The organism is Spirosoma sp. 209, from assembly GCF_002006735.1.
GTDB classification, from domain to species: Bacteria; Bacteroidota; Bacteroidia; order Cytophagales; family Spirosomataceae; genus Spirosoma; species Spirosoma sordidisoli.
Window position 1 is genome coordinate 57,672 of the sequence record NZ_MVEC01000003.1, and the last position, 115,343, is coordinate 173,014.

At 54.3% G+C, this 115,343-nt stretch carries 97 protein-coding genes, 1 tRNA gene and 1 pseudogene (2 of these 99 cut by a window edge); 44 read left to right on the forward strand and 55 right to left on the reverse strand.

Annotated elements, in window-relative coordinates; all coding sequences use genetic code 11:
- From B1C80_RS05945 to B1C80_RS05955, 3 genes are all read left to right on the forward strand, one after another.
- Positions 1 to 95, forward strand: partial view of a PadR family transcriptional regulator gene (locus B1C80_RS05945; RefSeq protein ID WP_077920159.1) — the end only. It extends 241 nt beyond the left edge of the window; 95 of the gene's 336 nt are visible here — the last part of the coding sequence; its start codon lies beyond the left edge, outside the window; its stop codon occupies positions 93 to 95.
- A gap of 12 nt (positions 96 to 107) precedes the next feature.
- Positions 108 to 2,735: an ABC transporter permease gene (locus B1C80_RS05950; RefSeq protein WP_077920160.1), complete on the forward strand. Its 2,628-nt coding sequence runs from the start codon at positions 108 to 110 to the stop codon at positions 2,733 to 2,735.
- Positions 2,736 to 2,845: 110 nt separating this feature from the next.
- Positions 2,846 to 4,972, forward strand: a complete 2,127-nt coding sequence (locus B1C80_RS05955; RefSeq protein WP_077920161.1) for a M3 family metallopeptidase — start codon at positions 2,846 to 2,848, stop codon at positions 4,970 to 4,972.
- A 52-nt stretch (positions 4,973 to 5,024) separates the two neighbouring features.
- Here the strand turns inward: B1C80_RS05955 and B1C80_RS05960 are convergent, their stop codons facing one another.
- Complete coding sequence (locus tag B1C80_RS05960; protein WP_077920162.1) at positions 5,025 to 5,210, reverse strand: hypothetical protein; 186 nt, start codon at positions 5,208 to 5,210, stop codon at positions 5,025 to 5,027.
- A 205-nt stretch (positions 5,211 to 5,415) separates the two neighbouring features.
- Here B1C80_RS05960 and B1C80_RS05965 point away from each other — a divergent pair, with 205 nt between their 5' ends.
- The 4 genes and pseudogenes from B1C80_RS05965 (at position 5,416) to mnmA (ending at position 9,203) form a co-directional block, all read left to right on the forward strand.
- The gene (locus tag B1C80_RS05965) at positions 5,416 to 6,657 is read left to right on the forward strand and encodes an exo-beta-N-acetylmuramidase NamZ domain-containing protein (RefSeq protein WP_077920163.1); all 1,242 of its coding nucleotides are present in this window, start codon (positions 5,416 to 5,418) and stop codon (positions 6,655 to 6,657) included.
- A 117-nt stretch (positions 6,658 to 6,774) separates the two neighbouring features.
- Positions 6,775 to 7,730, forward strand: a pseudogene (locus B1C80_RS05970) (ATP-binding protein); the annotation flags it as partial.
- A 45-nt stretch (positions 7,731 to 7,775) separates the two neighbouring features.
- Positions 7,776 to 7,955, forward strand: coding sequence for a hypothetical protein (locus B1C80_RS28675; RefSeq protein WP_236648646.1), 180 nt, complete (start codon positions 7,776 to 7,778; stop codon positions 7,953 to 7,955).
- A 99-nt stretch (positions 7,956 to 8,054) separates the two neighbouring features.
- The gene (gene mnmA / locus B1C80_RS05975; protein ID WP_077920164.1) at positions 8,055 to 9,203 is read left to right on the forward strand and encodes a tRNA 2-thiouridine(34) synthase MnmA; all 1,149 of its coding nucleotides are present in this window, start codon (positions 8,055 to 8,057) and stop codon (positions 9,201 to 9,203) included.
- A gap of 21 nt (positions 9,204 to 9,224) precedes the next feature.
- Here the strand turns inward: mnmA and B1C80_RS28360 are convergent, their stop codons facing one another.
- Positions 9,225 to 9,368, reverse strand: a complete 144-nt coding sequence (locus tag B1C80_RS28360) for a hypothetical protein (RefSeq protein WP_161492719.1) — start codon at positions 9,366 to 9,368, stop codon at positions 9,225 to 9,227.
- 7 nt (positions 9,369 to 9,375) lie between these two features.
- On the opposite strand from B1C80_RS28360, the gene B1C80_RS05980 reads away from it, so the two are divergent.
- Complete coding sequence (locus B1C80_RS05980; RefSeq protein ID WP_077920165.1) at positions 9,376 to 10,062, forward strand: DUF1080 domain-containing protein; 687 nt, start codon at positions 9,376 to 9,378, stop codon at positions 10,060 to 10,062.
- 102 nt (positions 10,063 to 10,164) lie between these two features.
- A complete protein-coding gene (locus B1C80_RS05985) occupies positions 10,165 to 10,407 on the forward strand; it encodes a hypothetical protein (RefSeq protein WP_077920166.1) in 243 nt (80 codons plus the stop codon).
- Here the strand turns inward: B1C80_RS05985 and B1C80_RS05990 are convergent.
- The gene (locus B1C80_RS05990; RefSeq protein WP_077920167.1) at positions 10,382 to 10,909 is read right to left on the reverse strand and encodes a GAF domain-containing protein; all 528 of its coding nucleotides are present in this window, start codon (positions 10,907 to 10,909) and stop codon (positions 10,382 to 10,384) included. The genes B1C80_RS05985 and B1C80_RS05990 overlap by 26 nt on opposite strands.
- 98 nt (positions 10,910 to 11,007) lie before the next feature.
- On the opposite strand from B1C80_RS05990, the gene B1C80_RS05995 reads away from it, so the two are divergent.
- From B1C80_RS05995 to B1C80_RS06020, 6 genes are all read left to right on the forward strand, one after another.
- Entirely contained in the window at positions 11,008 to 11,697 is a 690-nt protein-coding gene (locus B1C80_RS05995) for an HAD family phosphatase (RefSeq protein WP_077920168.1), read from the forward strand.
- Positions 11,698 to 11,871: 174 nt separating this feature from the next.
- Positions 11,872 to 12,930 (forward strand): agmatine/peptidylarginine deiminase, encoded by a 1,059-nt coding sequence (locus B1C80_RS06000; protein ID WP_077920500.1) that lies wholly within the window; start codon positions 11,872 to 11,874, stop codon positions 12,928 to 12,930.
- A 29-nt stretch (positions 12,931 to 12,959) separates the two neighbouring features.
- Positions 12,960 to 13,694, forward strand: coding sequence for a hypothetical protein (locus B1C80_RS06005; protein WP_139361594.1), 735 nt, complete (start codon positions 12,960 to 12,962; stop codon positions 13,692 to 13,694).
- 87 nt (positions 13,695 to 13,781) lie between these two features.
- On the forward strand, positions 13,782 to 16,121 hold the full coding sequence (locus B1C80_RS06010) for a peptidylprolyl isomerase (protein WP_077920169.1): 2,340 nt from the start codon (positions 13,782 to 13,784) through the stop codon (positions 16,119 to 16,121).
- A 119-nt stretch (positions 16,122 to 16,240) separates the two neighbouring features.
- Complete coding sequence (locus B1C80_RS06015; protein WP_077920170.1) at positions 16,241 to 17,620, forward strand: peptidylprolyl isomerase; 1,380 nt, start codon at positions 16,241 to 16,243, stop codon at positions 17,618 to 17,620.
- A gap of 82 nt (positions 17,621 to 17,702) precedes the next feature.
- Positions 17,703 to 18,659: a MoxR family ATPase gene (locus B1C80_RS06020; protein ID WP_077920171.1), complete on the forward strand. Its 957-nt coding sequence runs from the start codon at positions 17,703 to 17,705 to the stop codon at positions 18,657 to 18,659.
- Between the two features lie 80 nt (positions 18,660 to 18,739).
- Here B1C80_RS06020 and B1C80_RS28510 read toward each other — a convergent pair whose 3' ends face one another.
- From B1C80_RS28510 to B1C80_RS06040, 5 genes are all read right to left on the reverse strand, one after another.
- Positions 18,740 to 18,907, reverse strand: a complete 168-nt coding sequence (locus B1C80_RS28510; RefSeq protein ID WP_201723556.1) for a hypothetical protein — start codon at positions 18,905 to 18,907, stop codon at positions 18,740 to 18,742.
- A 66-nt stretch (positions 18,908 to 18,973) separates the two neighbouring features.
- Positions 18,974 to 19,984, reverse strand: a complete 1,011-nt coding sequence (locus B1C80_RS06025) for an ABC transporter ATP-binding protein (protein WP_077920172.1) — start codon at positions 19,982 to 19,984, stop codon at positions 18,974 to 18,976.
- 62 nt (positions 19,985 to 20,046) lie between these two features.
- Complete coding sequence (locus B1C80_RS06030; protein ID WP_077920173.1) at positions 20,047 to 21,672, reverse strand: NADP-dependent glyceraldehyde-3-phosphate dehydrogenase; 1,626 nt, start codon at positions 21,670 to 21,672, stop codon at positions 20,047 to 20,049.
- 262 nt (positions 21,673 to 21,934) lie between these two features.
- Entirely contained in the window at positions 21,935 to 22,333 is a 399-nt protein-coding gene (locus B1C80_RS06035; protein WP_077920174.1) for a hypothetical protein, read from the reverse strand.
- 310 nt (positions 22,334 to 22,643) lie between these two features.
- Positions 22,644 to 23,213 carry a Crp/Fnr family transcriptional regulator gene (locus B1C80_RS06040; RefSeq protein WP_077920175.1) on the reverse strand — a complete coding sequence of 190 codons (570 nt, stop codon included), beginning with the start codon at positions 23,211 to 23,213 and terminating at the stop codon, positions 22,644 to 22,646.
- A 151-nt stretch (positions 23,214 to 23,364) separates the two neighbouring features.
- On the opposite strand from B1C80_RS06040, the gene B1C80_RS06045 reads away from it, so the two are divergent.
- Positions 23,365 to 23,655, forward strand: coding sequence for a Crp/Fnr family transcriptional regulator (locus B1C80_RS06045; RefSeq protein WP_236648647.1), 291 nt, complete (start codon positions 23,365 to 23,367; stop codon positions 23,653 to 23,655).
- A gap of 200 nt (positions 23,656 to 23,855) precedes the next feature.
- On the opposite strand, the gene B1C80_RS06050 is transcribed toward B1C80_RS06045, so the two are convergent.
- Positions 23,856 to 23,939: transfer RNA gene (locus B1C80_RS06050), tRNA-Leu, on the reverse strand.
- Positions 23,940 to 24,123: 184 nt separating this feature from the next.
- Here B1C80_RS06050 and B1C80_RS06055 point away from each other — a divergent pair.
- Entirely contained in the window at positions 24,124 to 26,859 is a 2,736-nt protein-coding gene (locus tag B1C80_RS06055) for a PAS domain-containing protein (protein WP_077920176.1), read from the forward strand.
- Between the two features lie 27 nt (positions 26,860 to 26,886).
- Here B1C80_RS06055 and B1C80_RS06060 read toward each other — a convergent pair whose 3' ends face one another.
- Positions 26,887 to 28,134, reverse strand: a complete 1,248-nt coding sequence (locus B1C80_RS06060) for an ABC transporter permease (RefSeq protein WP_077920502.1) — start codon at positions 28,132 to 28,134, stop codon at positions 26,887 to 26,889.
- Positions 28,135 to 28,277: 143 nt separating this feature from the next.
- Between B1C80_RS06060 and B1C80_RS06065 the strand changes: the two genes are divergently transcribed.
- Positions 28,278 to 29,540: an asparagine synthetase B gene (locus tag B1C80_RS06065; protein ID WP_077920177.1), complete on the forward strand. Its 1,263-nt coding sequence runs from the start codon at positions 28,278 to 28,280 to the stop codon at positions 29,538 to 29,540.
- A gap of 5 nt (positions 29,541 to 29,545) precedes the next feature.
- Here B1C80_RS06065 and B1C80_RS06070 read toward each other — a convergent pair whose 3' ends face one another.
- A complete protein-coding gene (locus B1C80_RS06070; protein ID WP_077920178.1) occupies positions 29,546 to 30,580 on the reverse strand; it encodes a DNA/RNA non-specific endonuclease in 1,035 nt (344 codons plus the stop codon).
- A gap of 105 nt (positions 30,581 to 30,685) precedes the next feature.
- Between B1C80_RS06070 and B1C80_RS06075 the strand changes: the two genes are divergently transcribed.
- Together B1C80_RS06075 and B1C80_RS06080 are read left to right on the forward strand one after the other, a co-directional pair.
- The gene (locus B1C80_RS06075) at positions 30,686 to 31,909 is read left to right on the forward strand and encodes an NAD(P)/FAD-dependent oxidoreductase (protein ID WP_077920179.1); all 1,224 of its coding nucleotides are present in this window, start codon (positions 30,686 to 30,688) and stop codon (positions 31,907 to 31,909) included.
- A gap of 147 nt (positions 31,910 to 32,056) precedes the next feature.
- Positions 32,057 to 32,719, forward strand: a complete 663-nt coding sequence (locus tag B1C80_RS06080) for a hypothetical protein (protein WP_236648649.1) — start codon at positions 32,057 to 32,059, stop codon at positions 32,717 to 32,719.
- Positions 32,720 to 32,782: 63 nt separating this feature from the next.
- Here B1C80_RS06080 and B1C80_RS06085 read toward each other — a convergent pair whose 3' ends face one another.
- The 6 genes from B1C80_RS06085 to B1C80_RS06110 all read right to left on the reverse strand — a co-directional run bounded on the left by B1C80_RS06085 (position 32,783) and on the right by B1C80_RS06110 (position 38,527).
- A complete protein-coding gene (locus B1C80_RS06085; protein ID WP_077920181.1) occupies positions 32,783 to 33,730 on the reverse strand; it encodes a bifunctional riboflavin kinase/FAD synthetase in 948 nt (315 codons plus the stop codon).
- 81 nt (positions 33,731 to 33,811) lie between these two features.
- Positions 33,812 to 34,546, reverse strand: a complete 735-nt coding sequence (truB, locus tag B1C80_RS06090) for a tRNA pseudouridine(55) synthase TruB (protein ID WP_139361595.1) — start codon at positions 34,544 to 34,546, stop codon at positions 33,812 to 33,814.
- Between the two features lie 62 nt (positions 34,547 to 34,608).
- Entirely contained in the window at positions 34,609 to 35,454 is an 846-nt protein-coding gene (locus B1C80_RS06095; RefSeq protein ID WP_077920183.1) for an undecaprenyl-diphosphate phosphatase, read from the reverse strand.
- Between the two features lie 137 nt (positions 35,455 to 35,591).
- A complete protein-coding gene (locus B1C80_RS06100) occupies positions 35,592 to 35,921 on the reverse strand; it encodes a DUF3098 domain-containing protein (protein ID WP_077920184.1) in 330 nt (109 codons plus the stop codon).
- Between the two features lie 15 nt (positions 35,922 to 35,936).
- Positions 35,937 to 36,818 (reverse strand): ABC transporter permease, encoded by an 882-nt coding sequence (locus tag B1C80_RS06105; protein WP_077920185.1) that lies wholly within the window; start codon positions 36,816 to 36,818, stop codon positions 35,937 to 35,939.
- 152 nt (positions 36,819 to 36,970) lie between these two features.
- Entirely contained in the window at positions 36,971 to 38,527 is a 1,557-nt protein-coding gene (locus tag B1C80_RS06110; RefSeq protein WP_077920186.1) for a glycoside hydrolase family 32 protein, read from the reverse strand.
- A gap of 123 nt (positions 38,528 to 38,650) precedes the next feature.
- On the opposite strand from B1C80_RS06110, the gene B1C80_RS06115 reads away from it, so the two are divergent.
- Positions 38,651 to 39,277, forward strand: coding sequence for a methyltransferase domain-containing protein (locus B1C80_RS06115; protein WP_077920187.1), 627 nt, complete (start codon positions 38,651 to 38,653; stop codon positions 39,275 to 39,277).
- A 17-nt stretch (positions 39,278 to 39,294) separates the two neighbouring features.
- Here the strand turns inward: B1C80_RS06115 and B1C80_RS06120 are convergent, their stop codons facing one another.
- The 3 genes from B1C80_RS06120 to corA form a co-directional block, all read right to left on the reverse strand.
- Positions 39,295 to 39,750, reverse strand: coding sequence for a hypothetical protein (locus B1C80_RS06120; RefSeq protein ID WP_077920188.1), 456 nt, complete (start codon positions 39,748 to 39,750; stop codon positions 39,295 to 39,297).
- Positions 39,751 to 39,854: 104 nt separating this feature from the next.
- Entirely contained in the window at positions 39,855 to 40,676 is an 822-nt protein-coding gene (locus B1C80_RS06125) for a mechanosensitive ion channel family protein (protein WP_077920189.1), read from the reverse strand.
- A 115-nt stretch (positions 40,677 to 40,791) separates the two neighbouring features.
- Positions 40,792 to 41,742 (reverse strand): magnesium/cobalt transporter CorA, encoded by a 951-nt coding sequence (gene corA / locus B1C80_RS06130; RefSeq protein WP_077920190.1) that lies wholly within the window; start codon positions 41,740 to 41,742, stop codon positions 40,792 to 40,794.
- Positions 41,743 to 41,882: 140 nt separating this feature from the next.
- Between corA and B1C80_RS06135 the strand changes: the two genes are divergently transcribed.
- From B1C80_RS06135 to B1C80_RS06155, 5 genes are all read left to right on the forward strand, one after another.
- The gene (locus tag B1C80_RS06135; RefSeq protein WP_077920191.1) at positions 41,883 to 44,153 is read left to right on the forward strand and encodes an NADP-dependent malic enzyme; all 2,271 of its coding nucleotides are present in this window, start codon (positions 41,883 to 41,885) and stop codon (positions 44,151 to 44,153) included.
- A gap of 2 nt (positions 44,154 to 44,155) precedes the next feature.
- Positions 44,156 to 45,157 (forward strand): tryptophan--tRNA ligase, encoded by a 1,002-nt coding sequence (trpS, locus tag B1C80_RS06140; RefSeq protein WP_077920192.1) that lies wholly within the window; start codon positions 44,156 to 44,158, stop codon positions 45,155 to 45,157.
- Between the two features lie 122 nt (positions 45,158 to 45,279).
- Positions 45,280 to 46,194 (forward strand): sugar phosphate isomerase/epimerase, encoded by a 915-nt coding sequence (locus B1C80_RS06145; RefSeq protein WP_077920193.1) that lies wholly within the window; start codon positions 45,280 to 45,282, stop codon positions 46,192 to 46,194.
- 46 nt (positions 46,195 to 46,240) lie between these two features.
- Positions 46,241 to 46,816 carry a phosphatase PAP2 family protein gene (locus B1C80_RS06150; protein ID WP_077920194.1) on the forward strand — a complete coding sequence of 192 codons (576 nt, stop codon included), beginning with the start codon at positions 46,241 to 46,243 and terminating at the stop codon, positions 46,814 to 46,816.
- 117 nt (positions 46,817 to 46,933) lie between these two features.
- Positions 46,934 to 48,091: a glycosyltransferase family 2 protein gene (locus tag B1C80_RS06155; RefSeq protein ID WP_236648651.1), complete on the forward strand. Its 1,158-nt coding sequence runs from the start codon at positions 46,934 to 46,936 to the stop codon at positions 48,089 to 48,091.
- Positions 48,092 to 48,101: 10 nt separating this feature from the next.
- Here the strand turns inward: B1C80_RS06155 and rlmB are convergent, their stop codons facing one another.
- Together rlmB and B1C80_RS06165 are read right to left on the reverse strand one after the other, a co-directional pair.
- Positions 48,102 to 48,899 (reverse strand): 23S rRNA (guanosine(2251)-2'-O)-methyltransferase RlmB, encoded by a 798-nt coding sequence (gene rlmB / locus B1C80_RS06160; protein WP_077920195.1) that lies wholly within the window; start codon positions 48,897 to 48,899, stop codon positions 48,102 to 48,104.
- A gap of 30 nt (positions 48,900 to 48,929) precedes the next feature.
- Positions 48,930 to 50,369 (reverse strand): GWxTD domain-containing protein, encoded by a 1,440-nt coding sequence (locus B1C80_RS06165; RefSeq protein ID WP_077920196.1) that lies wholly within the window; start codon positions 50,367 to 50,369, stop codon positions 48,930 to 48,932.
- A 142-nt stretch (positions 50,370 to 50,511) separates the two neighbouring features.
- On the opposite strand from B1C80_RS06165, the gene B1C80_RS06170 reads away from it, so the two are divergent.
- Both B1C80_RS06170 and B1C80_RS06175 read left to right on the forward strand, forming a co-directional pair.
- Positions 50,512 to 51,294: a bifunctional 2-polyprenyl-6-hydroxyphenol methylase/3-demethylubiquinol 3-O-methyltransferase UbiG gene (locus B1C80_RS06170; protein WP_077920197.1), complete on the forward strand. Its 783-nt coding sequence runs from the start codon at positions 50,512 to 50,514 to the stop codon at positions 51,292 to 51,294.
- A gap of 518 nt (positions 51,295 to 51,812) precedes the next feature.
- Positions 51,813 to 53,081 (forward strand): hypothetical protein, encoded by a 1,269-nt coding sequence (locus B1C80_RS06175; protein ID WP_077920198.1) that lies wholly within the window; start codon positions 51,813 to 51,815, stop codon positions 53,079 to 53,081.
- Between the two features lie 29 nt (positions 53,082 to 53,110).
- On the opposite strand, the gene B1C80_RS06180 is transcribed toward B1C80_RS06175, so the two are convergent.
- Positions 53,111 to 55,402 carry an FdhF/YdeP family oxidoreductase gene (locus B1C80_RS06180; RefSeq protein ID WP_077920199.1) on the reverse strand — a complete coding sequence of 764 codons (2,292 nt, stop codon included), beginning with the start codon at positions 55,400 to 55,402 and terminating at the stop codon, positions 53,111 to 53,113.
- A gap of 12 nt (positions 55,403 to 55,414) precedes the next feature.
- Positions 55,415 to 56,488 carry an App1 family protein gene (locus B1C80_RS06185; RefSeq protein ID WP_077920200.1) on the reverse strand — a complete coding sequence of 358 codons (1,074 nt, stop codon included), beginning with the start codon at positions 56,486 to 56,488 and terminating at the stop codon, positions 55,415 to 55,417.
- Between the two features lie 48 nt (positions 56,489 to 56,536).
- On the opposite strand from B1C80_RS06185, the gene B1C80_RS06190 reads away from it, so the two are divergent.
- On the forward strand, positions 56,537 to 57,415 hold the full coding sequence (locus B1C80_RS06190; protein WP_077920201.1) for a diacylglycerol kinase family protein: 879 nt from the start codon (positions 56,537 to 56,539) through the stop codon (positions 57,413 to 57,415).
- Here B1C80_RS06190 and fdhD read toward each other — a convergent pair.
- From fdhD to pyrR, 3 genes are all read right to left on the reverse strand, one after another.
- Complete coding sequence (gene fdhD / locus B1C80_RS06195) at positions 57,412 to 58,263, reverse strand: formate dehydrogenase accessory sulfurtransferase FdhD (RefSeq protein ID WP_077920202.1); 852 nt, start codon at positions 58,261 to 58,263, stop codon at positions 57,412 to 57,414. The genes B1C80_RS06190 and fdhD overlap by 4 nt on opposite strands.
- Positions 58,264 to 58,341: 78 nt before the next feature.
- A complete protein-coding gene (locus B1C80_RS06200) occupies positions 58,342 to 60,897 on the reverse strand; it encodes a DUF5686 and carboxypeptidase-like regulatory domain-containing protein (protein ID WP_236648653.1) in 2,556 nt (851 codons plus the stop codon).
- 139 nt (positions 60,898 to 61,036) lie between these two features.
- Positions 61,037 to 61,576, reverse strand: a complete 540-nt coding sequence (pyrR, locus tag B1C80_RS06205; protein WP_077920504.1) for a bifunctional pyr operon transcriptional regulator/uracil phosphoribosyltransferase PyrR — start codon at positions 61,574 to 61,576, stop codon at positions 61,037 to 61,039.
- Between the two features lie 86 nt (positions 61,577 to 61,662).
- Between pyrR and pth the strand changes: the two genes are divergently transcribed.
- Positions 61,663 to 62,226, forward strand: coding sequence for an aminoacyl-tRNA hydrolase (gene pth, locus B1C80_RS06210; RefSeq protein ID WP_077920204.1), 564 nt, complete (start codon positions 61,663 to 61,665; stop codon positions 62,224 to 62,226).
- 240 nt (positions 62,227 to 62,466) lie between these two features.
- On the forward strand, positions 62,467 to 62,907 hold the full coding sequence (locus tag B1C80_RS06215; protein WP_077920205.1) for a hypothetical protein: 441 nt from the start codon (positions 62,467 to 62,469) through the stop codon (positions 62,905 to 62,907).
- A gap of 306 nt (positions 62,908 to 63,213) precedes the next feature.
- Here B1C80_RS06215 and B1C80_RS06220 read toward each other — a convergent pair whose 3' ends face one another.
- The 6 genes from B1C80_RS06220 to B1C80_RS06245 form a co-directional block, all read right to left on the reverse strand.
- Entirely contained in the window at positions 63,214 to 65,700 is a 2,487-nt protein-coding gene (locus B1C80_RS06220) for an outer membrane beta-barrel protein (protein WP_077920206.1), read from the reverse strand.
- 256 nt (positions 65,701 to 65,956) lie between these two features.
- Entirely contained in the window at positions 65,957 to 66,670 is a 714-nt protein-coding gene (locus B1C80_RS06225) for an outer membrane beta-barrel protein (protein ID WP_077920505.1), read from the reverse strand.
- A 287-nt stretch (positions 66,671 to 66,957) separates the two neighbouring features.
- The gene (rodA, locus tag B1C80_RS06230) at positions 66,958 to 68,238 is read right to left on the reverse strand and encodes a rod shape-determining protein RodA (protein WP_077920207.1); all 1,281 of its coding nucleotides are present in this window, start codon (positions 68,236 to 68,238) and stop codon (positions 66,958 to 66,960) included.
- Between the two features lie 27 nt (positions 68,239 to 68,265).
- Complete coding sequence (locus tag B1C80_RS06235; protein WP_077920208.1) at positions 68,266 to 70,218, reverse strand: penicillin-binding protein 2; 1,953 nt, start codon at positions 70,216 to 70,218, stop codon at positions 68,266 to 68,268.
- Between the two features lie 143 nt (positions 70,219 to 70,361).
- Positions 70,362 to 71,384, reverse strand: coding sequence for an SMP-30/gluconolactonase/LRE family protein (locus B1C80_RS06240; protein WP_077920209.1), 1,023 nt, complete (start codon positions 71,382 to 71,384; stop codon positions 70,362 to 70,364).
- Between the two features lie 23 nt (positions 71,385 to 71,407).
- Positions 71,408 to 73,882, reverse strand: coding sequence for a TonB-dependent receptor plug domain-containing protein (locus B1C80_RS06245; RefSeq protein WP_077920210.1), 2,475 nt, complete (start codon positions 73,880 to 73,882; stop codon positions 71,408 to 71,410).
- Between the two features lie 73 nt (positions 73,883 to 73,955).
- Here B1C80_RS06245 and B1C80_RS06250 point away from each other — a divergent pair, with 73 nt between their 5' ends.
- Positions 73,956 to 74,606: an oxidoreductase gene (locus B1C80_RS06250; RefSeq protein ID WP_077920211.1), complete on the forward strand. Its 651-nt coding sequence runs from the start codon at positions 73,956 to 73,958 to the stop codon at positions 74,604 to 74,606.
- Between the two features lie 19 nt (positions 74,607 to 74,625).
- On the opposite strand, the gene B1C80_RS06255 is transcribed toward B1C80_RS06250, so the two are convergent.
- Positions 74,626 to 76,938, reverse strand: a complete 2,313-nt coding sequence (locus B1C80_RS06255; protein WP_077920212.1) for an ATP-binding protein — start codon at positions 76,936 to 76,938, stop codon at positions 74,626 to 74,628.
- Positions 76,939 to 77,102: 164 nt separating this feature from the next.
- On the reverse strand, positions 77,103 to 79,586 hold the full coding sequence (locus tag B1C80_RS06260; RefSeq protein WP_139361597.1) for a glutaminase family protein: 2,484 nt from the start codon (positions 79,584 to 79,586) through the stop codon (positions 77,103 to 77,105).
- A 206-nt stretch (positions 79,587 to 79,792) separates the two neighbouring features.
- On the opposite strand from B1C80_RS06260, the gene B1C80_RS06265 reads away from it, so the two are divergent.
- Together B1C80_RS06265 and B1C80_RS06270 are read left to right on the forward strand one after the other, a co-directional pair.
- Entirely contained in the window at positions 79,793 to 80,266 is a 474-nt protein-coding gene (locus tag B1C80_RS06265; protein WP_077920214.1) for a GNAT family N-acetyltransferase, read from the forward strand.
- Positions 80,266 to 81,174: a serine hydrolase gene (locus B1C80_RS06270; protein WP_077920215.1), complete on the forward strand. Its 909-nt coding sequence runs from the start codon at positions 80,266 to 80,268 to the stop codon at positions 81,172 to 81,174. The genes B1C80_RS06265 and B1C80_RS06270 overlap by 1 nt, the downstream gene beginning before the upstream one ends.
- Positions 81,175 to 81,238: 64 nt before the next feature.
- On the opposite strand, the gene atpH is transcribed toward B1C80_RS06270, so the two are convergent.
- The 5 genes from atpH to B1C80_RS06300 all read right to left on the reverse strand — a co-directional run bounded on the left by atpH (position 81,239) and on the right by B1C80_RS06300 (position 84,659).
- Positions 81,239 to 81,778 (reverse strand): ATP synthase F1 subunit delta, encoded by a 540-nt coding sequence (gene atpH, locus B1C80_RS06275; RefSeq protein ID WP_077920216.1) that lies wholly within the window; start codon positions 81,776 to 81,778, stop codon positions 81,239 to 81,241.
- 6 nt (positions 81,779 to 81,784) lie between these two features.
- Complete coding sequence (locus B1C80_RS06280; protein ID WP_077920217.1) at positions 81,785 to 82,279, reverse strand: F0F1 ATP synthase subunit B; 495 nt, start codon at positions 82,277 to 82,279, stop codon at positions 81,785 to 81,787.
- A gap of 219 nt (positions 82,280 to 82,498) precedes the next feature.
- Positions 82,499 to 82,747, reverse strand: coding sequence for an ATP synthase F0 subunit C (gene atpE / locus B1C80_RS06285; protein WP_077920218.1), 249 nt, complete (start codon positions 82,745 to 82,747; stop codon positions 82,499 to 82,501).
- Positions 82,748 to 82,799: 52 nt separating this feature from the next.
- Complete coding sequence (gene atpB / locus B1C80_RS06290; RefSeq protein WP_077920219.1) at positions 82,800 to 83,903, reverse strand: F0F1 ATP synthase subunit A; 1,104 nt, start codon at positions 83,901 to 83,903, stop codon at positions 82,800 to 82,802.
- A 486-nt stretch (positions 83,904 to 84,389) separates the two neighbouring features.
- The gene (locus B1C80_RS06300; RefSeq protein ID WP_077920221.1) at positions 84,390 to 84,659 is read right to left on the reverse strand and encodes an AtpZ/AtpI family protein; all 270 of its coding nucleotides are present in this window, start codon (positions 84,657 to 84,659) and stop codon (positions 84,390 to 84,392) included.
- A gap of 118 nt (positions 84,660 to 84,777) precedes the next feature.
- Between B1C80_RS06300 and B1C80_RS06305 the strand changes: the two genes are divergently transcribed.
- From B1C80_RS06305 to uvrC, 3 genes are all read left to right on the forward strand, one after another.
- Positions 84,778 to 87,027: a tetratricopeptide repeat protein gene (locus B1C80_RS06305; RefSeq protein WP_077920222.1), complete on the forward strand. Its 2,250-nt coding sequence runs from the start codon at positions 84,778 to 84,780 to the stop codon at positions 87,025 to 87,027.
- Positions 87,028 to 87,114: 87 nt separating this feature from the next.
- Positions 87,115 to 89,472, forward strand: a complete 2,358-nt coding sequence (locus B1C80_RS06310; RefSeq protein ID WP_077920223.1) for a penicillin-binding protein 1A — start codon at positions 87,115 to 87,117, stop codon at positions 89,470 to 89,472.
- A gap of 136 nt (positions 89,473 to 89,608) precedes the next feature.
- Entirely contained in the window at positions 89,609 to 91,417 is a 1,809-nt protein-coding gene (uvrC, locus tag B1C80_RS06315) for an excinuclease ABC subunit UvrC (RefSeq protein WP_077920224.1), read from the forward strand.
- Positions 91,418 to 91,492: 75 nt separating this feature from the next.
- Here the strand turns inward: uvrC and gldN are convergent, their stop codons facing one another.
- From gldN to sucD, 8 genes are all read right to left on the reverse strand, one after another.
- On the reverse strand, positions 91,493 to 92,554 hold the full coding sequence (gldN, locus tag B1C80_RS06320) for a gliding motility protein GldN (RefSeq protein WP_077920225.1): 1,062 nt from the start codon (positions 92,552 to 92,554) through the stop codon (positions 91,493 to 91,495).
- 56 nt (positions 92,555 to 92,610) lie between these two features.
- Positions 92,611 to 94,200 (reverse strand): gliding motility protein GldM, encoded by a 1,590-nt coding sequence (gldM, locus tag B1C80_RS06325; protein WP_077920226.1) that lies wholly within the window; start codon positions 94,198 to 94,200, stop codon positions 92,611 to 92,613.
- Between the two features lie 122 nt (positions 94,201 to 94,322).
- Positions 94,323 to 95,135, reverse strand: a complete 813-nt coding sequence (gene gldL / locus B1C80_RS06330) for a gliding motility protein GldL (protein WP_077920227.1) — start codon at positions 95,133 to 95,135, stop codon at positions 94,323 to 94,325.
- Positions 95,136 to 95,246: 111 nt separating this feature from the next.
- Complete coding sequence (locus tag B1C80_RS06335; protein ID WP_236648655.1) at positions 95,247 to 96,344, reverse strand: SUMF1/EgtB/PvdO family nonheme iron enzyme; 1,098 nt, start codon at positions 96,342 to 96,344, stop codon at positions 95,247 to 95,249.
- A gap of 311 nt (positions 96,345 to 96,655) precedes the next feature.
- Positions 96,656 to 97,627, reverse strand: a complete 972-nt coding sequence (locus B1C80_RS06340; RefSeq protein WP_077920228.1) for a type IX secretion system membrane protein PorP/SprF — start codon at positions 97,625 to 97,627, stop codon at positions 96,656 to 96,658.
- Positions 97,628 to 97,807: 180 nt separating this feature from the next.
- Positions 97,808 to 98,623 (reverse strand): uroporphyrinogen-III synthase, encoded by an 816-nt coding sequence (locus tag B1C80_RS06345; RefSeq protein WP_077920229.1) that lies wholly within the window; start codon positions 98,621 to 98,623, stop codon positions 97,808 to 97,810.
- A gap of 28 nt (positions 98,624 to 98,651) precedes the next feature.
- Complete coding sequence (locus B1C80_RS06350) at positions 98,652 to 99,905, reverse strand: DUF4271 domain-containing protein (protein ID WP_317126231.1); 1,254 nt, start codon at positions 99,903 to 99,905, stop codon at positions 98,652 to 98,654.
- Between the two features lie 11 nt (positions 99,906 to 99,916).
- Positions 99,917 to 100,792: a succinate--CoA ligase subunit alpha gene (gene sucD, locus B1C80_RS06355; protein WP_077920231.1), complete on the reverse strand. Its 876-nt coding sequence runs from the start codon at positions 100,790 to 100,792 to the stop codon at positions 99,917 to 99,919.
- A gap of 156 nt (positions 100,793 to 100,948) precedes the next feature.
- Here sucD and B1C80_RS06360 point away from each other — a divergent pair, with 156 nt between their 5' ends.
- Together B1C80_RS06360 and B1C80_RS06365 are read left to right on the forward strand one after the other, a co-directional pair.
- Positions 100,949 to 101,533: a hypothetical protein gene (locus B1C80_RS06360; RefSeq protein ID WP_077920507.1), complete on the forward strand. Its 585-nt coding sequence runs from the start codon at positions 100,949 to 100,951 to the stop codon at positions 101,531 to 101,533.
- A 46-nt stretch (positions 101,534 to 101,579) separates the two neighbouring features.
- A complete protein-coding gene (locus tag B1C80_RS06365) occupies positions 101,580 to 102,677 on the forward strand; it encodes a DNA topoisomerase IB (protein WP_077920232.1) in 1,098 nt (365 codons plus the stop codon).
- A 42-nt stretch (positions 102,678 to 102,719) separates the two neighbouring features.
- On the opposite strand, the gene B1C80_RS06370 is transcribed toward B1C80_RS06365, so the two are convergent.
- The 3 genes from B1C80_RS06370 to B1C80_RS06380 form a co-directional block, all read right to left on the reverse strand.
- Positions 102,720 to 103,412, reverse strand: a complete 693-nt coding sequence (locus B1C80_RS06370; RefSeq protein WP_077920233.1) for a YetF domain-containing protein — start codon at positions 103,410 to 103,412, stop codon at positions 102,720 to 102,722.
- A gap of 72 nt (positions 103,413 to 103,484) precedes the next feature.
- Complete coding sequence (locus tag B1C80_RS06375) at positions 103,485 to 103,694, reverse strand: hypothetical protein (RefSeq protein WP_077920234.1); 210 nt, start codon at positions 103,692 to 103,694, stop codon at positions 103,485 to 103,487.
- Between the two features lie 66 nt (positions 103,695 to 103,760).
- Positions 103,761 to 105,149: a TolC family protein gene (locus B1C80_RS06380; protein WP_077920235.1), complete on the reverse strand. Its 1,389-nt coding sequence runs from the start codon at positions 105,147 to 105,149 to the stop codon at positions 103,761 to 103,763.
- A gap of 108 nt (positions 105,150 to 105,257) precedes the next feature.
- Between B1C80_RS06380 and B1C80_RS06385 the strand changes: the two genes are divergently transcribed.
- Positions 105,258 to 106,889 carry an amidohydrolase gene (locus B1C80_RS06385; RefSeq protein ID WP_077920236.1) on the forward strand — a complete coding sequence of 544 codons (1,632 nt, stop codon included), beginning with the start codon at positions 105,258 to 105,260 and terminating at the stop codon, positions 106,887 to 106,889.
- A 1-nt stretch (position 106,890) separates the two neighbouring features.
- On the opposite strand, the gene B1C80_RS06390 is transcribed toward B1C80_RS06385, so the two are convergent.
- Positions 106,891 to 107,352: a 3-oxoacyl-ACP synthase gene (locus B1C80_RS06390; protein ID WP_077920237.1), complete on the reverse strand. Its 462-nt coding sequence runs from the start codon at positions 107,350 to 107,352 to the stop codon at positions 106,891 to 106,893.
- Positions 107,353 to 107,382: 30 nt separating this feature from the next.
- Positions 107,383 to 109,089: a GMC oxidoreductase gene (locus B1C80_RS06395; RefSeq protein ID WP_077920238.1), complete on the reverse strand. Its 1,707-nt coding sequence runs from the start codon at positions 109,087 to 109,089 to the stop codon at positions 107,383 to 107,385.
- A 135-nt stretch (positions 109,090 to 109,224) separates the two neighbouring features.
- Here B1C80_RS06395 and B1C80_RS06400 point away from each other — a divergent pair, with 135 nt between their 5' ends.
- From B1C80_RS06400 to B1C80_RS06415, 4 genes are all read left to right on the forward strand, one after another.
- Positions 109,225 to 110,079, forward strand: a complete 855-nt coding sequence (locus tag B1C80_RS06400) for an SDR family oxidoreductase (protein ID WP_077920239.1) — start codon at positions 109,225 to 109,227, stop codon at positions 110,077 to 110,079.
- Between the two features lie 67 nt (positions 110,080 to 110,146).
- A complete protein-coding gene (locus B1C80_RS06405) occupies positions 110,147 to 111,010 on the forward strand; it encodes an SDR family oxidoreductase (protein ID WP_077920240.1) in 864 nt (287 codons plus the stop codon).
- Between the two features lie 90 nt (positions 111,011 to 111,100).
- Positions 111,101 to 112,459: a cytochrome P450 gene (locus B1C80_RS06410; protein WP_077920241.1), complete on the forward strand. Its 1,359-nt coding sequence runs from the start codon at positions 111,101 to 111,103 to the stop codon at positions 112,457 to 112,459.
- 211 nt (positions 112,460 to 112,670) lie between these two features.
- Positions 112,671 to 113,045 carry an HPF/RaiA family ribosome-associated protein gene (locus tag B1C80_RS06415; RefSeq protein WP_077920242.1) on the forward strand — a complete coding sequence of 125 codons (375 nt, stop codon included), beginning with the start codon at positions 112,671 to 112,673 and terminating at the stop codon, positions 113,043 to 113,045.
- Positions 113,046 to 113,117: 72 nt separating this feature from the next.
- Here B1C80_RS06415 and metK read toward each other — a convergent pair whose 3' ends face one another.
- Together metK and B1C80_RS06425 are read right to left on the reverse strand one after the other, a co-directional pair.
- The gene (metK, locus tag B1C80_RS06420; RefSeq protein WP_077920243.1) at positions 113,118 to 114,395 is read right to left on the reverse strand and encodes a methionine adenosyltransferase; all 1,278 of its coding nucleotides are present in this window, start codon (positions 114,393 to 114,395) and stop codon (positions 113,118 to 113,120) included.
- Between the two features lie 261 nt (positions 114,396 to 114,656).
- Positions 114,657 to 115,343, reverse strand: partial view of a lycopene cyclase family protein gene (locus B1C80_RS06425; RefSeq protein WP_077920244.1) — the 3' portion only. 465 nt of this gene lie beyond the right edge of the window; the window shows 687 of its 1,152 coding nt (coding positions 466-1,152); its start codon lies off the right edge, out of view; its stop codon occupies positions 114,657 to 114,659.

The following is a 115,343-nucleotide window of genomic DNA, read 5'->3' on the forward strand; positions in this document are numbered from 1 at the left end:
CTCCCCTGGGCGGACGCATCCTGAGTGAGGTACAGTCGGTCCGCAGCCGGCTCTGGGAACGAATCGTACCTCAAACGATCCTGACATGGAGTTAATCCCAGAGCCGTATGGAACCTAACCCAGGCAAAACCCCGCCCCGCTGGCCCGACAAACTGCTGATCTGGCTGGTAGCACCGCACCTGCGCGAAGAAGTGCTGGGCGACCTCCATGAGCGGTACCACCGGCGTTTGCTGCGGCAGGGTGAAGCCAGGGCCCGCCAAACGTACTGGCGGGAGGTGCTGGCCTATGTGCGCCCCTCCTTTATTCGACGTCAAACAACTGGCCAACAGGCCGGGCTCTTTTCATCACCTCATTTACTCAATCCTGATATGTTACGCAACTATTTCAAAACCGCCTGGCGCAGTCTGCTCAACAACAAATTCTATTCCCTGATCAATATAACGGGACTGACCGTCGGGCTGGCGGTGGGTATCTTGATTCTGCTGTGGGTTCAGGACGAATTAAGTTTTGACCGCTTCCATCGGCAGGCCACGTCAATTTACCGGCTCGAGAATCAGGTCGGTACCGGCACCAGCCAGCAAATCTGGACAACGACTGTAGCCCCCATAGCCAGCTTTGCCAAACGCGAGGTTCCCGACGTAAAAGAGGCTGTTCGACTGGTCTATAACAACAGCTATACGCTGTTCACCTACCGGAACAAGAGCATTCAGGAGCAGCGGTCGCACTTTACGGACCCGGCTTTTTTCTCAGTATTCGACTTTCCGCTCGTTCAGGGCGATCCGGCTAACCCATTTCCCGACGACCAGTCTGTCGTGCTGACCCAGACTACGGCTAAACGCTATTTTGGCGCCGAAAACCCCATTGGTAAAGTACTGAGGTCGACCAACAAAACGTATTTTACCGTTACGGGGGTTATTCGTGATCTGCCCAAAAACTCATCCATAACCGGGGATCTGTTCCTGCCCGTTTCCCGCTTGTTCAACGACATGTATACCACCCGTAAAGATGGTAAAACCAAGGACAATGATTTCTCACAGTTCATGTATGACACCTATCTGTTGCTACAACCCGGCGCTGCGGTGGCGGGCCTGACCGATAAACTGCGTACCATCCACCTCCGCAACAAACCCGATGATACGGACCTCACCTATCTGCTGCTGCCCCTTCCCGACATGCACCTGTACAGAGCCGACGGCGGTAGCGGCAGTATAGAAACGGTTCGGATGTTCGGGATCGTAGCCCTGCTGATTCTGGTCATTGCCTGCATCAACTATGTGAACCTCTCCACGGCTCGCTCCATGCTTCGATCGAAGGAGGTGAGCATGCGGAAAATCGTTGGCGCGGCCCGAACCCAACTCTTCCTTCAGTTCCTGATTGAAACGGCGTTGCTGTTCGTGATTGCCGCCGGACTGGCCGTTGGGCTGGTGCTGGCTCTGACTCCCGCCTACAACCAGCTTTCGGGCAAAGACCTGAGATTGAGCCTTGACAACGTCTCAATCTGGCTGGTCATTGGGCTTACTATTGCGGGTACGCTGGCTCTCTCGAGCCTTTACCCCGCTATATTGCTGTCCTCGTTTGAGCCGCTAAAAGCCCTGAAAGGAAAGGTATCGTCCCGACTCAGCGAAGCCTCGTTCCGCAAAGTGCTGGTCGTGGTGCAGTTCGCGGTTTCCGTCATGCTGATTGCCGGTACGTTTATTATCGGCCATCAGTTGAAGTACATCCGCTCCAAAGAACTGGGCTACGATAAATCGCATGTTTTTGGCTTTTTCATGCGCGATATGCGGACTCATTACGAGGCTGTAAAGGCTGAACTGCTAGGGCAGCCCGGCGTTTCGGGCGTTACCAGAGCCAGCGACAATATCGTTCAGATAAACTATCAGACCGGCGACAATGCCTGGGATGGGAAACAGACCGGCGAAACCATGATGATGCGGCCGGTAGCCATTGATAAAGACTTTATTCCTTTTTTTAACATGAAGTTGCAGGCAGGGTCAAACTTCACGGGGGCCGTTGCCGATTCGTTGCATTTTATCCTGAACGAAACCGCAGTCAAAGCCGCCCGGCTCCAGAATCCGATCGGCAAACGGTTCCGGCTCTGGACGCATACCGGTACCATTATTGGCGTTGTCAAAGACTTCCACTTTGCATCGATGAAGCAGAAGATCGAGCCCGCCGTATTTTATTATGCGCCCGACCAGATGGGTACGATTTACGTCAAAACAACTGGCAAAAACGCCGATCAGGTCATTGCTTCAGCCCAGCGTTCCTGGAAACAATATAATTCCGGGTACCCGTTCGAATTTTCGTTTCTGGACGACGTGTTCGACAATCTCTACAAGTCTGAGCAGCAAACCGGCCTCCTGTTTACGCTTTTCTCATCCATCGCCATTCTAATCAGTTGCCTGGGCCTGTTTGGGCTGGCCGCCTACACAGCCCAGGTACGCACCCGCGAAATTGGGGTTCGGAAGGTGTTGGGAGCTAGTGTAAGCAGCGTTATTCAACTGCTGGCCAAAGACTTTATCAAGCTGGTCCTTATTGCCATAGTCATCGCTATCCCTGTAGCCTGGTGGACCATGAATCAGTGGTTGCAGGCCTTTGCGTACCGGATTGACCTGGCCTGGTGGATGTTCGGGCTGGCCGGTCTACTGGCTCTGGGCGTTGCCTTGCTGACGGTCAGTTTCCAAAGTATCAAGGCAGCCCTGATGGACCCGGTAAAGAGTTTACGGAGCGAATGAATGGAGAGTGACGCCCGGCCGGTTTTTCTCAGCACTGCGTTACGACGTCATTAATTGCCTATTTTTAACGGTTCATTAACAAACCCGTGTACCCCTCTCCACTCAGTCTGATGAAATTTGGATTAACACTTTTAGCCCTGACGACCCTTATGACCGCCTTCACGTCTGGCGTCGTAGTCGATCCGCCGACGTCGAACCCGTTTTTCAGCACGTACAATACACCCTTTGGTGTGCCACCCTTTGACCAGATCAAGCCCGAGCACTTTGAGCCGGCGATCGAAGAAGGCATCCGGCAACAAACGACCGAGATCACGGCCATTACGCAACAGACCGTAGCGCCCACCTTTGCCAACACCATTGAGGCTGTCGAAACCAGTGGCGACCTGCTGCGCCGGGTCAATACGGTACTGGGAAACCTGAACGGGGCCAACACTAACGATCAGCTGCAGAAAATTGCCCAGACGGTGGCCCCGAAACTGGCTAAGCACAGCGACGACATCATGCTCAACCCGGTATTGTTCAGCCGGGTGAAGGCTGTTTACGAAAGCCGTACCAAACTTAAACTGTCGGGCGATCAGCAGCGGCTGTTCGAGAAGATGTATAAAAATTTCGTGCGCAACGGGGCGGCCCTGACTACCGACAAGCAGGACCGGCTGCGGCAGATCAACGGCGAGCTATCGGTGCTGACGCTGAAGTTCGGCCAGAACCTGCTCGCCGAAAACAACGCCTACGCGCTGGTCATCGACAAAACCGACGACCTCAGCGGGTTACCGGCCTCGGTTGTAGCCGGTGCGGCCGACGAAGCGAAGAAGCGAAAACTGGGCGATGGCAAATGGGTCTTCACGCTGCAGAATCCGAGTATCATGCCGTTTCTGCAATACGCCGACAACCGGGCTCTCCGCGAAAAACTGTTCCGGGCCTACCTGGAACGGGGTAATCACAACGACGAACACGATAACAAGGCCATCATGGCAAAGATGGTAGCGCTCCGGGCCGAAAAAGCACAGTTGCTGGGCTACGACAGCCACGCAGCCTACGGACTCGAAGAAAGCATGGCCCAGACGCCCGAGAAAGTAGCTCAGTTGCTGAACCAGCTCTGGTCGGCCACGGTGCCCGTTGCGAAACAGGAGGCCGCCGATCTGCAGGCCATGATGGACCGAACGGGTAAAGGCGAGAAACTGGCCAGTTGGGACTGGCGCTACTACGCCGAGAAACTGCGCAAGGAAAAATACGCGCTCGATGAACAGGAGCTACGGCCTTACTTCTCGCTGGAGAATGTGCGCGAGGGAATTTTCACCCTGACCAACCGGCTCTACGGCCTTCGGTTCGAGCGCCGTACCGATGTGCCGACCTATCACAAAGAAGCAGTTGCCTACGAAGTAAAAGAAGCCGACGGGCGGCACCTCGGGTTGATGTATATGGATTTTCACCCACGGGCCAGCAAACGCGGTGGCGCCTGGATGACCAGCTACCGGCGGCAGGAAGTGGAAAACGGCAGGAAAATTACGCCGGTCGTTTCCATCGTCTGTAACTTCTCCAAACCCACCGGCAACGCACCGGCCCTGCTGACGCTGGACGAGACCACCACGTTTTTCCATGAGTTCGGTCATGCCCTGCACGGACTGTTATCCAACGTTCATTACGGGAGTCAGTCCGGTACGTCGGTACCCCGCGATTTTGTGGAGCTGCCGTCGCAGATTATGGAGAATTGGGCCGTTGAACCCGATATGCTCAGGTTGTTTGCCAAACATTACCAGACCGGCGCGGTAATTCCCGATGCGCTGATCGACAAGATCAAAAAGAGCAGTCTGTTCAACCAGGGGTTCGAAACTAGTGAATACCTGGCCGCGTCGCTGCTCGACATGGCTTACCATACCCTGAAGCCGGGCCAGACGCCTACCGATGTGCTCGCCTTCGAGAAACAGGCCATGGACAAAATCGGGCTGATCGATCAGATTCCCCCGCGTTACCGGAGTACCTACTTCCAGCACATCTTCGCCGGTGGCTACTCGGCCGGGTATTACAGCTATATCTGGTCGGCGGTACTCGATGCCGATGCCTTTGAGGTATTTAAGCAAAAAGGGCTGTTCGACCCCAAGTCGGCGCAGTCGTTCCGTAAAAACGTTCTCGAGAAAGGCGGCACCGAAGATCCGATGACGCTGTACCGCAACTTCCGGGGAGCCGAACCCGACATCAAACCCCTGCTTCGCCGGCGCGGGTTGATGAAAGATGTATAGCCATCTGACTGGCGAACATCCAGGAAAAGGAGATCCGGGCGGGTCTCCTTTTTTATTGTTTACGGGCCAGCTCGTTGATCGAACCGGCGCTGTGGAGGCCGGCAAACAGGGCCTCTCCAAACGGTATCGCCACCGCAACGATCACCGCCAGTACCCATCCCGCCGAAAGCAAAAGTGGATGTACCGGCCTTTCAGACACAGGAATATTTTCCTGAAAATCAGCTTTATCGGCTCGCATATTTCGGTTCAGTTAAGGCATATCAGATCAGCATACACGTGGTAATATAGGATAATCCGCAGCTTTCTGCCTGACGTTCACCCGATTCCTGGCGAAAAGTTACTAACGAACAGATTGACGGCTCATGTGGCCGTTCAGCGGGTCCGTTTTGGATGAAACTCCGTTTATGAACAACTTGCGGCCTTACTTCCTACGCTGACTCAGTATGAAACTTGGTTTCTTTGCCCTCCTGCCCCTGGTGCTCGGTAGTTTACCCGCCCTACATCCGGCGGCTGTTCTCCCACCGGTAACGTCTACAACGAACACAGCAAGAGCCCGTCAGCCCCTGATGACCGGGGCCGATCAGGTGTCGGCCTACCTGCCGTACCTGAAAGGAAAACGGATTGGAATGGTCGTGAACCAAACCTCGATTATCGGCCGCAAACCCAGCGTCGATAGCCTGGTGAGCCTTGGCGTGAACATAGTAAGCATATTCGGTCCCGAACACGGCTTTCGGGGCAATGCCAGCAACGGGGCTAAGGTCGACGACAGTGTCGATCCCAAAACCGGCATCCCCATTATTTCGCTGTACGGCAAGAACAAGAAACCCTCGAAAGAACAGCTGGCCAATATCGACCTGCTGATCTACGACATTCAGGACGTTGGGTGCCGGTTTTACACCTACATCAATACGCTTGACCACGTGATGGAGGCCTGCGCCGAGCATAACAAAGAGCTGCTGATCCTGGACCGTCCCAACCCGAACGGCTTTATTGTCGATGGCCCGATTCTGGAAGACCACCTGCACTCGGGGATCGGCATGCACCGCATTCCGATTACGCACGGCATGACCATGGGCGAGTTTGCCCAGCTGATCAACGGCGAAGGCTGGCTCCCGAACAGGCAGCGCTGCCCGCTGCGTATCATCAAGGTAGCCAACTATACCCACGACACGCCCTACGTACTGCCGGTAGCCCCGTCGCCTAACCTCAACACCCCGCAATCCATCCTGCTCTATCCGAGTATCTGTCTGTTCGAAGGAACGATCATCAGCCAGGGCCGGGGCACCTATATTCCGTTTACCGTGCTGGGCGCACCGGCGCTGAAAGGAACCTACGACTTCTCGTTCCGGCCCATCAGCATCAAAGGCATGAAAGAAGCTCCGCTGCATCAGGACACCGACTGCTACGGCATCGATCTGCGCACCTACGATACGAACCTGCTCCGAAAAACCAGGCAGCTGAACCTGCAGTGGTTAATGGAACTCTACAAGGCCTATCCAGATAAGGCCCGCTTCTTCGACATGAGCCAGAGCAAAGAGATCGGCAACTTCGACAAACTGGCCGGCACCGAGAAGCTGAAGCAGCAAATCATTGCCGGCAAGAGCGAGAAAGAGATTCGCCAGAGCTGGGAACCCGGCCTGTCGGCTTACAAGCAAACGCGGAAGAAATATCTGATTTATCCGTAAGTAATGCCGACCGAAAGATCGGTGACACAGACAAATTAATAAATCGTAAACCATCACTAGTATACTAGGAAGGGTATCATCCTTGCAAATCGAACACGTCGTGTTAGATTTGCAAGGATGATACCTAGAATAGCCCAAACGGAACTAGCGCAGCTTCTGGACGAATTTCCGGCAGTAGGTGTATTAGGTCCCCGGCAGGTTGGCAAAACAACACTGGCTGAAGCCATTGCAGCCACCTTCGATCCGGAACCTGTTTATCTGGATTTAGAAAGTTCAGCCGATCTGTCTAAACTGAGGGAAGCGGAGAGCTATTTTGACCTTAATAAAGGTCGATTGATCATCCTGGATGAAATACAGCGCGTTCCTGAACTGTTTCCAATCCTGAGAGGAGTAATCGATCGCCGGCGCCGACAGGGCTTACGAACAGGTCAGTTTCTGATCTTGGGGTCTGCTTCGCTCGATTTATTAAAGCAGTCTTCCGAAACGCTGGCTGGCCGTATTGCTTATAAAGAGTTACCAGGCCTCACCGTTCCGGAGTTGCCAATCCCTACGCCAGCAGAACAAGACAAGCTCTGGCTCAGAGGTGGATTTCCGGATAGTTTTCTGGCTCAGCAGGATGCTTCCAGCCTTCGTTGGCGATTAAATTTCATCAGTACCTATCTGGAGCGGGATATTCCGCAACTGGGTCCTCGTATACCCGCCGTAACCCTGCGCCGACTCTGGACAATGCTGGCCCACAGCCAGGGCGGACAACTGAACAGCACTCAGCTAGGTGCCAACCTTGACATAAGCGGACCAACCGCGAAGCGGTATATTGAGTTACTGGAAGATCTATTGCTTATCCGTACCCTGCGACCATGGTCGGGCAATGTGGGTAAACGACTGGTTAAATCGCCCAAAGTGTACATTCGGGACAGCGGCCTCACCCACGCCTTACAGAACCTAACTTCGCTGGATGATTTGTTGGGACATCCGGTTGTTGGAGCCAGTTGGGAAGGTTCGTCATCGAAAATCTATTATCCTGCCTGCCCATCGGTACAACACCCTGGTTTTATCGCACCTCGGCCGGAGCCGAGATTGATTTAGTACTGGAACAAGGCCCGGCGCAACGATACGCTGTGGAGATCAAACGTTCGTTAGCTCCGTCACTGTCAAAGGGGTTTTACCTGGGTTGCGAAGACATCGGTGCTACCAAACGCTTTCTTGTCTACCCCGGTAGCGAGCGTTATCCCATCGCCAACGATGTGACGGTCATTCCGCTGGTCGACATGATGAAAGAAGTGGCAAGCCGAAACTAAGACCCCTTCTGTTTGCGTTCGTACCTTTGTGTGCTGTTCCCAAACCGGGACGGCCTATTCAGAAACACAATAATCGCGGGGCTTTGAACCCCGGCAGATATGAGCAAACACGGACGAATTCTGGTCGCCATGAGTGGCGGCATCGATTCTTCGCTGGCAGCCGTCATGCTGCACGAACAAGGGTACGAGGTCATCGGTATGACCATGAAAACCTGGGATTATGCCTCATCAGGAGGCACCAAAAAAGAAACGGGCTGCTGCAGCCTGGACAGCATCAACGACGCCCGCAACATTGCGGTCAACCTGGGCTTTCCGCACTACATCCTCGACATCCGCGAAGAATTCGGCGATGCGGTCATCAATCACTTCACGGGCGAATACCTGGAAGGGCGCACCCCCAACCCCTGCGTCATGTGCAACACCCACATCAAATGGGATGCGCTGCTCCGCCGGGCCGACCGGCTCGACTGCGAGTCGATCGCTACGGGTCACTATGCCCACATACGCACCGAAAACGGGCGGCACATCATCTCGAAAGGGGTCGATACGCTGAAAGACCAGTCGTATGTGCTTTGGGGCGTGTCGCAGGAAAGCCTGAGCCGGACAAAATTACCCCTGGGCCACCTGCGCAAGTCGGAGATCCGCGACATGGCTACCGACCGCGGCTTTATGGAACTCGTCACCAAGTCAGAATCGTACGAAATCTGCTTCGTGCCCGACAACGACTACCGCGGATTCCTGAAACGGCGGGTTCCGGGGCTGGAAACCGAAGTAGCTGGTGGTAATTTTATTCAGGAAGGAACCGGCAAGGTTCTTGGCAAACACGACGGGTACCCGTTCTACACCATTGGCCAGCGCAAAGGGCTGGGTATGGCGTTTGGCCAACCCATGTTCGTAACCGAAATCCGTAAGGACACCAACGAGGTCGTTCTCGGCGTCGATACCGACCTGTACCGCGACGGCATGATCGTGAGCAAACTGAATCTGCAAAAATACGATCGCATCAACGGCCCTCTCGAAACGGTTACCAAAGTGCGCTACAAACACGACGGTACTCCCGCCACCATCAGCCAGACCGCCGACGACCGCATCGAGGTTCGGTTCCACGAAGGTGTATCGGCCATTGCGCCGGGGCAGGCGGCTGTTTTCTACGAGGGTAACGACGTCATTGGCGGGGGCTGGATCATGAAGAGCTTTCGGCAGGAGGCTGATGCCACTCCCTCAGAAATAGCCTCCGCTTTCGCCTGACAGTCCTGCTGCCAGGTATCATCAAACGCCCCCGCCCGGCTCCTGGCGGGGGCGTTTGTGTTTGCCAGGGACCAGCCTGAAGCCGGGCGGGCTGGCGGCTGGCTTCAGGCTGGTCTTGCGAATGAGGAAATACCCTGCTTTCTTTACTTTCTTTTGTAAATCCATCTGTTGAATGAAAAAACTGCTTGTTCTAACGGTCATCCTACTCGGTGTTGCTACCCGGCTTATGGCCCAAACGCCCCCCAAAGGCCATCCAAACCCAAGCGGAGCTGGCTGGAAACCCCTCTTTGCCACCGACCTTTCTGATGCCAGCTACCCAAAGGGAATATGGACCTACGAAGAGGGTGTTTTGACCGCCAGCGCCGACAAAGCCATCTGGACGGCCCAGCCCTACGGCGACTTTGTCCTCGACCTGTTCTTCAAAACAGCCGATGGCACCAACAGCGGGGTTGTTGTTCATTGTAGCGATACGACCAACTGGATTCCGAATTCGGTTGAGATTCAGATTGCCGACGACTACGCCAAGCAGTGGTCTGAAGCCCCCAAAAACTGGCAGTGTGGCGCTTTTTTTGGCCATCAGGCGCCCACCAAAAGCAACGTAAAACGTCCCGGCGAATGGAACCGGTATACCGTTACCTGCCAGGGCAAAATGATTTATATCGTGCTGAACAACGAGTTGGTCAATACCATCGATCTTACCAAGTTCACCTCCGCCAAGACCAACCCCGACGGCTCTGAAGTACCGGCCTGGCTCAACAAACCGGCCGCCGACCTGCCGCTGAGGGGCTACATTGGGTTGCAGGGCAAACATGCCGGGGCGCCCATCTACTTTCGAAATATGAAGATCAAAGAGCTGTAGGACATCCCCCTTTATACGGAAGCCCGGCCTGGGAGAGACAGTATATTGTTTCTCCCAGGCCGGGCTTCGGCACTACATAGGCCCACGCGGTGTTATACGCATATGCAGACCGAACCGCACACCCGCCACAGCCACTCGTTACCCGAACTCCGCTTCTCGCTCAACCTGTTGTACATAGGCCGGTTTCTGCTGGGTATGCAATCGGCTGGTGCATCGGACCGGCTCGATGAGTTCGACGAAAAAATTGAAGATGTCACGGATGAGCTGGTCGCCACTGAATTACTTCACGAAGCAGCCGTACTGGCAGGCGACGTCTTGCTTACTGACCCACAAACGCCCGTATGACGGGGTAGATACGCGGCAGTACAGCTTCGATCTCCGTTTTTTCGGTTTCGGTCCAGTGCCGGGGCTGGCCAAACTGACAGGGCTGCAGAATACCCCACAACTCGCCATCCTGCTGAATATGAGCATGCACCAGCGCCCGGTGACCAAACGTTTCGTGCTCGAACGAGCGGTTCAGTATCTCAGGCCCTGCCGTTTCTACATCGTCTACGTATACCGACGGCTGCAGGCTGAGAGCCGCCCGAAACAGTGGATCTTCGTCGGGTAAGTCGGTCGTGTCGGGTTGCCAGTCGGGCTGGATTACATCCGGGATGCCAGCCTCCTTCCGCCAGCAGAACGCAATCCGCCCCCGCTGCTGATCGGGTTGACGAACGTACAGAAAACAGCGGTCGGCCTCCAGGGCCAGCCCAACCGTTTCAACAACCCGGTTCAGGGTTTCCTCGGGCGAATGTCCTTTCGACAGCAGCGCATCAATGGCTGCGGGCAGTGTACTTATTGTTTGCATAGCCACTAAACCCGCCAGATCAGGCATGGTTTATTTAGGCAGCTGGCTGCTTACCGAACAAACTCGTTTCTTTGCCCTAGAATACAACCAACCCGCGTATGACCCACGCTTCTGACGCTACCCATTCCTGGGCAGCCCTCTTCGACATGGACGGCGTCCTGATCGACAACACCGACTTTCATATCAATGCGTGGCTGCACTTTTCGCAGCAACACCATCGCCCGATTACCAGAGACCAGTACCTGGAACACATCAACGGTCGGGTTTCGGCCGATGCCATGGCCTACGTGTTTCAACGACCCGTATCGCCGGGCGAGCTGATTGTGCTGACCGAAGAAAAGGAGGCCATCTACCGGAATCTGTACCGGCCGCACCTGCAACCGGCGGCCGGCCTGCTGTCGTTTCTGAACGCCCTGAAGGCGGCTCATGTCGGGCTGGCCGTGGGCACTTCGGCGCCAATGAGTAACGTTACATTTACCCTCGATGGGTTGCCACTCCGACCCTATTTTAACGCGGTGGTCGATGCCAGTATGGTTCAGCGCGGCAAGCCCGATCCGGAAATTTATCTCAAAGCCGCCGAACGGGTGGGTGTTCCGCCCGCCCGGTGCGTGGTGTTCGAGGATGCCTTTGCCGGCATCGAGGCTGGCCTGCGGGCAGGCATGGCGGTCGTTGCCGTTGCCACCACCCACACCCGGGCCGAGCTGGAAACAACGGGCGCTTCGCTCATTATCCCGGACTTCACCGACCTCTCCGTCGAGACCGTCCGCACGCTGGTTCTGCCAGCCTGAGTCGGTTACCGAACCCTTCCGGTCGACCCTATGCCCGGCTTTCCAAACCGGGGCCGGGCTGGTCATGGCCGGGCCGAATGGCAGAAAGTAACGACAGACCTGTATCAATTTCGTAAATTTGTGGGCGTTTATCGAACCCGCACAACGTTCCTGTCTGTGAACACTACATCCGACATGACCAGTACACCCGCCCGCGAGGGCTTTTTCTTTCCGGCCGAATGGCATCCGCACGTGGCTACCTGGCTCAGCTGGCCTCATACCGAAGCCTCCTGGACCCGCGACCGGCAGGAGCTGATGTTTCCGGCTTATATCGACTTCATCAAAGCCATTGCCCAGAGCGAACAGGTCTGTATCAACGCGCATAACGAACAGGTCATGCAGGCTGCCGAAGACCGGCTGCGGGCCGCTGGCGTCGATATGAGCCGGGTTACCCTCCTGCCCCATCCCACCAACGACTCCTGGTGCCGCGATCATGGGCCGGCCTTTCTGATCAACCCAGCCAAGCAGCAGCGACTGATCGTAAACTGGGGCTACAACGCCTGGGGCAACAAATACCCGCCGTTCGACCTCGACAATATGATTCCGATCCGGATTGCCCAGTACCGTGGTCTGGACTACGTTACCCCCACAGCACCTACCGGGAGTATTATCATGGAAGGCGGATCGGTTGAGTTCAACGGAGCGGGCACGGTGCTGACCAGCCGGGCCTGCCTGCTTAACCAAAACCGCAACAGCCACCTCACCCAGGCCGACATCGAGCAATACCTGTACGACTACTACGGCGTTCGGCAGGTATTGTGGGTCGAAGAAGGGATTGTGGGCGACGATACCGACGGGCATATCGACGATACGGTCCGGTTCGTCAACGAAGACACGGTCGTTGCCGCCTACGAGGCTAACCCCAGCGACGATAACTACCCGTTTCTTCAGGACATTCATCACGAGCTGCGCAGCATGCGGCTTCTGAACGGCAAGCAGCTGAACATTGTTGAGCTACCCATGCCCGATCCGGTGGTCAGCGATGGACTTCGCCTGCCGGCCTCCTATGCCAATTTCCTCATCACCAACGGCTCGGTCATCGTACCTACTTTCCGGTGTAACAACGACCAGCCTGCTCTGGACATCCTTGGCCAGTGTTTTCCGGATCGGCAGGTCATCGGCATCGACTCGACCGACATCGTGTGGGGACTGGGGAGTTTTCATTGCCTGAGCCAGCAGGAGCCTGCTCTTTAGTGTCGATTTACCCTTTTGGTTTACAGGTTATGCTATCTATCCCCCGTTCGTTCATTGCCCGGCTTTCCGGCCCGCTTGCGCTTTCCGTTGTGCTGCTGTCATGCGCTCCGCAAAAGCCGCTGACGGCTGAGTTGCAGCCGCATTCGTTACACGCCCTCAACCTCGAAGAGACCGTGAGCCAGCGCGATGAACTGATGCTGGCCTACTCGCTCGCCAGTTACGATGCGCAGGGCAAACCCGTGGGCGTTGTCAACGGGGGCTGGGGCGTAGAAACGGTCCGGCGCGGGCAGCGGCTCGATCTGGCCGCAACGGGCAGCGGGGCACCCGGGAAAGGACCAGCTCAGCCCATCCGGCTGGCCTTACCCCGCAACGGCCGGCTGGTAGCGTCGCTGGTGCTGATCGAAGTGGACGACTACAACCGGGCGAACCAGTTTCTCGATCAGATTCGGCGGGTCCACAATGTAGTCGCGGGTCCGGCCGCTTTTCTGTTGACGGCTACGGAAGTGCTGACACCGCTGAAATACGTGGCCGCCGGGCTGGCTGCTTCCGGCATAGGCCTGAAACTGGTCGATCAGTTCGACGACGATGATCTGCTGGGCCAGAGCAGTGCCGACCTGCGCGAAGCTGATCTACGAGCCAAAAAACAGCGGTTTGTCCGGATTCCGGCCACCTTCAAAGGGCAAAACCTCCGCGACGTATTCGACTACCAGCTGGAGTACGACATCCTGCTCCGGACCGCACAAATCAGACCGGCCCGCCAATAAGCCCACCGCTCAAATCGTTCTATCAGACGAATGTTTTCCAACACGCGCTTGTTTACTAAGTACCCCCGAATCAATTATCCCGACGCTATGCGCCACCTTACCGGCGGTCTTGTACTGGCCCTTTTCGTGGCAGCCTGCAAAACGACAACCCCGGTTGTTCAGCAGGCGGCTCCTCCCAAACCGGTTATTCTGACCCTGGGAACGAAAGCCTTTACGACCGATGATTTTTTTCAGTCATTCACCAAGAATCAGTTATCGGCCGACTCGGCCCAGCGGACTGACGTGAAAGACTATTTTGATCTGTACACGAATCTAAAACTGAAAGTAGTAGCGGCCGAAGCCGAAGGTCGCGACACAACCGAAGCCTTTCGGGAAGAAATGGCTACCTACCGCAAGCAACTGGCCCAATCGTACCTGATTGATAAAGTGCTGGTAGAGTCGCTGGCGGCCGAAGCATACCAACGGATGCGGGAAGAAGTCAACGCGTCGCACATCCTGATTGCCGCCCCCGAAGACGCAGCGCCCGCCGATACCCTGGCCGCCTACCAGAAAGCCGTAGCCCTGCAAAAGCGGGTGCAGGCGGGTGAAGATTTCGCTGCGCTGGCGCGGGAAAACTCGCAGGATGCCACTACCGCCGACAATGGCGGCTCGCTGGGCTATTTTACAACCTTCTCGGTCGTCTACCCCCTCGAAACGGTCATTTACAATACGGCCGCCGGACAGGTGTCAGGCCCGGTCCGGACCCGCTCGGGCTACCACCTGGTTCGGGTTAACGACCGTCGGCCCAGCCGGGGTAAAATCCGGGTGGCGCACATCCTGGTTCGGTTAAGCCCCGGTGCCGACGAGTCGGGCCAGAAAGCGGCCAAAGACCGGATCGATGCAGCTTATGCCCGGCTCCAGCAGGGCGAACCGTTCGAAACCGTATGCCGCGAGGTGTCGGACGACCTGACGTCGAAAGGCAACGGGGGTATACTGCCGTTGTTCGAGACGGGTCGGCAGGTGCTGTCGTTTGAGGATGCCTCCTTTGCGCTCACACAACCCGGGCAGCTTTCGCAGCCAGTACGGACCAATTACGGCTGGCATATTATCAAACTGATCGAACGCAAAGGTCTGGAACCCTACGAAACCCTGGCCCCTACGCTCCGGCAGCGCGTCATGACCGACACCCGGGCCGAAGTGCTACGGCAGGCTACGATCCAACAGCTTCGCAAACAGTATTCGGTCAATGAAAATAAAGACGTCCTGAATCTGGCATTCGCCAAAGCCGACAGCAGTCTGCTGCGCGGTCAATGGCGGTACACAACTCCGCTCGATGAAGCCCTGCGGAACAAGCCAATCGTCAATATTGCCGACATGCCCTACACGGTCGATACCTTCTTCGAGTATGTCCGGCAGCGGCAGCAACCGGCCCGCAACCCGGCCATGGCCGCCGTGACCCCGGTCAGTACGCCCGTTGCCGGATCGCCCCAGGTGGTGATGCGCCGGTTGCTCGACCGGTTCATCGGCGATCAGCTCATCGCTACCGAAGAGGGGAACCTGGATAAAAAGTCGCCGGAGTTCCGGTCGCTGATGAGCGAAATACGCGACGGGGTCCTGCTCTCGCAGGTCATGGAGCAGCACGTCTGGGAGCGGTCCATGACCGACTCGACCGGTCAGCAACGCTATTACGAGCAGAACAAAGCCCGCTACCAGTTTCCCGAACGCGCTGCCGCTACGGTTATCATCGCGCCCAATGACGAGCTGTTGAAACAGGCCCAGACCCTGCTGGCCCGTAACGCGCCCTACCAGCTGAAGCGCGCGACCCCCGACCTTGCCTACAGCCGCAACCAGACAGCGCTGAATGCCGACCTGCGCGAGCGGCTCTTCGACGTGCTGGTTGTAATGACCCGCAATCCCGATTACCTGGTCGAGGTAGCCGGATCGCATGATCCGACCGAGCGGGACTCGGTATCGGCCGGGCGGGTTCGGGCGGTTGTCAGTTACCTGCAGCAGAACGGCGTACCGCTAAACCGGATTATGGAGAAAGACTACCAGGGCGAACAACGCCCCGGCCTGGCAGATCCGGCGGCTCAGCGTAAGGTATCATTTCAGTACTTCTCGAACGCGAAAGCCGATGTTGCTAACGTGCTCAGCAGCGCCAGCGCCCCGGTAGAGGTCGTGGAAGGCGTCTTTGCCAAAGGCGCGAACGTGTATGTAGACAGCGTCAACCCCTGGAAAGCCGGCACCACCGTTTTACGCCCCTCCGGAAAAGCAGTAGCCGTTACGATCAGTCGGGTTGAACCACCCCGCCCCAAAACGTTTGCCGAAGCACGGGGAGCCGTAATCAACGATTATCAGGCTCAGCTGGAAAAGCAGTGGCTTGCTCAGTTGCGCCAGCAGTATCCGGTCAATGTGAACGAAGAAGAAGTGCGAAAACTGGTGAAATAAGCGCGCCGGGAAGCCGGTTGTGACTGCCGGTAACCAGTTGTTCGGATTATGCCTCGTTCAAAGGCCTTAAATTTTCTTAAAACGCAGAACCTCACCGGTTCTGTCTGTATCTTTAAAACATGAAAAAAGTAAGCTGTAGTGCTCTGTTTATCCTGATGGGCTGGTTGCTGACCGCACCGGTCTTTGGCCAGGGCCAGGGCGTAAGCCTCAATAAAATCATTGCCAAGGTCGACAACTACTATGTCCTCCGTTCTGATCTGGAAGAGGCCTACCAATCGTACGTAGGTCAGAACCAGACCCCTCCGCAGAAATGTCAGCTGCTCGAAAGCCTGGTCATCAACAAAATGATGCTGGCCAAAGCCGAAATCGACTCCGTCGTGGTTGAAGAAAAACTGGTCGACAGTGAGCTGGACACCCGCATGCAGTACATGGTTGGGCAGTTCGGCTCCGAGAAGAATATTGTAGAAGCCTACGGCAAGAGCCTCGAGATGCTGAAGAGTGAATTGCGTCAGCAGGTGAAAGATCAGAAGATTGTGCAGAAAATGCAGCAGAAGATCACGACCGACGTGAAGGTTACCCCACGCGATGTACGCCGGTTCTACGAGTCGATCCCGAAAGATAGTTTACCCTACATGCCTGCCGACGTTGAAGTAGGCCAGATTGTTCGGTTTGCCAAGCCAACCAAAGAGCAGAAGGAAGCCCTCCGGCAGCGGCTGCTCGACTTTAAAAAGCGGGTTCAGGACGGCGAAGACTTCGCCAAGCTGGCCAAAGAGAACTCCGAAGACGTGGGATCGGCCCAGAACGGGGGCGACCTTGGGTTTGCTAAACGGGGCGCGATGGTGGCACCTTTTGAAGGAGCCGCGCTGAAGCTAAAGCCGAACGAGATGTCAGACGTAGTGGAGTCGGATTTTGGTCTTCACCTGATTCAGCTGCTGGAAACCCGCGGGGCCGAATACCACGCCCGCCACATCCTGCTCCGCCCCGATTATAACCGCCTGGACCTGACGGGCCCGACCCAATACCTCGACAGTCTGCGTACGCTGATCGCAGCCGACTCGCTGAAGTTCGATAAGGCCGCTCACGATTATTCAGAAGACAAAACTACGGCCGACGCCGGTGGCCTACTTCGCGATCCGCAGTCGGGCAGCAGCCGTCTGGCCATGGATGGGTCTATGGAATACGCCCTGTTCCAGATGCTCGACACCATGCAGGTAGGCAGTGTATCGAAACCGTTGCCGTACCGGACCGAAGATGGAAAGAGTGCGGTACGATTGTTGTATTTCAAAAGTAAAGTAGCCCCTCATACGGCCGATTTCAAGATCGATTTTGAGAAGCTGCAAAACATTGTGCTGACCAACAAAAAGAACCGGGCCATCGATGATTGGTTCCGTAAGTCGGTCAGTGATGTGTATATTACGGTCGATCCCGAATTTCAGGGCTGTCGTATTTTTGGAACGACCCAAAACAGCGCAGCTCAGCTAGGCGGTGGCGGAAATTAGCGACGAGGGGTTGGTGTTGAACGATGCGCGGCTTTCGTTTATCAGTAACCCTTCTTAACTCATCACTCATAACTTTTTCATTGTGCCTTACTCATCTGACGTGGCGGCTGCCGAAGCTCTGACTCAATCGTATCAGAAGTTAAAAACCGAAATTTCGAAGGTAGTTATCGGCCAGGACGACACCGTCCGGTTGTTATTAACGGCTATTTTCTGTCAGGGCCACTGCCTGCTGGTGGGTGTGCCGGGTCTGGCCAAGACACTGCTTATTCAGACCATCGCCAGCGCACTCGATCTGGATTTTAACCGCATCCAGTTCACGCCTGACCTGATGCCGTCCGACATTCTGGGCTCCGAAACCCTGGATCAGGACCGCAACTTCAAATTCATCAAAGGTCCCGTTTTCGCCAACATCATCCTGGCTGACGAAATCAACCGGACGCCCCCCAAGACCCAGTCGGCCCTGCTGGAAGCCATGCAGGAATATGCCGTTACCATTGCCGGTCAGAAATACAACCTGGGTCGGCCTTTCTTCGTACTAGCTACGCAGAACCCCATCGAACAGGAAGGTACCTATCCGCTGCCCGAAGCCCAGCTGGACCGCTTCATGTTCAATATCTATCTGGATTACCCGTCGTACCAGTCAGAACTGGATATCGTGAAGAATACCACGTCTGACAAACGGCAGGAGGTAAACCGGGTCATCACCGGCGAGGAAATTCGCGAGTTTCAGCACCTGGTTCGCCGCGTTCCGGTTGTCGACAATGTCATAGAGTACGCTGTAAAGCTGGTACACAAAACGCGGCCCAATACCGAGCTGGCCGCTCAGGATGCCAACCAGTACCTCGAATGGGGAGCAGGCCCACGCGCGTCGCAGGCGCTGATTCTGGCCGCCAAATGCAATGCCCTGTTGACCGGCAAATACTCGCCCGATATTGAAGACGTACGGGCCGTAGCGCTGCCCATTCTGCGCCATCGCGTGGTTCGTAACTTCAAAGCCGAAGATATCTCCGTCGAGCAGCTGATCAAGCGAATGCTCTAACGAGGAACCCAATAAACAGCAAAGGGGTAGCAGGAGGATTATCGATCCCCTGCTACCCCTTTGCTGTTTACCAGCCTACGCTAGTTGTCTTCTTTGTTCGACTTTCCCAGGTAGTCGTCGTTGTGCATACCTGTCGAATCATCATCGACGCCCGACGCATCGACATCGTCCGTTTCTACACTGACCAGACGGGGCTCTCCCTCCTGTTCGCGATTCTGGTGGTATTTTTCTTCGGTTGGCGACTCCATATCGTTGAGCGGTTTGTAGTTTAGATTTCGGCCTTCCTAAAACGGGGGCGTTCTATACTAACTAAACTACCCGCCTTTCAGCCACCAAAGCGATTCAGCGGCCACGTCGACACTCACCGACTGCCCAGCCCGCAGATCCGTACGGGTAGTGAGGAGCCGCAAACAGACGTATCGCGACACCTCGACATCCACTTCCGAGTAGCTCCCCCGAAAAAATACCGCCCGAACGGTACCGCCTACGCCAGCCTCGCTGAGTTTGATCTGCTCGGGCCGCAGGCAGACCAGCGCTTCCGGATTATCGCCCCCGGGCAGGTTGAGAACGGGCAGGTGTTTAGCCTTCAGAATAGTAGCCGCCCCCGTCATTCGGGCCGCATAGGCCGTAGTGGGGTACCGGTATACATTGGCAGGCGTATCCAGCTGGATGAGTTTTCCCTGCCGAAGCACCCCCAGGCTGTCGGCTATCGACAGGGCGTCCGTAGCATCGTGGGTCACCAGCAGGCAGGCCATTTTGTCGTGCTGAACCAGATCGAACAACAGGTCGCGGACAATGAGCCGGTTCGGTAAGTCGAGGTGACTGAACGGCTCATCGAGCAGGAGTACCGTCGACTGGCCATCGTCAGGTTTGTTGGCCACCGCCCTTGCGATAGCCGTTCGTTGCTTTTCGCCCCCCGACACCTGACGGGGCAGTCGGCCCTGCACGTCGGTTAGCCGGCAGAGTCGTAACAGCTCATTGACCCGGAAATCGCGGTATCCTTTTTCGAAGTAGCGCAGCGCATAGGCGATATTCTCGCGTACCGATATGTTCGGCATGAGCTGGTACTCCTGCGGCACCAGCCGAATCTGCGGATGCCCCGCCACCAGCACCTCCGACGGACCCGGCACCCGCACGCCATCAAGTCTGATGTTGCCGGTGTCGGCATCGGCTTGCCCCGCCAGCAGCGCCAGTAGCGTGCTTTTCCCCGACCCGCTCTCGCCCACCAGCGCCATAATCCGACCCGGATCGAGGGTGAACGACACGTCCCGAACGGCCCTGACATCGCCGGCAAATACTTTGGTAAGATGGGTAGCTGTGAGCATTTGTAGTGACCGGAAAGACCTGATATACGGTCTTTCCGGTTCAGAAAACCAATCCGTTCGGATCAGAATATAAAGTTGGTACTGAGAAACTCGGACTTGTGTCCACCTACTATTTCATTCAGGATATGCTTGTTGGAGCCGGTATCTTTGGTTGCCACGGCCGACCGGATCGAGAACGAGCGCAGGGCATCCTCAACGGACAGGGTTCCCTCGGCCGAATCTTTCCGCCCGGTGAACGGGAAGGTGTCGGGGCCGCGCTGGCACTGGGCGTTTATGTTGACACGGCTTACGAGGTTAACCAGCGGGTCGATCAGGCGGGCAATAGCTTCGGGGTCGGTCCCGAAAATGCTGGCCTGCATACCGTGATCGTCCGTGATCAGGTACTGGATAAACTCTTCCTCATCGTCGTAGACAACGACCGGAATAACGGGGCCGAACTGCTCCTCGCGGTACAGACGCATACCCTCACGAACGGGATAGACTACCGCCGGCCGAAACAGCGACGCTTCCGTTTCCCCTCCTCCTTCGTTCACGATCGAAGCTCCACCCGCTTCGGCATCGGCTATGATATCGGCCAGATAGCGGGTTTTGTTGGGCTCGGGCAGGGGCGTAATCTGCACCCCGCTGGCCCAGGGCATACCGGGCTGTAGATTACTCACTTCCGGGTTGAAGCGTTTCAGGAATTCGTCGGCAACCGACCGATGCGCCCAGATGATCTTGATGGCCGTACAGCGCTGCCCGTTAAAAGACAGGGTGCCAAGCAGACATTCTTTCACGGCCACATCGAGATCGGCATCGGGCAGAATAATAGCGGCATTTTTGGCGTCCAGACTCATGATTGACCGAAGGCGGTTCAGCTTGGGGTGCTGCCGCTGCAATTCGTCGGCAACGCGGCTGGAACCGATCAACGTGAGCACGTTCACCTTCCCCGACTGCATAACGGGCGGCACCACATCGGCTCCGCGGCCGTAGAGCGAGTTAACGACTCCTTTGGGGAAACTGGTCCGGAAGGCCTCCAGCAGCGGGTAGTGCAGCAACGAGCCATGTTTCGGCGTTTTGAACAGGATCGTATTGCCCATCAGAATAGCTGGAATGAGCGTGGTATAGGTCTCGTTTAGCGGGTAATTGAACGGCCCCATAGCCAGCACAACCCCGAGGGGCGACCGCCGGATCTGCCCGATAATGCCTTCTTCGATACGGAATCGCGATGAGTTGCGGTCCATATTTTTCAGCGTGTCGATGGTGTCGTAGATGTACTTCACCGTCCGGTCGAATTCTTTGGTGGCGTCGGCCAGGTTTTTACCGATCTCCCACATAATCAGGTTGATCACCAGGCTGCGCTGCTCCAGCATTTTCCCGATAAAGGTTTCCATACAGGCAATGCGCTGGGCTACTGCCATCTGTGGCCACTCGCCCCGGCCGTTATCGTAGGCAGCTACAGCGGCCTCCAGCGCTTCCAGGGCTTCTTTGGGGCCAGCCACGGGAAAGCTGCCTACAAGCTGACGTTGCAGCGTGCCGTTTTCGTCGGGAATACAAACCGGCGAATACACCTCTGACACGTTGCCCGTCCAGGGGCGCATTTCTCCGTTCAGCAGGTACTCGCGCTGGTGGATGGGTTCGATGTGGAAGTCAGCCGGAATCTGTGACGAATCGGCGGGAAACAGGGTACGCAAGGAAGAGGATGCCATGTTACGTTTTACGGTTAAACAGGTTGCACAGAACTACAAAAGGAAGAACGGGCGTAAACTTCACCATTCAACCATCGAATTACAACCCTTATCCGCTAAACCTATTTGTTGACTCTATTTCCGTTAACCCTGGCTTGTTTACATCAATACCTCATATGCGTTATTTACGTTGATGGCTGGTGCCGCCCCTGCAGATTTAGTGTAATTAAACCAATGCATGGGTCAGGCCCGTCAGGAGACTGTCTCCTGACGGGCCTGACTGTTACTGAATGGCAGCCGCTTTCGGCCTGCTGAATGCGAGTCGCCTGTCTTTGGCATAAGCACCCGCGTACATCAGTAATCCACCCACAACGATGGTGTTGCGAAACACGTTGAGCAGGTCGTTTTCGCTGGTGGCGGCTCGCGGAACATGGACCAGAATAATCATCAGAAACACGTACAGCGCCATCAGTAACGAGGCAAGTTTATCATAGCGACCCCATACGCAACTGATGATGAACAGCAGTACACAAACTCCGGTGGCGTAATTCCAGAGAACAGGAAACGGTAGCCAGACCGGAACGAAAGACGCACCAACATCCGCTTTCCCAAAATGAAGCAGAACGTACATACTAAACGGCAGCACAAATAGCCACCGCCCAAGGCCAATTAATTTGTTCATGATTATGGTTGTTTGGAGAGTAAAGCGAACAGAGCATACCGGGCTGGATAGTCAGAGCCAACCGTCCGGCCCGCTAGGTACGTGGGCCTGGGGTAACTCCGGTTCAATCGTACAAGATCGTGGAGTTCACGGCTGTCGACCGGGTGTGGCGTGCTGCCGATCGGTGAGCACGCACTGTGGTACAGGCCCTGGCCCCTATTGTGGTGGTATAAACGTAGATCCTGGTTCATGGCAGTGGCGGTTTCTGGTCCTGTTGCCCCTGCAAAGGTGCTGGCCAGCCACCGCCCCACTCTTGACTTTTGTCAACGTTTCAGAGCCTGGCTTTAAGTCGGCTGAGGGTTTCGGGCGAGATGCCGAGGTACGACGCCACCAGTTTATTGGAAAGCCGGGATAGGATGCGGGGCTGGTGCTGCATCAGCCACCGAACGCGATCCAGCGCATCGAGTGCCATGAATGTATTGACCCGATAGACGGTAGTGGCGTAGGACTGCTCCAGAATTTGCCGGTAGATCTGCTCGAACTGGGGCACCTGCTGCTGCATTCGCCCGAATTGATCGCGGTGAATAGCCCTGACCACCGTTGGCTCAACGGCCCGGAAAAATTCCTGGGAGGCTTGCTGATTGGCAAAACCGTAGATATCGGTCAGCCAGTTGTTCTCGAAGACAAAGTCACGGCTCGTTTCGGTGCCGCCGTTGGTGCTGACAAACACCTGGATACAGCCTTTGGCTACAAAATAGCAGTACTGACACACCTCACCGGCCTGTAATAACATCTCCCCCCGCCGTACTTTTCGGGTTACGAAAGCCGACAGCACATCGGTCAGCTGCGTGTCGTTGGGGCTGATGCGGGCGCGGATGTAGGCTTCGAGCGGGTCGACCATGGCTGGGTGGCAGGTATGAAGGTGGCGAACTAAAGATACGAGTTGTGCGCTTACCAGCTAGTCAGCCTGACAACCGCAGCGAATAGCGACCTGGCCTAATTTCATGCATCAACCTGTTGACGCCACGCAAACCGATTACTGAGCCACCTCTATGTTATCCTCGCTCATTCACTATATTCAGGAGCGATCGTCCAGTACGCTCTCCGAACAGGATATCAGCCTGATCGGCGAAGCGTTTATTCCTAAAAAGTTGCGAAAAAGGCAATTTCTGCTTCAGGAGGGTGAAGTCTGCAAATGCATCGCCTTTATCGTTAAGGGAGCCACCCGTCAATACACGGTCGACGACAAAGGAAACGAACACGTACTGAACCTGTGCGTTGAAGGCTGGTGGGCCGACTTAGCTTACCGCCGGACGAGCCCACCCTCAGCCCGGCCACGATGATCATCCATCAACGGAGCCACGAACATGGGCAACCGGAATTTGTCGGCGTGGGCTGTCCATTGCGGGTCCAGTTACCGTACCGACTGGAATCAGCCATCCATTCGCAGAGGACAGGGGAAAAGCAGAGACCGGCTATACCCCGGAGAGCAAAAAATAAGGTCATAACCTGCTGAAGTGAGCAAATTATGACCTTTTACATGTACCGGGAGCCGGACTCGAACCGGCATGTCCTTGCAGACAATGGTGTTTGAGACCATCGCGTCTACCGATTCCGCCATCCCGGCGTCTGGAATCGTTCCTGCCGGGGCAGGATGCGTTTGTCAAACGTGGGCACAAAAGTAGGGGGCTACGTTCATCTTTGCAAATAAATCCCTGATTCTGCCCGGGAGACTCCAGAAATGGCTGCGTACCTATAGATTATATGATGCTGATTTGATTAGCTTTACAGCCCTTAGTCAGTACGTTACCATGTATACCTCCTCCTCAACGTCTATCAGCTTCCCTTCCCCCCCGCTGCTGGCCGAACTATTCGCCGGATTGCCTCATGGTGTCATAGCTTACGAAGCCGTTCGGGATGCCGACGGACTGATTATGGATTACCAAACCCTCTTTTATAATCCGCAGGCACTGGCCATCAAAGGGCATACGCCCGAGCAGATGACCCAGCAGCTGCTCTTTCAGCGGTCTCCTTATCTCCGCATCCAGGCCGATTCATTGAGGCAGGTGGTCGAGAACCAAACGGCCTATGATTACGAAGAACTGATTCCGATCAGCAATCGCTGGTTTGCCTTCGAGAACAGGCCGCTGGGAAACGGCTTTTTTACCATCATCCGCGATATCGACGCCCTCAAGCAGGCCGAGCAGCAACTGGCCGAACAGAACGAGTCACTCCGGCGCGGGGCCGACCAGGCGCTTCAGCAACAGCGGCTGATCCGGTCGGTACTGGATACATCCCCAATTGGGATTACCGTTGAACAGGCCATCCGAGACGAAACCGGCGATATCATCGATTTTCAGGCTATTTTGATCAACCCCACCGCCCTGGCTATGGGCGGCCATACCGAAGAGCTGGCGCTGAGCCGACGCATCAGCGAACTGAACCCCACCTTCAGGACCTCAGGGCTCATGACTGCCTATCAGGCTGTTATAAGCACTGGCGAGCCATTCCATGTGGAGTTTTACCACCCTCCTCTGGCCCGAACCCTTGAGATCACGGCTACCCGGATGGACCAGGAGCATCTGATCGTCCTGTTCAACGACGTAACCCAGGCCCGGCAGGATGCCCTGGCGCTGCAACAGAAAAACGAGCTGCTGAATGGTGTACTGCGCACCTCCGAAAGCGGCATTATCGTATTTGAGGCCGTTCATGATCAGGCCCATCAGCCTGCCGATTTCCGACTGTTGCTTACCAACCAGAGTGCCAGGCGGATGTTTGGTCTGGAGGTGGCCGGCGCCGTTGGCCAATTACTGACCGAGATCAGGCCCGCCACCCGCGAGACCGGCCTCTGGAAACGCTACAACCGGGTTTACCAGACGGGCCAGACCTACCAGGGACAGTATTTTGATATACCCACCCAGCAGTGGTTCGATGTAACGATCAATAAGCTTGGCGATGGGCTGGTAGCTACCTTCAACGACATCACCCAGGCGCAGCTCGCCCGGCAGCAAATCGATGAGCAGGCCCGGCTTTTCAACGGGGTACTCTGTAGCATCACCAACGGACTGTCTATCCTCGACCTGGTTCGTGATGAGACGGGTGCTATGGTTGACCTGCGCTATGTACACGTCAGCCAGACCATTCTGCACGACACGGGCCGTACGAAGCAGGAAATGATCGGCAACACTATTCTTTCGCTGTTTCCGGGCGTTCGGGAAACCAAATACTGGACCGCTTATCAGGAGGTAGCCCGCACCGGAAAGCCCCAGCGATTTGAGGTACACTACACCGCCGAAGGGTTCGATAACTACATGGATAACTGGGTAACGCGGCTCGATGAAAATCGGATCATTTCGATCTACGCGATTACCAACGATCAGAAGCGCGTCGAGATTCAGGCCAAACAGCATGCGGCCACGCTTCAGAGTGTGTTGGACAGCTGCCAGTTGCCCATTGTCCTGCTGGAACCCATCCGAAGCGATCAGGGCGCTATTATTGATTTCCGGTACGTCATCCAGAACGAAGCCAGCGCCCGCATTCTGGGCCACCCCGTCGCCGAAACCACGTCCCGAACGGTGCTCGAAGTCATTCCCGGCCTCCAGTCGGCGGGTATTTTCGACCGGTATGTAGCGGTTTATGAAACGGGCTTACCCCAGCAGTTCGAGCAGCATCTGTCCGAAGCGCCTATGGTAGGCTGGTTCGATTTTTCGGTCGTCAGGCAGGACGATGGTATTGTGGTCGCTATCAATGATCAAACCCTGCTCCGGCAAACCTTGCAACGCGCCGAACAGCTGGTTATCGATCTGCGCCGGTCCAACAGCAACCTGGAACAGTTTGCCTACGTGGCCAGCCATGACCTGCAGGAGCCCCTTCGCAAAATTCAGTCGTTTGGCGATGTGCTGATGAACCAGTTCAGCCGGTCGCTTTCTGACGAAGCCCAGGATTTACTGCTTCGGATGCAGTCGGCAGCCAGCCGTATGAGTCTGCTGATTCGTGACCTGCTTACCTACTCGCGGCTGGCGACCCAGCAGGAGCCGTTCAAACGGGTTGATCTGACTGCGCTGATTGCCGAGGTGATCAGTGATTTCGAGCTAACGATTGCCGAAAAGAACGCCCAGGTCATTAGTAACAACGGCAGCGGACAACCCCTCCCGGTCCTCAACGGCAACGCCATTCAGCTTCGCCAGCTCTTTCAGAATCTGATCGGCAATGCGCTGAAATTTGCCCGGCCCGGCCTTGGCCCCGTTATTTCGATCACCGCCCAGCCGGTCGGGCCCGACGACGTTCCGGTTGCGGTTCAGAACCGTACGCAGCACAGCTGGATAGCCATAGTGGTCAGCGATAACGGCATCGGCTTCGACGAGCAGTATCAGGAACGTATTTTTCAGTTGTTCGAGCGCCTGCACGGCCGGAGCGAATACGCCGGTACGGGTATTGGCCTGGCCGTTTGCCGGAAGGTAGCCGAAAATCATCAGGGTACAATCGCTGCGCACAGTCAGCCCGGACAGGGAGCCACGTTTACCGTTTACCTGCCGGTTGATCTGTAGGGAATTCCCGTTTCTGTAACGACGTGATTATTCGTAGCGCAACGCTTCGATCGGGTCCAGCTTCGAGGCCCGCACGGCCGGGTAAATACCGGCAAAAAGCCCAACGCCTATGCAAACGACCAGGCCCAGCACCATCCAGGCCCAGGGCACAACGAAGCCACCTTCGCCACCTTCACCCTGGCTGATGACCAAGGCAATAAGGTTGCCAATGCCGAGGCCTAGCACAACGCCACCCAGTCCGCCCAGAATACAGATAACAATGGCTTCGATCAGGAACTGCTCGCGAATTCGTTTGGGGGTGGCTCCCAGCGACTTGCGAATCCCGATTTCGCGGGTGCGTTCGGTTACGGAGACGAGCATGATGTTCAGCAGCGCTATCGACGCGCCCAGCAGGGTGATGAAGCCAATGCCGAAGCCACCAATACGCAGATACCCGGTGATGTTCTCGGTTTCTTTAGCCAGGTCGTCGGCCCGCTGAATTTCGAAGGAATCCGGTTTTCCGAGCTGGTCATGCCGCACGAGCCGCATAACCCCCTGCGCTTCGCCGATGGCCTCATCCTGGTCGGCCACGCTCGGCGCCGAAGCGGTAATATCGAACGATAGCTTCTGGCTACCGGCCAAAGCTCGGGCGTTGTCGAGCGGAATCAGAATGATCCGATCGTCGCCCCCGCCCGTAAAACCGCCTTTCTTGGCCAGTACGCCAACCACCTTGTACTGGCTACCCGATACCCGAATGGCCTGATTGAGCGGGTTTATTTTTTTCTCGAACAGCGTAGCGGCTACCTCGCTGCCGATTACGGCTACGTTGAGTCCGTATTCGAGGTCGTTCTGCGTAAGGTTACGGCCGCTCAGCAGGGAGAAGCCTTTAACGGCCAGGTAGGCCTCATCGCCCCCCGTCAACTGAACGTTAGGGTTCGTTTTTCGTGAGCCGAACTTAGCCTGAGCCGCTCCGTTCACGACCGTCGACACAGCAATGGTTGTTCCCAGCGAAAACCGGCGTTTGAACTGGATGGCATCGAAATAATCGATAGGTTCGTCCTGTTTCTGCACCCGGCCACCCCGCCGGAAGGCGTCCTGCCGGGCCACGATGCTGAACGTATTGGCACCCAGCCCCTCGAAACTGCTGTTGACCGAATTCTGAATACCGTCAATAGCGGTCAGGATACCTACCAGCGATGTAATACCGATGGCAATGATGAGCGACGTCAGGATGGTGCGAAGGCGGTTTCCCGCAATCGACCGCAGTCCTTCACGAATGTTTTCGATTAAGTTCATAGCCAGAAACAAGGGGTGACAAGCCTGACGGGCAAACGTAGTACCAGACTATCTATGCCCGGCGCACGGCGCTTTTTTCGCACAATAATTGCTTATCTTTCGTTATTACAAAACTACGTCGTACAATCTGAACGGGGAAACCAATGAAACGGCTGCTGTTACCGCTTATCCTAATTCTGTCACTAACGGGTCGGACCTGGGCTTCCCGCATTCTGATTCCCATGGATGAGGGCCAGAAGAATCACTTGAAAGCCTATGGGATCGCATACTGGGTACTGAAAACGCACGATACCGAGATCGACTGGCTGCTGAATTATCGGGGTGGCTCGTTCATGATGCCCCAAAGCCAGGCGTTCATCAATGAAATGGTTATCCGGGGGGTTAGCTATGATATTATTTCCGAAGCCCAGGCGGGTCAGATTCTGGCCGAGGTAGCCGCTCCGGATGCGAATATGGACGCGGTCAAGCTCCAGAAACCACCCAAAGTGGCGGTGTATTCTCCCAAAACGAAACAACCCTGGGACGATGCCGTAACGATGGTGATGACCTATGCCGAAATTCCGTACGACGTGGTGTTCGACGAAGAGGTCATGAACGAGAAACTACCCGAGTACGACTGGCTTCACCTGCACCACGAAGACTTTACGGGCCAGTTCGGCAAATTTTTCCACTTCAAAGACCAGCCGTGGTACATTGCCCAGAAACAGGAAGCGGAAGCCATTACCCGCAAATACGGCTTTACTAAAGTACCTCAGCTGAAACGGGCCGTTACGCAGAAAATCCGTGATTTCGTCCTGGGTGGCGGCTATGTGTTCGCCATGTGTAACGCTACCGACACCTACGATATCGCGCTGGCGTCGCAGAATACAGATATCGTTGAGAGTTTCTACGACGGTGACCCCGCCGACCCGAACGCCAACAACAAGCTTGACTTTTCGCAGACGTTTGCCTTCCGCAACTTTCAGGTTTACACCAACCCGTACCTGATCGAGTTCTCGAATATCGACAACCAGCCCGAAGAGCGCGGCCTGAGCGAGCACAACGACTACTTCACCTTGTTCCAGTTTTCGGCCAAGTACGACCCAATCCCAACTATGCTGACGCAGAATCACCTGAACGTCATCAAAGGATTTATGGGACAGACGACGGCCTTCAAGAAAAACCTGATCAAGCCCGAGGTCATCATCATGGCCGAGAACCGCTCGGCCGGTGAAGCCCGCTACATTCACAGCCCCTACGGCAGAGGGTTCTTTACCTTCTATGGTGGCCACGACCCCGAAGATTACCGCCACGAGATCGGCGAAGAGCCCACCGACCTGAACCTGCACCCCAACTCGGCCGGCTACCGGCTCATCCTGAACAATATTCTTTTCCCGGCGGCCAAGAAAAAGAAGCAAAAGACCTAGATCGGCTAATAGCTGAACCAGGCCGCCGTTGTCTCGTCGCGCCCCTGGCTCTCCAGCCGACGCTCCAGGTCATCGGGTAGTTTCGGAAAAAAATCGATGCCGGTAATGCGCTCGATCTGATCGACGGGTACAACAAACGACCGTAGCGACTGGTCGGATGGCTCGTTGCGTAACAAAAAGCCAATCATCCGAATATCGGGCTTGTTGCAGTACAGAAGCACCTTATAATACTGCTCCGGTACGCTGACTTCGTTTTGCCGGCCAATGGTGGGCAATCCGGATTTGAGTACGGGGCCGGTGATGACGTACAACCCGTTATCGCGGACGGCCCACTTGCGGACCAGTTCCTCCAGTTCACGCCAGATGCCCCGGTTGAACTGCGGAGCCTGCGGGCTGATGTTACTCATGTAAAACGATTCGCGGGTCATGCGCTGGGAGAACTTAAAATCACCCGCCGGAGCCAGGTGCCCACGGTCGTAGCCGGATCGGGTGTAGTCGGAAGGCAGGGCCGAACCCGTTTCGACCAGCGGATCGGGCTGAAACTGCTCCCGGTCGCGGTCGGCATCGCCGGTGATCTCGTACGCCAGTAAAGGGTAGGCTACCCAGTCGGCCTGCTCGTAAGCCTCCCGATAGCGCAGCACATACCCGTCATGCCGGATAATAGCATCGTCGGGGCGGAAGGCTGGCAGCAGAAAATCAACCTGCTTCTCAAAATCGAAACGAACGTTACCGGTTGCCGTCCCTTTTTCGGCCGGTTCAGGCGCGTCGCGACGGTCATCAGAGGCTTCACTTTCGGGTTCGGGCCGATCGCTGGCTACGTCTTCGGTGGGTTCAGGGGCTTTGTAGGGGTTACGCTCCTGCCTGGTCGTTGACGGGCCGAGTCCAACAATCCGCCGAATATCGTTCCAGAAAGCAACAACGGGCTGAGTACGACCGCCGTAGTGCAGAAACAAGCCAATCAGAAAAAAGACGAACAGCAACACGAGGGTGTTGCCGCGTAGCCGGAAGCCCCGACGCATGTATTTTTGTGGTGAGCGCATAGGTGTAAAACTACGAACGGTTTGTGGTTTACGGCAGATCGGGCGCAAGTTAACCGACTGTCACGCGTTTGTGAACCGTAACCGATAAACCCCTGTTTTGCCAGTATGTCTTTGCGTATTGTTGTTATCGGTGGCGGAGCCGCCGGTTTTTTCGGAGCCATCACCGCTGCCGAAACCTTCCCCGATGCCTCCGTCACTATTCTGGAAAAGAATCGTACCGTTCTCAATAAAGTACGCATCTCGGGCGGTGGCCGCTGCAACGTAACCCACGCCTGCTTCGACAATCGGCAACTGGTCAGGTACTATCCACGGGGCGAAAAACCCCTGCGTACCCTGTTGCCTATTTTCGATGCTGCCGCTACCGTGCGCTGGTTCGAGAATCGGGGCGTCAGCCTGAAAACCGAAGCAGACGGGCGGATGTTTCCAACCACCAATACGTCCGAAACCATCGTTGACTGCCTGCTCGACACGGCCCGAAAACTGGGCATTTCGGTCCGGACAAGCTGCGGTGTCGAATCGCTTGACCCGACGGGCGGCAGTTGGACACTACACCTTCTGAACGGCGAACGCCTGGAGGCCGATCGGGTTCTGGTGGCTACGGGCGGGTATCCACAACGCCCCTCCTACGACTGGCTGCCGGAGCAGGACGAACCCCTGATTTCGCCGGTCCCTTCCCTCTTTACGTTCAACGCGCCCGGCAGTTTCCTGCTGCCGCTGGCGGGAGTTTCGGTACCGGATGCCAAAGTGTATGTGGTAGAGACCCGACAGGAACAACGCGGGCCGGTTTTGCTGACCCACTGGGGCTTCAGCGGTCCAGCCGTGCTGCGGCTGTCGGCCTGGGCGGCCCGCGAGCTGGCCGAGCGGGACTACCGGTTCACGCTGCGGATCAACTGGACGCCCGACCTGAACGACAACTCAGTTCGGGTAGCCCTGCAAAATTTCCGGCAGCAGAACGGCCGCAAGCAGGTTATTTCTCAGAATCCGTTCGGCTTACCGGGTCGGCTCTGGCAGGCGCTGGCCAGCCAGTCAGACATTGCTGCCGAACAGCGCTGGGCCGACCTACCCGCCAAGCCACTCAACCGCCTGGCCGAGCGGATGACCAACAGCCAGTTTGGGGTAGAGGGCAAGAGCACATTCAAGGAAGAGTTTGTCACCTGCGGAGGTATCTCTCTCGACGCGCTGACGCTTCAGACGCTCGAAAGCAGGGCACAGCCGGGCTTGTTTTTTGCGGGCGAAGTCCTGAATGTCGACGGAATTACCGGGGGATTTAATTTCCAAAACGCCTGGACAACAGGCTACATAGCGGGCCGGCACATCGGTATGGTCTAAAAATTACAACGGGCGTTCCAACGGTGTTCATCCCGATCGAGTCATACCTATACGTTTCCGGAACGTGTTGCCTGATTTTTTACCATTATCGACTAGTACATGAAACGATTTGCTATGTCTGTTCTGGCGTTGGTATCATGCTTGAGCATGAGCTGCCAGGATAACAACTCAACCATAAATCCCGCGCCGACAACCGGCGTTCTCATCAACGATGCGTTTGCTACCAGCCAGAACGGCTGGGATGGCGACGTATCCGACTACGCGGTCGAACAGCAGGCGCTGATCGAGTTTTCGTTCTCGCATGCCGGGCTCCCCGCCCCACTCGACCAGTCGCAGAAAGCCCTGCGGGTCTTCGGTCGCAACCGCAGCGACGACATTTTCATGTTTGTACGGAAGCAGCTGACGGGCCTGCGTCCCAATACCGACTACAAATTACAGTTCGATGTGGAACTGGCTTCCAGGTATCCGGCCAATAGCATCGGCATTGGTGGCTCGCCGGGCAGCAGCGTCTTTTTGAAAGCCGGCGCTTCGGCCACAAAACCGGAGAAAGTTCTCGACGGGACATTCTATAAACTCAGTGTTGACAAGGGGTCGCAGTCCGATGCCGGCCCGGCAGCCGTACTGATCGGTAACGTGGCCAATGGCAAAGACGTGGAAGAATACACGCTCATTCAGCGGACAAACAAAGAACAGCCCCTGACAGCCCGCACGAATGACAAAGGCGAGTTATGGGTTTTTGTGGGCAGCGACTCTGGCTTCGAGGGTGATCAGGCGCTGTATTACAGTAAAATCAAAGTAACAGCCCTGTAAGTATGTGATAAAACAAAACCGCTGGTTTCGCATCATCAGGGCATGAGCGAAACCAGCGGTTTTTTAGTGACCGGCCAGTACGGTACGCGCCGATTCTTCGTCGCGCTTCAACTGCTCGACCAGCGCCGGCAGCCCATCGAACTTCTGCTCCGGCCGCAGGAACTCCCGAAACCGCAGGGTCAGATGTTCGCCATAAATATCTTTCTCAAAATCGAAGATGTAGGTCTCGATCGTCTGGTTCGTTCCGGCTACGGTTGGGCGAAAGCCGATGTTGAGCATACCACCCAGCAGCTGATCATTGGCCGACTGCCCGGCGTATAGCACATCGACCGCGTATACGCCGTTGGCCGGAATGAGTTTAACCGGATCATCGACCTGCATGTTAGCCGTCGGGAAACCGATAGTCCGGCCCAGCTGACGTCCCTTTACAATGGTGCCGGTCAGGCTGTAGGGCCGCCCCAGGAACAGGTTCGCCGTGTGCACGTTTCCTTCGCTGAGAGCCGCCCGGATTTTGGACGAGCTAACGCCTACCGCTTCTACGTCCTGCCGGGGTATCTCTTCCACCTCGAACCCGTATTCGCTCTGGTGCGCCCGTATGTAGTCGAAGCCCCCCTCCCGGTCGCGTCCGAATCGGTGATCATACCCGATAACCAGCTTTTTGGTACCGATTTTATCGATCAGAATCTGACGGATATATTCTTCCGACGTTAGTTGGGAAAATGATCGCGTAAACGGAATCACCACCAGGTGATCAACGCCAGCCTGCTCAAGCAGCGTAATCTTCTCATCCAGCGTGGTCAGCAACTTAAGATCCTGACTGTCGTTGGCCACTACCGTACGGGGATGCGGCCAGTAAGTAATCAGCACCGATTGACCATCGCTAGTCCGGGCTACTTCGGTAAGCCGTTGCAGAATTGTCTGGTGACCGCGATGAACGCCATCGAACGTACCGCTCGTCACTACGGCATTGGGCAACGGCTGAAGGTCGTCAAGACCACGATAAACACGCATTCGTTTCGAAATTGATTGTCATTGGCAAAGCCCTGTCCGGAAGACCGCTAGCCTACCATCGGTGTCCGCTTTACCGTTTTGTTAGTCAGTAGCCGTATCTGATCCGGACTGCGGCTCAGCGGCTTTAGCGGCCGCTGACGATTTATACCGATCGATAAAGGCTTCGAGCGTTTCGGCCTCTTCGATGCGGAAGTCACCGATACGGGTCCGGCGCAGCGCACTCATGTAGGCCCCGTTGTTAAGCAGCAACCCCAGATCACGAACCAGACTACGAATATACGTGCCTTTTGAACACACAATCCGGAAGTCGACGGCCGGAAAACGCTCGGCGTTGGTCTCGAACAGCCGCACCGTAACCTGGCGGCTCTTGATCTCCGTCGTTTCGCCCCGCCGGGCTTTTTCGTACAGTCGCTCGCCCCCTACCCGCACCGCTGAGTAGATGGGGGGCACCTGTAAAATATCGCCGGTCAGCTGACGGGCTGCGTCCTGAATCTGGTCGGGCGTGATGCCCGTCGTATCGAATTCGGCGTCGAACTCAGTTTCCAGATCGACAGAGGGGGTGGTTTTTCCCAGTACCAGCGTACCGGTATATTCTTTCTCCTGCGCCTGATACTGATCGATTTGCTTGGTCATTTTGCCGGTGCAGAGAATCAGCAGTCCGGTAGCCAGCGGATCGAGCGTACCAGCATGCCCAATTTTCCTGAACTTACAGGCATACTTCAGTTTATTAGCCACATCGAACGAGGTCCACGTCAGTGGTTTGTCGATCAGAATCAGTTGGCCTGGGTCGGGCGATTGCCCCGTTGGTTGTGACACAGAAATAGACAGAAAAAAGGAGTTTGTACAGGGGCTTGCCCCCGCACAGACCATAGTCGATTTTACAATACGTCGAGCTTTACGCCGGAAGCTAAGAGGCCCAGCAGCAGCAGGCCGAGCGCAATCCGGTAATAGCCAAATACTTTAAAGCCGTAGCGCGTCAGGAACCCGACAAACCCGCGAATGGCAATCAATCCAACCACGAACGCAATGCCGTTGCCGATCAGCAGAATCTGGTAATCGTCGGGCTGCAGCAGCTTGTAGCTTTTCAGGAGTTTGTATCCCGACGCAGCCGCCATGGTAGGTACCGCCAGGAAAAACGAAAATTCAGCCGCCTGCGTCCGGGTTAGCCCCTGGTACATGCCGCCAATGATCGTCGCTGCCGATCTCGATACGCCCGGAACCATGGCTATGCACTGAAAAAAGCCGATCCGGAGCGCATCAGGCGCTGTAACATCACGGTCTTTGGGCTGCCGCCTGATGATGTCATCGATGAAGACCAGGATGATCCCCCCTACCAGTAACGAAATCGCTACAACTACTACGTTCTCGAGCAGGGAGTCGATAAAGTCATTGAGCAGAAAGCCGATAACGGCCGCGGGGAGGAAGGCAATCAGAATTTTCGCGTAGAAATCGACCAGCCGCTGGGTCTTTTGCGGAAACCGCAGCACCCAGTTGGGCAGCGGAATATCGCCCGTCCGGGTGTCGGTCAGGAACCGGCGGTGGTACAGCACCAGCACCGACAGGATACAGCCAAACTGTATATCAACGGTATAGAGTTTGGTGAATTCATTCCCGGCAATACCCGCCAGCGAGGAATAGATAATCATGTGGCCGGTCGAAGAAACCGGCAGGAACTCGGTGAGTCCTTCGATAATGGCCAGGACAATGGCGTGAATCAGATCCATCAAAAGAGGGTATAAAACGGTCCGCCGTACCAGTCATACGGTTGTAACACTGCAAAGATGGGTGAGGTGAACCCAACTTTACAACTTTACCCACGCATAACCGCTACGGCGGACTAATTTATACCGATCTATTCCGGTTAACTCCGGGGCCGGGCCAGAATAGCAAAGAACTCGAGCACAAAGCCACTGAAGACGACCAGGGGCCCCAGGGTCAGGCCCAGAAATCCGAAGCCAAACTCTTCCTTGTCAAGGCTCATGATAAAGAATCCCAGCAGAATAACGCCAATACCGGCTAGCATGATCATGTAGTTACGCCGGCCAAACGGCAACGCAGCCGTTGGCGCCGGTTCTGACGAGCCAAACCGGCTGGTTAAAGGCTTGGGAGCGGCCGTTGCCACAACCGGTGCTTTTTTGGCGGGCTCTTCACGCACCAGCGTGGTTGAACCCAGTTGCTTATCTTTTGCCATAATCGTGTTTTCTTCTCAATACAACTCATCCAGGGTCAGGCCAAGGTACCGATGTACCGCCTGAAACGTACTCAAAAAGCCAATCACTACACCCAGGCCAACCAGCCCCGCCAGCAGTATGGCCATCTTTTCATAATCCTGAAAAGCACCCAGCTCGGGTAGGTTGCGGATGGCGAGCTGCAACGTAATCAGCAGCAGGACCACCGCAATGACCCCTGCCAGAAAACCCTGCCAGATACCGCGTCCTAAAAACGGGCGGGTAATGAACCCGTTGGTTGCTCCGACCAGCTGCATACTCCGGATCAGCATCCGCTGAGAATGCAACGCCAGCCGAATCGTATTGTTCATCAGCACCACGATAATCACGAGCAGCACCAGCGCAAAGGCCGACATGATCAGGTAAATCCGGGTAATGTTACGGTTGATACTGTCGACCAGGTTTTCCTGGTAAACAACCTCGAATACGCCGTCGATCTGCTCCAGATCAGTTTTTACTCCTTGTAGTTTAGCCTCGTCAAAGTACTCTTCGTTGAGCTTTATCCGGTAGCTGTCGCGCAGTGGATTTTCACCCAGAAACTTCGAAAAATCTTCTTTCGTCTCCGCAATAAACTCTTTAGCCGCTACTTCTTTGGTAACCAGCGTTACCTGCGCCGACCCGTTGTTTTTCAACACATAAGGCCGTTCTGACAATGTCCGAAACAGCGCAGCAACTTTGGTTGAGTCGAGATCTTTGTCTAAGAACGCCCGCATCTCGTAGTTCTCGCGGATGTACGTCACCAATCGTTTGGAATGGATGGCCAGCAGCCCGCAAAAACCAATTAAAAACAAAGCCAGTGTCAGACTAAATAAAATCATGCCACTGGGGTACGTACCTACTTTCTTCTTTTTACGAGCCATTCAGGGGTTCGTGTTGGTAAAACAAAATTACGTGAATCAACCGGCGAATGGGCTAATTTAAGAAAATTTAGGGTTTCTATCGCGTTCCGTCCCCGCTTTCGGCGGTAAGGTCAGCGTCTGGCGACCTGCTGGAAGCCGCATACCCCTGCTTTTCATCGCCATATTCCCTCTATAGGCTGTATGATTACTGAACGTAAACCGTCGCCAAAAAATGTTATGCCTGTAGCAGACGGCCCCGGAAATATCTGATTCGTCATGGTAACCTGCCCATCGTTGGCGAAAATCTCGACCGATGATCGGTCAACCCAGACCTGCAGGGTCACCCGACCGTTCTGCGGTTTGAGCGGAGCCGTGAAGCGACCCGGAAAATCTTTGCTGAACCCAGTTTGGCCAGACCGGCTCCGATCCAGGAACAGCTGCTGCCGGACCGGATCGTACCCAATGGCCGTTGCCTCGGTTTCATCCTGGCTGTTTTTTCGAAGCTGCACCCGTACGCCCGGACTTATCTGTTTGGGTTCCAGCTCGAGCGTTAACAGGTACGTATCTGTCGGCAGGCTCGAACCGGCTGTATGGAGCTGTTCGTTTAGCTGGGCCACATCGGTACCGGTCCAGCGGAAGGGGGCTCCCAGTAACGGTTTGAGCTCCTGAATGGGCCGCTGCCGGAGTTCGTAACGTGCCGGTGTGCCACTGTTCTGGAGTTTAACGAGCCGCAACTCGCGGGGCAGCGTCATGGCCCCCCGAAACGGGGCCGTGGGCAGGTCGTTGGCGTACTGCCAGTTGTTCATCCAGCCAATGCTGATAGCGCCCCGGTTGCCTCGTACGGGCAAATTGTTAAACGTGATGGCTGCGTAATAGTCTTTCCCCCAGTCTACGTACCGCACGTCGCCGGGTTTCAGCTCGCTGACGAACGACTTTCCGTCAAACCGACCCAGATAGTACTGCATACCGGACCCACCGGCTGGCGCCCCCCCGCCCATCGACAGCATCAATAGCCACTTGCGCTCCAGTGTACCGTCTACCGGCACCTCTACCAGGTCAGGACATTCCCAGATTGTGGCCGGGCTGTCGGCAGCGGTAAATTCGCCTGATTTGGTCCATTGCTTCAGGTTAGGCGACTGATAGAACAGCGCCTTTTTCTCGGCAGGCAACAGCACCACCATGACCCAGCGCTGCGTAGGCTCGTGCCAGAAGACCTTCGGATCACGAAAATCTTTCTTGTTCAGGTCGATGACGGGGTTGGCGATGTACTTGGTCCAGGTGCGGCCCCGATCCAGGCTGTAGGCAATATGCTGGCTCTGGCGGTTGGTCTGGTGAGCCGTATACACAGCGACCATCGGTATGACCCCATTCTGGCCGAATCCACTGGTGTTATTTTTATCGACGACGCAGCTGCCCGAGAAAATCATGGTTGACCCCTCCTCCGGAATAGCGGGAGGCAGCTCCTTCCAGTGTACGAGGTCGCGGCTGATGGCATGTCCCCAGGTCATATGTCCCCAGCGACTGCCGTATGGATTGTACTGATAAAACAGGTGATACTCCCCGTCGAAATAGACCAGGCCGTTGGGGTCGTTGATCCAGTTGGCGCGGGGCGAAAAATGATACTGAGGCCGGAAGGCCTGTCGGTACGTCGTATCCGTACCGGTTCGCTGCGCCAGCCCCGCTGATGACAGCAAACTACCGAGCCACAGGGCCCATAAAGCACGGATCATAATAAGGAGTAAAACACATTACTGCGCACAAGTACGCTATTCCAGCGCACATTCTGGCACGGGGCCAACAAAACATCCACGTAAATCACTTCGTTAAACAGACCAGCCTTAACCGCCTGCTTTATGATACCAGCCCAAGCATTTCAGCGATACGACGAAACCGATGACGCCCGGTTTTACATCCAGCCCCGGCTGGTCAACCACATCGATGACCGGGCCATCGAGGCTACGACAGCGCTGTTTCGCGAATACCTGCCGGCCAACGGAGCCATTCTGGATCTGATGAGCAGCTGGGTCAGCCATCTCCCCGACGACGTAGCGTATCGACAGGTAACGGGTCTGGGCATGAACGAAACCGAACTACGCGCCAATCCCCGGCTGACCGATTACGTTGTGCAGAACCTCAACCAGCAGCCACTACTCCCCTACGAGACAGCTTCCTTCGATGGCGGCATGGTAACCGTATCGGTTCAGTACCTCACCAATCCCGTTGCCGTTTACCGCGACCTGGGCCGGGTGCTGAAACCTGGGGCGCCCTTTCTAACCGTTTTCTCCAACCGTATGTTCCCCACAAAGGCGGTGGCGATCTGGCAGGCACTCGACGACGTGGGCCATCAGCAACTGGTTCGCAGCTACTACGAGCAGGCCGGCGCTTTTGAGGCAATTACCCTGCTGGACCGTAGCCCGCGTGGCTGGGGCGACCCCTTGTTTGCAGTTGTCGGGTATCGTCGGCCCGACGAAATTGTATAACCAGCCTGGTCCGTTTATCAGCTTTTTTTCCAGCGGTCCAGGACCACACCCGTAACCAGGCCGCCAAACAGGTACCAACCCACAGTCATGGCTACCGTGGCTGACGTGCGGTTGGTGGGCGCTTCGCCCAGCCCCATAGGCCCGGGAAGCGTCACCGCTCCCACTCCCGCCAGGAGCCCCAGCACACCCCCGGCTACTACCGGCTGCCTGTCGCTCAGACCGGCCAGACTGTAATACAGGCCATTCGAAATGATATCACCCAGCATGGCCTGACCATAGAGGGCATTGCCGGTAGGTGGCTGCTCCCCCGCTTTCCGATACCCTTTCTGAATACTGCGCATACCCAGCACATCGGCCCGGGGCGCGTTGGGCACAAACTGCCGAACCGTTTCGTGCAGCACATTCAGCGCCAGGGCACCGGCCAGCCCGCTGCCGAGGGCCTGGGTAAGGGCAGGATTTATCGTTGTAGACATGATTCGCTGAGTACGTTCTATGTATCCAACCCGCCCGGCAGCAAGTTGTTCGGGCGAACCGAGCTACCGGAGGGTAGAAAAGTTAGCCAGTTCGACCCGGCTGGCTACTCATTCGTCACATACAGTTGGGGCTTGGGAGCCTGAATACCGTCTTTCCCAAACTGCCTCGCCATGTTTTCGAGCAGGTAGTAATGGGTTTCCCAGTAGGTGTCGCTCTTTGTCCAGACCCGAACGTCATACTCGCGGGAGTTGGCATTGAGCCTGGCAATCAGCACGTCATGGTCCCGATCTTTGAGCGCATACGGACACGCATCGACGACCGCCCGTATAGAAGCTGCGGTGATGTCGATATCGTTCTGACTACCAACGGTATAGACCTGATCAACGCGAATAACTCCTTTGGTACTGATGTTGGTGATGGCCGAAGTCGACAGGGGGCCGTTCGGCAGAATAATGGTTTTATTATCGAGCGTAACGAGGGTCGTATCGAAAATACGAATAGCTTCAACATGTCCCGTAAAGCCTTGTGCACTAATGAGGTCGCCCACCCGAAATGGTTTGAATATCAGAATAAGCACCCCACCCGCAAAGTTGGCCAGACTGCCCTGTAACGCTAACCCCACTGCCAGGCCAGCCGCTCCGATAATGGCTACAAACGATGTGGTGGCCACGCCGAGGGTACTGGCTATGCTGAGCAGGAGCAGCACCCGCAATGTTCCATTGACTAATGAAAGCAAAAAGGGCTGAACGTCGCGGTCTACATGCCGCCTGGTCATGATCGTTGACAGCAGCCGGGTTATCCAGCCAATAAGCCAAAGGCCGACAGTGAGAGTAAGTATGGCCAGCACAATACGGCCGCCATACAGCGTAGCGAAAGTGATTACCTGTTCGTAGATGCGCTGTGCGCTTTCCTGAGCATTCTCCATGGGTACGTCCGGTTTAGTTCACCCCTCAGACGCGCACATTCAGAAAGGTAACTCTGCCGGAAGGCCTTCGGAAAAACAGACAGCAGGCCGCCGAATAAACCAGGTCGGGTTTAGCTTACAGCCAGTTCTTACGCCGGAAAACCCATACCGTCAGGGCCGACGACAGCACCATCATCGCCAGCGCAAACGCATAGCCGTACTTCCAGTGAATTTCGGGCATCTCGTCAAAGTTCATCCCCCAGATGCTGGCCAGCAGCGTAGGCGGCAGAAACACCAGCGACACAACGGTGAAGATTTTAACGATCCGGTTCTGTTCCAGATCAATCAGACCGAGGTATGTATTCTGAAGAAATTCGAGCCGTTCAAAAATGAAATTCGTATGATCGATCAGCGAACCAATATCTTTGATCAGGGTACGGAGCCGCTGCTGCTCGGCGTCGCTGAACCAGCCGTCTGACCGGATCATGGACGAAATAACCCGCTGTTTGTCGACCACATTTTCGCGGATATTCATGGTCAGCTCCTGGTAGTCGTTGATATTGAGCAGCATTTCCCGGTCCAGGTTCGCATCCAGGTCGAGCATCCGGTTGATGGCTTTGATCTCGCCCGACACCATTTCGATCAGGTCCGCATCGTAATCGATCCGTGACTCGAAGATCGAAATCAGAATCTGAGCCCCGTCGCTAAACAGGGCCCGGCGCGACTTGATCCGTTTTACGGTATCGGCAAATGATTTCAGGTCAGCGTTCCGGTAAGTGAACAGCGTATCGTCTTTAAGAATAAAACTAACCGGTACCGTTATGTAGCGATGTTCGGGGTCAGGCACCAGAAAGTTGGAATTGGCAATCAGGTAATCGTCTTCCTCGATGTAGCGCGATGAGCTTTCGATCTCCAGCTGCTCCTGCTGGCTCAGAAAATCGACGTCGAATTTTTCTTCCACGCTTTTGATTTCGGCCGCTGTCGGGTTCTGAAGATCGACCCAGAGTGTTCGCTCTGTATCAGAGAATGAATCGATATCGCGGATTTTACGGACGGCTGTTTCGTCCTGCTGGAAGATTCGGATCATGCAATGGTTGAGCAGATAAGCGTTCGGCCGCGAAGTTCGCAGATTGCGCGCTACCACCAAAACAACCGCTGAATTTCGCCCCCTTTCCGTACCTTCGCGCTCCCGAACCGTAGAACAGTATCCATCAGCAACAAACCGTTATGCAGCAGAAAATCCGGCGTGAAGATGCCCTCGATTACCACGCCAAAGGGCGTCCGGGTAAGCTTGAAGTCATTCCTACCAAAGAATATAATACCCAGCGTGACCTCTCCCTGGCCTACTCGCCCGGCGTAGCGGAGCCCTGTCTGGCCATCGAAGCCAATGCCGACGATGCCTATAAATACACGGCCAAGGGTAACCTGGTTGCCGTTATCAGCAACGGTACGGCCGTTCTGGGCCTGGGCGATATCGGAGCCGTAGCCAGTAAGCCGGTTATGGAAGGCAAAGGCCTCCTGTTCAAGATCTACGCCGATATCGACGTATTCGATATCGAGCTCGACACCCGCGACCCCGAGGAGTTTATCCGGACCGTCAAGATTCTGGAGCCCACCTTTGGCGGTGTAAACCTCGAAGACATCAAGGCCCCCGAGTGTTTCGAAATCGAAGAACGGCTGCGGCAGCAGCTGAATATTCCGGTCATGCACGATGACCAGCACGGTACAGCCATTGTGAGTGGAGCAGCCCTGCTCAATGCCCTCGAGCTGGTCAATAAAAAAATTGAAACGGCGCAGTTTGTCATACTCGGCGCCGGTGCTGCGGCTATTTCCTGCGCCCGGCAGTATGTGGCCCTTGGTGCCAAAACCGAGCACATTGTGATGTTCGATGTGAACGGCCCGCTGCGCACGGATCGTACGGACCTCAACGACATTACCCGGCCTTTCGCGACCAGCCGTGACATAAAATCGGTGGCCGAAGCCTTTGTCGGAGCCGATGTGTTTGTTGGTCTCTCGAAAGGCAACATCGTCAGCCAGGACATGATCCGCACCATGGCGGCCGACGCGATTGTGTTTGCCATGGCCAACCCGACGCCCGAGATCAGCTACGACGATGCCATGGCCGCCCGGCCCGACATCATCATGGCAACCGGCCGGTCCGATTACCCCAACCAGGTCAACAACGTGCTGGGCTTCCCGTATATCTTCCGGGGTGCTCTCGACGTACGGGCTACGGAAATCAATGAAGCCATGAAGCTGGCGGCAACCTATGCCCTGGCCGACCTGGCCAAAAAGCCCGTTCCAGACATTGTTAACCTGGCCTACGGGCAGGATAACATGGTCTTTGGCCGTACCTATATTTTACCCAAACCCGTTGACCCACGGCTGCTGGCTACTGTCGCACCGGCCGTTGCCCGGGCCGCCATCGAGTCAGGGATGGCCCGCTCTCCCATTACCGACTGGGACGCCTACGAAGCCCAGCTGGCCCGGCGACTGGGGCATGACAACCAGATTTCGCGGGTTATCCTGACCACGGCCAAGACCAACCCCAAACGGGTTGTGTTTGCCGATGCCGAAAACCTGAAAGTGCTGAAAGCCGCGCAGCAGGTACGCGATGATGGAATTGCCTACCCGATTCTGCTGGGTGAAGCAGCCAAAATTCAGAAAATCATCTTCGATAATAACCTCGACCTGGGGCAGATACCGATCATCGATCCGCGTTCGCCCGAACAGGCCGGGCTGATTCAGCGGTTTGCCGACATCTACTTCGACAAGCGCAAACGCAAGGGCGTCAACGCGACCGAGGCCCGCAAGCTGATGTATTATCGCAATTACTTCGGAGCGATGATGGTAGAGACGGGCGAGGCCGATGCGCTGATTTCGGGGCTGACGCGTTCGTATCCCGACACGATCCGGCCGGCCCTACAGGTCATTGGCAAAGAACCGGGCGTCAAAAAAGTAGCGGGTATGTACATCCTGCTCACCAAACGCGGCCCGCTGTTCTTCTCCGACACGACCGTAAACTTCAACCCGACGGCCGAAGAAATCGTTGAAATTACCGAACTGACCGCCCGCACCGTCGAGCGGTTCAACATCAAACCGCGCATAGGCCTGGTTACGTACTCGAACTTCGGCAGCGCCAAAGGCGAAGATGCCGAGAAGATGAACCGGGCGGTTGAGATTTTGCAACAGCGGCATCCCGATATGATCGTAGACGGCGAAATACAGGCCCACCTGGCTTTCAACACCGAACTGCTGGAACAGAACCACCCGTTTAGCAAGCTGGTTGGTGAAGGCGCCAATACGCTGATTTTCCCGAATCTGTCGGCAGCCAACATTGCCTATAACCTGATGAGCGAAACGGCCGGTTTCGACACCATCGGCCCCATTCTGCTGGGTATACGTAAACCCGTTTACGTACTTCAGCTGGGCTCTTCAGAACGTGAAATTGTTAACATGGTCGCTATTGCGGTCGTAGAAGCACAAGGGAAGGAATAAAAATGGCACGTATTTTAACCGGTATCCAGTCGAGCGGTCGACCGCATCTGGGCAACATTCTGGGGGCTATCAAACCCGCTATTGATCTGTCGCTGCTCCCCGGCAACGATTCGTTTCTGTTCATTGCCGATCTGCATTCGCTCACCAGCCTGCGCGATGGCAACACCCGGCGCGACTACGTCCGCGCGATAGCCTCTACCTGGCTGGCCTTTGGCCTCGACACCAGCCGCACTACCTTCTGGCGGCAGTCGCGGGTGCCGGAGCATACCGAGCTGGCCTGGTACCTGAACTGCTTTACCCCGGTGCCGATGCTGGAGAACGCGACTTCGTTCAAGGATAAATCGGAGAAGCTGACCGCCGAAGCCGGTAGCAATGCCGCCAGCGCCATCAACGCCGGTTTGTTCACCTACCCGGTTCTGCAGGCGGCTGATATTCTGCTGTACGATGCCGAAGTGATTCCGGTGGGTAAAGACCAGCGGCAACACATTGAAATGACCCGCGATATAGCCGGCGCCCTAAACCGGTCGGTAGGCGCTGACATTCTGGTTCTGCCCGAAGCCCGGATCGACGAACGGCTCATGGTCATTCCCGGCATCGACGGCAAGAAGATGAGTAAGTCGTATAACAACTACATCGACATCTTCCTGCCCGAAAACGAGCTGTATAAGGTGATCAAGAAAATCAAATCAGACTCAACGGCCCTCGAAGACCCCAAGAACCCGGATACCGACATTACGTTTCAGCTCTACAGCCTGCTGGCTTCTGACGAACAGATTCGGGAGATGCGCGGGCTCTACGAAGCCGGCGGATTCGGCTACGGGTCGGCCAAGAAAGCGTTTTACGAGCTGATCGTTCAGAAATACGCCACCGAGCGCGAGCGGTTTACGTTCTACATGACCAACAACGATGAGCTGGAGCGGGAACTGCGCACCGGCGAAGAAAAAGCCCGCGCCGTAGCCAGTCAGACCATTGCCCGCGTGCGCGAGAAGCTCGGCTTCAACTGACCAGCCCAGCCGTTGGTTTCCCGAAATGCTTTCGTCTCGGGAAACCAACGGCACCGGCCAGGGTTGCTGAACTCAATGGCTATTGATAGTTTTGAACGGTATCTATTTCCTACTCCCCCCTTATGTTACACCTCGGCTTTGTATCGGCAATCCTGGCCGATTATGACCTCAACGGCGTGCTGAAATTTGCTTCGGAGCACTCATTCCGATGCGTTGAACTGATGTGCTGGCCCGCCGACAACGCCGACGCCCGCCGGTACGCAGGCGTCACGCACCTGAACGTCGACAAGCTGAACGTTGAGCAGGTGCACGCACTGACCCGTCAGTACGGTATCTCGATCTCGGGCCTTGGCTATTACCCCAACCCCCTCGACCCGGACCCGGAAAAGGCTGAATTTTACCGCGAACACATCCGGAAAATTATTCGGGCGGCAGCGCGGCTGGGTATCCCGGTGGTAAACACCTTTATTGGTCGAAACCCATCGTTGAGCGTAGCGGAGAATCTCAAACTGGTTGCCCAGCACTGGCCCGCCATCGTGAAGGAAGCCGAAGAAAATAACGTCCGGATCGGTATCGAAAACTGCCCTATGTGGTTTACCGACGACGAATGGCCGGGCGGTAAAAACCTGGCCACGACTCCCGCCATCTGGGACCGGCTATTCGAGATTATTCCATCACGGGTACTGGGGCTCAACTATGACCCGAGCCATCTGGTCTGGCAAATGATGGACGAGGTACGGCCCATCTACGACTACCGCGACCGGCTGCACCATATTCACCTCAAAGACGTGAAGGTCTACCGCGACAAACTGAACCGCGTCGGGATCATGGCCAACCCGCTGGAATACCACTCGCCCAAGCTGCCCGGCCTCGGCGACGTTCGCTGGCGCGATTTCTTCGCGGCCCTTACCGATGTTCGCTACCGGGGGCCCGTCTGCATCGAAGTAGAGGACAAAGCTTACGAAGGCAGCCCGGAAGACGTACAGAATGCCATACTCACCGCCCGTAATTACCTGAGCCAGTTTCTGGTGTTATAATCTATTTCCGGGAGGGATTTACGTACCGCCTTTACCTTTGCGCCCCATGCGCGACGCTCTGAACCGACTCGATACCGACCTTTTTCTCTGGCTCAACGGCCAGCACGCTCCCTGGCTCGACCCCATTATGGTTTTCGCCACGGAGCGTAACAGCTGGTTCCCTTTCTATGCCTTGCTGATTGGCTGGCTGGCGGTTCGCTACCGGAAACAGGCGCTGTATTATATTCTGACGCTCGTTGCCGCGGTGGTTTTGAGTGATCAGACCGCATCGGCCCTGCTCAAACCCCTTACCCTGCGCCTACGCCCCTGCCACGAGCCGGCGCTCCAGCCCCTGATCCACCCGGTGCTGGAATGCGGTGGGCTGTATGGGTTTGCCTCATCGCATGCAGCTAACACTTTTACCCTGGCAACAGGACTCTGGTTGCTGGTAGGTCGGGAATATCCGCAGGTCAAATGGGTGTATTTGTGGGCAGCCTTTGTGGCGTACAGCCGTATTTACGTAGGCGCTCACTATCCGCTCGATATACTGGCCGGCGCGGGCATCGGCGTGCTGGCTGCGGTACTCTGTACCCGGATCTACCGGGCGCTTCAACGACGGTCCAGCCAGCAGCGGACTGCCTGAATTTGTCCCGTTTGCACGAATTCCGGCGGGGTTCGACGTATAGCCTAACAATCCGGTTTTACAAGCCGTTGTCAACCTACCCTACAGTTCAAGACGACTCAACGTTTAGGGTAGCTTATGATGAAGCCAGCTAGTACCGGTGTTCTGCCCGATACCCCGACCGACCGACCTCTTTTTGACTCGCCACCTTCTTCGTCCCTGAAAATCAGCGTGGTTGTCCCTGTCCGGAACGAAGCCCATCACCTGACCGATACCCTCGATGCGCTGCGGAACCAGCAGAACGCGAGCGGGCAGGCTATCAACCCCATTATTTTTGAAGTTCTGTTGCTGGCCAACAACTGTACCGACTGTTCGTACGACGTGGCCCGGCGGTATCAGCAGCAGCATCCCGACTTTCCCCTGTTGATTGAACAGATTACCCTGCCTCCCGCCCGGGCTAATATCGGCACTGTACGGCGGTTACTGATGGATGCGGCCTGCCGGCGGTTGACCACGGTCGGGAATTCCAACGGCATCATTGCCTCTACCGATGGCGATACGGTCGTTGATAGTCAATGGATCTATTATACGCTGTGTGAGATTGAAAACGGGAGCGACGCCGTGGGAGGACGGATACTAACCCGACCCGACGGGAGTGCCGTACGACTTTTTCACCTCCGCGACGTTATGTACAGGACCCTCGTGGCGCAGGTCGAAGCCCGGCTCGACCCTCACCCCCACGATCCCTGGCCCCGGCATTTTCAACATTTTGGCGCCAGTATTGCCGTTACCTGCCGCATGTATCGCCAGGCGGGTGGGTTGCCGGAAAAGCCGTTTCTGGAAGATGAAGCCTTTTATCGGGCTATGCTCCGGACCGATGCCAAAGTCCGGAAAAGCCCCAACGTGCGGGTATTTACGTCGACCCGCACCCAGGGCCAGGTAGAGATCGGCTTTTCCGAGCAGTTGCGCTACTGGGCAACCATGGGGCTCTCGGGGCAGCGGCAACTGGCCGAACCAGCTGAAGCCGTCATTACCCGCATCCGACACCGGCACCGGCTTCGTCGTTGCTGGCTCCGCCGGGCGCAGAACAGCCAGCCCGATTGTCTGGTCAGTATTGCCCAGGGGTTGCTGATCGACCCCACCTGGCTGGCGACGGAGTTTGCGATCGCGCCTTACTTCGGGCAGCTGTGGGAAAAAGTAGACGAAAAAATGGCGGCAGGCCGGTGGGCGGCTCACTGGCAACCCGTTCCGATCACAACCGCCATCCAGACGCTGCGTGCGTTTTTACAAACGTAACAGGGGCTTACTACTCAGCCTGTTGCTGCATGGTTCGCTGCCGTACCGCTTCATACAGAACGACGCCGGTAGCTACAGATACGTTGAGCGACCCTACTGAACCCAGCAGCGGAATTTTCACGTGCGTATCGGTCATTCGTAGCAGTTCGGGAGAAATACCGTCTTCTTCAGACCCCATGATGACAGCAATCGGGCCAGTCAGATCGGTGCTGCGTTCGTACAGATCCCGGTTCGATTTTTCGGTACAGGCCACTACCGTAATCCCTGACTCCTGCAGGTACTTGACCGTTTCGGTCAGGTCAGGCTCCCGGCAAACCGATATATGGTTGAGCGCCCCCGACGACGTTTTCATCGCGTCGGAGTTGATAGCCGCAGCCCCCCGCCCCGGAATAACGATGCACTGCACTCCGGTACACTCGGCCGTACGGGCAATAGCTCCGAAATTACGGACGTCGGTGATGCGGTCGAGCAGCAGAAAAAACGGCGTTTCGCCCCGTTCGAACACATCGCCAATGACGTTGGAGAGTTTGACGTACTGCACCTGCGCCACCAGGCAAACAACCCCCTGGTGGTTTTTGCGCGTTAGGCGGTCGAGTTTTTCGACGGGTACGCGCTGGATGGTGACCCGGTTCTGGAAGGCCAGATTCTGGATGTCGGGATGACTGAGCCCCTTTTCCATGTACAGCTTGTCGATCTGCTGATCGGACCGAAGCGTTTCGAGAACGGACTGGATACCAAATACCATCTCGTCCGGCTGGGGACGAAACTGTGGACGGGAGCGAAAATTACGATTAGACTGCTGGGGCATTGATAGTAAATATAAAACCGGACCGGGCGCTTACTCCCGAATCGTTCCTGTTCGCCAGGCTTCTACGATAGGGTACCAGATTGGCTGATACTCGATGTAGCGAACCAGCTCGTAATGGTCTTCTACGAATTGGTTCGGTTTTTTGGTGAACGTAAAGTTGGTTTCCGGAACGTTGGCCCGACGGTTATAAACCCACACTTCGCGCTCGCGGTTCCGCTGTACGCGATCAGGCGCTCCCAGCACGATATAAATCATGCCTTTGTCGGTTTTCCAGCCTTCTTTATAACTGGTAAAGAGACGGTTGGCTTCTTCAACCCGATCAAAATAGGCTTTCAGCGTTCGGCGGGCTACTTCCTCATTACCCGACATGAGGCTGAGCCAGTACCGGTCAAAGGCTTTTTTGGTATCCTGGGCCTGGTTCAACTCACCAATTTCGGTACTGGTACTCATGTACAGTACCGGCCTGATGAGCTTCTCGGGGCGCGTCATCTTCGGAAATCGTTTGTCTGCCACAACCAGGCCAATGCCGCTGGCATCGGTGGTATCTTCCATAAAATAATACAGGCCTTCTTTGGGCAGAACAAACGGCTGATTTGTCGTAATGGTCAGTGTTGAGTCGACATTGAGTGATTTGGGCGCCGGCCGGGGCGAGGTATTCATGGGCGACGAAGCCGCGTCGAACTCGTGCCGATAGCGGAAGCCAAACAGCGGTTTGCTCGTACCGTTCACATCGCGGATAACCACGGTATCGCCCGCGTTGACATAGTTACGAAGCTCCGGCTTCCGGCCATTTTTCCCGTACAGGGTGAACCGATCACTCAGCCGAAGGCCTCTGAAACGCACAGCCAGGTCGTTGCGCGCCTTGGTGCCTGAGTTGATTTCGGTAAACTCGGTCAGCAGAATGGCACTGGCCGCTTCTTTGGGCCGATTAACATCAAAACTGATCGTCAGGTAATGACCATCGTAGCTGACGTTTTGTGCCGTTAGGGGTACATTGCCGTACCCCAGCCGTTCGCGGTTGTTGTAATCCGGGTAGAGCACATACGCAATGATGAAATGACTGGCAAAATCAGCGGGATTGGTAACGACTTCGCCCTGTGGGGTCCGGGCCGTGATGTCCATGAAAACCCGGACGGTAGAGGAGTCGATCGCCAGAAACTTTCCTTTGATTGATGTCACAGCCCACTCCGTAGTGGGTTTGTTGGTAGCCATGGCATCGGTGGCATTAACCGGTCCATCGGCAATCCGGACAGGCGCTGCCGCCGACGGTCGGTTGTCGGGACGACGCTCGTTACTGCCGGGGTTGGCGGATAAGGGAGGGCTGGCGGGTCGATTACCCGTTGCGGGCGCATTTCGGGACGCGGCCGTTCGGGCTTCGTACTCGGCCGTAGCCCGGTCTTTCTGCGACGGCTTGCTGCTCGAGCAGGCCGATACCAGGGCAATAAAGAATAGTATAAACAGCGTTCGCATAATCAGAGATTCGCAGGCGATTAGTATCGATCAGATCACTTGTCTGCCTATAACGAAAAATGGGGGGCGTTCGGGTTATGAAGCCGGTTCATTTTTCTTTACTTCTACAAAAGAGTAATTTTACTGTCCGAATTGCAAACGCATGTATAAGACCACTGAGATTACCTCCGCCGAGATTGCGTCCGATAACCCTGTTCACCAGCGGTTACTGTATCCATATACTAAAGCCGCCACGATGGTTACGGGCCATGTACTCGAAATCGGCTGCGGCTGGGGTCGGGGGCTGGAGCTGCTCACCAAAGCAGCCTCCCAGTATACAGGCATCGACAAAAACACCGAACTCATTACGGCACTGAGCGCTGCGTATCCGGCCTCTACCTTCATTGCCGCCAATATTCCTCCGCTGAGTGGTGCCGACGGGAAGCCACTGCCCGACAATACCTTCGATTTCATTGTAACGTTTCAGGTTATCGAGCATATTGAAAATGACGATCTGTTCATCAGGGAAGCCCATCGGGTACTGAAGCCCGGCGGGAAACTGCTGCTGACCACCGTCAACAAAACGTTTTCGCTCACCCGCAATCCCTGGCACGTTCGGGAGTACACGGCCGGTGAGCTAAAAGCGCTCATCAACCGCTACTTCAAGACGGTCGATACGCAGGGCATTCATGGCAACGAAAAAGTCATGACCTATTACGAGCAGAACAAAGCCTCGGTGCAGAAGCTGACCCGATTCGATATTTTCAACCTGCAGTATCGGCTGCCCCGGCGGCTTCTTCAGGTTCCTTATGACATCATGAACCGGCTGAACCGAAACCGACTGTTACAGGCCGATGGGCTGGCTGCCGAGATCGATTACACCGACTACCTGACCAGTTCCGATCCGGCCGGTAGCCTGGATTTTTTCTATATTGCGACGAAGTAAGCCAGCAGGCCTACTGGACCGCTCATCCAACTATGGTTACAAAGAGGCTACGTTATCGGCCCTTTGCTCCGTAAAACCCATGCAGGCGCTCATTTATTGGGCCAGGGCTGGCATTAATCAAGTTAGCCACTTAACTTACTAGTCGATTTGTAAGCTGGCCTGGTCAGCCGACTGCCGATTCTGTCTTTTTAGACAGCCTGACCGGCGTCGATGGCAGGCAGCTTTACGAATTATCTCCTAGTCCTGCCGGTTCGTTTTACCCGTCGGGTGTCCAACAACCGAGTGGCCTTTTCTTTACTTGATGGCAGTACGATAGTGCGAGGTTCGCCTATCGAATTACGAATAACAGACAGACAATCACTGTGACAGGCCAACAGCCCGTAGCTTCTGTAGCAGAGGCAGGCAATGGCCCACAGGTATTGGCCTGATTAGCTCAACGTGAACAGGGCTGGCGAATTAGGGTCAGCCCCGCCTTCGAAAAGCGGTCTTATTCGTACTCACTTCCTCTCTTACTGCGTATGCTCGTTGCTCTCGTTAAAGTTATTCTGGCGCTAAGCCTGATAGCTGCCTTCCGGTTTGTGTTACGCTTCAAGCCCCGCTTCGATGCTTTTTTCAAGGGCAGAAGCGATGTCTGGCTGGCTTTCATGTGGGTTTCGTTGCGGCTCGTTCCTTTTCTGGGCCTGTACACCATCCTTAACTTCAAGGCCACTTCGGACCTGATCGGGTTTTACAATGGCGCTGTTGCGGCCGAGCAGGGGCTGATACCTTACCGCGATTTTGTTACCGTATACGCACCCTTCTATTCGTACCTGACCGCCATACCCATCCAGTTCTGGAATGACCCGCGGGCCATTATTATTCTGATGATGGTGGTAGAGGGCCTGGCGGTCTGGCTTACCTACCGTCTTTACCGACTGACGCTGACCACCGTTCTGCTGTATCTGTTATTGCCGGCCACTCTGCTGCTCTGCGTTATTGGCGGGCAGGAAGACGTCTGGATGTGGGCTTTCGGTCTGCTCACGATTCCGCTTATCCAGCGGAACCGGATCCTGAGTGCGGGTATTGTACTGGGCCTGGCTATGGTTGCCACCAAGGCGCTGTTTGTGCTGTTTGTGCCCATCATTTTCTTCTGGGTTGATAACAAAGTAAAGCTCCTGGTGGGCATGCTACTGGTTGGCGGCCCGGTACTGGCCTGGCTCTATACCGTGGGCGACTGGACGTTTCTGATGCCGATTCAGCTTACCCAGGATCCGCTGGCTCCTAACCTGCGGTCGGTACTCCACCCAATTCTGGGCGTTTTGCTCGACCGGTTTCCACTGCGTCTGTTCAACTACATGGCGCTGATCAGCGTGGTTATCATCTCGGTCAGTACCGTACTCCGCTGGAAAAAAGCCGGACTCCCCTACCCGGCCATGCTGGCCCGCGCCTGGGTACTTGTTTATACCCTGATCATGTTTCTGGTGCCCAGCGCTTATGCAGTCTACGCCTTTGGTTTCATGCTTCCCATCGTAGCGGGCGGCCTGCCCATCTGGCAGCGTGGCCGCCCCCTGACCGTGTTGTTGCTGTTCAACCTGTTAACCACCGTACAGCCCACGGCCTGGTGGCGCCTGGGGCAGCGGTCCTACTTTTTCTCGGACCTCACCTCTCCGCTCTTTCTGCTGGAGTACACCATGCAGCTGGGGATAATCGGTTGCCTGCTGTACTTTGTCGTTACGATCTGGTCAACGACGCAGCCTTTAGCCCAATCCGTGGCGGGTCCTGGCGCGAGGCCCCGGCAGGCGTATTAACCGGGGCCCATTAGTCCTGGCTATCTCATCTACTCCCCGTCCGGCGTTATGGTGACGACGATGGATTTGGAGGTTGGCGTATGGCTTTTGTCGGCAACCGAGTCGATCGGAATCAGCACGTTGGTTTCGGGGAAATAGGCCGCACAACAACCACGCGGTATAGCATACGGCACAACCACGAATCGGTGGGCGGTGCGGGTTGTCTCGCCATAGTGGCTATGGAGGTTCACGAGCTGCCGGTCGCGCAGGCCCAGCATCGATATATCCTCCTGATTCATGAGAATGACGCGCCGTTCGTTATAGATGCCCCGATACCGATCATCATTGCCGTATACGGTGGTATTGAACTGGTCATGACTCCGAACCGTCATCAGGAGTAACTCGCCGGGCTTCAGCGTATGGGACGTGGGCGTGTTTACCGTGAAATGAGCCTTCCCGTCTTTGGTAGTGAACCGCCGTTCGCGCGGGCCGTTGGGCAGGTAGAAGCCACCCGGTTTGCGAATTCGTTCATTGTACCGCTCAAAACCCGGTACGACCTGCTCGATCAAATCCCGGATGCCGTCATAATTGGCCGCCAGGCCACTCCAGTCTACGGTCGACTTTTCGGCCAGCGTGGCCCGGGCCAGTTCCGCCACGATAGCTACCTCGCTTTTCAGATGGTTTGAAATGGGGTCGAGTACCCCGTGCGACTGGGCCACCACCCCGGTAGTGCTCTCACAGCTCACAAACTGCTCCCCCGAGGGTTGCCGGTCGCGATCGGTACGGCCGAGACAGGGCAGAATCAGGGCCGTTTCGCCATGAATCAGGTGGCTCCGGTTCAGCTTGGTCGACACATGGACCGTCAGGCGGCAGGCCCGCAAGGCGTCGGCCGTGTAGTCGGTATCCGATACCGCCATGGCAAAGTTTCCGCCCAGGCCGATAAACACCCTGGCCCGGCCTTCGTGCATGGCCCGTACGGCGGCCACCGTGTCGTAACCTGGTTTACGCGGAGGTTCGAACCCGAATACCCGTTGCAGCGAATCCAGAAACTCGGGTTTAGGCTTTTCATAGATCCCCATCGTCCGGTCACCCTGTACGTTACTATGCCCCCGTATGGGCGAGGCTCCTCCCCCCTCGATCCCGATGCTCCCTTTCAGCAACAACAGGTTGATCACTTCATTGATCGTATCGACGGCGTTGCGATGCTGGGTCAGCCCCATTGCCCAGCAAATAATCAGCTTAGGCGTATACTTGAACAGATCAACAGCCTCCCGAATTTGATTGAGGGGCAGACCGCACTGCCCAGCCAGCTCGTTGAGATCATAGGTATCCAGATCAGCCACGAACGCGTCGTAGCCCGCCGTGTAGGTCCGGATAAAATCCTGATCGAGTACCTTACCCGGTGCTTTTGCTTCTTCTTCGAGCAGAATTTTGCACATAGCTTTCAGCAAAGCCAGGTCGGTATTGATCGGAATCTGCAGGAACAGGTCGGTCAGCTTCTCGCCCCCCAGCAACAGATCGCGCGGACTTTGCGGGTACTTGAATGCCAGCAGGCCTGCCTCTTTCAAGGGGTTTACCGAAATGATTTTGGCTCCGTTTCGCTTGGCTTCTTCCAGCGGGGTCAGCATGCGGGGCGCGTTGGTCCCCGGATTCTGGCCCATAATCATAATCACATCGGCCTTTTCGTAGTCGTCGTACTTAACCGACGCCTTCCCTAGCCCGATCGTCTCGCCCAGGGATGTACTCGTCGACTCGTGGCACATGTTCGAACAGTCGGGCATGTTGTTGGTGCCAAACTGACGCACAAACAGCTGATAGACGAAAGCAGCCTCGTTACTGGTACGGCCCGAGGTGTAAAACACAGCCTCATCGGGCGAGTCGAGAGCGTTCAGCTGATCGGCAATGAGCTGAAACGCAGCGTCCCAGGTAATGGGTTCGTAATGGGTTGCGCCCAGTTTCAGCACCATAGGCTGCGTAAGCCGTCCCTGTTGCCCCAACCACAAGTCGTTTTTCTGGAGCAATTCAGCCACCGAATAGCGCTGAAACAATACCGGCGAAGCCGTATGCTTGGTCATCACCTCATCGGCCACGGCCTTGGCTCCACTCTCGCAGTATTCGGCTATACTCGACCGATCGCCGTCGGGGTCGGGCCAGGCACAGGACGGGCAGTCGAATCCGTCTTTCTGATTGAGGTTAACGAGTGCTTTCCAGCCACGGCCGGGTCCGGTAGCCGACAAAATATGCTGAAACGACTTCACAACGGCCGTAACACCGGCAGCTTCGGTTTTAGGCTGGCCAACGGTCAGGTCGCCGGTAAGTTCTTCGGGGGGTGTATTGGTCATGATGGGTATGGGCTATGTAGCGGCCAGGCCTAAGCCAACCGAATGTTGCCGGGCTTCAGCGCTGTGGGAAAAATAACAGCAAGGTATGTGTAGAGCCTCAATCCGACTCAGCGTTTCGCGGGTTTTGTCCTGATTTCTGTCGTTTACCTGCCGAATATACACGCATCGGATCTGACGGGTAAAATGCTCGGCCACCGATGCATAGATAGTGGGGTCTTCCTGGGTATCGTCGCCGAGCAATACGAACTGCTGATCAGGATAGGTCTCTATGATCCTGACAATCCGGTCGAACTTGGTACGGTGCTTATTCTGACCGGTCTTGAGCAGCTGATGAATTTGTTTGAGCTGACTCAACAGGTAAACGCCCATCGGTAATCCGTTATTCTGCGAAAACTCAAGAATGGGATCATAGAGGTTCCATTCGCTGCTCGACACGTAAAAGAAAGCGTTGGTCGCGTCAGGCCCGCTGTCGGCTTCGGCCAGCAGCTGGTAATGGGCCACAACGCCGTCGAAAGGCTGGCGACTATGGGCGTTCTGGGTCAGCAACACCAGCAGTCGTTTCGCAATCGTAGCCGAATGCGAAATCAGAAAGGTGTCGTCGATATCGGAAATAAACGCAAATCGGGTTGGATGCGGCACCAGCACCTGACCCTCGCCCTCCGCCAGGATCGTTTCGGGGTTGATTGTCTGCGAAACCAGCTCGGCTTTGACCGGATGCCAGCCGGGCAGCACGGGTTCGGGCATCGGCAGGTCGACTCGAAAATAGCCATCTACATCGGCGCGGGTCTCGGTCGTCTGCCCGTTACACTGCACCCGAACCGTAGCATGTGGGTAAGGCCTGGCCAAAAATAACCGCACTAGGCTGAACATATTAACCAGCACACTGTGGCGGTACTTCCGGCGGGGATGAGCCGACTGTTTAAATACCGTCCCATGAATGGTTAGCCGTTGGGCGTTACCAAAACCACGGTACACCTTAACGGTGGGCTGGTCGGTGAGCCGCAGCCACGTTAAGAAATATCGTTTCAGCGTGCCTTTTGAGCTTATATTTTGTTTAACAGATAATGCGGGTCGAGCAGCTTCCATAACGCCTGGATCGGTACACCTATTTATAACCGCCAAATCACTGATAAGTTGACATTTTTATTCGCCATAAATCCGGTGTCGGGCGGACGCGACAAATCGGACTGGGAAGAAGGAATCCGCCAGTTTTTTGCCGACTTGCCCCACACAGTCCATGTACTGGAGCTCAACGGAAAAACCGACGACGAGTTAGTCAGACAACAGATTGCCCTTCACCAGCCCGACCGGGTTGTGGCCGTTGGGGGCGACGGAACCATTAAATGCGTAGGCACACAGCTGCTCGGAACGGATACCGTACTGGGTATTTTGCCGGCAGGCTCGGCCAACGGACTGGCGCGGGAGCTGGGCATTCCACCCGATATCGAGGCCAGCCTCAGCGTACTGGTAAACGGAACGCCAAAACCGGTCGATGTTATCTCGATCAACGAGGGCGACATTTGTCTTCACCTGGGCGATATTGGCCTGAACGCGCGGGTAGTCAAACACTATCAGGACAACAACTGGCGGGGCATGTTCGGCTACCTGCGGGCGGTTATCAAAGCCCTTCAGACCCGGCAGCTGCTGCGGGTCGAGATCAACCTGGGCGAAACCTGCGTGTCGAGAGCAGCGCTCATGGTCGTGCTGGCCAACGCCCGGATGTACGGCACGGGCGCCGTAATCAACCCTGATGGCGACATGTCTGACGGGCAATTTGAGGTTGTCATTTTCCGGCGGCTGGCCATCTGGGAAATTCTGAAACTATTCTGGCGCTACCGGCCTTTCGACCCACGCAGTATTGAAATTTATCCCGCTACCTCTATCAGCGTTGAAACGCGCCGAAAAGCGTATTTCCAGATCGATGGCGAGTACAGGGGGCGCATCAACCAACTCAAAGCCGCCATCAGGCCGGGGGCACTGACGGTTCTGGTGCCATCCGAAACGGCCCCTTAACTGGCGGATACTGAAGCCTTGCCAATTCGTTCAGGTTCGCTGTAGATGTTGAAACGGCCGTTTCGGACAAACCCGACTAAAGTCATACAAGCCTCCTGCGCCATGTGAACGGCCAGACTCGAGGGTGCTCCTACGGCTGTCAGTAACGGCACTCCGGCGCGCCAGCTTTTCTGGACCAGCTCGACTCCGATCCGACCACTCAGAAAAACACCGTACTTGCTAAGCGGCAGCCAGCCCTGCCAGAACGCGGCTCCGATGAGTTTGTCGAGGGCATTATGCCGCCCGATATCCTCCCGAACCAGCCGTACCGTTCCCTGGGCGTCGAATAAAGCAGCCGCGTGAATACCACCCGTGTGCGCAAAAGCCGTTTGCCTGTGCCGAACCGTATCGGGTAGTGCGTTTACTACCAGCGGATTAATGATCAACGATGAGTGGAGTGGCCCACTGGTCTGCGCCATCACCGCTTCGATAGTCGTTTTACCACACAGACCGCAGCTCGACGAGGTAAATGTATTCCGTTCGAGCCGGGACCAGTCTACAGCTACCCCTGGTCGGAGTTCGACCCGTATTACATTACCTTCCTTGTCGGCATCCTGAACACAATGACGGCACGATAGCACATCGCCCGGGCTTTGAATTATTCCTTCAGAAAACAGAAAACCGGCTGCCAGTTCTTCGTCATGACCCGGCGTTCGCATCGTAACCGACACCGACCGCTGCTGACGGTCGTTGGCGGGTCCGAAGCCCAGCCGGATTTCGAGCGGCTCTTCAACCGCCAGCAGATCCGGGACTTCGGACCAGCTGTCGTCAGTAACTTTATGAACGGTAGTGGGGGCAACTAAGGGCATCGCTGTATCTGGATTGATACACCAATAACGCCAATTCTCCAAAATAGTTGATGACTGGCATCGCTGCGATTATACTGATTAGAAGCCGAGAGACGCGGCTGCTTTAATAGCGAACCGATTCACTGGCAAGCCATTGGGACCGGGGTCCAGGTAAGTTAACCGATGGATAGCCTGCAGCCGGAGTATCTTAAAGATGTTTTCGATGCCATACCCAACTTCCAGATAAGGTGTACTGCTATCCAGCGTACCAAACCGAATGGGCTTTTGCCCATTAGGAAGAGGTTTGCTGGTTTCGATGGCCTGATTGGCTTTACTCATACTTCCCCAGAGTGCATCGACATTGGCTACGAGCCGCCAGTTGAGTTTCCGGATAGCCGGAATCCGGTTGAACAGCAGGCCTTCGAACCGGTGCTGCATATGAATGGCCACAAACCGATCGCTCACAAATTCATAGAACTGCATTCGGTTGAAGGTGTTGGTGGTAAGCAGCGGAGTCGGATTGCCGATGTGCGGAAATAATAACGGTACCGGTATGGTTGATGGTGTATAACCAGCGGTAAGCAGATAAGATAAACGGCCCAGCGGCCCCAGCCGCAGCGACTGCTGCGCCCGCAGCGTCAGCCGGTCGTAGCTGTAACCGCCCCCCATTGAGCGGGCCCCGTGGGTATACCGAATGGTTATCACCGGGGCCCGTTTCGTGCCGAGCGTAATGCGCTCGTTGCCATCCATGATATACTTCTCCTTGCGCGCCAGCCGGGCCTCTACCGACCAGTATGTATCGATAATATCGGACCGCAGGGGCGACAGGTCTCCCAGCTCAGGCTGTAGTCTATACTGAAATGGAAAAGTCGGGTCGAACGTACGGCTTCCAAGTGTAGCCGTCAGCAGGATACCCCGAACGGGTTCGCTTCTGAAAAAGGCTTCCTGAACGCGTGTTCGATACGCTCCTCTGTATTTGCCAAAGCGACTCAGCGCATAAAACATACGATTGCCCCCGACCAGCTCCGGGGTAATCCCCAGCCGTTCCAGATCGTATGACATCCGAACGCCAACCAGCGTCCATCGCTGGCGGGAGAAGAGGTAATCCGCTTCAGCACCGTATTTAAACTGGTTGTCATATGTACCATAAGCCAGGTAACCACGCAGTATGACATGCCGGCTAAAGTCATCGTTAGTCCGAAAACCCAGCCGTATCCGGAGACCCTCCAGACTGTTGGCAGCCAGCATGTATGGGTACGGACCCAGATCAAAACCACCCAGTTTGTAGAAACCCGTTATGGCAATCTGGCCAACGGCTTCGGCTTTTTTGACGGCTGGAATAGCACGCAGCTGTTCGATCATGCGCTCGGCTTTCCGGTCTGAACGGCCCAGCGAGTCGGGGCCAGCCAGATCACGCTGTACCGATGCCCAGAACGCATCATTGGGCGTAGTTACCGTATCCACTGGCTCTACAGGCTGCTCATAGAAAGAAACCGGTCGAATCTTATTAATAATCAGATGGCTGCTGCGCATCGTTAGCTCGGCGCGCATACCCAGCGAGTTTTTACCGATACCGGTTAGGTCGGCGGTTAGTTTCAGACTGACCGGGAGCCAGCCGCTGGGTTGGCCGGAACCAGCCAGCGAATCGGTAACGGGCTCGAGTTCCTGCTCGATAGTCAGTTTGCGAACATAGTTCAGGTTGGCCCGGTCGCCAATACGGGCTTCAATCTGGCAGAGAGCAAACGTACTAGTATCAATCCAGACTTTGCCGATAAAGGCCAGGTCTTCAGGGCGCTTCGGATCGAACTGGATCTCGTAACAGATCCGATCACCTAACTGAGTAGTATCGGCCAGAAAAAAATGGTACCAGTTTTTCCAGTTGTCGCCCGTTGGCGAGGCAAAGTCCTTACCCAGTATGGGAATGTAGTTGTCGTAGAAATTCTGACTAACCAGGTTTGTACCGCCCAGTAGCTGCGAACTCAGACCAGCATCATCGACAGCCACGCCCCGAATACGGGTTTTACGAATATCTTCCCGACGAACTTTTGGATTAGAACGCACATAGCAGCGAGAAACCGACTCAGACAGCAACAACGGCAGCAACCGATTTCCTTCATCGTCAAACATGGAGTCGGCCTGGCTCATTCCTTCTTTGACCCGCTTCATCAGCGGATTCTGGCTCATACGGGCCGATACATGACTCAGCGCAACGCTGGTTTTCGTATAGGTATCACCTTCATAAGCGGCCAGTCGATTGCGGTCATTGACGGTTCGGTTCTTACGCAGTTGACGGAGTACACGAAAAGCCGGATTTTCGCCCGCCCGTACAACCACCTCCTGCAGGGCATTCCCGGCGGGGGTCAATTTGAAATCAAGGGCCTGGGTTGGTCGCTCTTTATCGACAAATTGCCGAAGCATGGCATAGCCCAGCGAGCTGACAGCTATCGAATCGGTCAATACCTTGACCGTGAGTGTAAAACGCCCATTATCGTCGGTCAGGGTGCCAGCCCGACGGCCTACCAGTACAACACTGGCAAAGGGAACGGGCTCGCCGGTTCGTGCATCGGTAACCATACCCGTTACCGTAAAGGTTGTCTGGGCATGAACAGGTAAAAGTGATGTGAATAGTAGGAATGCAATGAGTACAGGTTTCACCAGGGGTACAAGTCGTAGTTAACGGTCTGCTAAGTTACAAGTCCGTACCCTGCTCCCACAACACTTTGAGTTAAAGGAGCATTAATATGCGTTCAAGTGTATTTATGCAAGCATGAATTGCTTACCGTACCTGTACGCATTAACCGACCAGCCAGATTCGGTCGGCGTCGGCGCCCTGCTCGGTCCATTCGACCAGTACCCGCTGTGATTCAAGGGTATTGACGCGTTTGCCGGTATAATCTGGCCGGATCGGCAGGTCACGGTTGTAACGCCGGTCAATGAGCACCAGCAGTTCGACCTGGCGGGGGCGGCCAAACGCGGTCATGGCGTCCATAGCGGCCCGGACCATACGCCCGGTAGCCAGCACATCGTCAATCAGCACAACACGCTTATCTTCGATAATAAAGGGAACATTCGTGGTATTGGGCCGCAGGGGCGTGTCGCGCCGACGGAAGTCATCGCGGTAGAACGTAGCGTCCAGATAACCAAGCGGCACTGAATAACCCAACGTCCGGTTCAGCTCACGACCCACCCGATCGGCGAAATAAATGCCGCGCGGCTGCATACCCAGTATAACAGTATTGGCAAAATCCTGGTGGTTTTCAATCAATTGCTGCGCCAGGCGACTAATCACAATTTCGAGTAGCGGGCTGGACAGAATCAGGCGTTGTTGGTTCATGGGGTAAAAATAGTTGGAAGTCGTTAGTTTTTCCATTGGTAATTTTGCGTCCGCTGTATGCGTGGCATTCGTTACCTGTTTTACAAATGGCTAAGTTTCTTCTGGTAGGTCTGGGCAACATCGGACCTGAATACGCACTAACCCGCCATAATGCGGGCTTTATGGTTCTTGACCGGCTGGCGGCCCAGTATGGGTTTGATTTCAGCATGACTCGCCTGGCCTACACGGCTAAATGGCAGCACAAAGGCAAGCAGCTCTTCTTTATCAAACCAACGACATACATGAACCTGAGTGGGCGGGCGGTACTATATTATCTCAAGCAGGAGAATATCCCTGTCGAAAATATGCTCGTGATCACCGACGACAAGGATTTGCCCTTTGGCAAGCTCCGGCTCAAACCGAAGGGATCGCCGGGTGGTCATAATGGATTACGCAATATCGATGAGGTACTTAACACCCAGGAATACGCCAGATTACGGGTAGGGATCGGAAATAATTTCTCGAAAGGCCGTCAGGTCGACTTCGTTTTGGGGCAGTTTCCGGAAGACGAATTGGTCCAATTACCCGACTATCTGGACCGCGCGGGTGATGCCGTACTTAGTTTTTGTACTATGGGGATACAGTACGCGATGAACAATTACAATCAGTAATATAACTTTTTAAAGTATTTTAAAATAATCACAAACAATATGTTCAGCATGTAACTACCTATTTGACAAAAATATTATTCTGGTAAATCGAAAATTAAGCCGAATAATTTCAGATTTAACCTAGAACACAACATTAAAAACCAAATATTATTCCGAAAAGACCCAATACTCGGTTTGTATTTTAAAAACTTCTATAGACATTTGTGTGTTCTTTAACTGAAACAAAAATAGAACAATACTATGAAATCGCGTGTTATCTTTGCATCGTTGATTCTTGGATTAGGGTTGACGATTTCTCAGGCAGACGCGGCTACCACCACCAACACTGATGATAGCCCGGCAGCCAACAAGCCGGCAAGTGCCATGCTTGTCAATGGTTCGCAAACGCAGTTCGCTGCCTATGTCGGACAAAACTTTGCCAAGTTTGCGCAGACTACCAACTGGGTAAACTTTATGAGTACCATCTCGTTGTATAATCAAAACCCAGCCGCTGTGCTTAAGCTCAGCCCCGCCAGGCGTCTTGAATTCAACCAGGCCGTTGCTCAGTTAAATAATCAACTGGCGAAAGGTAAAAATACCGAAGCCAGCCGCTGGATTACTCAGGCCAATCATACGGCCCGGATGATCAACTACCTCTGGGATGTTGAACGTTCAAACAGCGAAGGCTCTGACATTCAGTAATTTTAAATAAATACTGAAATAGTCGAGTTCTTGGAACAGAAAAGGGTAAAAGTTAGTTTTTCATGTAGAAAAGGTTAAGGGTTTAGGAATAGTCAGTATAAGGTTCTCCGCTCAGATCGGGGAACCTTATCTTTTTTATAAGCATTTGTACACCGTTTATGACCCCGACGGGGCTACTACCAGCGCCGGGTTTTGGCAGCTCTCTACTCGACTATCTCAGTCAACAAAAAAGCCATTCCTCAAGACGGGAATGGCTTTCGCGTTTTCTTAACCTAAACTAAGTCCATTTGAATGCGTTGTTGCCGGTTAGTTGTTACCGCCAACCCGTCCCTGTTCAGCTGAGGTAGCCGAGGAGCGCTGACGGGCGGCCTTTACGTTCTGGTTACCGAACCGGTATGTGAAGTTGAGCATGATCCGGCGGCTCTCCCAGCGCGATCCGACGTAGAAATTGATATCCTGTACGACCGCCCGGCCCCGGAACTGGTTCAGCCAGAACGGATCGTTGATGTTTAGTTTCAGACTGCCTTTACCGTCCAGTACCTTCTTCTGAACGCCCACCGTAAAGCCGCCCATCGGCTGGGCCTGGTAGAAACCGTACTGAGAAGCCGAATTGTACCAGCCCGAAAGCTCGGCAGACAGGGTTTTGCTCAGCGTGAAGTTATTGGAGGTATAGAGGTTGTAGGCCAGCAGCTTTACTTCGTAAGGCACTCCCGAATAGAATGTCTGGTAGTGCTGGTAATAACCGCTCACATTATTCTGCATCCGCCACCATTTGGCTACCATGACCGGAAAGCTCACGTTCAGGTTGATGTTGTCCATGTAGCCCAGGTTTTCGGGCGTTACGTAGGTGATATTCCGCTCCGGAATCTGACGCGGGGTTTCGCGGTTGATAAAATCGGTGGTCCGGCTAAAGCCCAGTGTCGTGGTGAAGGCATCCTTGTATACGTGAGTCAGCTCAATGGAGTTGGTGTATTGCGGCCGCAGGAACGGATTTCCCTGCTGGTAGGTGTATGGGTCGAGGTAATACACAAAGGGGTTCAGATTCTGGTAGTCGGGCCGATCGATCCGGCGGCTAAACGACAGGTTCAGGACATTAGTCGAATCCAGGGGCTGCGATAGAAACAAGGTAGGAAACACATTCAGGTAACTGCGCTCTACCCGTTGGCTCAACGTAATGGAGTTACCTACCGAGCGGGTGTGTTCGGCCCGCAGGCCCGCCTGTACTTTCAGCTTCTTACCCAGTTTACCGGCAAAGTTCACGTAGGCAGCATTGATATTCTCGTCATACTTGAAGTGGTTCGACCGGCTGGCGTCGAAGAGCCACTGCCGCGACTCCTGTTGCAGCGTATCGAAGATGGTGTTGTTGTCGGCGTTGACAAAACTGCTTTTCAGACCGGCTTCCAGTTTTGACCCGTTTTTGAGCGGGTGTACATAATCGGTCTTGAACGCCATGATGTTGATCGTTGAAGGCATCGTATTTCGTACATCCTGCCGCGGCTGGGTCACTACGTTCTCGTTATTCAGATAGGTAGTGCTCAGGTTAGATAGGTTGGTGCCCGTATACCGAACGTAGTCGGCATCAGCTGTCCATTCGCGGCCTTTTCCGTCGAAATCGTATTTGTAATTCAGGTTACCGGTCCAGTTTGTGAGCGGGTTTTTGAAGTACGTCTGCGTAGTGGGCCGACTTACGACCTGGCGATTTTCATCCAGGATCAGGGTGTTATTCAACCCATCAGACTCCCAGTTGTTCGAGAAGCCGTTGACCAGCACGCCCACCGTACTCTTCTGACTGATGAAATAATCGAGTCCTGCCTTGTAAGAGTGCCCCACAAAGTGGTTAGGCCGGTACGACTTCTGCTCGAAATAGGTCTTGGTGCCGTTAAACGGAATGACCCGGTTAATTTCGTTGCTCTGGGCACTCTCCCGGTTCACGTAGCTGTAGTTACCGAACAGGTTTACCTTACTGTCGCGGTGGTTCAGGTTCAGCGAGGTGTTGAACTTGGGCAGATCGTCGCGGCCGCCACTCAGATTGTTGAACCAGCCGTAGCCTGTTCCGAGCGTAAACGTACCGTTGGTGCCGAAGTTCTTGTTCTTTTTCATCTTGATATTGATGATCCCCGAGTTACCGGCCGCGTCGTACTTGGAACCAGGATTGGTGATGATCTCGATCGTGGCAATATTGTCGGAAGGCGTGTTCTTGAGCAGGTTAGAAACTTCCTGCTGGGAGAGGTACGTCTGCTTACCGTCTATGTACACGATAACTCCGGACTTACCCTTCAGCTGAATCTGGTCATTCTGGCGGTCAATGGTTACGCCGGGGGCTTTTTCCAGCACTTCCAGGGCAGTATTCCCGCTGGCAACAATGCTGTTTTCGACGTTGACCACGGTGCGGTCAACCTGCTGCTCGATAAAGGGTTTTTTGGCTACCACGTTTACTTCCGACAGGTTCTTCGACTCATCGGGCATGGCCAGTGCTGGTAACTCGATGGCCGGATGAGCCTCATCGACTACGAACGGAGCACTATACGTTTTGCGGTAACCGATCTGCTGAGCCACCACCATATAGCGCCCGGCCCCTACGTTCTCGAAAGCAAATTTGCCCGCAGCATCGCTGATCGACCCTTTAGCCATAGTCGAATCAGTGGCTTTCAGTAACATCATCGTTGTGAACTCCAGTGGTTTCCCGGCCGAAGTGGCCACTAATCCGCTAACCGTACCTCGGGTGAGTACCTGACCAAATGTAGCCGTCAGGGAGGTCATGAGCAGTGTTAAGAAGAGAAAGGTCCGTTTCATAATGTATTGCTTTTTTCGAAGGTCGGGTGTGTTAGTGCCGCCGTAGTACAATGTAAAGGTAGGTAGTGGGCATCACAAAGTACCTGTTCTTACACAAGCGGTCTGATCGGATGGATAAGCGGATTTGACGGGGAGATAAGCGTACTGGAGAGGATTTTCTAAAAGATGGGCTTCAGACTAACTATGTTGCATCTGCCCTGAAAAAAATTCTGGCCCGGCCGGTACGCCCTAAACCGGACCAGAATATACCAGCTGATTATAGCTTGAAACCAACCGCCCATACACTGGCATCGGGTCCAAGTCCTGGCTCAAAGGGGCTTTTGGGCTCGTAGCGGAAGAAGAGTTTAGCCTCGTGGCGGAAACCCAGTTCGGTAGTCAATCCCCAGCGCACCTGGTTGAGGTTGTAAGAACCGTGCGTCCTGACGGCCCGGGCACCCTCTGCCTTAACTTTGGTGTAACTGTCGACTCGCAGACCGGCGTAAGCTCCCAGGCCCAGGGTCAGCCCCGACCGGAACGACAGGTTCAGGATCACGGGCAGGTTCAGCTGGGTGGTGACCAGCTTAGACCGGCGCAGGTCTACGTTGGCTGATTCTACGATAAGCTGGTTGTTCTGCTCTACGAGGGTGTTGTTGCCTTCGAACATAAAATTGTTCCAGGCTATTTCGGGTCCGGTTACGAGCCGCAGCTTGGTAGCCCCCTTTGCTATGAGCGGAATCCGCTTCTGCCAGCCCAGCGCTACAAAACGCGAACCGATTGGCCGGAATTCGTACCCACGGGGCAGTGTGCCGCTGAAGTTGTTCAGGCCAATGTAGATGCTGAAATCACTGGCAATCCGCTCGGCCCGTCTGGTTGAATACGACCGCGTGGTATGCGTTGCCGAGTCTTTCTCAATAGTGATTGTCGTTTGGGCAAACGATGCGGCCGAAGTCAGAGTCAGGGCCGTGGTGAGGAGGTGATATATAGCTTTCATGACAGTTGTCAGATTGATCGTGGTTGAAAAGTTGACGGTGTGTCGATCAGCGCTAATCGTTTCCCGGTGTTGTTTGATCAGAAGATGTATAAAGCCCGCTGACAGGTTGCATGGGCTTTGCGTTTTTTTCTGTTTTTTTTCAAACACCCTTTTTCCGGCACCATACACCCCTAAAAATCAATGACTTATATAGACACTCTCACAACCTCACTACACAAAAAGCCCTTCATCGGTGCCTGGCTACTGCCAGGCACCGATGAAGGGCCATCCTTTCGGACAGTTTCAGTTTACCTCCGCATGAGGGCGGTACGGCGGGAATCTAGTCTCAGAAAAATGAACAGCAGGATCGAGAACGACCAGAGCGACGATCCACCATAGCTAAAGAACGGCAGCGGAATTCCGATAACGGGCATGAGTCCGATGGTCATACCGATGTTGACCATAACGTGGAAAAAGATTATACCCGCCACGCAGTAGCCATAGACCCGGGCAAATTTACTGCGCTGCTTCTCGGCCAGGATAACGATTCGGGACAGTAGTCCGATGAAGAGCGCAATGACAATCATGCTGCCGATAAAACCATGCTCCTCTCCTATGGTGCAGAAGATAAAGTCGGTGCTCTGTTCCGGTACGAAATCGAATTTTGTCTGGGTTCCTTCCAGAAAGCCCTTACCCTGAAGCCGCCCGGATCCGATCGCTATTTTTGCCTGGGTCACGTTCCAGCCCACCCCCAGCGGGTCGATTGTTGGGTCGACAAGTACCTTGATGCGGTTTCGCTGGTGCTTCTGCAGCACATTGTTGACAAAGAAATCGACACCGGTAACGAGCGCCATCATGCCTGCGCCGATCATTGCCATGGACAATAGGTTCCGGGTCGTACGGTTGTAGCGGGGCATCAGGAGCACAATGATCCCGTACAGCACCACAATGCCGGCAAAAATGTACAGCTTCGGAAAAACCAGCGCCAGCACGAACAGAGCCGCTACACTGATACCCAGGGCCGGTATCCAGCCCGGGAGTCCCTCGCGGTACAGCATGATGACAAACGAAGCAAAAACCAGCGTTGAGCCGGTTTCGTTGGAGGCCAGAATCAGAATACAGGGCAGCACGATAATGCCGCCGATGCGCAGCAGCTCTTTGGTTCGGCCAAGGTTCATGCCGGGCACATCGAGATACTTGGCCAGCGCCAGCGCCGTAGCCACTTTGGCAAACTCGGCGGGTTGTATAGAAAACGCGCCAAACTTAAACCACGACCGCGACCCGTTTATGTTCGACCCGGCAACCAGTACCAGCAGCAGCATCAGAATCATAAACGCATAAAACACGTACGCAAACGAGTCGAAGAATTTATGGTTGATTACCAGAATACAAATGATGAGCAGCACGGTAGTACCAATCCACATCATTTGCTTACCCGCATTGGTGGTCATATCGAACAGGCTCGTATGGTCTTCGGGACTGTATACGGCGGCATACACATTGAGCCAGCCCATGGTTACACAGCCCAGATACAGCACCAGCGTCAGCCAGTCGATGTGTTGCGCAAAAGGATCGTTCGTACGAGACAAAGACACTAGTATATTGAGTTTACGGGATTAATGTCCACTGGCGGCAGCCACGGCAACCGGTTTGGGACTGTTAGCCGTCATGAGCGGCTTGGCTTCGGGGGTTTTCCGGACCGTATCCTTCCTGGGAGCGGCTGGTTTTTTTGGAACAGGCATCCGGCTCACCGGAGGCAGGTAGTTGGCCGCTTTCACCTGCTCATCCAGCTTTTTGGCTTCCGTTTTCCGTTTCAGATAGCGCTCGGCTACCAGAGCCGCTACAGAAGCGGCCGCCTTGCCGCCCCAGCCTGCGTTTTCGACGAAAACGGCTACGGCTATTTTGGGGTTGTTCATCGGCGCGAACCCGATAAAGATGGAGTGGTCAAACTTATGCCCGTACTTGTTATTCTGCGACGTACCGGTTTTACCGCACAAATCAATACCCTCGATATTAGCGAGTGGGGTTACGGTACCGTGGGATACGGCAGCACGCATGCCGTCGATAACGGGCAGAAAATGCTTGTAGTCGATGCCGGTCTCGTGGCGCTCGAAATATTCGGCCGGCACGCCAACGCCGGGCTTGTTTAATCCTTTGATGTAATGCGGGGTGATGTACCAGCCGCGATTGGCGATTGTGGCCGCCAGATTGACCAGCTTCAACGGGCTGATCAGCAACTCACCCTCGCCGATACTGAGCGAGTACACGTTGGAGAATTTCCAGCGCAGCGCCCCCCGGTAGGCTTTATCATAGTATTCGGGCGTGGGCAAGTTACCCTTCAGCTCGCTGGGCAGGTCGATGCCGAGCCGCGCACCGATACCGAACTTTTCGGCCATGCTGTGCCATTCCTTCAGACCAATTGCCGAGGCCTTAAAGGTATTATGCTCGCCGTTGAAATACAGGAACTTGCGAAAAACGTGGTAGAAATACGGATTACAGGAGTTCTGCACCGCCCCCCGCAGGTTATTGCCTCCGCGGCAGTGACAACGCATTGGCGAACCGCTGTGGCCGTATACGGTATTGGGGTAGAGCGACCCCTGCTGCTGAGCAATCAGCGCCTGGATCAGCTTAAACGTGGAGCCGGGCCGGTAGCTGGCCATAACGGGCCGGTTAATGAGCGGTTTGTAGGGGTTTTTAATCAGCGCCCGGTAATTCTTGGAAAAGAAACGGCTCGACAGCAGGTTCGGGTCGTAGGTAGGCGCCGATACTGACACCAGAATTTCGCCGGTAGCGGGTTCAACCGCCAGCACGGCCCCCACTTTGTTCTGCATCAGGCTGTCGGCGTATTTCTGCACCTCAACGTCGATCCCGGTAATCAGGTTTTGGCCCGCAATAGCCAGCGTATCGAAGGCCCCGTTCTTCCAGGAGCCTTTATTTACACCCCGCACGTTCTGCATCATGAACTTAACCCCCCGTTTACCGCGCAGTTGTTCTTCATACTGCTCTTCCAGGCCGTTATGCCCCACATAATCGCCCTGTCGGTAATAGAGGATATCCTGTTCTTCAAGCTGTTTTTTGCTGATTTCACTCACGTAGCCCAGCGCATTGGCCATCGTGTGGGCCGGGTACGTACGCATGGAGCTTATCACCGGCTCGAAGCCCCGGTAGTCGACGAGTGCATCCTGTATGCGGGCAAAATCTTCTTTGGACAGCTGCCGCATAAACAGCGATGGCTTCACGGGCGAGTAATTTTTAGCCAGCCCCATAATGCTGTCGAACTCGGATGTAGTGATGTTCATCATCCGGCAGAAAGCAACCGTATCGGGAATCCTGACCTGTTTGGGCGTTACGTACAGGTCATAGACGGGGGTGTTATAAACAATGAGCTGATTATTGCGATCATAAATCTGCCCCCGATACGGAATCTCGACCACCCGCTTGATCGAGTTTTTCGATGCGCCCAGCGAGTATGTATCATCCAGTACCTGTAGGTAAAAAAGGCGGGCCAGATACGTTAGCCCAACCAGACAGAACACCCCGATAATGACCCACTTCCGGTTCTCCAACATGACAATTACTACCTAAACCAAGTTACGATTCTATAACGCAAACCAAAGATAAGCAAAGCTTATGAGGTATTATGAATGATAAACGTCAGGTAGTTGGGCAGACTTGTATGCCCCATTTATCTTTCCTACTTCATCCTGCTTTTTTACCATCCGCGCGCCGATGTTTTTACCCGGCAGAGGTACATGTCAGCCGTTATATAAAGCGTACGTCCATCGTCGCCCCAGGCACAGTTGGCAGTAGCAACGCCGGTTTTAATATATCCCAGCAACTCGCCCGACGCCGACAGCACCAGCACCCCACCCGGACCGCTGGTCCAAATGTTGCCATCCCGGTCGAGCTTCAGCCCATCGAATCCACCGCGCAGGTCCTGCTTCTTCAGCCCCTCGGCGCCGAAAATTGCCTTTCCTTTTCCAACCGATCCGTCTGTTTGGAGCGGATAAGCCATTATTACCGGATTATTGGGATCCGACTGGGCTACATACAACGTTTTTTCGTCGGGCGATAACGCAACCCCATTGGGCCGGGTCAGATCGCCTACTACGAGACTTACCGCCCCGTCGGGTCCGATACGATATACGCCGAACCCATCGGTTTCCCGGCTGGTATCGTTTTCGCGTTTGGGCATACCGTATGGCGGATCGGTGAAATAGTAGCTCCCGTTCGAGTGAGCGACCACATCGTTCGGACTGTTCAGTCGTTTGCCCTGATACCGGTCGGCGAGCGTCACTTTACCTCCGCTGCCATCCAGCGGCATGGCCGATACGCGCCGGTCGCCGTGTTCACAGAAGATGAGTCGGCCTTTCGGGTCAATGGTCAATCCGTTAGAGCCGGGTTCCTCGCTGTAGTTTCCCAGCCCCGTATAGCCCGAAGGCTTCAGAAACGTACTCAGCCCATCTTTTTCGGTCCAGCGGAATACGGTGTTCTGCGGCACATCTGAAAAGAGAAGAAACGACTCGGCCGGAGCTGTTCGTTTCACCCATACCGGCCCCTCAGACCAAACAAACCCACTGGCTATGACGTCTATTTTTGCGTCTTTGGGCAGGAGTTTGTCCAGACGCGTATCCAGTCTGATTATCTGCCCAATGGTTGGGTAGGCGGGCTGAGCCAGTACCGGCGCAGGGGCTGTCAGTACCAGCAACGCCATCAGTAATCGGTTTGTGTTCATCAGATAAAAGGGTTTGGTCTGCCTTACTCGATTCGAATGGTTTGCCGACCCAGGCCGGGCATGCCTGTAGCCGTAGCTCCCTCGACCCGTAGGCGCAGTTTTGTTTTTGCATCTGATGCAAAGAAAGAAACAACGGCTTTTCCGTCAGCCCCTGTCTGAATCTGAGGATTCCAGTACAGCGTAGTGCGGTAATCAGGGCGGATGTGCTCTGGCTTTTTGACGTCGTACCGGGGGGCGTAAAACTCCCGTACCGGTGCGTAGCCCGGAAGTTTGGCAACCAGCGTGCCGGGAGCCGCTTCCTTGGCCAAGTCATAGTCAGGCGAACCGCGTTTGGTCAGCACCGATATAACCCCACCCGCAGCCCGCGAGCCGTAAATAGCCGCCGATCCTCCTTTCAGAATATCGACCTGATCGACGTCGTTTACCGATATGCTCATAACCCCCTGCAGGTCCATGGGCGTACCATCTACTACGAACAGAGGTTCTATGGCCCCGCCAAAATTGGCAGCCCCCCGAATCTGAACCTTGGCGCTGAAACCCGAACCGGTCACCTGAACGCCCGCTACCCGCCCCTGAATCACGTCCAGAATCGTTATCCGGCCCGCGGTATTGTTCTGATCGAACTTTACCGTCGCATCGGCCGCACCGTATATTTTCCGGCTATCGGGTGGCTGATTCTTTTTGGCTTTTACGGTTACCGCCTGGAGCAGCACCTCCCGGTTATTACGAATCTGGCGCTCAATCTCCATGTACTCATTGGTGCGTCGGATAAATTCATCATATGCGTCGCGATCGAACTCAACCGGGTTGAGCGGAGGACGCACGATCGTAACGGGGGGTGTCAGCAGCTGGTCGAGCGTAATAACCAGATCCCGGTTCGTTTTTCCTTTCGTTCCCTGAATGAGCACGGTTGTCGTATCCGTGAAGTCCAGATCATAGGCTGCATAGTTGCCCCGCTCGTCGGTTTCGCCCGTCATCATCTCTCTCGAACTATCTCGCTTGGCAACGATGAAGGTCAGGCGTACTTTACCCCCAATATCTTTCTGATTAGGTCGAACAACGCGCCCCGTCAGGGCCAGTCCGCGCTCTACCGGAAACGTAACGGGTGGAATGGTACCCGACAGCACATCAGCCCACACAAAGCGTCGCCACCCCTGCGTCATCATGAGCAGATCGAGTTTGAGAGCCCGGTCGGCATGCGCAGGATTGAAGTAGTAATCTGGCTGCTCTATAGTTCCTGTCAGATCTGACTCGAGCAGTAAATGGGACGTAATAGACGCGCGGTTGGAGTCAGTTTCCGGCGAAAGCCGATCGTCTACAACCGCCAGCGACAGGTTGGCGGGAGCCGGACTGCCGTCGGCATCGGTGGTGGTCAGGGTCAGGTTGATCTGGTCGCGGGTACGGTAAGCCGACTTCTCAGCCTTCACCTGAACGTTTATTCGTTCATTTTTATCGATGAAGATCAGCCGCTCGCAGACGGGTTTGTTGGTCTCATCGAAGAGCGTCAGCTGGGCGATACCTTCGGGGAACTGCGCTTTGGTCAACTGAGCCACCGACGATTTCTTGGCCAGCGACACTTTAGCCACGTGAATAATCTGACCACGAGTCTGAGCCACCAGCGTCATGGCCGCTGCCGGATCTGTACTGGTCTTGTTATGCCGGAAGTAGACCCGGACATTGTCTTTGCTGGATAAATTATCGACCTGCATCAATGCCCCCTGCGGCTGTACGGCTGGTAAAGGGTAGCTGGCAAATGTTCCTTCCGGCTGCCGCACAAAGGCTGTATACTGCTGTCCGGCCTCGGGTTTGATGGACAGATAGCCCATCCCCAGGTGGGTACTGGCGAAACCAACTACGGTATCTTTCCGGCTGTCGAGTACGAATCCCTGGATAGCCTGACTACGGCCCGATACACTGGTAGCCCGGAAAGCTACCCGGCTATCCAGCCCTTCAATGAGTTGCCCGCCTTCGGGCATAAACTGTACATCGAGCCGGGGGGTGGCTGCGTTCGCTGCCGTGGGCGTTCCCGTTGTCCCGCCGGTGCGCAGGACAGCCAGCGTTTTGGTAAAAAAGTACGCATCGGGGTAGTTGCGCATGAAATTGGTATAGGCCCGAAGCTGGTAACTACCGGCTGGTAACGAGTCGGGCAAGGCCAGCTGCCCGGGGGCGTAACTGGCTACCGCCCGAAACTGAGCCCGCAGGCGTACCTGTTTCGCGGCCACATCGACCAGGTCAACATACAGGACCTTGCTTATCGTATCGGCTGTATGGGTGTTCCCGCCAAACAAATACCCTTTGATCCAGATTGTTTCACCAGCCAGGTAGGCCTCCCGGTCGGTGTGCAGATACACTTTTTCTACGGGTCTTTCAATGCTGTACCGTTCAAACTGGTCAATCAAACGCTTGACGAAGTCATCGTCGATGTACCGAAATGCGGTCAGGCCTGTTATCGAAAGCAGGATAAATGCAAAAAAAGAACGGTGGTTTAGTAAACGCATAAAATAGATTTAAGATGGGTGGACCTTTGTTTGTTGATATCGCGACTAAATTAGCGAAAATACCCCTCTCTATATGATGACATCTTCCTCAAAAACGGCTTTACTGATTGGAGCAACGGGCCTGATTGGCGACCTGCTCGCTCATCAGCTGGTTAACTCCCCAGACTACTCCAGCGTAAAAGTGCTGATTCGCAAGTCGTTAACCTGGCAGCACCCCCGTTTGCAGGAAGTACAATTTGATTTTGACCACCCCAATGGGCTTCTCACCCAGGCCGACGATATCTTCTGCTGCTTAGGCACTACGATGAAAAAAGCCGGCTCGCGGGATGCTTTCCGGAAAGTCGATTACCAATACCCCCTGGACATTGCCCGGCTCGGCCTGGCAAACGGTGCCAAACAGTTCATGATTGTGACGGCCATGGGGGCTGATACCAACTCATCTTTTTTCTACAATCGGGTGAAGGGCGAAGTAGAACGCGATCTGACCGCGCTGGGGTACCCTACCCTGCTGATTTTCCGCCCGTCGCTCCTGCTCGGCAACCGGACTGAAAACCGGTTCGGCGAACGGTTGGCCGAGGGGGCCATGCGCCTGTTTGCTCCCCTGATTCCGGCCAGATACCGGGGTGTCGACGCGGCCAAAGTGGCCAATGCCATGCGGCAAACCGCCCAGCAGGGTCTAACAGGGATACACATTTTTGAGTCCGATGCGCTGCAAGGCTATTAACCGCGGGCCGTGAACCCGCTTATTTATCAACGGGGAGGTAAACCAGAAACGTTGATCCCTGATTCAACTGGCTGGTTGCGGTAATCATGCCACCATGATTTTCTGCAACCTTCTTGCAGATAGCCAGCCCCACACCTGATCCGGCAAACTGACTTTTGCTGTTTAACCGCTGAAATACCTGAAAAATACGATCCAGGTATTTCTCTTCGAACCCAATCCCATTGTCGACTACGCAGAGTTCGATGAACGGTCGACCTTCCGCACTGTTTTTCAGATTGTCGGGCAGTTCGGCCGTGTTGACCCGGCGGCAGCGAATCTCTACGGCTGGCGAAATGTGCTGCCGCCGAAATTTAATGGCGTTGGTGATCAGGTTCTGAAACAGCTGATAAAGCTGTAACCGATGCCCCGAAATAACCGGCAGGCTATCGATCCTGATAGTAGCCTGTGCTTCATGGATGGCTGTGCTGAGGTCTTCGGTTAACTCGGCCAGGAGTTCGTTCAGCGAGACGGGCAAAAACGATTCCTGCTGGGTAGATAATCGGGAAAAGGTCAATAGGTCCCGAATCAGCATCGACATACGTTCGGCCGACGACTGCATTCGGTCGATATAGCCCATTGCCGTTCCATCCAGCTGGTTTACGGCATGCATTTGCAGCAGATTTCCGAAGGCCTGAATCTTGCGCAGTGGCTCCTGCAGGTCGTGACTGGCCACGTAGGCAAATTGCTGCAGATTGTCGTTGGAGCGGAGCAGGTCGCGGTTGGCGGCTTCGAGCTGAGCGCGGTTCTGCTGGCTTTCGGACACATCGAGGTAGGTAAACAACACGCCATCACCTTGTTTGACATACTGGGCATCATACCAGCCGTTGATACCATGAGCCCGATAATCAAGCAGCCGCCGGAGTGGCTCTCCGGTTTCAACTACCTGAACCAAATCGTCGAAGTGACCATTCGTTCGGTTGCTCGGGTAATTCTGCAACATCAACAACCCAGCCATCTCCTCTACCGAACGGCCCGTAACACGCGCGTTGGTTGGATTGGTCAGGGCATGTACGAAATCGACAATCTGCCCGGCTTCATCGCGTACAGCCTGGTACAGCACAATACCGGTCGGTGAATTATTGACTACGGCCTGGAGCAAATCGGCCTGCCGCTTTTTTTCCTCATCGGCTTCCCTGAGCCTGGTTACGTCGAGGAATGTGAGCAAAACGGCATCCCCCAGCTTGACCAGGTAATATTCAAACCAGCCCCGTATGCCGTATCGGTTGTACTCTTCGCTAAACTGCCGGGCCTCACCCGTGCGGTTTACGCTCTCCATGACCTGGAAAAGCGGAATCTGCTGCCAACCCGGAAACAAAGCTGAAATCAGCTGATTGGTCATACCCTCTACCGTATGCCCGGCCAGTTCGGCGTTGAAGCGGTTGGTAAGCCGGTACCGAAAATCGACGACCTGGCCCGACTGCTCCCCTAATCCGTAAATGGCTTCGGCCAGAATAATACCGACCGGCGCATTGTCAACAACGCTTTGCAACAGATCGAACTGTTGGTCGCTACGCAGCCCGATGCGTTTCAGATCGGTACTGTTCTGGAAGGTGAGTATGACTCCATCTTTAAACTTTCGACCCGAGATGGTATACCATCGGTTTTGATTGGGGTAGTACTGCTCCTTGATAAATGGTTCGTTTTGTTCGATGACGGCAACGTACTGCTGAAAGGAGCCTACCTGTTCAGTTTGGGGATATAAGGTACGCAGCGTTTTCCCCACAAGCTCATTGACCTGCATCCCGTTCATGTGGGCGCTGGTCTCGTTTATACGCACCAGCCGGAAATCGCTGATCCCGCCGTCCTGATCTCTGATGGCTTCGAACACCGAAATGCCCAGTAGCGACGTACTGAAAACCACGTCGATAAAGTCGTTCAGTTCAGTCTGCTCCTGTCGGGCCTGTACAGTGACCGAAATATCGGTATATGCGATCAGTACACCTCCGTTGAATTCGTCGGCCGTAATGGTATACCAACCCATATTCGGGTAACAGTCGGTGTGTCTGATGCAAACGTCATAGGACAGAGAAGCCCCTGATTCGGCAACCCGTAAAAGCTCACGAAATCGGTCGGTATCAATCCCTTTAGGCATCTGCTGACTCATGAGCTGCCCAATAGCTACCGATCTCGAACAGCCCAGCATGATCTCGGCCAGCCGGTTGGCCATCGACAGTTGCAGGTCAACAGGGGCGCTGGTTTGGTTGTCGTAAACGGGCTGATACAACAACATGCCGTTGCGCGAGGTATCCAGGATACGTTGCGCCATTGCCACTGCCGAGAGATCTGTTTGCATGAGGTCGTCTGGAGATGGTTATACAGCTGTGATGATGTATACACGTGTTGTCCGCCCCATTAAAGGTAGTGCATTTAAAAAATACGACACAACCCCGGTTCCTGCTTTTTCGGGCAAAAAGCCCCTGGCAACTGGTTGCCCGTAAGTTGCCAGGGGCCTTTCATTTAGTGTAGTTTCTTCACCTGCAGCAGCTTGATAAAATAGCCACCCACTACTGATCGGGCCTGAAAGCCTACTTTGGTACCGGTCGTCGTTTCGTGCCAGTCGTTCAGTGGCACCCGGTCGGGCGTCTCGTTGGCAAACCTGAGTACCGGCGCTATGAGTGCCTCAAAATCAGCGGGGCGGTCGGCCAGCGTTGCGGTCCAGATGATCCAGTCTGATTTCGTATAGGTTTTTCGGCTATCCAGCGGCAGGCCGAATGGTTGCTGTTTGGTCAGGTAATAAGCCAGTTCCCGACGGGCCACTTCGTCCGGAAAGACGTTTAGCTTAAGCAGCTTATCCCAGACCAGGTTGTACTTCTGGCTCCAGGTGCCGGGGTTTTCGAAGGTGAGGCTGTAGTGATCCCCATCATCGGCCAGTTTCATCCATTTGCGGGCCAGGTCACGCGCCATATCCATATACTCCTGCTCCCGCGGTTTATCGCCCAGCCGTCCGGCCAGGTAGCCGTAGCAGGCAATGCCCATGATGGCCTTAACCGACAGATTGGCGTTGCGGGCAATATGCCCGGCAAAGTCGTCGGTACAGAGCTGATTGGCCGGATCGAACCCATGCTGAATCAGGTAGTCAGTCCATAGGGTTAGCGAGGCCCAGTGCTGACGGGCATAGTTGGCGTTTCCCTCTACAGCGGCAATGGCGGCCGTCAGAATAAGCATGTTGCCACACTCCTCAACGGGCATGTCTTCGCCGTAGGTCTGCCCGTTAGCCAGCGGATAGGTGCCGACGTCGTGGGCCGCGAAGGGTTTGTTCCACCGCCCACTTTCCGAATACTGGAAAATGGGCTCCATCATACCCTTGAGCAAATTGGGATTGTAGAGCAGAAACAAGGGCGCCGATGGATACGTCACATCAACGGTGCCGATAGAGCCGTTCGAGAAGTTTTCTTTCGAGAAGAAAAACAGCTCTCCTTTGGGTCCGGCTACCAGTTTATGGGCCGCAATAGCCTGCCGGTAAGCCAGTACGCACAGGTCGGCGTAGGTAGCCCCACCCGCTTTCAGCGCATCGGCGTAGAGTTGTCTGTCGAACGCATCGCATTGCTTTTGCAGCGTTGTATAGTCGGTTTCGGCGTCCTGTAACGCCTGCTCCATACTGGTGAGTCCGTCCGTCGACTGGTGATAGCGACGCCACCAGGCGTTGAGCGGCTGCCCGAAATACTCAACGGACTTCACATCGTCGTACCCCAGCAAGAGGTGCTGTTTAACGGGCTTTTCGCCGACCTGCCCCAGGGCCATACTGGTAGCCAGCACGGGCAGACTATCGCTGACCAGACGCGGCATTCGTTCGTGCAGGTCGGTTACGCGCCCCTCTCGCTCAAACTGATTCAGGGCGCTGGCCAGTGAACCAATCCGCCGGCTCGTGTTTGGCCCCGCTACCGACGCGACGTAGAAATGGCCCCAGTCGATTCGAACATCGTCCCCTTTCCGGCCGAGCACCTTCTGCTCCACCGTACCGACCCGCATGTAATCGAGCGCGGCACTGCCCGGGCGGTTAACCCGGCCGCGCTGCCACGTTACCAGCTGATCGGGCGTGTTTACAGCTAATTCGGCTGACGCATCCGTATAGAGTTGGACATCGTGTTTTTTGCCATCCGTTGCCCGCACGGTAAAGGTCAGGTACTGGACGGGCCGTGACAAAACATCCAGATTGGTCATCAGCAACGGCGACAGAAACGTTACCGTCAGCTCAACGCCAGCCGCGGTAAAGACAAATTCGGACCGGGTCGCCGTCATACGCCGGGCCGTTTGTTCGGCGGGTTTGTAGTGAAGCAGCCGCTGTTCTACCAGACCCAGATCGACAAAACCGGGGCCCGAAAAATTCTCACTATGAAACGCGATGATATTTCGTCCCTTGCGCAGGACCTCTGATGCGTTTCGATGCGTCGGTGTTAGTCGGTAATCCGGCGATACGCCACCTACTTTAGCGACGCGCTCGCCATTGATGAACAGCTCATAGTTATCGTTCTGAATAGCGTTGACCAGCAACGGACCATCCGGTACCTGATCGAGCACAACTTCGCGCCGAACGTACAGATTCGGCGTTGTCCAACTAGTCTCGTCACCGGCGCGGCTTCCGAAATGTCCCGTTCCTTTGGTCCACTGGCTATCGTCGAACGCCGGGCTCATCCAGTCGTCAGAAGCTGGTTTCTCGGTCAGATAGCGGGCCGCATAGGCACCCTGCCGGGCGGTGGGGACAATGGTTTCGCCCGCAAACGAGGGGTTACCCATAAATCGAAACGTTTGCCCATCTACCCGAATCAGGCCGTTCAGCTGGTTTGGCTGGCCCGTCCAGTGCCGGGTAGCGTCCTGATGTAGCTGAGGCCCAAACGACCAGACGCTGGTGTAGGGATCAATGGTCAATAAGGGGATAGCGGGCGGGTTCAAACGGGTCTCACTGACCACGTCTGGCTGCGCAACTGCTGCAGATGCATTCATGATAAGAGCAAAGATTACGGTTATGTACGTGTAGGCAAAAGTAGAACAAGGATTATACCAATTGCATCTATAGATCATATATTTAAACTATTTTAATACGAAAACGAAAAAGGCTCCAGAATATGATGAATCTTCCTGTTGTCGCCGATACTTGTCAAACGAAGCGCTGAAACAGCGAACTTGGCCCTATCAAGCGCTTGGTTTCTATGCAAAAGGATAATCCTGTTCATTTTACCCCGCCAGCTGACGGTTCTATTCGTCGGGCCACGCTGGCCGACGCTTCTATCATTTTTCAGTTTATCTGCGATCTCGAAAACCAGACACTGGACAGCGCACTTTTCCTGGCGGTATTCGAGCGTAACCTGGCTAATCCGCAGATCCATTACCTGATTGCAGTACAGGCAGATGAGCCCGTTGGCTTCGTCAGCTGCCACATACAGTATCTTCTGCATCATACGGGCAAGGTGGGCGAAATTCAGGAACTCTACGTTCATCCTAACTGGCGAAAGCAACGCATAGGTCAGCAACTGCTCGACGCCGTTGCCCAGATCGGGACCGAAGAAGGACTCGTCAATCTGGAGGTGACTACCAATCAAAAACGGGTCGACACGCTTCGGTTCTACGAGCGGGAGTCGTTTCTTTGCACCCACTATAAACTGGTTAAATCTGTTTCTTTCTGATGCGTTTTCTTGTCTCAACGCTTTACTGCTGCCTGCTGGGTCTGATCACATATGCCCAGCCCGCGCGCCAATCAACCCTTGAAAAACGATTACAGACAGCGTTAACCGGTTTTCGGGGCGATGTGGGAGTTTACGTTCGTAACCTCCGAACGGGTCAGACCGTAGCCATCAATGCTGACACGCTTTTCCCAACCGCCAGCACCATTAAAATTCCGATCCAGTGCGGGTTATTCGACAAGATTCATCAGGGTGAACTTACCTACGGGCAGGTGTTGACCTATAAAGATTCGCTGCGTTACGGGGATGACATTGTAGGGTCGCTTAAAGACGGCGCTAAAATTCCGCTGAGCGAAGTCGTTATGCTCATGGAAACCGTCAGCGATAATACCGCCAGCTTATGGTGTCAGGCATTGGCCGGTGGTGGAGCCTCCATCAATGCCTGGCTGGACAAAAATGGATTTCCCCAAACCCGGGTCAACTCACGCACACCCGGTCGCAAAGGGTATTGGAGCCAGTATGGCTGGGGACAAACCACGCCCCGCGAGCTGGCTAATCTACTGGTATACATTCGGGAGGGAAAAGCCGTTAGTCCCGATGCCAGCGACGAGATGTATCGGAATCTGGGTCGTCAGTACTGGGACAATGATGGCCTGTCGCAACTGCCACCCGAGATAAAAACGGCTGCCAAAAATGGGGCTGTAGACCGGTCCCGTTCGGAGGTAGTGCTGGTACATGCTCCCCACGGCGACTATGTATACTGCGTCATGACCAAAAATCAGAAAGACGAAAGCTGGGAACGTTCTAACGAGGGGTTCACGCTATTGCGCAACGTGTCGGCTATTCTCTGGCAGTATTTCGAGCCAAAATCGACCTGGAAGCCTGCTAAGGATTATGAAAAATGGTGGTGAGCCACTAACACAAAAGCCGCCCACAGACTCTGCGGGCGGCTTTTTTTATTGTATTGTGTATTTCTTAGTTCATAAACTTCAGGCGCATCTCGTTTAGTTGATTGCGAATCGAGCCATCGATCTGCTGATCACCCACCCGAAGAATATAGCCCCCAATCAGTTTAGAGTCTACTCGCTCGTCGAGCTCAATGATCTTACTGCCGGTTGTCTTCGTAACGATTGCCTTGAATTTAGCACGAAGTTCATCGGTCAGCGGTATCGTCGTGATGACAGTAGCGTGCTCGATTCCTTTCATACGGTCGTGCTGACTGATATACTCATCAGCAATAGCATCAACGATGGCTTCGCGATTCTTACGGGCAATGATGGCCAGAAACGACATGGTTACCGGGTTGAGCCGGGGACCAAACACCTGCTTAACGATCGAATTTTTCTTCTCAGCCCGAACAATCGGGTTTTTCAGAATCAGGTTGAGCTGACGATTTTTGATCAGCGTATCCCGGAAAAGCTTCATGTCTTCATAAAGCACGTCGGTAATTCCCTGTTCCTTGGCCAAATCTAACAACGACTTGGCATAACGCGCGGCTACACTAGCAACGGCCATAATCGGTTAGTTTAAGCGAGAGTTAGACACCAGATCGTTTACCAGCTTCTCCTGCGATGATTTATCGCTCAGTTCCTTGCGGAGTACTTTCTCGGCGATATCCAGCGAGAGCGTAACTACCTCTTTTTTCATCTGAGCTACCAGAGCCTGCCGCTCGTTCTGCATAGCTTCGCGCGCCTGTTCCAGAATCCGTTTGCCTTCTGCCTCGGCTTTCACGCGCGAGTCAGCGACCATCTTATCGGCCGTTTCTTTGGCTCCCCGCAGGATAGCTTCCCGCTCCGTACGGGCCTGGGCCAGTAACTTCTCGTTATCGGCTTTCAGCGCCGTCATTTCCTGACGGGTTTTTTCGGCCAGGTCAAGGGCACTTTGAATGTTGTTTTCGCGCTCGTTCAGACTTTCCGTGATGGGTTTCCAGGCAAAGGCGCGAAGAATCAGAAACAGGCCGAGGAAAACGACCACCTGCCAGAACAGCAGACCAAGATCGGGAGTAAGCAGATCCATTTTATGGAGTTCGATTTATAAGTGTTGACTTCGAATGTTCTTGTCTACGACTTGTGATCAACGCCCAAACGGGGCGTTTACAAATCGGGGTCAATCTTTTGTTGAAAGACGTCCGCTGGCTGGCAAGCCCAAACCAGACGGACGTTTCTCGGATACGCGGTGGGTAATGACGCCAGTGCCTAATGCAACCAGCTTACCCGGATACATTTTCTGCCGGGATTAGGCGGTAGCCACCAGCAGACAGATAACAGCTGCGAACAGAGCCACGGCCTCGATCAGAGCCGCGATGATCAGCATGGCGGTTTGGATACGACCAGCAGCTTCTGGCTGGCGGGCGATACCCTCCATAGCCGAACCACCGATACGACCAATACCCAGACCAGCGCCGATAGCAGCCAGACCAGCACCGATAGCAGCACCCATAATGGCTACGCTACCCGTGGCCTCCAACAGCAAAGCAAACAACATTGCGAACATGAACAGAACTATTTATAAGTGAAACGAAACAAAAGATTGCAAATTAATGGGCTTCTGCGCCTTCGAAACCGATACCGTGATCAGCTTCGTGATGCTCCTCTACCGCGCTGCCGATGTACATGGCGGTCAGCAGCGTGAAGATGAACGCCTGCAGGAACGCAACCAGCAACTCGATCAAATTCAGGAAGAGCGTGAAGAACAGCACAACCGGGCTGATAGCAATACTGGTTGTCATACCACCCAGGCTGTTAGCCATGAAGATCAGGCCGAGTAAGCTCAGGATGATGATGTGACCAGCCGTGATATTGGCAAACAACCGGACCATCAGCGAGATCGGCTTCATGAATACACCGACAATTTCGACCGGAATCATGATTGGCAGAACGAACCAGGGCACTCCCGTTGGTTTGACGATGTGCATCCAGTAATGCTTGTTCCCACTGAACGACACGATCAGGAACGTAATCACGGCCAGAACCAGGGTAACGGCAATGTTACCCGTCAGGTTAGCGGCACCCGGTAGCAGCCCCAGCAGGTTGTTAACCAGAATGAAGAAGAACAGCGTCAGCAGGTATGGCAGATACTTGACATATTTGGGGCCAATGCTGGGCTTGGCAATTTCGTCGCGAACAAACAGGATGATCGGCTCCAGGAACGACTGTAGCCCTTTCGGCGCCTTGCCCCGGTTTTTGGCGTAAGACCGGCTAACGGCCGGGAAGATGCTCAACAGAATGATAGCACTCAGCAGCAGCGACGCGACGTTCTTCGTGATAGAAAAGTTATAAAACTTGGCTTCGTGGTCGTCATTGCCCGCTGCGTCGACCCGGTGAATTTTGCCGTGTACCTGCTTGTATCCGTTATACACCTGATCGTGTGCCAGACGTGATGACGAGAAGACTTCAAGCCCCCGGTCGGGTGAGTACAAAATAACGGGAAGAGGGATGGTAACGCCATGCGCCAGTTCCCAACCATGCTCATCCTTAATGTGGTGCATGATCATTCCGCCTACGTCGAATCCCTCTTTGCGGGTTTCGCCGTGTTCAGCGGTTTCGCCTTCATGACCGTGTTCCTGGGCTTGAGTAAAGGCTATCGGACTCATTACGAGTGCGATAGCGAGCAGCAATCTATTTAGAATCGAACGCATCATCTGATGGTACTGATCGGTTTTACGAATTTTGGCGCAATTTACGATTAATGCCCCAAACCTCAAAGCCCGTGTAGATTATATACAGGACAAGAAAATCCAAAACGAAGGTTCGGCGATCAGCGACGGATTGAAACAAAAAGAAACCGACAAAAATCAGCCCCACGATAAACCGGGCTACAGTAGCCGCCAGGTATAAGGGCACAAATCGCTCCTGATTACCCTGCAAACCCGTTTCTACCAGCCGGTGAGTCAGTACAGAGACGCTGACGAAGAAGACAAGTATAGTTTTCCAGAAGGGATGCAACCAGGGTACAGCGTAATACCGTTCGGCTATGAAAAATACAATCGCAAGGAATCCAGTGAAGAGTAGGGTGCGAAACATGAAATAAAAAAAGTAACAGGTTAGTTACCGGGACTCGTACGTCCACGCCAGCCACGGCAACGTAGTGGGCCAGATGGCATACTATACTGGTCTGCCCTGCTGATTTACCGGGTCAACTGTTTGATGAACAAATAAAGCGAGGCACCGATGGCGGTGAGTGATAGAACAATGGTCCAGATTGGGCGCGCATTACCCTGCCACTCGTCGATCTTCAGCCCAGCATACACGCCGAGACCAATAGTGCCCAGCATCTGAAACGCAATGCCGCTGTACTGCGCAAACGACGTCGTTTTCTCGGTGGCTTTCGAGACCAGATCGTTTCTGTCGGGCTTTTTGTCCTCGTTTGGGGCCGGTGAATCCGCTTGACTGTCCATTGTTTTGCAGGAATTGGTACAATATAAACACCAAAATTCGTTAATTTGGCCTAACGTTACATACCGCTGGTCCGGCTCTGAGCGTTTTTATCGTTGAGTATGACGTGCCACCCCCTGAATGTTCCGCTATCTCTGTAATCGTTCTTTCTTGCTGCTAACGGTCGTTTTCGGATTAACGACGGCTAGTCTGACCTCCTGTTCACAATACAGCACCAAACCGATCAGCAAAGGATACCATAATCTCACGGCCCACTATAACGCCTACGTAATTGCCCGTGACCAGATCAATGTAGCAGAGCAGGTCTTCTTCAAAACCCGTCAGGAAAATTACAACCAGCTTTTACCCATTCTGCTTCCGGTCGATTCAAACGCTATTGCTTCGGTTCGGCCTCAGCTCGACGATGCCATCAAGAAAGCATCGCTGATTCCAGAACGTCATCAGAACAGTAAATGGCTCGATAATGCCTATATTCTGATTGGGCGGGCCCGCCTGCTGAAACAGGATCTGCCGAATGCTATTGAGGTTTTCAAATACGTCAACACCAAGGGAACAAGTGAAACTGACAAGCACACGGCGCTGGTTGGCCTGATGCGGGCGTATGTAGAAGCCGACGACTACACGAATGCCCTGAACGTTTCCGAATACCTGCGCACCCAACCCCTCAACAAAACCAACACCCGCGATTTTTACCTGACCAAAGCGTATCTCCACCAGCGCCGGGGCGAATACGGCCTGGCTGTCGGTATTCTGGAGGCTACTTTCCCAGCGCTGAAAAGGGGAGAACAAACCGCCCGGCTGCATTTGATTGCCGGTCAGCTGTACGATTTGATCGGTCAGCCAGCCAAAGCCGTTGAGCAGTACAGAACCGTGCTGCGCGCCCGCCCTAACTATGACCAGTCGTTCTATGCCAACCTGTACGCTATTCAAAGCAACGGCCTGACGGGTGATCAAAAACGGCTGGCTCAGTCGACCGAAACGTTTGAGTCGATGCTGAACGACCGGAAAAACGTCGACCTGAAGGATAAGATTTACTTTACCATGGGGTTGCTGGAAGCCCGCTCCGGCCGGATCGATAAAGCCATCGGTTATTACAGTCGGTCAGTTCGGGAAGCGGGCGCCAATACCTCCCAGGTTCCCTACACCTATCTGGAAATGGGTCGGCTTTATTTTGAGAAAAAAGCCAACTACGCCAAAGCGAAAGTGTATTACGACAGTGCCCTGGCCCTACTACCCCGCCAGGCGCCGGAATACGCAGCCCTGCTAACCCGAAAAAAGACGCTCGACGATTTTGTTCAGTATACCACAACGATCCGGACGGACGACAGTCTGTTAACCCTGGCTCAGCTGGACCGGACTTCGCTCAATCAACAGCTTGACAAAATACTGGCGCAGCAGGATAAAGAAGATCGGGCGCAGGCCGCCCTGGCTCAGCAAATCATTGACCGGGCCAGTTCAGGCGCTGGTACTTCAATGCCCGGCGCGACCAACTCCAATCTGACGCCCAGCGAACGATGGGTACTTTATAACCCTATTGCCCTGAACCAGGGCCGACAGGAGTTTTCGGCTCGCTGGGGTAACCGCCCGCTTGAAGACAACTGGCGTCGCAGCACCAAAGAAGCCTCCGGCGCTATCGCTAATCTGTCGAGTCCGCTAAACGGAAACTCCCCTGCCGATGCCATAAACCCGAATGCTACCCTGCAACCGGCTACCGTTACGGGCGGGGCTACCAACGGGAACCCGCCCAGCCAGAACGCCCGCCGGGATGCTTTACTGGCTAAACTGCCCTTTTCTAAAGAAGCACAGGCGCAGGCGAACCAGCGCATCGAAAATGCGTTGTATAAACTAGGCAAGCTCTATAAATTTGACCTGAATCAGCCCGCCGATGCGATTCCGACGTTTGAGCAGCTGTTGACGCGCTATCCGGCAACCCTGCAAAAACCGGAGGTTTACTACCTGCTTCATTTGTCGAACGAGCAGTTGGGACGCACGTCGGTCTGGAAAGACAAATTGTTGGCCGAGTATCCGAATACATCGTATGCTCGCCTGACGGGTCGGGCCACTACCCAGACCACGGATTCAGAAGCGCAGGCCGTTGCTACGTATACGCAGATTTATGAGCTGTACAAAGCCAACAACATAACCGAAGCGCTGGCCCGGGCAGAGACGGCATTGGGCGGGATGGCAGGCACCAAAATGGAGGATAAGCTGGCTATGCTGCGGGTCATGCTCATTGGGCGGGTACAGACAACGGATGCCTATCGGCAGGCGTTGAGCGAGTTTATACGCGATTATCCAACCAGCACACTGCTGCCCAGAGCCAAAGAAATGCAGTCGGCCGCGAATCAGGCAACGGCAAAGCGGAAATAAGTTTATGTGTGTTGTTCTGAGCTGGCTACGTTCCGAAAAAACCTGGTGGCTCAGACCAATATACCCACTAATTGTAAACAGTAAAAAATGATCGAGTTCGCTCCCGGTCCTTACCGAAAATTGATTCGAACTATCTGGCGCTTTTCGCTGATCGGCATCGTTCTGCTGATCGTATATGTAGTAGCGGTCAGCTATAATTTCTTCTGGTTGTTTGGTGGTATGCCCAGTCTGAAGGCACTGGAGAACCCCAAAAGCGAAGAAGCCTCAGAGGTATACACCGCCGATAATCAGCTGCTGGGTAAGTATTACGTAGAAAACCGGACACCTATCGAAATATCGCAGGTGTCGCCGAATGTAACGTCGGCTCTGCTGGCTACTGAAGACGCCCGTTTTGTGAAACACTCTGGCATCGACCCCCGATCGCTGTTTCGGGCGGTGGGTGGTTTCCTGACGTTCCGGAGCGCGTCCAGTTCGGGCGGGGGTAGTACGCTAACCCAGCAGACGGCCAAAAACCTGTTCGACACCCGCCGGGAAGAACTACGGGGCATTCTGGGGCAGGTTCCGATAGTCGGGCTGGTCATTGCCAAGACCAAAGAATGGATTCTGGCCGTACGGCTCGAACGCAATTATACCAAGCAGGAGGTCATGATGATGTACCTCAACACGGTATCGTTCGGCAACAACACCTACGGCATAAAAACGGCGGCTAAAACCTATTTTGGCAAAGAGCCCTGGAACCTGAATGTAGAGGAAGCGGCTACGCTGGTCGGCATGCTCAAAAACCCGACGCTCTACAACCCGCGGCTGTTCGAAGACCGAACCCGCGAGCGCCGGAATGTAGTGCTGTCGCAGATGCGCAAATATAAATTCCTGACCGATGAGCAGTTTCAGGCCTACAAAAGCAAGCCGCTCAAGCTGGACTTTAGCGTAGAGAATCAGAATACCGGTATGGCGGCTTATTTCCGCTCGGTTATTCGTGATGACATCAAACGGTGGATCAGGCAGTACAACGAAGAGAACCCCGGAGCCGATCTTGACCTATACACCAGCGGTCTAAAGATCTACACCACCATCGACTCCCGCATGCAGGCTTATGCCGAAGAAGCCGTAATGACGAACATGCGCGACCAGCAGAAGAAGTTTTACGAGCACTGGCGGGGACGCAACCCCTGGGTACAGAAAGACCCCCGGACCAAGAAATACGTAGAAAGTCCTGGTTTCATCGAAGCACGCGCCAAACAGACGGTCCGGTACAAGCAGCTGAAAGCCGTTTATGGCGATGATGAGAAGACCATTTGGCAGGAGATGCGTAAACCGACCAAGATGAAAGTGTTCGTCTACGGCGGCAAACGGAACGAGAAAGATACGACGATGAGCCCGCTGGACTCGATTCGTTACTATAAGCGCTTGCTCAACACGGGCTTTATGTCAATGGATCCACGCTATGGCCATGTCAAGGCCTGGGTAGGTGGCATTAATTTTAAGCATATAAAGTTCGATCACGTTCGCCAGAGCCGACGCCAGCCGGGCTCTACCTTTAAACCGTTCGTGTATCTGACGGCGCTAGACCAGGGTTTTGTGACGCCCTGTAGCCATATTGCCGACAGACCCACCGTTTTTGCCCATGGTGAAGATAACAACGGCGGACCGCCCTGGATGCCCAAAAACTCGACCGGTCGATATAGTGGGCGTAGCCTGTCGTTGCGGGAGGCTTTGGGCCAATCGATCAATACGGTCAGTGCCCAGCTGATCAAGAAAACCCGGGCGGCTGCGGTCATCAAGTATGCCAATGACATGGGCATTCAGAGTAAAGACCTGCCCAACAACCCTACCCTTTGCCTGGGTACGGGCGACGTATCGGTGTATGAAATGGTAGCTGCCTACTGCGCGTTTGCCAACGGCGGCATTCGGGTTCGTCCTATGATGATTCTGCGTATTACCGACAAGAACGGTAATGTCCTGAAAGTTTTCACTCCCGATGCCAATCAGGTGATCAGCGCCAATCGGGCCTATGAAATGCTTCACCTGATGCGCGGAGCCGTTGAAGACCCCAATGGCACAGCCCAGCGCTTACGGACGCAGTACAAACTGCTGGAAGGCGGAAACGAAATTGCGGCCAAAACGGGAACCACCTCCAACTATTCGGATGCCTGGTTCATGGGCATGACCCAGCATCTGGTTTCGGGGCTGTGGGTAGGTGGTGATGACCGCTCTATTCACTTCCGAACCATTGAACTCGGTCAGGGTGGGCGTCTGGCTATGCCGGCCTGGGCCATGTACATGCAGAAAGTCTACGCTGATCCTACGCTGACTCAGTATCGTCCTGAACCGTTCCGCAAGCCGAACAATTTCCGGATCGACTGTGGAGGCTTTCACATCGACTCTTCACAACGGTACATTCCGCCCAAAGTCGTTCCGGAAGACGAAGAGGATATCCTTCAATAAGCGCCTTTCCTACTGAGTCGGATTCGGAACGGTTTATTCAGCGTTCTGGGTCCGGCTCAGGCAACCTTTGCGGCCTGTCAGTTGTTCTGTTAACACTCCCTTTTAGGTTCGGAGTAGACCAAATACTGCTGGCTATATGCCCGAATTCGATTATAAAAAAGAGTTGGCTAAGGTACCTCATGAACCCGGGGTGTACCGCTATTTCGATGCGACTGGCGAGGTGATTTACGTTGGTAAAGCCAAAGATCTCAGGAATCGTGTCAGTAGTTATTTTACCAACTCCAAAGGTCACGACCGAAAGACGCTCCGTCTGGTCAGTCAAATTCGAAAGATCGAATTTACGATCGTTCATACCGAGTTTGACGCCTTACTGCTGGAGAACCAGCTCATCAAGCGGTACCAGCCCAAGTTCAATATCCTCCTGCGCGACGACAAAACGTATCCGTTCGTCTGCGTTACCAATGAGCATTTTCCGCGCGTCATCACGACCCGGCGTATTGATCGCAAACTGGGTACCTTTTATGGTCCCTTTGCGAACCTGAAGCCCATGTATACGGTGCTGGATATGTTTAGCCAGCTGTTTACCATCCGGACCTGTAATTACAATCTGGCTCCGGAGAACATCGAAGCCGGTAAGTACAAGGTTTGTTTGGAGTACCATATCGGAAACTGTAAAGGCCCCTGTGAGGGACGACAGGCTGAAGCCGACTACAACAAAGACATTGAGCAGGTCCATCATATCCTGAAAGGGAATCTGAAGCCAGCTCAGGATCATTTCCGTAACCGAATGGTCGAAGCGGCCAACGACCTGGCTTTTGAACAGGCGCAGCAGTACAAAGACAAAATGGACGTGCTGCAGCGGTTCCAGAGTAAGTCGACAGTAGTAAACCCGAAGATTGCCGACGCAGACGTGTTTTCCATCGCATCTGATGAAACGGCCGCTTACATCAACTTCATGAAGGTGATCAACGGCACCATCGTTCAGGCCCATACGGTTGAAGTAAAGAAAAAACTGGACGAGGCTGATGCCGATCTGCTGGCGATGCTCATCATCGAATTCCGGGAACAGTATGGCAGCCAATCCAAGGAGATTATCTCGAACATCCCGCTCGATGTCGATCTGAAAGCAGAAGTTACTATCCCGCAGATCGGTGATAAGAAAAAACTGCTCGACATGTCGCTAAAAAACGTGCTGTACTTCCGACGGGAACGGCAGGATCGGGCCGCTGCCGAAGCGACAGCCAATGCCAGCAAGAAAGATCGGGTTCTGATTAAACTGAAGCAGGATTTACAGCTTAAAACCTTACCCAATCGGATCGAATGCTTCGATAACTCGAATATTCAGGGCACCAACCCCGTTTCGGCTATGGTGTGTTTTATTGGAGGTAAGCCGGCCAACAAAGAGTATCGTCATTTCTCGATCAAAACCGTTATCGGCCCCAACGACTTTGCCAGCATGCACGAAGTGGTTACGCGTCGCTACACGCGCGTTCTGGAAGAACAAACCGACATGCCTGACCTCATTGTTATCGATGGCGGTAAAGGCCAGCTCAGTGCAGCCTGCGATGCCCTTAAGGCGTTGGGGCTATACGGCAAAGTGCCCATCATCGGCATTGCCAAGCGCCTGGAAGAAATCTATTTCCCTGAGGACAATCTGCCCCTTTACATCGATAAAAAATCAGAGTCTCTCAAGCTCATCCAGCGTATCCGCGACGAAGCGCACCGTTTTGCCATCACCTACCACCGCGATAAACGGAGCCGGAACAGTCTGATTAGTGAACTGGAGAACGTAGAAGGCATTGGAAAGAAAACGGCGGCTAAACTCCTTAAGCATTTTAAAGGCGTCAAGAAGATAAAGGAAGCCAGCATCGACGAAGTGGCCGAAGTAGTCGGCAAAGACAGAGCCGTGAAGTTAAAACAGTATTTCGAAACCATTGAGCAATAAAAACAGCCGCATACTAGCGGCTGTTTTTATTGCTCAATCATAAAAAAGGGTGGCTGTTGAGCCACCCTTTTTTATTTAATATTCCCAGAGGCCATGCTCTTTTTCCATCAGTTCGTACTCAGCCTGGTACGATTTCAGAAGACCTTCTTTGTCGCCAAACTGCGAAACCAGGTCTTTATCTTCCGGATTGGCTACCTTCCAGATACGACCGTAGAACAGACGCAGATCGAATGCATCGGCCAGGTTTTTATGTTGAGCCTGGTTTTGTGGATTATACCAGATAAACTTTTTCGGGTCGCTCCGGAACAACTTGTCAAGATCTTTCCACTTGAAGTAGGCTACCGGTACTTCGTAACCAGCCGGATTCTTGTCGGCGGGTAGAACAATACCGACAGACTGGATATCGTAATACAAGCGAGACCGTTTGCGATCGAAGATCCAGTCTTCCTTTACCTCCAGCAGGTTAAGCTCTTTTGCGAAGTACTCATCGCCCGAGAAGGTTGGCCCCTGCGCCACAGCTACCGTATCTTTTTTAGGTTCTACAACGGGAGCGACCACCGGCGTTTTCTTTTTGCCTTTGGTGTTTTTCGCCGTCGATTTCTTCTTTACGGGTGCTCCCCAGCCATCGTCGACGGGCTGAGCTGCCTTTTTAGGAGCCCCCCACCCATCGTCGGCCGGCTGTTTGGCAGCTGGTTTTTTAGGGTCTTTGGCAGGACCGCCCCAACCGTCATCCGCTTTGCCTTTACCGTCCTCGGTGAAACCAGCCGCAATTTCTTCCTGCGACAGGCCACCGCCTGTGTTCGGAATCAGCAGTTTCTCGTGCATTTTTTCGGCGGTCAGCTTCGTAGTCAGCGAGTCGCTGGTGTACGCATCCAACAGACCAGCTTTTACAGCATCGATCAGGTATTTCGAAATCTCGTTATTCTTCGAAAACATCGACTGATTCTGTTTCTCCTTCAGGTCGATCCGACGCCAAAGGGTCTTCTTCATCATGATGTCATTATCGTTGATGCCTCGAACTGAGTTCGGGTTGATCCCGGTACTTGCCTTCTCCTGCGCCAATGCTTCCGCTCCCACCAAGGCCAGTGCGGTCGTTGCTAACACACCGGCGTACCGAATCATTTTTGTCTGTATCATGCTCACTGTCTGTTGTCAGTTCAGTATGTTAACGGTCAATAAACCGCATTATTACGTTAATAAAGCGAAACCTGATAGATTGGATTCCCCATCGGTACATCGCTGATTTCACCCCGGAAATTCTGCCGCTGTACCCCTTCAACCTGAATAACCAGCCGGTCGCCAGACTGGGCCTCAGCCGCCAGTGAGCTAACCGAGCCACCGCCAGGTCCCAGATTGACAGACTGCACACGACGCGCACCCCGTACAAGGCTAACCGTCATGCCGGTAACCCGGAATTTAGCATCATCGGGCGAGAATGTAGCAAAGCTTGGATCAGATACCGCCCGCACCTGTACGCTACGAGCCGACGTAACCGGCACACCGCGGGGATCATTCGTCGCCTGTCCACCAACGCGATACTCCAGCGTAGGGCGGGGAACCCGGTTTACCCGGAATGTCTCCGTACCCAACAAGCTACCACCATTGCTGATGTTGAGCGACACCTGAGCAGCACTCGGCACAACGGTCACTTTGCCTTTTTCGCCCGATGGGATAACGGCAGCTCCGTTACCGGTAATCGTCGGACTCCAGAGAGCACCCAACTGCGGACTCTGAATGCTTAGCTTGTTAGCGCAACCCAGATACAGCGGAGGCAGCGTACCGGTCTCAATCTGGTACGAAGGCTTGGCTACAAAGTATTCAGCCTGCAGAGGTACCGTTTTTAAACCGGCTGGTGTCTGGTAAGCAATAGAGCCGGTCAGCACCCGGCGGGCCAGACCATTTTTATCATAAGCCCCCCCTTGGGCCGTAAATTCGACCAAGCCCTGACCGTCCTGCATCCGAACCGGCGCGCCGTTGAGGCTCATGCGCGGCTGGATACCTGACGAAGAGGCTGCCAGAAACATCTGACCTTTGAACTTCGTACCAGCTACAACAACTTTCGATTCCATGCTAAGCATGGCAAGAATCTTGTCAAACTTAACGTCCTGGGCGCCTACTTTGCTAGCCAGCACATTCAGAACTTCACCTTCGATACGGCGAACATCTGTCTGCCGCTGGGTAAGTACTGCCAGAGCAGCCGGAACAGGCGTCTGGGCAAAGTTCAGTTCACCAAAATCTTTAGACCGCTGATCGGGCGACCGTTTTGTGATCGGGTCGTCTTTGCCATCCAGGGCCAGCGACGTATACTTGGCCGGGCTATACTTAGTTAAGTTCTGCAGGTAGTCGTCAAGTTGCTTCTTCAGTTTGTAAGCTTCCCCATTGTGGTTGCCGCCTACCATGATTTGCGCCACTTTTTCTTCTTCACTCAGATTCTTGATGTTGCCCGTTTCGTCGACTCCTCCTCCGGCTTCGGTAATGATCCGCTGTTTGAGAGCATCGATTTCGGCAATCACGTCTGACGTCGTCTTACGAACCTCATCGGCCTGCTTAACAATGACAAGGTCAGTGGCCCGGTTACCTGATTTCTCGACGGTAGCACGAATGTTGTCGACCGTGGCCTGGTTGACCCGGTTGGCCGATACAGTGGAGGCTTCTAGGCTATTATTCAGTAATACAAATTTCTCCAGAATGGCCGAGGTGACTTGTAAAGCCAGCAACGCGGTCAAAACCAGATACATCATCCCGATCATTTTCTGACGGGGTGTTTCTTTTACGCCTGCCATATACTATGGTGGAATACTATGGGGGTGAAGTTTTTAACAGTCCGCCTTAGCGGTTTACGGTGCTCAGCCTACGGCGTGCAATCCACAGCGAACGCCGTAAACTGAAAACCGTTACACTGATCTTAGTTACCACGCATGGCGGTCAGCATGCTGCCATACACGTTGTTGAGCGATGCCAGATTGCCGGTCAGCTTAGCCAGCTCATTCTTAAACTGCTGGGTATCGCGGCTGGCGTCGGCCATATTTTCCATAGCTGACGTCAGGCTGCCGTAGAAAGCGTTCATGGCTTTCAGGTGCTTGTTGGTGTCCTGCAGTTCGAGTTCATAGACTGCGTTCAGGGCGCCCATATTTTTGGTTACCTTCTGGAACTGATCCCGGTAGTCTTTGGCGTCCGTTGTGGCGTCGACCATCGAGTTCATAGCCGAAATGGCCGTACCATAGGACTTGTTCATCTCGCTGATCGAGCTTGAAGCTGATTTTACGTTACGGGCGTAATCGTTCGTAGCTACCGTTGCTTCGGTCAGATCCGACAATTTAGAAACCGTATCGTTCAAGCTACGGAAGCCCGTACCCAGTTTTTCAAACACATCGGGGGTAACTTTTGCCTGCGCCAGCATCTGATCCATATTGGCCGTCAGACCATTCGGCTGAGCTACTGGTTTGCGGGCTTCACCCTTGTAATCATCGGCCAGTTCCGGATATACACGCTCCCAGGCGTAATCTGCACCACCAGCAGCCGCGGGTTGCGTAAAGCTTTGGACAGCATATAGGGCAAAGATGACAACCTCTGTTAACAAACCAAGCGTCAGCATCCAGCCGAACTGCTCATTATGAGTAATCTTGGCCCACGCGCCAAAAATTACGACGGCGGCCCCTGCACTGTAAATAGTTGGTACTAAACGATCCCAAAAGAAATTTGTTTTTGCTGCTGCCATGATAAGCGATTGGTTGGAATAGGTACTTATTTGTGTGGGTAAAAAGAACTGAACATCAATCACCGAACCCCAAGGGCTCTTTTAGACGATTGATGTTCAGGAATGATTCTATTACGCTTTTGTCTTAGCCGACGATTTCTTGCTGCTCTTGGCTTTGCTGCCGCCACCCAGACGACCACTGCGCGACGAGGCCGTGCGACCTTCCAGATTATCCATTACGCAACGGAAACCGATATACGACCGTTTCTGATCTTCATATTCATAATAACGGGTACCGGTTTCAAGATAGTACGCGATATCTTTCCAGGAACCACCCCGAACGACTTTCCGTGGCTCATCGGCATTCTGGTTATCCGGGTTCATGTCCCAGACAATAGCGTTCGAGTTCTCGGCATAGGCATCCCGGCACCATTCCGCTACGTTTCCTGACATATTGTAGAGACCGTAATCATTCGGGCTGTAGGCCGTTGCAGGGGCGGTGTACGGGTAACCATCCGCATCGAAATTACCCCGCTGCGGTTTGAAGTTAGCCAGATAGCAGCCTTTTCCATTTGCTACATATGGGTTACCCCAAGGGTATTTAGCGCCATTTTTACCACCACGAGCGGCCCACTCCCATTCGGCTTCAGACGGCAGACGGAATCCGAACGAGCGGTACCCACCATCTTTACTCCGAAAATCGTCGAGGGTGTTGGTGCGCCATTTGCAGAAATGCTTGGCCGCCAGCCAGCTAACGCCCACTACTGGGTAGGTATCAAAGGCCGGGTGCGCATAATAGTGCTCCAGCATAGGATCCCCGTTATGATAGGTAAAGTCATTTTTCCAGACGGTCGTATCCGGGTAGAACTTAGACATGATCTCTTCCTCACCCAATACCGATACCGAGTCAGCCAACAGGGCGTTTACGTACTGCCGATATTCGTGGTTCGAGATTTCAGCATCATCCATATAGAACGAGCTGATCGTTACCTGACGGTTCATGTTGATCTGGGTAGCGGCAACGTCTTCGTCGGCCTGGCCCATGATGAACGAACCTGACGGAACCAGCACCATACCATAAGGAGTCGGTTGTTTCCAGCCTTTACGTCCGGTGGCTGTAATTTCACCGTTCGTAACGCCAACTTCACCGTTACCCTTACCGCCTTTACCGCCAAATTTCGACTTCACAAACCCGCACCCCTGCATCAGTACTACTACTGCCGCGACCATCACCCCACGGGTTGCATTGATTGTAAACCAGTTAGACTTCATCATTGTAAAACTTTTGACCTTCTTCTTGTGCAAGACCGAACTAAAAACGAAAATCTGTTTGGATATTGTATGTGCCTATAGCTTTCAACTCAATTTATGTATCCAGCGCTCAAAATCGTGAATTTGAGCAAATGAACCCGCAAAACTGACTAGGTTAAACTACGCATTTCTCAAAAATACAGTGCCATTTGCAAACAGCCTAACAACAATGTTGCCAAAATGTTGGTCACCTCAACCCCTATCTGGAATCCGTACAACTTTATATCCGTTTAATACCGGAAGCGCGGAGTACGAATAATTGGTTTTTTGCGGGCATCAGGAGCTGGCAGTGCATACCCCACCATTACCTCATGCGAAGTCAGGCTTTTGGCCTGTGTCCCTCCTGCTATCAGGTCCAGTGCATACCCTACCCGCAGTGCGTTATTTCTCATTAGATTGATTCCGACTGTAGCCATTATGGCATCACCAAGTCGGTAACCTACTCCAGCCCATAACCGGTTATCATAGGTTCCAACCAGGTTGGCGGTTACCGTTGCCGCTTCAACACCCGGCTGCGTATCATACTGTACGAGTATCGACGGCTGAACTTCCAGATCATAGCCTATGCCAAGCCGATAACCTGCTGTTAAATAAGCCACTCGACTGAGCGGGTTGGTAGACCGGTCGGTTCCGAGGGTGTAGGTTGCCTGGTTGATGTGCGACAGGTTGACACCAATCCAGTAATCTGTGGTATTGTAGTATGCGCCGGCGCCAAAATCCGGGCGGGCCTGGTTGATGCGACCCGTAGGAATCAGCGGATCGTTGGGCTCTCCGGGACGTAACTGCCCATAGTCGTATCCTTTGTTGAACAGGCCAGCCTGTAAGCCCAGGGCCAGGGTACCATTTTTCAGCGGAATCCGATACGCGTAAGAAAGTTGTACAGTCTGGTTGGTAATCTGTCCAAGCCGGTCGTTGAAGGCATAAATGCCCAGTCCGCTTCTGTACCGGGCCAGCGGCACGTTAAACGATATCAGTTGTGTACTCTGCGCACCCCCGTCGCCGGTTACGGTTGGCTGATAGCCCAGATACTGCGTCCGGTGGCTTAATTGTAAGCGCGAAACGCCTTCAGAACCTGCAGCCGCCGGGTTGTAATACAGCGGGTTATACATATACATACTGAACTGAGGATCCTGCTGCGCAAACGTAGGGCGAAGGCTTAACAGCAACAGAAGACAAACCAGAACGTAGAGGGTGCGCGTCATACGATAAAAGCAAGAGTATCTGAATGGGGGGCTTAGGATTCCCCGCCAGAAAACAAGCGGTTGCAGTTTACAACTAAACGCCTGTGCAATCAAATTATTGGCACAAAAACAAAGGTTGGATAGCAGAAACAGGTAAGATCCTTTGTTTCTGCCAACCAACCTTTTTGTAACCCTAGGTTCCTATTGATTGTTAGCTTTTTTGATGTACAATTCCAGCGCGCCGGTCATGGATGGCGCGTTGGGTAGCGGAGCCTCTATGTCCAGCACCAGCCCGGCTTCTGTAATGGCGCGGGCCGTTGTTGGTCCAAAGGCGGCCATCCGTGTACCATTCTGCTTATAATCAGGGAAGTTGCTAAACAAAGAGCTAACGCCGGAAGGACTGAAAAAGGCGATAATATCGTACGACTGGATGTCCAGATCTGATAAGTCCGTCGGCACCGTCTCATACATTACGGCTTCCGTAAAATGCAGGCTGCTGGTGTCCATAAACTCCGGAATATCATTCCGGCGTATGTTGGAACACGGAAACAGGAATTTTTCGGTCTTGTGTTTTTTGATCAGGTCAAATAACTCCGTAGCCGTCTTGGTCCCGTTGAAGATCTTCCGCTTCCGGATAACTATATACTTTTGAAGATAATTGGCCGTTTGCTCCGATATACAGAAGTACTTCATATCGGCCGGAATCTCGATCCGGCTTTCCTGACAGATACGAAAGAAGTGGTCGATAGCGTTACGACTAGTAAAGATGATAGCCGTATGAGCCAGAATATTGATCTTCTGACGGCGAAAATCCTTAGCCGATACGCCCTGAATCTCGATGAAAGGTCGAAAATCGATCTGAAGGTTGTACTTGCTGGCCAGGTCGAAGTATGGGGATTTCTCATCGGCTGGCCGGGACTGGGTTACTAGAAGCCGGGTTACTTTCGTTAGCCGGTCCAACATAACCTGATCTGGCGTGGTCCGGTCTCCGGTGGATTGCATGCTGGTATCGTTCATTGAATCACTACTACCTGAGAACGTCTCATCAAAGGGCAAAACGCAGTCCTATGATGAGTGGAATCAATTCAACGATGCAAAGGTACGAAAATAAATAAAGATTCTTGATAGGCTCTACCGTTCGGATCACAATGTAAAGCCACCCCATTCGCGCCAGATAGAAACCCAGCAGCGGTATCAGAAAGGCGTTAGACGACCAGGTTGTTGCCGACGTGTTGTAGGCCACAACAGCCAGGATAAGCGTCATTCCGGTGAAAAACAGGACCGACGACTGCATCGTCTTGAAAAAATGTACGTTGATGGCGTCGTGCAGTTTATAGAGATTCCCCAATACCTCAAGCAGCAGGTATTTTCCTAACAGGGCCACGAAAGCAATCGCGCTTAACGCCAGAAATTCGCCGATCAGCCAGCCGAAGTGCTGCCCTACGGCCAGAAACGTCCTGGACGCAAAGACATCTACATTCCGGCTTTGAACGAACATGATCAGGTAGGCCACTACGAAACTCAGGTTGAGCGTAAACAAGAGGTTCGTACCACTCAGGGGCCGATTGATCAGGAAAGAATCTTCCTGAGAACGGAGCGAGACCAGATCCCTTAGGCTAAAAAAGCGGAGAAAGGCCCGTTGATGCAGCGTGAACAACAGGGCGTGAGTAGCCAGCAGAAAGAGTAAGCCGAGGGCCAGAAAATCACTGTAGACGGGCTGCGGCCTGGGCCGTACGCTTAGGTTATCGTCTCGAAGAACAACTGCCTTCTGCGTTGTTGAGATAGGCTGACCAATATAAAGCTGCCGATCGTCGAGGCCGGGCGCTCCGTATAGGGTCAGAAAAATTTCGGGTTGCCGGTATACGCGATACAGACTGTCGATGCTGAGCACCTGCCACTGGCCAGCTCTCAGCTTACGCTTCAGTGCTGCGTTCACGAATAGATAACCATCCTGTTTCGTAGCGATGAGCAGCGAATAATGTCGGTTACTCTCCAGATCGACGTATACGCTCAGCGCCGTTTGGTCGGCATGTTGCTCAAGGATGTAAGGCACATACGCTTTCGTGCCTTCGTCGTACACCAGGAAGTCGTTCCGTAAATCCCGTACCGGATAATATCGGTTCTGGGGCCCTATGCCGCTGGTGCGCGGCTGAGCGGTAGCCGCCAGACTAAAAAGCATAAAAATGCCGTACCGGAAGCAAAACAGGCGAAGAGATAACAGCTTGCTCAGGCTCATCGCCATCAGGCTGTACTGGTTCGTCCGTTCAGTATCCGCTACGGCATTCTTTCGTTCCTTCACTCGTTCACTTATTATTTGCCAAGCGCTTTCAGCATGGTATCCCCAATGAGGGCGGGCGATTCAACTACGTGGATGCCGCACTCACGCATAATGGCCATCTTAGCCGCGGCCGTATCATCAGCTCCGCCTACGATAGCCCCCGCATGACCCATCCGGCGACCTTTCGGGGCGGTTTGACCGGCAATAAATCCGACAACAGGTTTGCGGTTACCGTCAGCCTTGATCCAGCGGGCGGCTTCAGCTTCCATACCACCCCCAATTTCACCGATCATCACGATAGCTTCCGTTTCCGGATCGTTCATCAGTAATTCGACGGCCTGCTTGGTCGTTGTGCCAATAATTGGGTCTCCGCCAATACCGATGGCGGTGCTCTGGCCAAGACCGGCTTTTGTGAGCTGATCAACAGCTTCGTAGGTCAGCGTACCGGATTTGGAAACGATGCCGATCGTGCCTTTTTTGAATATAAAGCCGGGCATGATTCCTACTTTACACTCCTCGGCGGTCATAACGCCGGGGCAGTTGGGACCGATCAGGCGAACTTCTTTGTCAGACAGGTAATTTTTTACAGCTACCATATCTTCCGTAGGTATACCTTCGGTGATGCAGATAATGACCTTGATACCCGCGTCGGCGGCTTCCATGATGGCATCGGCCGCAAAGGCCGGTGGCACAAAGATTATGGAAACATCGGCACCTGCTTCATCTACAGCTTGTTGAACGGTATTGAACACCGGGCGGTCGAGGTGGGTTTTGCCACCTTTGCCGGGGGTTACGCCCCCAACAACGTTGGTGCCGTATTCAATCATCTGCTGGGCATGGAAACTGCCCTCGGAGCCGGTAAAACCCTGGACGATAACTTTGGAGTCTTTGTTTACTAAAACACTCATGACGGTTGGTTAATCGTTGGCGATGCGGTTGAACGGGCGAAAAAACTGAAAAAGAACAAAAGAGCGGGCAAAGACTGCTGCTCATTTCACTCACTCGGCTGGTTTTCCGCCCCAAAAAAGTTGGGCAAAAGTAGCCGAAACTTCGTAAATTACGTGATGATTTTTTCGCACATTCTTTCCGGCTCTATACTGGCTGGGGCAGGCGTAGGCGTCTTTTGGCATTTCTTCGGCCGTATCTCGCTATTCAATCGGTTGTTGTGGGGCTTTTTCTTACTGACCACCTCGCTGGCTGCGCTGATCGGGGTTATTCACTACGCCGGCAACCAGTCGCTCGAACCGCTTCACCGGTCAATGATCGTTCTGTCAGATAGTCTGGGCGTGGTTTGTGTCGTTACGGCCGTATACGCGTTGCTTAATCAGCGGACGTTATCGCTGCTCACGTTTGTGGCCACTGTGCTGTTCGGTCTGTTTCTCTTCATCAGTCTGCTGCTGCCCGATGTGCGGGTGTTTACGCCCGTTGTTCCGTCGCTGGGCATCCTGGTGCTCATGTTGCTGGCCGTTTTTTCTTTACTGCAGCGCAACAAACGCGGCCTTTGGGTCGTGCTGGCTGCCATGCTGATGGGACTGGCTACCAAAGCCGATGCCTTCAACGCATTTATTCATCCTACCGATTTCTATCACTACGCCAACGCCGTTTCCCTCTGGTTCTTCGGGAAAGCCGCACAGCCTCGCGGTTTTTAACCAATTCCTTCATCCGCGAGTTACCAATCCACAAAACTCAACGACTGTGGATTTATTGCAATTAGCCCACGACCCGGCTCAGACCGCCCGTGCGGCCCGACTAATTTATATAGACGATACGGCACCCGGTATCACCCGCCACCGTACCGGCGACCACTTCACTTACCGCGACGCGGCTGGTCATGATGTTTCGGACGAGTCTACCCTGGCCCGCATCCGGCAGATGGCGCTTCCGCCCGCCTGGGAACGCGTCTGGATCAGTGCGAAGCCCAATGGACACTTACAGGCTACGGGCATCGATACCAAGAACCGAAAGCAGTATCGGTATCATGCCAACTGGAACGCCATCCGGAGCGAGACGAAATTTTTTCGGATGGTTGCATTCGGCGAAGCGCTGCCGCTGCTGCGGGCCCGTCTTGACAAAGATTTGAAGCAAAGAGACCTCAACCGCGACAAAGTGATAGCCATTGCGCTCAGCGTGATGGAGCAAACCCTCATTCGGGTAGGCAATGCTGCCTACGAAAAAGAGTACGGCTCATACGGGCTGACCACGCTTAAAGACCGGCATGTAAAAACCACTGGTAGCGATGTTCGATTCAGCTTCAAAGGCAAAAAGGGGATTTATCACGACATCACCCTACACGACCGCCGACTGTCGCGGCTGGTGAAGGCTTGCCGGGACATACCGGGCAAGGAGCTGTTTCAGTACTTCGACCCGGATGGGCAGCGCCATTCCATCGACTCCGGTATGGTAAACGATTACCTGAAAGAAACCATGGGCGATGACTTTTCGGCCAAAGATTTCAGAACCTGGGCTGGCACCGTCAACGCCCTCCGTTTACTGGTCGAACTGGAGCCGTGCGAAACGGAGAAAGAGCTGAAAAAGAATGTAAACACAGTACTGGATGAGGTTTCGCAGCAACTGGGAAACACCCGTACCGTATGCCGCAAGCACTACGTACATCCGCAGATTCTGGAAGCGTACGAATGTCAGGATCTGAATCCATACATCAAACAGAAAGCCCGGTTCCGGCAAACGAGCCCGCATGGTCTCGATGGGGTCGAAAAACTGTTGCTGCGATTCCTGAAAGACCAGGTGAAAGACGTAGTAAAAAATTCGACCATCAAAAAGAATCTGGCCTGACTCATTCTTCACCCTCCAACTCCGGATACATGTTATTCGGAGTTAGAGGACTGCTTCGACCCATATTTTCTGCCCGCAGGTTGGACATAATGGCTCCAGGGCTGGTGCATTGAACTGTTGTACGTGCCCACAGTTACAACAGGCATACTCGCCCGGCTGGCCGATGTCTTTCGATTGCTGATCAAAGATTTTGGGGAGTATGGGCAGTCCTTTCCGCACGTCGCCGGGTTCAAATTGGAACAGGCTTAGCTGACCGCTGTGCTCCCGGATGGCCACCCGAACCTGCCCCAGTTGTTCAATGCCTTCTACCCGCAGCTCTGAAAAAAGCTCATCGAGGCTCAGATCCTCCTGGTCGAAGTTCTGGGTAAGAATGCAGCCATCTTCAATGACATAAACGGCCTTTCCTTCCAGGGTTTCGCGTACCCGCCTGTTACGGTCGCTGATGTAGGTTGCCAGTTTGTAGCAGCTCATCACTACCACAAATACCACCACAGCCGACGCTAACGGTACATCATGGTAGAACATGGGGTCGCCGGCTGCCGAGCCAAGCCCAATCAGTAAAACCAGCTCATAGATTGATAACTGACGGACTTCGCGCTTCCCCGAAACAGCCAGTGCTGTTAGGATAACGACGAACATGAATACTGTCCGAAAGGCAACCTCTCCCAGATACGTTCCCGGAAACTGATCCAGTACGATACGCTCCCAATCGAATGGCTCAACGGGCTCCTGCATGATAGTGTAGTGAAGTGAAATCAGATGAAACCTGCCCGACAGATGTATGCCTGGATAAATGAAAATCGGCTTTTAGTCTCTGTTTTCAGGAGCGTTGTCTTTTCTGACTTTCACGCCACGTTTCAGGGCCCATTCTTCCGCTTTGGCCGTGGCAATGGCAATCGCTTTCGATTCATCATTACCATCGGCCAGCAGCGCGTTGGCAATATCAATGGCTTTGTTCCGGACCGGCGCCATGAAAAACTTCAGCGAGTCCGGGTACTCTTTTTTCGTATACGGCATAACGTTCAGCAGTTAGCAATCAGCTATGAGCAATAACCTCATCTGATGATAACTGTTTGGCGGCCGCTACATAGCCAGTTCCTGCGTGATGGTGCTACTGAGCCGGAGGAGCTCAATCTCCGCTGCTTTCGCGTTGAATTCTGCCTCTATCAGACGGGTCTGGGCATTGATGGCGTTGCGCTGCACATCGCGGAACTCCACAAAAGTAGAATTACCGATCCGGTACCGATCGTACGCGATATCGACGTTCTGATTAGCGAGCTGGTTATTCTGCACTTCCAGATTCAGCAGCCGGATGCTATTCTGATAGGTCTGGTACGTTTGGGCCAGGGCTGACTGCAGCTGCAGCCGCTGGTCAGCTTCCTGAGTCTGGGCAATAATGGTGTTCACCCGTGCATTCTGAATCTGCCGCTTCAGGTTATATCCGTTGAAAATGGGAATGGTAGCCTGCACGTTGTAGGTAATAGCGCTGGTTCGGCCGGTTCGCACACCGAAGCCCCCCTGGTTGTCGATAAACTGATAGTTATAACCGGTTTGAGCGGTGATCAACGGCAGCTGCTGGGCGTTGGCCAGTCGAACGTTTACGTCGGCCAGCGTACGGTTCAGTACAGCCGCAGCCAGGAGCGGGTTGTTGGTAGTCAGCGATTGTTGCAATGGCGCCAGCTGCAGGTCACTACGGGCCACGATTGTATCCCGAACCGAAAACTCGGTCAGCGGATCGCGCACCAGCAGGGTGTTCAGTACAATTTTAGCATTCCGCAAGGCCTGCTCCTGCGATATGAGCGCGGCACTATCCGTGTTGTAATCGACCTGCGCACTCAGAAAGTCGACTTTGGAGCGAGTACCGACTTCGTAGTTGGCCCGTGCCAGCTCCAGTCGTTCGCGCGAGATATCCAGCGCCTGGGCAAACGCGATCAGCCGCTGTAACTGCCTGACCACATCGTAATAACCGGTGGCAATGCTGGCAATAGTCGCTTCCACGTTGGCCCGTGTATTTACCGTACTGATCTGGACCAGCTGCTGGAGCTGGGTGTAGGTTGCTGAGCGGGCGTAGCCATTAAAGACCACGTAGTTCAGGTTCACGCCCAGGTTTGAGGTTCGGTTAAAAATACCGGTAGCTCTGAGGGGAGGTCTGATACCATCCAGAAATGTTTGGCGGAGGCTCTGCAATCCACCGTTCGAGGTGGCGTTGCCGGTCAGCGTGGGCAGATAACCAGCGTTCCCTTTCGTATAATTGTTGCGGGCAATTTCTTCCTGCGACCGATTGATCTGTAGTTGATAATTCTGTCTGACAGCCTGCTCGACGGCTTGCGGAAGCGTCAGAAGGTCACCAGGTTGCGGGATGGTTGCCACGGTTGGCGTTCGTAGCTGAGCGCGTTTAATGGCATTAGGGGCTTGTTGAGCATTGGCCAGAATAGGTACGCAAACAAAAAATATCCAACTGCTGAGCTTCATCGACTTGGTTTTAACAACGACACGAACGGTCAAAATTACGAGAATATGCGATTAGCCGTCGCACTCATTAACTTTCTATAAATTGCAAACTTTCCCAACCATCAAGGTATGATTCGTATACTTCTACTTCTATTGGCTTTTACGGCCACTCTTTCGGCCTGTTCTACCCGAAAAAAAGCCGACTTACTCGTTACTAATGCCCGAATATACACCGCTGATTCCGCTTTTTCGACCGCCGATGCCTTCGTGGTCAAAGACGGCAAATTTCTGGCGGTGGGGCCGGCCAGCAGCCTGACCGATCAGTATGATGCCGACAGCACAGCCGATCTGGGCGGGGCGCCTGTATATCCGGGTTTTTATGATCCACACGCCCACTTTCTGGGACTGGGCCAGATGCTCGACCAGGCTGATCTGGTTGGCGCCGAATCCTATGATGAAGTTATTGACCGGCTGAAGACGTTTCAGCAAAAACACCCCGACGCTACCTGGATCATTGGCCGGGGCTGGGACCAGAACGACTGGGCTGACAAAGCGTTTCCAACCAAAGAAAAGCTGGATGCGGCTTTCCCCAATATACCCGTTGCCCTGACCCGGGTTGATGGGCACGCGCTGCTGGTCAACTCGAAGGCGCTGCGGTTAGGCCAGATCACGGCCGGTACGCGGATGGCGGGCGGAGAAGTGGTACTGAAAAACGGAGAACCCATCGGCGTTCTGGTCGATAACGCCATGCAGATCATCCGCCGACTGGTGCCCCGCCCCGACGTAGCCGACAAAGCCCGGATGTTACAGGCCGCCGAAAAGGTGTGTGTGTCGTTGGGACTGACTACCGTTTCGGACGCGGGTATCAGCCCCGACGAGATTAACCTGATCGACAGCCTTCACAAAGCTGGCAAATTGAAAATACGCGACTACGCCATGGTCAGCCTGGGCGAGCCTAACCTGAACTATTTCCTGAAACGCGGGCCTTTCCAGACCGACCGGCTCACCGTCCGTTCGTTTAAACTGTATGCCGACGGCGCTCTGGGGTCGCGGGGGGCCTGTCTCCGCAAGCCGTATGCCGATCGACCCGAAACGGGCGGTTTTCTGTTGCTCAGCCCCGCCGAGCTGGAGCGCGTTACCAGACTGCTGTATGCATCGAACTTTCAGGCGAATACCCACTGCATTGGCGACTCGGCCAATCACCTCATGCTCGACCTGTATGGCAAACTCCTGAAAACAACCAACAACCGGCGGTGGCGTATCGAGCATGCGCAGGTCGTTTCACCAGACGATTTCTGGAAATTTGGTCGGTACTCCATCATTCCGTCGGTACAGCCTACCCATGCGACCTCCGATATGTACTGGGCTCAGGATCGGCTCGGCCCGGTCCGGGTAAAAGGCGCCTATGCGTTCAAGGATCTGATGAAGCAGAACCAGATGATCACCTTCGGTAGTGATTTTCCGGTCGAGGCTGTCAACCCCCTCTTTGGCTTCCATTCGGCCGTAGCGCGGCAGGACGCCAAAAACTTCCCAAAAGCCGGTTACCAGATGGAAAATGCCGTTGATCGCCGGTCGGCTTTACTGGCTATGACGCGCTGGGCAGCCTACGCTAATTTTGAAGACCAGCTGCGCGGCAGCATCGCTCCTGGCAAACAAGCCGATTTTGTTGTGCTTGACCGCGATATCATGACGGCACCAAATACCCAGCTACGCGACACCAAAGTACGGCAAACCTGGATTGGCGGAGAGCGGGTTTATTGACTCAGGCGACTGACAAAATCTGGTAAGCCATCTTGTTAAACACCACCGTTTCGCTGACCTGATGCCCGGCCAATAGCGCTGCCACAGGTGAGGCCGGAGAAACGGCGAAGTAGTCAACATGCTCAAGCGTAAGCTTACCGGCGCTGACACTGATAAAAAAGCGCCCCCGGTTTGTCTCAACCAGACTACCCGGCTGAACTGTATCGTACTTTTTGTCGATGTTCAGCCGGGTCAGCTCGCCTTCCAGCTTGAGGGCTTCGGCCAGTAGCTGGGCATGCCGGTCGCGTTCGAGCTGGGCCATAGCCCGGCCGGTTTCGTACTTGTCGCCCGCACTACTTTTGGATTCACTGTTAGCCGACTCCTGAGCCGCTTCCATCGCCAGGCGAGCGGTATCGATGCGTTGCTGTACGTACTGCTGACAGCGGCTGAATAATTCTTTCTTGATCGTGAGTGGATCATCCATCGGCGATAGGGCTATCGGCATCTGAGTAATTTATAGATTCTTACGTTTCATCTCCCCCACAGCATAGTTAACGGCGCGGGCGGTCAGGGCCATAAACGTAATAGATGGATTCTGCGAGCCCGTAGAGGCCATGGCGGCCCCGTCGGTTACAAACACATTCCGACAGCTGTGTATCTGGTTGTGGGCATTGAGTATGGATGTTTTCGGATCACGGCCCATGCGAGCCCCGCCCATCTCGTGAATATCGAGACCAGGGTTACGATGATCGTCGTAGGGTCGAATGTTTTTGCAGCCGGCCTTGTCGAGCATCTCGGCCCCCTGTACCAGAAAATCGTCCATCATCTTTGTGTCGTTATCGGTATACCCAATCGAGGTAACGAGTTGTGGAACGCCCCAGGCATCGTTCTGATCAGGACTTAGCCGAACGTGGTTTTCGTAGCGCGGTACAGTTTCGCCCTGCATCATCATAAACACGTGCCACGGCCCGGGCTGGGTTATTCTTTTCTTGAATTCTGCGCCAAACGTCTCAGCAGTTGGCTGTCCCTGCCCCCGGCTGGCGCTGAAAGCAACCATGTACCCACGCTGGAAGTCGGTTTCCTGTCGGTTTACATTCCGGAAGTTAGGCATGAACGCTGTGGTAGGGCGTCGACCGTAATAATAGCCATCCTCGAAGCCTTCGTAGTCGGCCAGAATATTGCCCCGGTAATTATGAAAAGCCACATACCGGCCCAGCACGCCACTGTCGTTACCCAGGCCATTGGGAAAACGGCGAGAGGTTGAATTGAGCAGAATCAGGTTGGTATTCAGACAGGCTGCATTCACAAATATGATCCGGGCGTAATACTCCGTCAGTTGTTTGGTCTGTGCATCGACTACCCGTACGCCCGTTGCTTTCTGCTTCACCTCATCGTAAATAATCGAGTGCACAACCGAATCGGGGCGGAGGGTCAGCTTTCCGGTTTTGGCAGCCCATGGCAGAGTCGACGAGTTTGACGAAAAATACCCGCCATAAGGACAGCCCCGATAGCAGAGATGCCGGGCCTGACACGGCGCCCGCCCCTGGTCATAATGGATCTGTTGGGGCTCTGTCAGGTGGGCGCACCGGCCGATGATAACATGCCGGTCTTTATACGTAGCGGCCACACGCTGCTGAATGTGTTTTTCCACACAGTTCAGCTCCCACGGCTTCAGAAACTCCCCATCGGGCAGGGTTTCGAGTCCGTCTTTGTTGCCGCTGATCCCCACGAATCGCTCTACATGACTATACCAGGTCGCTATGTCGGCGTACCGAATGGGCCAGTCGGCAGCTGCCCCGTCGCGGGCGTTGGCTTCAAAATCGAACCGGCTCCAGCGTTGCGTTTGCCGGGCCCAGATCAGCGATTTTCCACCTACCTGATACCCTCGTATCCAGTCGAAAGGCTTCTCCTGTTGATACGGGTGCTCGGCATCTTTGACGAAAAACTGCTGGGTGGCTTCGTCCAGCGCATAACATTTGGTAGCGATGGGGTTAGCCTCGTCAAACGCCACCGGCATTCGGTTGCGGTGCGGGAAATCCCAGGGGTTGAGCGTAGCCGTCGGGTAATCCGTAATGTGCCGCACATCGCGGCCTCGCTCCAGCACCAGCGTCCGCAGCCCCTTCTCACACAGCTCTTTAGCCGCCCAGCCCCCACTGATTCCGGAACCGATGACGATAGCATCGTAGGTACGAGTGGCCCTGGTATCGCCGTAAGTCATCATAGTCCAATCTGATTTGAGCAACGATAATACATATTAATTCAGGCAAACTAAATCTGTCTACTATTTCAATAGATTTCTACAAACAACCGCCGTTGCTTTTGGCTTATTTAGGCAGGTACAACCAACAGCAACGTTATGGAAGCTAAAATTCCCCCGCAGCATCAGAACACCCAACCCGGCATTGAGGCCGAGCTGGACCCGCAGCCGAAAATAATCCGGCACCTCTACAAAGGCGCGAACAAACTTAAGGATAAAGTAGCACTCATCACCGGGGGCGATTCCGGCATCGGGCGAGCCGTAGCCGTTCATTTTGCCCGCGAAGGTGCCGATGTAGCTATCTCGTACATGACCCGCGAGGAAGAAGATGCCCGGAAAACAAAAGAACTGGTTGAAGCCGAAGGACGGCGTTGCGTGCTGCTCCCCGGCGATATTCGGCACGAGGATTACTGCACACACATCGTCGAAGAAACCGTTGCACAGCTGGGCAAGCTAAACATTCTGGTCAACAATGCCGGGCTCCAGCTGGCCCACAAAACCCTGGAAGAAGCCCGCGACGAAGACCTGCTGGATACCTACGAAACCAACATCTATTCGTTTTTTCGGGTTACGAAAGCTGCCGTGCCGCACCTGCACAAAGGCGACAGTATTATCAACACCACCTCGGTAACGGCCTACCAGGGGCGCGCCGATCTGCTGGAATACTCATCGACCAAAGGAGCGATCATGACGTTTACCCGGGCTTTGTCGAGTAACCTGATCAGCAAAGGTATCCGGGTCAATGGCGTAGCACCGGGTCCGATCTGGACTCCACTCAACCCTTCGTCGGTAGAAGCTAAACAAATTCCGATGTTCGGGAAAGACGTGCCCATGAAGCGTCCCGGCCAACCCAGCGAGGTGGCCCCTGCTTACGTTTTTCTGGCTTCAGAAGACGCATCCTACATCACCGGCCAGGTACTTCACCCTAACGGTGGCACTATCATAAACGCCTAAGCCGGTATGCCCTTCAGGCGCTGGCAAAAACTGTAAGCCTATACTGTACACAGAAATTCTCTCCGTTATGGAACAAATGGAAATTGACGCCAAGCCGCAGCACCAGGATGCGCAGCCTGGCCTGGAATACGAAATGGACCCGCAGCCGATATATATTCGGGACAACTACGAAGGTGCCGACAAACTCAGGGATAAGATTGCAGTCATCACCGGGGGCGACTCTGGCATCGGGCGGGCCATAGCCGTTCACTATGCCCGCGAAGGCGCCGACCTGGCTCTCATCTACCACCCCCGCGAAGAGCAGGACGCTCAGAAGACAAAATCGCTGGTTGAGGCCGAAGGGCGTCGATGCCTGCTGCTGGCGGGCGACCTGAAAAGTCTTTCTTTCATTCGGGAATCGGTTGGCAAAATCATCAGCACCTATCATCACATCAATATACTGGTGAACAATGCAGCCAATCACGTAGAACAGCACGAGTTCACGGACATTTCGGACGAACAGATGCGGCAGACCTTCGAGTTGAATATACTGGCTATGTTCCGGCTCACTAAAAATGTACTCCCCTACATGGGCAGTTACGACTGCATCATCAACACCACCTCGGTGGTATCCTACCGGGGCAGCAAAGCTCTGATCGATTATGCCGCCACCAAGGGGGCAGTAACGGCCTTTACGCGGTCTTTGTCACAGAACCTGGTAGACCGTGGCATCCGGGTCAACGCCGTAGCCCCCGGCCCGATCTGGACCCCACTGATCGTAGCGACCAAATCGCCGGAAACGGTTGCGGAGTTCGGTAAAGACACCCCCATGGAGCGACCCGGCCAACCCGCCGAGCTGGCCCCGGCCTATGTCTTTCTGGCTTCGGAAGATGCGTCGTATTTTACAGGACAGGTCATTCATGTAAACGGGGGCGAAGTGATCAACTCGTAAGAAAAAATTGTACCTGACAGCCTCGGGTTCTTTGCCTGGTAACTACTATTTTTACTAGTCAAGGACAGCTCGAGGCTGTCTGGTATCTGTATGGAAGCACCTCCATTAACGACCCGTCCCGTACCGCTGCATCCGGGCGTACCGGGTTTGGGCAACACATTGGCCTTTCTTCGGGATCCGCTGGCTATTCTGCGGACGCTGCAGCAGCGCTACGACCGAATCGCTCACCTCCGCATTGGGGGTCGCCATCAGTATCTGGTGCTGCGGCCCGAAGATGCCAAGCACGTTTTACAGGAGAACCACCGGAACTACGGCCGCTCGCCCGCGTTTCAGGTGTTGAAAATCTTTCTGGGAAACGGCCTGCTGACCAGCGAAGGCGATTTCTGGCGTCGGCAGCGTCGGCTGGCCCAACCAGCCTTTCACCGGCAAAAACTGGCGGCCCTGGCCCAGACAATGGTATCGGAAACAGCCAGTTGGCTAACTGAGCTCAACCAATCTAATCGTCATCAGCCCATTAATATATCGCAGGCCTTTATGGATGTTACCATGCGTATCGTCTGTAAAACCCTGTTCGGCTCGGATGTAGTTGGCCGGCTGGACGGCCTCTCAACAGCGCTCGATACGCTCAATTACCTGGCCAATGACCGGATGCTCTCACCCGTTCGATTTCCGATGCACTGGCCAACCCCCACGAACCTGCGCTTCAAACGGGCTGGCATTGTCGTCGACTCGTTTATATACGGGGTCATCAACCAGCGTACTCAGCTCGCTCCCAGCGACCGCGACGACCTGCTGGATATGCTGCGACTGGCCGAAGATGAAGATACCGGCGAACGGATGTCCAGCCAGCAACTGCGCGATGAGTGCGTTACGCTGTTTGCCGCCGGGCACGAGACGACGGCTGTCTCTATGGCCTGGACCATGCATCTGCTCACGCAGCACCCCGACGTGACCGCCCGACTGCGGGATGAGGCTATACTGCATCTGGGAAGCGCCCCCCTCCCCCCGCCCGAGGCATTCAGAAGCATGACCTATACCATGCAGGTCATTCAGGAATCGATGCGGCTCTACCCACCGGCCTGGATTATGAGTCGGCTGGCGCTGGCCGATGACCCTATCGGGCCCTATACCATTCCGGCGGGAGATACGGCTCTGGTTAGCCCTTACCTCTTGCATCGCGACCCGGTCAGCTGGCCCGATCCAGACCGGTTTGATCCCGATCGGTTTGCGCCCGGCTGGGATAAAGAACGCCATTCGTATGCTTATCTGCCCTTTGGCGGGGGCCCCAGGCTATGCATCGGTAACCAGTTCGCCCTACTGGAGATGCAGATACTGCTGGGGATGCTCATGCGCGATTTTACCGTTCAGGCAGCCTCTGATCGACCCGTTATCACCCAGCCGCTTATTACCCTGCGCCCCAAAAGACCCATTTATGTCAGGTTGACCTGACAGGCAAATTATACTTTACGAAGAACTTTTGTAGGTGGGCGTTCCACGATAGATACTAAATGTTGATAGACAGCGATCTGTTGACAACATAGGCTGTGGAGTCGTGAAACAGGATTGCATCTTTTGTAGTAGGTATTGACTTTGTAGTCAGTATACCCAAACTTAGATAGTCCATTGCTGTTCTGATTTATTCACCTTTAAACGCGACACAATGAGACTACAAATGCACGCCGTTAAGTTTACGGCCGATCAGAGCCTGTTAGATTTCATCCAGGCTAAGCTGAACAAATTAGACACTTTCCATGACCGGATCATCGGCGGTGAAGTGTTTCTCCGACTAGACGGAGCCGACTCCAACAAGGTAAAAGAGAAAATTGTTGAAGTCAGGCTGACGATTCCAGGAAAAGAGCTGTTCGTTAAAGAACACGACAAGAGTTTCGAGAGCGCTACCGACCGCGTGTTGGATGTGCTGAAAGATAAACTTGTTCGCTGCAAAGAAAAACGTAGCGACTTTTCGAGTCCCGTCATTGTCGAAGCCAAATCCCGGATGGAAGAAGACGAGGTTTTCGAGCCCGATGAGTTATAAAACCCAAGTCAGTAAAACAGCGAAAGCCACCCGAATAAGGTGGCTTTCGCTGTTTTACTGATCTGTAGTAGCTTAGAGGCCAAACGCCTGTTTGATCTGATCGACAAAATCGAGTTTTTCCCAGGTGAAAAGCTCTACTTCCAGTTCTATGGTCTGACCATTTGAACCAAAGGTCTTTTTCACGACTTCGTTCTTCCGGCCCATGTGTCCGTAAGCAGCCGTTTCCGAATAGATCGGGTTACGGAGCTTGAGCCGCTGCTCGATAGCGTAGGGACGCATATCGAAGATCTGTCCGATTTTTTCGGCAATGGCGCCATCGTGCAAGTCTACTTTCGACGTGCCATAGGTATTCACATACAGGCCACATGGTTTAGCAACGCCGATGGCGTACGAAACCTGCACCAGCACCTGATCGCAAAGGCCAGCCGCTACCATGTTCTTGGCAATGTGGCGCGTTGCATAGGCCGCCGAACGGTCTACTTTCGACGGATCTTTGCCCGAAAAAGCGCCACCACCGTGGGCACCTTTGCCGCCGTAGGTATCGACAATGATCTTGCGACCCGTCAATCCGGTATCGCCATGGGGACCACCAATCACAAACTTACCCGTGGGGTTGATGTAATAGGTAATGTCGTCGGTAAACAGGCTGTGTAGTTCGGCTTTCTGGGCGGCTTTAACGCGGGGAATGACGATGTTGATAATATCTTCCCGAATCTTGGCCAGCATGGTTGCATCATCGGCAAAATCATCATGTTGAGTCGATACCACAATGGTATCGATGCGGATCGGCTGATGATCATCGCTGTACTCAATGGTCACCTGCGACTTGGCATCGGGCCGTAGATACGGCATCAGGTGATTTTCGTTGTTACGAATGTGCGACATCTCCCGCAAAATAGCGTGGGCCAGATCGAGCGGAAGCGGCATGAAATTGTCGGTTTCGTTGGTGGCGTATCCGAACATCATGCCCTGGTCACCGGCGCCCTGTGCATTCGCTTTCGTTTCGAAATCGTCGTTGGCTACTTCCCGGTCAACCCCCTGGTTGATGTCGGCCGACTGATCATGAAGCGCCGAGAAGATGCCACACGAGTTGGCTTCGAACATGTATTCGCTCTTGGTGTAGCCGATTTTACGGATCACCTCGCGCGTAATTTTCTGGACATCCAGATAGGTTTCTGTTTTGATTTCACCAGCCAGAACAACCTGTCCTGTTGTAACGAGCGTTTCGCAGGCTACCTTACTGGAGGGATCGAACGCCAGAAAGTTATCGATCAGTGCATCGGAGATTTGGTCAGCGACCTTGTCGGGGTGTCCTTCAGAAACAGATTCGGACGTAAAAAGATAAGGCATTGCAGCTCTGAGAAACTTGGTTTGAAACCACAAAGCTACACCTTTATAGACAGGTGACAAACGATAACCCTGCCAGGCAAATCAGTATTCTTAGTTACAGTTTATCTACCGGGCTCTTACGCGACTTGCTATCAGCAAGTAGCCACCCGTCCGGATCGGGTGGCTACTTGCTTTTCCCGAAGCGTTTAGACTACAAGCCCTGGCTTGTAAAAGAACACGTAGACAGGCCTCGTAATGACAGATACGTTGATCACCTGTGGATTAACCAAACATTTTTCGGCGAATAACGTCGAAGAAAGCAGCTGTAAACGGCCACCACGGCATGGTGGTAAATAGCCGCAGTTCATCAGTCAGTCGGGTATCTTCATCCAGAAACGTAAAAACCCGACGGGGGTTTTCGACATAGACGCGGGTAAACACATCGTCGGCGGGGTGCCGGTGTTTTTCCAGTACATTCAGAAAAACGCTGTCGTACAGTTTGAAGCGTTTCTGAAACCAGGGGGTTCGGCGGGTGGGCTTACCGGTCTCAACCAGGTTGTGGACAATGTCGTGCAGGTAACGCTGGGTACGCTGAAATGTATAGCCGGTCGACGCTTTGGTATACCCGCCCGAGGTGCCGATCCGAACAATATGCTCCGAAGGATTTTCCTGAGTCGCTACGTCCGACATCGGGATTACGCCGTATTCCGTTTCCCGAATTTCATAAGTGCCGGTGTCGACGAACCGATCGATGTACTGACGCAGATCGGTTTCGTACTCCTCCATTGTCAGCAGCTTATCATTGAAGAGGGTAAACTCGACCAGCGCCGTTTTTTCGTCGAAGGGCAGTACATACATAAACCGGCAATCGCCATGCTGTTCGACCCGGAAGTCCATTATTTCGGGAAGCGACGGGTTGAAACAGGGTTTTTCAGTCTGGATTACCCATCCTTTAAAATGTTGGAGCAG

Bases quoted from the DNA above. Each gene is read 5' to 3' on its own strand.
- B1C80_RS06220 (WP_077920206.1), bottom strand. From the start codon at position 65,700: ATGAAACGGACCTTTCTCTTCTTAACACTGCTCATGACCTCCCTGACG.
- B1C80_RS06235 (WP_077920208.1), bottom strand. From the start codon at position 70,218: ATGTTGGAGAACCGGAAGTGGGTCATTATCGGGGTGTTCTGTCTGGTT.
- gldM (WP_077920226.1), bottom strand. From the start codon at position 94,200: ATGGCAGGCGTAAAAGAAACACCCCGTCAGAAAATGATCGGGATGATG.
- B1C80_RS06215 (WP_077920205.1), top strand. From the start codon at position 62,467: ATGAAATCGCGTGTTATCTTTGCATCGTTGATTCTTGGATTAGGGTTG.
- B1C80_RS06185 (WP_077920200.1), bottom strand. From the start codon at position 56,488: ATGGAAGCTGCTCGACCCGCATTATCTGTTAAACAAAATATAAGCTCA.
- B1C80_RS06395 (WP_077920238.1), bottom strand. From the start codon at position 109,089: ATGATGACTTACGGCGATACCAGGGCCACTCGTACCTACGATGCTATC.
- B1C80_RS06070 (WP_077920178.1), bottom strand. From the start codon at position 30,580: ATGCGCTCACCACAAAAATACATGCGTCGGGGCTTCCGGCTACGCGGC.
- gldN (WP_077920225.1), bottom strand. From the start codon at position 92,554: ATGATACAGACAAAAATGATTCGGTACGCCGGTGTGTTAGCAACGACC.
- B1C80_RS06360 (WP_077920507.1), top strand. From the start codon at position 100,949: ATGATTTTTTCGCACATTCTTTCCGGCTCTATACTGGCTGGGGCAGGC.
- B1C80_RS06060 (WP_077920502.1), bottom strand. From the start codon at position 28,134: ATGAACTTAATCGAAAACATTCGTGAAGGACTGCGGTCGATTGCGGGA.
- trpS (WP_077920192.1), top strand. From the start codon at position 44,156: ATGGCACGTATTTTAACCGGTATCCAGTCGAGCGGTCGACCGCATCTG.
- pth (WP_077920204.1), top strand. From the start codon at position 61,663: ATGGCTAAGTTTCTTCTGGTAGGTCTGGGCAACATCGGACCTGAATAC.
- B1C80_RS06375 (WP_077920234.1), bottom strand. From the start codon at position 103,694: ATGCCGTATACGAAAAAAGAGTACCCGGACTCGCTGAAGTTTTTCATG.
- B1C80_RS06240 (WP_077920209.1), bottom strand. From the start codon at position 71,384: ATGAACACAAACCGATTACTGATGGCGTTGCTGGTACTGACAGCCCCT.
- B1C80_RS06405 (WP_077920240.1), top strand. From the start codon at position 110,147: ATGGAACAAATGGAAATTGACGCCAAGCCGCAGCACCAGGATGCGCAG.
- B1C80_RS28360 (WP_161492719.1), bottom strand. From the start codon at position 9,368: ATGGATTTACAAAAGAAAGTAAAGAAAGCAGGGTATTTCCTCATTCGC.
- B1C80_RS06380 (WP_077920235.1), bottom strand. From the start codon at position 105,149: ATGAAGCTCAGCAGTTGGATATTTTTTGTTTGCGTACCTATTCTGGCC.
- corA (WP_077920190.1), bottom strand. From the start codon at position 41,742: ATGATCCGAATCTTCCAGCAGGACGAAACAGCCGTCCGTAAAATCCGC.
- B1C80_RS06385 (WP_077920236.1), top strand. From the start codon at position 105,258: ATGATTCGTATACTTCTACTTCTATTGGCTTTTACGGCCACTCTTTCG.
- rlmB (WP_077920195.1), bottom strand. From the start codon at position 48,899: ATGCCCCAGCAGTCTAATCGTAATTTTCGCTCCCGTCCACAGTTTCGT.
- B1C80_RS06150 (WP_077920194.1), top strand. From the start codon at position 46,241: ATGCGCGACGCTCTGAACCGACTCGATACCGACCTTTTTCTCTGGCTC.
- B1C80_RS05980 (WP_077920165.1), top strand. From the start codon at position 9,376: ATGAAAAAACTGCTTGTTCTAACGGTCATCCTACTCGGTGTTGCTACC.
- B1C80_RS06145 (WP_077920193.1), top strand. From the start codon at position 45,280: ATGTTACACCTCGGCTTTGTATCGGCAATCCTGGCCGATTATGACCTC.
- B1C80_RS06180 (WP_077920199.1), bottom strand. From the start codon at position 55,402: ATGACCAATACACCCCCCGAAGAACTTACCGGCGACCTGACCGTTGGC.
- B1C80_RS06300 (WP_077920221.1), bottom strand. From the start codon at position 84,659: ATGGACAGTCAAGCGGATTCACCGGCCCCAAACGAGGACAAAAAGCCC.
- B1C80_RS06100 (WP_077920184.1), bottom strand. From the start codon at position 35,921: ATGGCAAAAGATAAGCAACTGGGTTCAACCACGCTGGTGCGTGAAGAG.
- B1C80_RS05985 (WP_077920166.1), top strand. From the start codon at position 10,165: ATGCAGACCGAACCGCACACCCGCCACAGCCACTCGTTACCCGAACTC.
- B1C80_RS06280 (WP_077920217.1), bottom strand. From the start codon at position 82,279: ATGGATCTGCTTACTCCCGATCTTGGTCTGCTGTTCTGGCAGGTGGTC.
- B1C80_RS05965 (WP_077920163.1), top strand. From the start codon at position 5,416: ATGAAACTTGGTTTCTTTGCCCTCCTGCCCCTGGTGCTCGGTAGTTTA.
- B1C80_RS06175 (WP_077920198.1), top strand. From the start codon at position 51,813: ATGCTCGTTGCTCTCGTTAAAGTTATTCTGGCGCTAAGCCTGATAGCT.
- atpH (WP_077920216.1), bottom strand. From the start codon at position 81,778: ATGGCCGTTGCTAGTGTAGCCGCGCGTTATGCCAAGTCGTTGTTAGAT.
- B1C80_RS06155 (WP_236648651.1), top strand. From the start codon at position 46,934: ATGATGAAGCCAGCTAGTACCGGTGTTCTGCCCGATACCCCGACCGAC.
- B1C80_RS06170 (WP_077920197.1), top strand. From the start codon at position 50,512: ATGTATAAGACCACTGAGATTACCTCCGCCGAGATTGCGTCCGATAAC.
- pyrR (WP_077920504.1), bottom strand. From the start codon at position 61,576: ATGAACCAACAACGCCTGATTCTGTCCAGCCCGCTACTCGAAATTGTG.
- B1C80_RS06055 (WP_077920176.1), top strand. From the start codon at position 24,124: ATGTATACCTCCTCCTCAACGTCTATCAGCTTCCCTTCCCCCCCGCTG.
- atpE (WP_077920218.1), bottom strand. From the start codon at position 82,747: ATGTTGTTTGCTTTGCTGTTGGAGGCCACGGGTAGCGTAGCCATTATG.
- B1C80_RS06270 (WP_077920215.1), top strand. From the start codon at position 80,266: ATGCGTTTTCTTGTCTCAACGCTTTACTGCTGCCTGCTGGGTCTGATC.
- B1C80_RS06110 (WP_077920186.1), bottom strand. From the start codon at position 38,527: ATGATCCGTGCTTTATGGGCCCTGTGGCTCGGTAGTTTGCTGTCATCA.
- B1C80_RS06085 (WP_077920181.1), bottom strand. From the start codon at position 33,730: ATGCGTGTTTATCGTGGTCTTGACGACCTTCAGCCGTTGCCCAATGCC.
- B1C80_RS06025 (WP_077920172.1), bottom strand. From the start codon at position 19,984: ATGCTCACAGCTACCCATCTTACCAAAGTATTTGCCGGCGATGTCAGG.
- B1C80_RS06245 (WP_077920210.1), bottom strand. From the start codon at position 73,882: ATGCGTTTACTAAACCACCGTTCTTTTTTTGCATTTATCCTGCTTTCG.
- B1C80_RS28510 (WP_201723556.1), bottom strand. From the start codon at position 18,907: ATGGAGTCGCCAACCGAAGAAAAATACCACCAGAATCGCGAACAGGAG.
- B1C80_RS06165 (WP_077920196.1), bottom strand. From the start codon at position 50,369: ATGCGAACGCTGTTTATACTATTCTTTATTGCCCTGGTATCGGCCTGC.
- B1C80_RS06390 (WP_077920237.1), bottom strand. From the start codon at position 107,352: ATGGATGATCCACTCACGATCAAGAAAGAATTATTCAGCCGCTGTCAG.
- B1C80_RS05950 (WP_077920160.1), top strand. From the start codon at position 108: ATGGAACCTAACCCAGGCAAAACCCCGCCCCGCTGGCCCGACAAACTG.
- metK (WP_077920243.1), bottom strand. From the start codon at position 114,395: ATGCCTTATCTTTTTACGTCCGAATCTGTTTCTGAAGGACACCCCGAC.
- B1C80_RS06265 (WP_077920214.1), top strand. From the start codon at position 79,793: ATGCAAAAGGATAATCCTGTTCATTTTACCCCGCCAGCTGACGGTTCT.
- mnmA (WP_077920164.1), top strand. From the start codon at position 8,055: ATGAGCAAACACGGACGAATTCTGGTCGCCATGAGTGGCGGCATCGAT.
- B1C80_RS06000 (WP_077920500.1), top strand. From the start codon at position 11,872: ATGACCAGTACACCCGCCCGCGAGGGCTTTTTCTTTCCGGCCGAATGG.
- B1C80_RS06335 (WP_236648655.1), bottom strand. From the start codon at position 96,344: ATGGTCGCGGCAGTAGTAGTACTGATGCAGGGGTGCGGGTTTGTGAAG.
- B1C80_RS05995 (WP_077920168.1), top strand. From the start codon at position 11,008: ATGACCCACGCTTCTGACGCTACCCATTCCTGGGCAGCCCTCTTCGAC.
- B1C80_RS06410 (WP_077920241.1), top strand. From the start codon at position 111,101: ATGGAAGCACCTCCATTAACGACCCGTCCCGTACCGCTGCATCCGGGC.
- B1C80_RS06135 (WP_077920191.1), top strand. From the start codon at position 41,883: ATGCAGCAGAAAATCCGGCGTGAAGATGCCCTCGATTACCACGCCAAA.
- B1C80_RS06260 (WP_139361597.1), bottom strand. From the start codon at position 79,586: ATGAATGCATCTGCAGCAGTTGCGCAGCCAGACGTGGTCAGTGAGACC.
- B1C80_RS06255 (WP_077920212.1), bottom strand. From the start codon at position 76,938: ATGCAAACAGATCTCTCGGCAGTGGCAATGGCGCAACGTATCCTGGAT.
- B1C80_RS06035 (WP_077920174.1), bottom strand. From the start codon at position 22,333: ATGAACAAATTAATTGGCCTTGGGCGGTGGCTATTTGTGCTGCCGTTT.
- B1C80_RS06370 (WP_077920233.1), bottom strand. From the start codon at position 103,412: ATGCAGGAGCCCGTTGAGCCATTCGATTGGGAGCGTATCGTACTGGAT.
- B1C80_RS06225 (WP_077920505.1), bottom strand. From the start codon at position 66,670: ATGAAAGCTATATATCACCTCCTCACCACGGCCCTGACTCTGACTTCG.
- atpB (WP_077920219.1), bottom strand. From the start codon at position 83,903: ATGATGCGTTCGATTCTAAATAGATTGCTGCTCGCTATCGCACTCGTA.
- uvrC (WP_077920224.1), top strand. From the start codon at position 89,609: ATGCCCGAATTCGATTATAAAAAAGAGTTGGCTAAGGTACCTCATGAA.
- fdhD (WP_077920202.1), bottom strand. From the start codon at position 58,263: ATGCCCTTAGTTGCCCCCACTACCGTTCATAAAGTTACTGACGACAGC.
- B1C80_RS06250 (WP_077920211.1), top strand. From the start codon at position 73,956: ATGATGACATCTTCCTCAAAAACGGCTTTACTGATTGGAGCAACGGGC.
- sucD (WP_077920231.1), bottom strand. From the start codon at position 100,792: ATGAGTGTTTTAGTAAACAAAGACTCCAAAGTTATCGTCCAGGGTTTT.
- B1C80_RS05990 (WP_077920167.1), bottom strand. From the start codon at position 10,909: ATGCAAACAATAAGTACACTGCCCGCAGCCATTGATGCGCTGCTGTCG.
- B1C80_RS06095 (WP_077920183.1), bottom strand. From the start codon at position 35,454: ATGGATCTGATTCACGCCATTGTCCTGGCCATTATCGAAGGACTCACC.
- B1C80_RS06075 (WP_077920179.1), top strand. From the start codon at position 30,686: ATGTCTTTGCGTATTGTTGTTATCGGTGGCGGAGCCGCCGGTTTTTTC.
- B1C80_RS06040 (WP_077920175.1), bottom strand. From the start codon at position 23,213: ATGGTCGACCCGCTCGAAGCCTACATCCGCGCCCGCATCAGCCCCAAC.
- B1C80_RS06030 (WP_077920173.1), bottom strand. From the start codon at position 21,672: ATGGCATCCTCTTCCTTGCGTACCCTGTTTCCCGCCGATTCGTCACAG.
- B1C80_RS06010 (WP_077920169.1), top strand. From the start codon at position 13,782: ATGCGCCACCTTACCGGCGGTCTTGTACTGGCCCTTTTCGTGGCAGCC.
- B1C80_RS06080 (WP_236648649.1), top strand. From the start codon at position 32,057: ATGAGCTGCCAGGATAACAACTCAACCATAAATCCCGCGCCGACAACC.
- B1C80_RS06065 (WP_077920177.1), top strand. From the start codon at position 28,278: ATGAAACGGCTGCTGTTACCGCTTATCCTAATTCTGTCACTAACGGGT.
- B1C80_RS06005 (WP_139361594.1), top strand. From the start codon at position 12,960: ATGCTATCTATCCCCCGTTCGTTCATTGCCCGGCTTTCCGGCCCGCTT.
- B1C80_RS06310 (WP_077920223.1), top strand. From the start codon at position 87,115: ATGATCGAGTTCGCTCCCGGTCCTTACCGAAAATTGATTCGAACTATC.
- B1C80_RS06045 (WP_236648647.1), top strand. From the start codon at position 23,365: ATGTTATCCTCGCTCATTCACTATATTCAGGAGCGATCGTCCAGTACG.
- B1C80_RS06340 (WP_077920228.1), bottom strand. From the start codon at position 97,627: ATGACGCGCACCCTCTACGTTCTGGTTTGTCTTCTGTTGCTGTTAAGC.
- B1C80_RS06115 (WP_077920187.1), top strand. From the start codon at position 38,651: ATGATACCAGCCCAAGCATTTCAGCGATACGACGAAACCGATGACGCC.
- B1C80_RS06105 (WP_077920185.1), bottom strand. From the start codon at position 36,818: ATGGCTCGTAAAAAGAAGAAAGTAGGTACGTACCCCAGTGGCATGATT.
- B1C80_RS06345 (WP_077920229.1), bottom strand. From the start codon at position 98,623: ATGAACGATACCAGCATGCAATCCACCGGAGACCGGACCACGCCAGAT.
- gldL (WP_077920227.1), bottom strand. From the start codon at position 95,135: ATGGCAGCAGCAAAAACAAATTTCTTTTGGGATCGTTTAGTACCAACT.
- B1C80_RS05955 (WP_077920161.1), top strand. From the start codon at position 2,846: ATGAAATTTGGATTAACACTTTTAGCCCTGACGACCCTTATGACCGCC.
- B1C80_RS06415 (WP_077920242.1), top strand. From the start codon at position 112,671: ATGAGACTACAAATGCACGCCGTTAAGTTTACGGCCGATCAGAGCCTG.
- B1C80_RS05960 (WP_077920162.1), bottom strand. From the start codon at position 5,210: ATGCGAGCCGATAAAGCTGATTTTCAGGAAAATATTCCTGTGTCTGAA.
- B1C80_RS06120 (WP_077920188.1), bottom strand. From the start codon at position 39,750: ATGTCTACAACGATAAATCCTGCCCTTACCCAGGCCCTCGGCAGCGGG.
- B1C80_RS06305 (WP_077920222.1), top strand. From the start codon at position 84,778: ATGTTCCGCTATCTCTGTAATCGTTCTTTCTTGCTGCTAACGGTCGTT.
- B1C80_RS06125 (WP_077920189.1), bottom strand. From the start codon at position 40,676: ATGGAGAATGCTCAGGAAAGCGCACAGCGCATCTACGAACAGGTAATC.
- B1C80_RS06015 (WP_077920170.1), top strand. From the start codon at position 16,241: ATGAAAAAAGTAAGCTGTAGTGCTCTGTTTATCCTGATGGGCTGGTTG.
- B1C80_RS06400 (WP_077920239.1), top strand. From the start codon at position 109,225: ATGGAAGCTAAAATTCCCCCGCAGCATCAGAACACCCAACCCGGCATT.